Origin of the sequence: Corynebacterium minutissimum, from assembly GCF_016889765.1 — a bacterium.
Classification (GTDB): Bacteria; Actinomycetota; Actinomycetes; order Mycobacteriales; family Mycobacteriaceae; genus Corynebacterium; species Corynebacterium minutissimum_B.
Map to the genome: position 1 here is coordinate 173015 of NZ_CP069533.1, position 115343 is coordinate 288357.

The following is a 115343-nucleotide window of genomic DNA, read 5'->3' on the forward strand; positions in this document are numbered from 1 at the left end:
GCGCCGCGTATATATCAACAGCTTTTGGCCAAGCAGGACGATGAATCCTGCGGTTTTTCCGCGATGGAATGGGTCAACCTCTACGCGCTCGCTGTCAACGAGCAAAACGCCGCCGGGGGCCGCGTCATCACCGCCCCGACCAACGGCGCCTGCGGCATTATCCCAGCTGTGTTGCACTACGCCCGCGACTTCCAGCCCGACTTTACCCGCGCTGATGCCCGCCGCTACCTGCTCACCGCGGGGGCTATCGGCATCATCATTAAGTCCAATGCCTCCATCTCCGGCGCAGAAGTCGGCTGTCAGGGCGAGGTCGGTTCCGCGTCCTCCATGGCGGCGGCCGGCATGGCCGAGCTCCTTGGCGCAACCCCGGCACAGGTAGAGAATGCCGCCGAAATCGCGCTTGAGCATAACCTCGGCTTGACCTGCGACCCAGTCGGCGGCCTCGTGCAGATTCCCTGCATCGAACGCAACGCCATTGGCGCGGTCAAGGCCATCAACGCCGCGCGTCTCGCCCGCATGGGTGAAGGCACGCACTACGTCACCCTCGACAACGCTGTGCACACCATGGCCGAGACCGGCCGCGACATGCTCTCCAAGTACAAGGAGACCTCGCTCGGAGGCTTGGCCAAGACGATGGGTTTCACTGTCTCCCAGGTGGAGTGTTAAACCAACTCACGCAGCTGCTTGACGACGTCCCCCACTGGCACGTCGCGCTGCTCATGCGCGGCCAAGTCCTTGAGGGCCACGGTGCCAGCCTCGAGCTCCTGGTCTCCGAGGACAAGGGCGAAGCGTGCGTTGGCGCGGTCCGCACCTTTCATCGCGCCCTTCAGGCCGCGGTCGCCGAAGGACATGTCAGCGGAGATGCCTGCCTTACGCAGGTCATTGATGATGACGGCCATCTTCTGCTTGGCCGCCGCACCCATGGCCACCCCGTAGACGGCCACGCGCTCGTCGACGCCCTCCAGCGAAATCCCCTCAGCCTCAAGCGCTAGCACCGTGCGGTCGACGCCGAGGCCGTAGCCAATGCCCGACAGCTCCTGACCGCCCAGCTGTGCCATGAGCCCGTCGTAGCGGCCGCCACCGCCGATTCCCGACTGCGCACCCAAACCATCGTGCACGAACTCGAAGCACGTCTTGGTGTAGTAATCCAGGCCGCGCACCATCCGCGGGTTAATAGTGTAGGCAACGCCCATATCATCGAGCAGGCCCGTCACCGTCTCAAAGTGCTCACGGCACTCGGAATTGAGGTGGTCAAGCATGAGGGGGGCGTCGACAAGCTGCTCTTGGACCTCGGGGCGCTTGTCATCGAGCACGCGCAGTGGATTGAGCTCCGCCCGCGCCTTGGTTTCATCATCCAGGTCCAGCTTGAAAAGGAAGTCCTGCAGTTTCTCGCGGTAAGCCGGGCGGCACTCGTGGTCACCCAAGCTGGTCAGCTCCAAGCGGAACTGGCTCAAGCCCAAGCTGCGGTAGGACCGATCCGCCAGCGCAATAATTTCCGCATCCAAGGTGGGATCATCCACGCCGATAGCCTCCACACCCACCTGCTGTAGCTGGCGGTAGCGGCCGGCCTGCGGGCGCTCATAGCGAAAGAAGGGGCCAAAGTAATTGAGCTTTACCGGAAGCTGGCCACGATCTAGGTTGTGCTCGATGACCGCGCGCATGACACCTGCCGTTCCTTCTGGGCGCAGGGTGACGGAACGGTCTCCGCGGTCAGCAAAGGTGTACATCTCCTTCGAGACCACGTCCGTGGATTCGCCCACGCCGCGGGCAAACAAGGACGTGTCCTCGAAGACGGGGAGCTCGATGTGCTGGAAGCCGGACAGGTGGGCCTGATGCACGAAGGTCTCACGCACCTTGGCAAAGGTGGCCGATTGCGGCGGGACGTAGTCCGGCACGCCCTTGGGCGCGGACAGGGCTTTGAACTGCTTCTTATCACTCACGCCCTTTAGAGTACATCCCCCGCCGCGATGAGAAACGGATTGGTCGCGCGCTCACGACGCATCGTCGACGTCGGCCCATGGCCAGGGAGTATTGCCAGCGAATCATCGAGTCCCCACACCGGCCCGCGCAACGAACGCTGCATCGCCGCAGGATCTGAGTGCGGCAAGTCCGTGCGGCCAATCGAGCCTTTAAAGAGAACATCACCGGTCAGTGCAACCTCGTCGCCCACCAGCATGATGCATCCAGGCGAGTGCCCTGGTGCGTGGACAAGGCTGAAGTCCAGGCCAGCCAAGGTCAGCGTCTCACCGCCAATAAGGTCGCGGCGCTCGGCGACCTGCTTCATCGAAGCGCAGTCGAACAGCACTTGGGATTGGGGGGATACCCCGGAGCCGTCGACAAGCATGAAGGCGTCATCCGGGTGGATGTACACCGGCAGATCGAATTCTGCTGCATCCCTCGTGTGGTCAATGTGACCATGGGTAAGAACGACGGCCTCATACTCTAGGCCCTTCTCCCCCGCCAGCTGCACGAGGCGATCGTGGGTATGCATGCCAGGGTCCACGATGAAGGCTCGGGAGCCATGGGACACCACGTACGTGTTGGTCTTGTATGGGCCCGCGGCGAAGCCGAATACTTCCGGGGTCGTCATCTACTTTAGAGCAGCCAACGCGGCGTCATAGTCCGGTTCGGTGGTGACCTCCGGAACGAGCTCGGTGTAGACCACGTTGTGCTCCTCATCGGTCACGATGACCGCGCGAGCAAACAGCCCCTTGAGCGGGGAGCCTTCCAAAACCAACCCGAGCTTGTCAGCAAAGTCAGAACGGAAATCCGACGCGCTCACCACGTTCTCGATGCCTTCAGCCGCGCAGAAACGCTCCTGAGCAAAGGGCAGGTCGCGGGAGACAGACAGGACTACGGTGTTGTCCAAACCGGCAGCCTTCTCGTTGAAGGTACGCAGCTGCGCCGCACACACACCCGTGTCCAGGGACGGGAAACACGAGACCACCAAGCGCTTGCCAGCGAAGTCAGCCTTGGAGACCTCTTCCAAGTCAGTGCCAACGAGGGTGAAATCTGGCAGAGGCTCGCTGACCTTCGGCAGCGCCCCATTGGTCTGAGTAGGTTCGTTCTTAAAATTAACAGTAGTCATGGCACCCAAGGGTACTGACAGGTGGGGCGGCGCGCCATGAAGAACGCTCGTGAGGTTAAGATGAGTAAGTCGAAAAATCAGACCCCTGTGGAGGAAACAACGGTGCCTACCAACAGCCAGCGCCTAGATGATGCGCTCAACCAGCTCGATCGCGAGCTGAAGTCCCGCGACCGCAAGCAAAAGACCCGCCCGTTGGGCGTTGTGTTTGCTGCGGCCGTAGTCATTATCGCCCTCGTCGGCGGAATCTGGTTCCTTGCCACGCGTACGGGTGATGAGGAAGAGATCCAAGCGCAGGAGACCTCGGCTGCTGAAACTACATCTGAGGCCCCTACTGCTGAGGCGCTGACCGGCAAGCGCGAGAAGCCGCTCGACGAAACCGTGACCTGTGAATACCCGGAAGCTGGCGATGCTTCCCGCGAGGTCGCCATCCCGAAGGGCAAGAACATTCCGGCCAAGGGCGAGGTCACCGTTAACTTTGCTACCAAGCAAGGCGACATTGAGATGACCCTCGATCGTTCCCTGGCTCCCTGTACTGTCAACGCTATTACGGACATGATTTCGGCTGAGTACTACGACGACACCGTGTGCCACCGCATGACCGATGGTGGAATCTTTGTCCTGCAGTGTGGCGACCCGACCGGCCAGGGTTCTGGCGGCCCTGGTTTCCAGTTCGCCAACGAGTACCCGACTGATGAGGCTGACGACGAAGCCCTCGGCAAGATGGCCCTCTACCCGAAGGGCTCCCTCGCCATGGCTAACGCTGGTCCAGATACCAACGGCTCCCAGTTCTTCATTAACTACAAGGACTCTGAGTTGCCACCTGCCTACACGTACTTCGGTAACCTCACCGCCAAGGGCCAGAAGACTATCGACGCCATTGCTGCAAAGGGCGTCAAGGATGGCGCCGGAGACGGCCAACCGGCTGAAGAGGTTCGCATCACCAAGGCCACCATCGAAAGCTAGCCTTTACCCCCGATACGGTGATTAACCCCCGCTCCCAGGTTGTGAGCGGGGGTTCTCCTTTGTTAAAGGCAGTATCATTTCTCTTCTGAGAATTTCTTAGCCTTGAGCTGTTCCTTTACCTCGCATTAACCTAAGCTGTTCCGGGCCCAATTGGAAAGCCCAGCTCACATCATGCGGGCAGTTGATTCACAGGGTGAAGAACTTTTTGACAAATCTCTTGCATATCAACTCTAGTCTCAGTAGCATCTGTGAGGTCTTTGAAATTCCCGAGATATAAAAGGAACGAGAATGAAGTTCTTCTCCCGTAAGGCCCTCGTAGCCGCCGCTACCGCAGCTACCGTTTCCCTGGCTGGCGTGTCCGTTGCTTCCGCTGAGACCACCACCGAGGAGACCAACTCCACCGCTACCGAGAACACCACCTCCGAGGACAACACCACCTCCGAGGACGACACGATCACTATCTCCGACAACGAGTCCGAGGACAACAAGAAGGACGAGTCCAAGGAGAACGACTCCAAGGAGAACGAGTCCGAGGACAACAAGAAGGACGAGTCTTCCTCTTCCTCCGAGGATGAGGGTTCCTCCATCTCTGAGATGGAGCCGAAGGAGATCCGCGACTGGATCGCCGTTTTCACCGCCATCATCGGCGCCCTCGGCACTGTCTTTGCGTTCTACACCAAGTACTTCGGCCCGAAGGCCAAGTAGTTTCTTCCTCCCGCTCGATAAAGATAGGACACTCCATCATGAAGTTCTTCTCCCGTAAGTCCATCGTTGCTGCTGCTACCGCTGCAACCATCGCTTTCTCCGGCACCGCTGTTGCCACCGCTGCTCCGGCTGAGCAGGACGGTTCCTCCGCAGCTTTCTTCGCTCTTTCCTCCGACGACGAGGGCAACGTAAGCCCGAAGGAGATCCGCGAGTGGATCAAGGTCCTGACCTCCATCATTGGCGCCATGGATGATGCAATGCGTCTCGGCGACAAGCTGGCTGGCAAGTAAGGCCTTAAGCCTTTAATCCCCCCCCGCTGCGCGCGGGGGATTTTTTTCGTTTTCGAGTTGCGGGGTTGGTGGGCCTGTTTTAAGCTTCGTGGCCATGGGGGTATTAGAAACCTACTTCCACTACCGCAACTCGGGGATCGCGCTAGTGGAACAAGCATCCAGCTCACCCGATGAGCTCCGCGCGCTCGGCGCCGACCCAGCCGACGCCACAGAACTCGCCCACCTTCACCGCACCTACTTCGGGCAAACTCGCTTCACCGGCAAACAACGCAAAGCACGCGCCTACGCGGTGGCACAACAACATAGCCTTAGCATTCTCACCCTGATCGAGTCCTACACCGCACGCGTGAAAAAAGACCTCGATGCCTGGAACCTACGCATCAAGCTTGCCAGCACCCCCGCCCACAAAATCCGCCAGGTCGCCACCAAGCGTTTGAAGGAGCTTCGTGCCAAACGTGTGGCTAAACCCGGGGTACGCTTCACCTACCGCTCTAAGGGACCCAACTCCATCACCATCACCGACACCCCCACCGTCATCGCCGACATCAGAGGCACCCTAGAATCCGTTAATAAAACAAACCTGCTTGATGCTGCCCGCACCGTCATTGTCACCGGTGGTATTGGCACCAAACCTGCCGTACATGCTCAAGTCGTTGTCACCCTCAACGAGCTTGACCAAATTATTAATGGGGATGGGGAGGAAATAGAACTTAACCTCACCAACGGCGCACGCATGACCGGCGCAGACTTTTTGGCCTACAAGTTTGCTGAGATTGGCTACGCCACCCTCATCCACCCTTTAGAGGGACCGGTTAACTCTTATAGGATTCAGCGGCATGCCAGCTGGAAACAACGCATCAGCCTGGCAGCTGAATTCCAAACCTGCTCTAGGCCCGGCTGCAACAAACCCGCTGATTACTGCGAAGTCCACCACCTCATCCCCTGGCAGGCCGGAGGTTTTACCAACCTCAAGAACCTCACCTTTCTGTGCGCCTACCACAACGGAATTAACGACGATGACCCCAAACGCCCCACCGGGCGTGGCTACATGTTCCGGCTCAATACCGGGGTGAGCTACATCCCACCCTGGGGTGTGCCGATCACCGCCATGCCTGAATACCAAGAAGCCACAACCAGACTCGCCGCCGAACAAACAACAGGACAAGCCACAGGCCAACCACCCGACCCGCCGCCAGGAACAGGCCAGCCGCCCGACCCGCCGGGTGCAAGCTGAAGCTTCGCGCCCGCGCCGCAACGATGAACCCCGCCGACCACACCACGGTCAGCGGGCACACCGGCGATCCTGCACCTAAACAGGCAAATGCAGAGACGACGAAACCCGCCAACCAGAAGAAGGTTGACGGGTGAGTCGGCGTTGTCGGAAGCTGTCCTAGTTTTTGGAGCCGTCTTCCTCGACTTCTTCGATGCGCTCGGAACCGAGTACGTCTTTGAATACAGAGGCGTCGACGAGCTGGCCTCGTCGAATGACTGAAATGTGTCCTGTGGGTTCCAGGATCATCAGCTGTACGTCGTTGCGGCGGCCAAGCCCGGCTTTGCGCACCGCCGAATTAACGTCTCGCTCCGTGATGTGGGCGAAGACCATGTTGTCTTCCTGCAGTTCCCCCTTATAGACCAGTAGAACAGGGCGACGGTCAATGAACTTTGACCATGTGACGAACTGCCGGAAAGTGCCGAAAGCCGCTTCGAGCAGCATGAGGGTGAAAAGGCCGATGATGCCAGCCGCAAGTGTCGGCGGGTTACCGATAATCACGCGGCCAGCGACCGCGCCGAACATAATAATGATCACTGCATCCGACGCCGTCATCGATGTGAGCACACGGCTGCCAAAGAGCTTGACCAAAATCATGAATGCTAGGTAGATGCCGAGGGTCGCGAACATCACCACGGGTATGCGGTGAGGTTCGATACCGAGCTGGTACATCGCTTCGCGTCCAAAAAGCCTCAAGGTCTCCACGACGCTCTACCTTACCTTTTCCTGTCAATTGCCCATGGAAAAAGCCCACACCAAAAGTGAGCTGCTCCCCATTAGTTGGACTGAAAAATCAGTTACTGACTAGTGGGGAGCAGTTCACAGTGTGGGCTTTAAAAAGAACTCTGAACTAGATGTTGAACTGCTTGCGCAGCTGCTCAATCATCTGCTGAATCGGGGCCGGAAGTGCAGTGGCAGCGAAGCCCACGGTAGCCAGGGCGGTCGCGATAGCAGCTGCAACAGCGGCGGTGATGCCCAGTCCCAGGCCTAGGCCGAAGGAAGAACCATCGAACTTGGAGCTGGTGTCCTTGGACGGCTTCGGGTCAACGGTCGGCTCAGTCGTCGGCGCCGGGGTCTCAGACGGCTTGTCCTCAGACTTGCCCTCCAGGGTGATCGGAAGAACAGCCTCGGTGCCGGCATCGGTGGTGATGGTCAGCTTCTGGTCGCCCTCGAGGCCCTCCGGAAGAGTGAGCTTGACGGTCGCGCGGCCGCGCTCACCGAAGCTCTTGTCGCCTTCCTGAGCAGCGTTGTCGATGTCAGCCTCAACCTTTGCATCACCGAGAGCAACGGTAACCTTCTTCGCCTGCGGCTCCTCCTCATTGGAGTAGTTGAGGGAGGACAGGTCGATGGTGATTTCCTCGCCAGCCTTCAGCTCACCGGAAATGTGGGCACCAATCTGGCCCTGGCCGGTGCGCACCTTCGACTCGCCAGAAGCGATGTAGTCAATCATGGCCTGGGTATCCATGTAACCGACGTCGTTACGGTTCTTGATGGAACCCGGCACGAAGAAACCGTCACCGCCTTCCTCAGTATCGCTCGAAGCAAGGAAGGAAGACAGAGCAACGCTGTAGTTCTTCTTCGGGTCGATAGGCTCGCCGTCGATAGTGACAGACTTGACGCGCTTGCCCTGCTCAGCCTTCTGGTCATAGACCACGGAAACATTGCTGGACAGGCCCAAAGCCAGGCGCGGGCGGGACTGACCCGGCTTCCACTGATTCTCCAGAGCCTTGATGAAGTCTTCACCGCTAACCTCAGCCGTGATGACGGAGTTGCCGAAAGGCTGGACGGCGAAGATGTCCTTGTAGGTGACGTCGCCTTCCTTGAGGTCAGCGCGAACACCACCGGCATTCATGACGCCAAGGTCGATTTCCTTGTTGGTCTGCTTCGACATAGCGTAGCGCTGACCATCAGCAATGAAGTTGTTGAGGGTGGACTCCACGCCGCGGTTGGTACCAGTATCTTCACCATCGTTAGAACCGCGGTACATTGCCTTTTCAGTGGTGCCAGCGGTCTTGGAGCCCTCTTCGTCAGCTACCTTCTTGGCCTCGGCGACAACAGAGGCAACCTCTGCATCATCCTTCAGCCCCTGGAGAAGTTCAAAGGTCTCTGCATCCGCAACGTCGTACTGGGTGAGATCGACCTTGGTGATCTTCTTCTCAGCCTTGTCGAAGGTGATGTCGGCGTCGTTAAGCACCTTGCCGTACTCGTAGCCCTGTGCCCAGTACAGCGGCAGTGCGCCCTCACGGGCGACCTCGCCCTGGGTCTTCACGTGGGTGTCGCCGCCGAAAAGCAGGTCGACGTCCTTGTTGAAGTCCTCTGCAAACTGCTGTGCGTCCTCGTGCATGAGTGCGACAACAACGTCGGCCTCGCCGGATTCCTTCAGACGGGTGGCTTCCTCATTCGTAGCCTTAACTGGGTCGGTGAACTCAATGCCCGGAATGGCGGCGGCGGATACCTTGAACTTGGTGTTCTCAGTGACGGTGCCGACGAAGCCGATCTTCACGCCATCGACTTCCTTCACGAAGGAAGGCTTGAGGAGAGGCTTGCCGTCTTTGGTCACGTTCGCACCGATAATCGGGAACTCAGACTCCTTGACGATGCGGTCCATCAGGTCCTCAGTGCCCTTGTCGAACTCGTGGTTACCCACGGCAGTGACATCGAGGTTCATGGTGTTGAGGGCCTTGTTGGTGTACTTATCCTCAGAAATAGCCGATACGAAAGCGGAGCCGCCCACGTTGTCACCGGAGGACGTCAGAGCGTACTCCTGGTCTTTGTTGACGTACTTGATGAGGGCAGCCATGCGGGCAGCGCCCATCTCGGTGTAACCGCTCAATTCCTTAGTGTCCTTGTCAAACTTCTCAGCCAGCTCGAGGTGGCCGTGGAAGTCAGTGAAGTTGGTGACGGAAATGGTCACCTGGTCGGCCTCAGCGGCGAACGCAGGCGCGCCAGAGACGGCAACGGCGGTAACGGTGGTGGCGGCCAGTAGCTGACCAAAACGACGGAAATTCACGAGAGTCTCCTGGGTATGAGAGGAATCTTACTCTCGTGTTTATAACGCATCGGTCACAACAACGCAGTGCTTCCCGACGCCTCCACCAGCCCCTTCACTCAACATTCATCCACGCGTTACCCAGGGGACAGCAAGGGTTTAAGCTCGACCCCCTGACGGGGGTAGAGACCTATGCGGTTACGCGGTAAACGTCAAAGACGCCTTCGGTATTGCGCAGCGTGGTCATGAGCTGGCCGAGCTGCTTGGTATCAGAAACGGAGAAGGTAAAGCGAACGGTGGCGATATGGTCGTCGCCCCGGTTTGAGGTCATGGACAACACGTTAAGGCTCTGCTCACTAAAGATGCGGGTGAGCTCGAACAGCAGACCTTGACGGTCGAGGGCCTCGAGCTGAAGAGTGGCGGAGAAAGCTCCCGAAGACTTGGGGCCGCCTGCCCACTCCACCGTCATCATGCGTTCCGGCTCGGACTTGAGCTTTTCGGCGTTCGTGCAATCGGCGCGATGGACGGAGACTCCCCCGCCGCGGGTAACAAAGCCGAAGATGGCGTCGCCCGGGACAGGCTGGCAGCACTTAGCCAGCTTCGCCATGACATCCGGGCTGCCTTCTACGAGGATGCCCGTACCCGTGGCGGAGTCCTTGGTGTGCTGTGCGCGGGAGTTCTCAATCTCGCTGAGCGGAGTGCGGGAAGCCAAGGCATCAACGGCATCGTCCTGGTCGCCGAAGAGCGCCATGAGCTGATTGGCCACGTGCTGCGCAGAGACATGCCCGGCACCAATCGCGGTGTAGAGCGCATCGACGTCTGGGTAGTGCAACTGCTCAGCTACCTGCTTCATAGAGCTAGCAGTAAACAGGCGGTGCATGGGCAGGCCCCCACGCTGGACCTCTGCTGCGAGTGCGTCACGGCCGGCCTCGAGGTGCTCCTCGCGGCGTTCTTTGGCAAACCACTGTCGGACCTTCGTTTTCGCACGCGGGGAGACGAGGAAATCTTGCCAGTCGCGTGACGGGCCCGCATTCGGGTCCTTGGAGGTAAAAATCTCTACTTTGTCACCGGATTTGAGCTCGGATTCGAGGGCAACCAGTTTGCCATTGACTTTAGCGCCGATACACCTGTGCCCCACCTCCGTGTGCACCGCGTAGGCGAAGTCAACGGGAGTGGAACCGGCCGGAAGATTTACCACGTCGCCCTTGGGGGTAAAGGCAAAAATTTGCTTGGCGGTCAGGTCATAGCGCAGCGAGTCGAGGAACTCGTTGGGGTCGGCGGCTTCCTTCTGCCAATCAAGCAGCTGACGCATCCACGCCATCTGGTCCACTTCTTCTTGGTGGCCGGAGTTCTTCCCTTTGGTTTCTTTGTAGCGCCAGTGCGCTGCCACACCGAACTCAGCGTTGTAGTGCATTTCATGCGTGCGCACCTGGACTTCCAGAGTGGAGCCGCCTGCTGCAATCACCGTGGTGTGTAGTGACTGATACACGCCGAAGCGCGGTGAGGAAATATAGTCCTTGAAGCGTCCCGGAAGCGCCTGGTAAAGCGAGTGGACAACACCGATGGCGGCATAGCAGGAATTAATATCGTCGACCAAGATGCGGATACCCACGAGGTCGAAGATCTCAGCAAAGTCACGGCCGCGCACGATCATCTTCTGGTAAATCGACCAGTAATGCTTCGGGCGGCCCATGACCTCGGCCTCAATGCCGTTATCCTTGAGTGCTTGGCCTACCTGAGCCCTGATTTCTTTGAGCGCACGATCCCGCGAAGGGGCACGGTCCGCCACCATGCGGACAATCTCGTCATACTTCTTGGGATACAGGATGGCGAAAGCGAGATCTTCCAGCTCCCATTTCACGCTCGCCATACCCAGGCGGTGAGCCAAAGGCGCAATGACGTCTAGGGTTTGGCGCGCCTTCTTGGCCTGCTTCTCCGGCGGAAGAAAGCGCATAGTGCGCATGTTATGGAGACGATCGCACACCTTGATGACGAGCACCCGAGGGTCCGTGGCCATCGCGACAATCATTTTACGAATCGTCTCTGCCTCCGCGGCCGCGCCGAGGGCAACTTTGTCGAGTTTCGTGACACCGTCGACAAGCCTGGCGACCTCCGGGCCAAAGTCCCGAGTGAGATCCTCCAAGGAGTAATCCGTGTCCTCCACGGTGTCGTGGAGCAGCGCCGCGGCCACCGTGGTGGTATCCATGCCGATCTCCGCAGCAATCGTTGCCACGGCCAACGGGTGGGTGATGTAAGGCTCCCCAGACTTGCGGAATACGCCCTCATGCAAGCGCTCGGCCGTCCGATAGGCATTGTTGAGAAGCTCAGCATCCGCCTTCGGGTGAAACTCCCGGTGAATCGACATCAACGGGTCCAGCGCCGGATTGATCTTGACCCGTCCGCCGGTCAACGACCGCGCTAGACGTGCGGACATACCGCGCACGCCGCTTGGCCGCCATACAGCCTTGTCCTGCTTTTCAGTCATGTATGCCTCCGCACAGTAGCTTAGGCATACAAGCTTAGTCCGCAGCCCCCATTTGGTTCAGCACAACCAAGGGTGTTCCTTCGAGGCGTTGGCGTCCCTGCAGCCCATTGACTTCAAGCACAACGACGTTGCCCGCAACCTCTGCCCCTGCGGCTTCAAGAAGCAGCTTGGCGCCGTATAAGGTGCCGCCGGTGGCGAGGACGTCGTCGACAAGCACGATGCGCTTGCCTTTAATGTCAATACCACTATCCGGAATCTCCAGGGCCGCTGAACCGTACTCCAGCTCATACTCCTGAGTGAGCACCGGCGGCGGCAACTTGCCCTTCTTGCGGATAGCCAAGATTCCCATCTCGAGCTTGTATGCCACGGCAGAACCAAGCAAGAAGCCACGTGCATCCAATCCGCCGACCATGTCGGCGCCGAGCTCTTTGCAGGCTTCCGCCAAGCCATCGACCACGGCAGTAAAAGACGCAGCGTCCGCCAGAACCGGGGTTAGATCCTCGAAGAGGATGCCTTCCTCCGGGAAGTCTTGGACCAGGCGAACCTTGTCTTTTAAGGCTTGTGCTGCTGCGGCGTAAATCTCGCTCACGACTCTTCCTTTGCTTCGGTTTCTTGGTTACGGGTATCACTCCAGCGATCGAGATTCCACCCGATGCCGGCAGGGCCAGTGTAGGGCACCACGCCCGTGACAGCGCGGTCAACGATGAAACTCCGGGGCTGTGCAGATACCGGGATCGACGGCAGGTCCTCCCAAAGCTGTTGCTCCAGCTCGCGCAACGCACGAGAGTTCTTCACGCTGGAAGTTGGGGCGGAGTATTCACGAAGCGGGTCCACAGGCCCTAAATAGACATCGATGCCAGCAAGCCCCGTGGTGGGGTCAGCGGCAAGATTCGCTCGGGTGACGCGATCTCCGGAGCGATCCTCGATGGTGATTCCGGAGGGCTCGCACACAGCACGCAATTCCTCCAGCATGGCCTCGTAGCGTGGATTGGGCGCCAAGTACCCCACGCCGATGGTCGTGCCTGCCAGGCCGCTTGCTACCGCTGGCTCAATGGGCACCCTGCTTATCGACGCCATCTGCGCCGCCACCGGATCATCGTGCGGTACGGTGCGAACATGGACCGCGGGAACCTCCACGCCAGACTGGCGACTGGCGGCATCCGCCAAACGCTCGGTGTCCACGCAAGCAGCGAAAGCCTGACGAGCCCACGGCTGGGAAAAGAGTCCAGCGTCGGAGAAAGTGAAGGTATCGGTAAGGGTCCCGACTACCGGGGTGACGTCGAAGGGATTACCTTCGGCATTGCGGTCCAACCAGGAAGGTTCCTTGAGGTGGGATTCGGCAACGCGCAGTTCTTCGGACTCGACAAGCGCGGAAGCGTCAGTAGTATCGGGCCAGACCACGACCTCGTCGAGTTCCGGCTTGTCGCCATAGTAGGAGTCATTGGCCTTCAACACGATGGCGCCCGAGTCTTCCACGCGGTCAATGACGTAAGGGCCAAAGGATACCTGCAGCTCGGGGTCAAAGTGTCCGGGTTCGGTGGAAAAACCTTCGCGCCAGGTCTGGGCCACGTCCTCAAGCATCGACGGATCCTGGGCGTGCAATGCTGCGTTGAGTTCCTCCACGCTCATCCCCGAGCGGTGCGCAATCGCATGTGCAGGAAGAACGGTGCCGGGGCCAAAAAGATAACGCCAGCGCGAACCAGAATCAGGGTTGAACCATACCGTGAACTCCTTTGACTCCGGCGCGCACTCCATCGCGGCGATATCCGCTACCAAGGGCAGGTGGGACTCAAAGGTTTGGCTGAGTAGGCCCGCGGTGTACGACAACAAAAAATCGTCGCAGGTGACCGGAATACCATCAGCAAATTTCGCCTGGTCCGTGATCTTAAAATCTACGTGCGCACCTGGGTGCTCTGCATCCGAGGGGTAATACTCAGCGTGGATCAGATCCGAGTTCGGGACCATTTGTCCGGCGGGCCCAGGGACGTACATCGCCGGATACATACGGCTAGCAATCTGCGGGGCGCCCGTAGCATCACCCCATGGCGTTGCCGCGTTCGTGCTGGCTAGGCGCGCATCGGTGAGAAGGCCGAAGGAGGGGGTTGGGGGGACGTCGTCAAGCGCGGCGTCCCGGTCTTCCCCGCATGCGGAGGCGGTTACCGCTACTGCCAGCAGTGCCGCCCCAAGTGAGCGACGCATGATTTAGCGCCCGGGGCGCCACGAGACGCCGCCAGACTCCTCAGTACGGGGCTGCGATGCCGCTGCTGGCGACGCCACGGTGCGAAGAGGTTTCTCCCCGGAAGCGTCAGAGACGCGCGAGCCCTCCGCGCGGTAGGCTGCGACAACCTCGTTGTGCTTCTTCACGCTCTTCCGCTTGTTGGCCAGGGTCACCAGCAAGGTCGTTGCAAAGAAGATGGAGGAGAAAATGCCCTCGATGACACCAATGAACTGAATCAGCGCGAGGTCGCGCAACGTACCGATACCCATCAACCAGATAGCGACGATGAAAAGTGCGATGATGGGCAGCGCGGAAATCACGGACGTCGAGATTGAGCGCATCACCGTCTGGTTAATGGCCAGGTTGGTGAGCTCGGAATAGGTCTTAGAGCGCTGGCCTTCGAGGCCGGTTGTATTCTCATCCACCTTGTCAAAGACGATGACGGAGTCATAGAGGGAGAAGGTCAGCACGGTCAGCAGACCAATGATGACCGCCGGGGAGACCTCGAAACCAAAGAGAGCGTAAATACCGGCGATAAAGACACCGTCAAAGATGAGCGCGAGAATAGCGGCAAAAGCCATATCGCGCTGCAAGCGCACAGCCACGTAGATGGTCGCCACGACGAAAAAGACGAGCATGGCAATGATCATGCGCTGGGTAATCGATGAGCCCCAGGATTCCGAAACAGTGGAGGAACCAATTGCATCGGGGCTAGGCGTGCCGTTCTCATCTTCGACCTGGAATTTTTCAAAGATGGCTTGGCGCGCCTGGTTCACCTCTTCTGCGGAGAGGCGCTCCGAAGTGACCTCGAGGGTCTCGGAGGAACCCGCGCCGACAATCTGGACCAGCTCTGGCTCGATGCCAGTGGCTTCGGTGAAGGTCTCTTCAACCTGCTCGGTGGTGAGGTCACCTGCCGGCATGGTGAGCTTGGTCCCGCCCTCGAAGTCGAGGGACAGGGTAAAGCCGCGGATGGCAATCGCCAGAATCGAGGCGATGAGTAAGACACCAGCGATGGTGTACCAGGTCTTGGAGCGACCAACGAAATCGAATCCGCCCTCGTCCTCGTAGAGGCGGTCCATGCGGGAAATCTTGCGGGTGGTGGTATCGACAGCCATGGTTTATTTCTCCTCGTCCGTAGCAGTCGCAATTGGCTTGGCGACGCTCCCCTGAGCATCCGCAGCGCTAGTTTCGTCCTTGTCCGCCTTCTTGGCGTAGTAGCCACGCTCCCGGCGTTCCTCCACCAGGTTGTAGATGCCGCCCAGGCCATTCATGGAGGGCTTCGCATAAACCGGGCGGCGGCCGACGATCTGCATGATCGGCGCCATGACCAGGAAGGACACGAGGAGGTCGAAGACGGTGGTCAGACCCATCGTAAAGGCGAAGCCCTTAACCTCGCCGATAGCCAGGAAGTAGACCACGACCGCACCGATGAGCGTTACGGCATTACCGGTAACAATCGTCGAGCGCGAACGCTCCCACGCGGTACGGGTAGCGGAACGGAACGTGCGGCCTTCCAGCAACTCATCCTTGATGCGTTCGTAGTAGACCACGAAGGAGTCGGCCGTTGCACCAATACCGATAACCAGACCAGCCATGCCGGATAGATCCAGGGAGTAACCAATCCAGCGGCCCAGGAGCACCAAGGCGCCGTAGGTCAGCACGCCGGTAACGACAAGCAGGAAGAGCGACACCCAGGACAGCGCGCGGAAGTAGTAGATGGCATAGGCCGCCACGAGAATGAAGCCGACGATGCCAGCGATCAGGGCCGCCTTGAGTGCGGCCTTGCCGAGTGAGGGCGGCACGGTTTCGACCGTTCCGCCGGGCTCACCATTGGCACCGGTAAAGGACAGTGGCAGCGCACCGTAGCGCAGGTTGTTCGCGAGACTCTGGGCTTCCTCCTGGCTGAAGTCACCAGTAATGGAAGTAGCTGAGCCCACCGGGGTGGGGCCCTGAATAACCGGAGCAGAAATCACAGCGGAGTCTAGAGTAATGGCGATCTGCTTGTGCAGGTTCTCCTGAGTCAGGGTGGCCCAGGTTTGGGAACCGTTAGGGCCAGTACCCGTCTTGAAGGCAAAGCCGATCTCCATCTGACCGGTCTGCGGGTTCAGACCACCAGTAATAGGTGCGTCCGTATCAATCTCGTTACCGGTCAGGCGGGTGCCGTTGGGATCCGTGATGCCGTCGAGAAGCGGGGCGGGGTTCAACAGGTAGGGCTGCTGATTAGAGTAGTCACAGGCCACGAGCGGCTTGGCCGGGTCATCGGTTCCAGCCAGCGGGTCCGTCTCGGCGTCACAGGACATCAGGCCCAGCGCCGCAGTCTGCGCGGTGGGGTCCTCCGACTGACGGTCCTTGAGGAGCACGTCGTTGACCTTTTCGCGGCGCTCGGTCTCCTCGACGGAGTTTGCCGGCTCCGGCAGCGGCTTCTCAGTCACGGTAGGAGCCTTGGACTTCTTATCGTCCTTTTTCTTAGCGTCCTCGCCCTCTGCGGCAGGGTCGTTTGCGGAGTTGAGTGCCTCGTGGATGGACGCCAGCGCCTCATTGGCATGCTCCGGGGTAGAAATGCCGTACTTGACCCAGCGATTGGCCATGTCCGTCATCGTCTTCTCCAGCTTCCCCAGGTCCGGCATCGGCTGCTCGCCTACCGGACGGAAGAGAAGTTGGGAGGTCTGGCCCACTGCCTGGGCTTGGGAGGCATCCTCACCCGGCACGGTAATGACCAAGGTGGAGCCGTTAATCACGACCTCAGAGCCGGAAACACCCATGCCGTTCACGCGCTGCTCCAAAATGGTGCGCGCTTGCTGCAGCTGCTCTTGGGTTGGTTCCTCACCCTGGGGCACCAAAGTCACTCGGGTACCGCCCTGCAGGTCAATACCCAACTTAGGTGTGGCCGACTTGTTGCCGGTCAAGAAGATGAGGGCATAAATCACGATGACAATGAGCGCGAAGAGCGCCAGCGCGCGCTTGGGCCATTGCCGTTGGCTGGTGTTGACACCACCACGTTTCGATGCGGACACAAAGATCTCCTGTGTTGTGAGGAACAGGGCTAAAACTCAAAGGTCATGGCGTTGATGCACGGGGGTCACCCGGCGCCATGACTAAAGCACAGTCCATCATCGTACGTCATGGATTGCTGTTTTCCTTAACAGGCTTAAGGTGAGCCGCCTGCGATGTGACCAGAGCAACTAAATTTAGAGCTTGGGAAAGCGCTCGTCATTGTCGTCGTCGGCCGTCGTATCGGCCTCCGCTACTCCATCGGCGACATCGGCAGAACGCACAATCGCCATGGTGTCGAAGGTCATGACGGTGCCGTCCTTGACACGCACATCAATCTGCTCGCCATGCTTCGCGACGACCGTCCCGTGCAGGCCGCCTGCAGTAACGATGTTCTGACCGGGGGTCAGGGAAGACTGCAGCTCCTTCATCTGGTTTTGCCGCTTGCGCTGTGCGCGCATGGTCATGAAGCTCGGCAAGATGACGAGGACAGCGAGGACGAGAAGAAGAACTACTTGGGTACCATTCATAAGTGGCTAGTGTGCCAGAAACCATACCTGCCGGGCCAATTAAAACAGCCCGCCGCCGAGCGCTCCGTCTGGCGCCTCGAGGCCAAGATGCTGCCATGCCGCTGTAGTGGCAACACGGCCGCGTCCAGTGCGGGACACCATTCCAGCGCGTACGAGATAAGGCTCGCAGACCTCCTCCACGGTGGAAGGCTCCTCACCCACCGCGATAGCCAAGGTATTAACGCCGACGGGCCCGCCGCCGTGGCCTTTGATGAGGGCTTCGAGGACGGCACGGTCGAGCCGATCGAGGCCGCGCTCATCTACATCGAAGACCTTCAGCGCTCCCTGCGCCGCCGCGACATCGATATGACCGTCGCCGTTCACCTCGGCATAGTCACGCACGCGGCGAAGCAAGCGGTTCGCAATGCGCGGGGTACCACGAGAGCGAGAGCCAATCTCCACGGCGGCATCCGGATCAATGTCGACATCAAGGATGGTCGCCGCGCGCGTAATGACCTTGGTCAAATCCGCGGTGTCGTAGTACTCCATCTGTGCGGTAAAGCCGAAGCGGTCACGCAACGGGCCGGTGAGCATACCGGCACGTGTTGTGGCACCTACCAAGGTGAAGGGAGGGATCTCCAGCGGAATCGATGTCGCACCGGGGCCCTTGCCCACGATGACATCAATGCGGAAATCCTCCATGGCCATGTAGAGCATTTCCTCTGCGGGCCGCGCGATGCGGTGGATCTCATCGATAAAAAGGACATCGCCTTCCATCAAATTCGACAGCATCGCTGCCAAGTCACCGGCACGTTCCAACGCCGGGCCGGACGTCATGCGCAAGGAGGTGCCCAGTTCCTGGGCAATGATCATCGCCATCGTCGTCTTGCCCAGACCCGGCGGCCCAGAAAGCAGCACGTGGTCCGGAGTTACCCCGCGGTTCTTCGCACCGTTCAGCACGAGCGACAGCTGTTCGCGCACCTTAGGCTGGCCGATGAACTCGTCAAGAGACTTCGGGCGCAGCGAGCGTTCAATATCGTGCTCCCCCTGCTGCTCGGCCGCATCGACATCCTGGTTGCGCTGCGGCGGGGTGGACAGATTCATACCGTCAGGGAGCTTGAATTCAGTACGTTCGACATCAGACATGGCAGCCGCTCCCCTACTTCTTCGCGCCCAGCTGGCTCAGCGCAGCACGTAACACAACCGGCGTCGCCGCATCAGGCTGCTCCGCGGCCACGGCTTCCACAATCGGACGGGCGGCCTTGTCGGTAAAACCAAGGCCCACCAGGGCTTCGACAACATCGTCCACGACGGGTCCGGTGGCGGCGGGGGTGGCCGGTGGGACGTCGGAAAGCGCCGACGCAAAACCCGACACCTTATCCTTGAGCTCCAGCACGAGGCGTTGCGCCATTCGCTTGCCCACGCCGGGAATCTTTTGCAAGCGCGCGGCCTCCTCTCCCGCAATGGCCTGCGCCAAATCCCCAGCTCCCATCACCGACAAGGCCGCCAGCGCGAGCTTCGGCCCCAGGCCAGATACCGTCTGCAGGACATGGAACATATCGCGATCATCAGTACTGGTAAAGCCATAGAGTGTCATGGAATCTTCCTTGACCACCAGCGTTGTCATCACGTGGGATTCTTCCCCACGCTGGAGGGTCCCCAACGTCGTTGGGGTGGCCAGCACCTTATAGCCCACGCCAGCACACTCAATCACGACGTGATCAAGCTGAATGTCAAGGACGGTTCCGCGCAGCGATGCGATCATGGCTTTTCCTTACTTCATAGTGGTTGAGGGTGTACGGGAGACAGATGCAGTGCGGGGCGAGCTTCCCCGTACCCCGCTGGTGCGCGCGCCAGCACCTACCCCGGCGCTGGGATCACTGCCATTTACCCACGCTAATGCCGGGGCGCGCCAACAGTGGCACACCGCTAGCGCCAAAGCATCGGCCGCGTCCGCCGGTTTTGGTGCTTCACTTAGCCCCAGGATACGGGTAATCATCGCCGTCATCTGCTTCTTGTCCGCTCGCCCGTTTCCGGACACAGCTTTCTTCACCTCCGACGGGGTGTACATGTGCACGGGGATGTCTCGCTCGGCCGCCGCTAGGACGAGAACCCCCACTGCATGAGCAGTCTGCATAACAGTGGAGACTTCACCGCGTTCGAATACGCGCTCGAGAGCGACCACCTGCGGCTGATAGTCATCCATCCACTCTCGCACGGCCACTGACAGGCGCTGGAGACGCTCTCCCAAATCCTTATCGCTTGGCGTGCGCACAACCCCCACAGCAATGGGGATAACTGCGCGCCCACGTCCCGCTTGGACAACGGACAGACCGCAGCGCGTTAGACCCGGGTCAATGCCCATAACGCGCAAGCCTTCCAAGTTCACCGCGGCCTCCTTAACGTGTGCTACCACGAGCTAGTGTACACACACGTGTTCTAGACCCTCCACCGCGGTTCGTTCTCATGCCTGAAAAGCGTACAGTGGCCCGCATGTCAACACATGCACAAGAATTGTCCGATTTCATCCGCTCCCGCCACTCCCCGCGCGCTTTCTTGCCGGAGCCTCTCCCGGCTGAGGTCATTGAGCAGGTGCTTATCGACGCCCAATCGGCCCCCTCCAACTCCAATACCCAGCCGTGGAACGTCCATCTCGTTGGTGGCGAGAAACTCAAGGAGTTGAGCGCGGCGCTCATTAAGGAGTTCGATACCAACGGCCTCAACCCGGATTTCACCATTGACTACGGTGAAGGCATTCACCCACAGCGCTCCCAGCAGTTGGCTGCAAAAATGTACGGCCTCTTAGGAATCTCACGCGAGGACGCCGAGGGCCGTACAGAATTCGTGAGGGAGAATCTCCGATTCTTCGGCGCGCCCCACATCGCGTTGCTGTTTATCCCTCCCCTGGGCGACCGCATCCGCGCTTCCTTCGATCAGGGAACTTACGCGGAAAACTTCCTGCTTTCCCTGGCCGCACACGGCTACCACGGCGTACCGCAAGGAATGGTGTCTTTGCTCGCGCCCACCGTCCGCGAGTTCCTCGGCGTGGATGAGGACCAGAAGCTGGTCACAGCCCTTACCTTCGGTAAGGCCGATGAGACCAGCCCGGTCTTCAACACCAATCCAGGCCGCGCACCCCTGTCCGAAACCGTGACGGTGCACGGCATCGACAGCCTGGAGTTGAAGAAGTAGTCAGCGCCGAGGTTAATCGGCGTCGAGCTCAGCGAGGACTTCGTCGCTCAAGTCCATGTTCGTGTACACGTTCTGGACATCGTCGGAGTCCTCGAGCGCGTCAATGAGGCGGAAGATCTTGCGCGCATCGTCTGCCTGCAGCGGCACCTCAACAGAGGCGCGGAAGTCGGTATCGGTGTCATCGACCTCAATATCGGCTTCTCCGAGAGCCTCGCGCACAGCCGGAATATCACCCGGGGCGCAGGTAATCTCGAACTTCTCGCCGTTGTCCTTGACTTCTTCGGCGCCGGCTTCCAGTACGGCGAGGAGAATGTCATCCTCGCTCTGCTCGCCCTTCTCTACGAAGACGAGGCCGGTGCGCGAGAACATGTAGGCCACAGAGCCCGACTCGCCTAGGTTGCCGCCGTTCTTGGACATCGCAGTGCGCACCTCAGTCGCCGCACGGTTGCGGTTATCCGTCAGGCACTCGATTAGCATGGCCACACCATTGGGCCCATAGCCCTCGTACATGACATTTTCCCAATCAGCGCCGCCGGCTTCTTCGCCGGAGCCGCGCTTGCGGGCGCGCTCGATGTTGTCGTTAGGAACAGAGGCCTTCTTGGCCTTCTTGATCATGTCATCGAGGGTCGGGTTAGCCGCAGGATCGCCGCCGCCGGTGCGTGCCGCGACCTCGATGTTCTTAATCAGCTTGGCAAACTCCTTGCCACGTTTGGCATCGTTAGCCGCTTTTTTATGCTTGGTAGTTGCCCATTTGGAGTGGCCTGACATGTCATCCCTTTCGATGTGGATGTATGAAACTGGTGCAATTATACGGGTCCGCCGCCGCCGGCATTACTAGGGGTGCCCCAGGCATCAATACGGTGTCGACGTACGCGGCCGACTTACACATTCTGCCAATTACCATTTGCCGTAGAGCCGCTGACGTCCTCACGCATCCTGCGAGTCAACCCTTCTTGCATAGCTAAGGCAAGTAATTCGCCGCGTTGGTTGAAAATTTTGCCCTGTGCCAATCCAGTACCGCTCTGAGCCGAAGGTGACGATTGGGAGTAAAGCATCCATTCATCCGCACGCACTGGGCGCAGGAACCACAGGGAGTGATCGAGGCTGGCCAGCTGAATGCGGTCGCCCTGGTGCGGTAAGAGCGCAGAGCGGATAAGCGTCATATCAGACATGTAGAGCAGTGCGGACTGGTGGAGGGCTTGGGAGGGGGCGTCGGCAAGCATGGCTCCCGTGTTACGGAACCAAATATTCCGAAATCCGGCGCCCGTCGTCTCCGCAGCGGTGGGGTCACGTCCCTCCTCCGGAACGAGGCGCACGTCCCAGTCCTCCCACTCCTTCAAAATGATGCGGGTGGCATACGGTGACTCCTTAATCGTCTCCGGCGCGGGCACTACCGGCATTGGATCCTGGTGCTCCGGACCAGTATCGCCATCCTTGTGAAAGCTGGCGATGAGAACGAAGATAAGGCGCTCGTCTTGAAAAACGCGCACGTGCCGGGTGGCAAAGGAGCGGCCATCGCGCACCCGTTCGACGCGCAGAGTAGCCGGCTGGCTGGAGTCCCCCGGCCCCACGAAGTAGCAGTGCAGCGAATGGGCCAACTTGCCCTCGACGGTGCGCTGCGCGGCGTGAAGTGCCTGCGCCATAGTCTGACCTCCAAAGGTGCGCTCAATGCGGGAAGGCACAACAGGGCTGCGGAAAGTATCCTCACCCACCTGCTCAATATCGACCGCCTGTGCCACCGATGCCATGCTGTCATCCTCCTCATCTGTTGGTTTTGGCGCGCACCACGCTAACCTCGCCCATCCTACTCACAGGGTTCAACTCCTTCGACGTGAGTGCGTAGTATGTTCCGCATGACATCAACTACTCCACACAGCGTGCACCGCGTGGCCGCCTACCTCGAGATGTTCACATGGGCACTGCTTATTTTCTCCATGATCCTCAAGTACTCCGGAACCACCGAGGCTCTTACCCCCTTCGGGGGCGGAATCCACGGTTTTGGCTTCCTGTGCTTCTTGCTCATGACCGCCCTGGTGTGGATTAATAACCGCTGGCCGCTCGGCGTGGGCATCCTCGGTTTGGTAGTCACCGTTATTCCATTTGCGGCGCTTCCCTTTGCCGTCTGGGTATCCAAGCGCGGTTTAGTTGATGGACCGTGGCGTTTTGCCGATGATGCGCAACCGCAGGGATTTTTCGACAAGATTCTGGCACAGGCCGTGCGCCATCCCGTGCGCACCGCCATCATTGGCCTCATTGTCGTTGCCATAGTTTTCAGTATCCTGCTGGTGCTGGGCCCACCCGTCGACGTCGAGTCCGCCATTGAAAACAATCGTTAAAGTTCCCGCCGTATGGGCTGGGTGGGCCATTGCCCGCGTGCTACTCATAGCCTTGCTCCTAGGCAATAGGATGCCAAGTGGAGACATCAACTACTACTTAGAAGGTGTCTACGGCAACGACAGTTCCGCGATGACGGAGTATCCGCAGCCGGGCACGTGGCCGAGCGTTGTGCTGGCATGGCTTACCGGGGATAATGCCGATAACTACCGCGTGGCCTTCACGGTCATGATGCTCTTGGCTGATGCCCTCTTCCTGGCCCTCCTCCTCCGCAACAATGACGGGCGGCGCTCCGTGTTCGCTGCCGCGTGGTTCTGGGTTTTCTTCGGCACGGCGGCCGGTCATGTCTTTGTGTGGCGCCTTGACTTGTACCCAGCACTCCTTGTCGCAGGCGCAGGCGCACTCCTCGCTACTCATCCACGCATAGCTTCTGCACTTCTAGCGTGGGCTACCACCGTTAAGCTCTGGCCGGGTGTGCTCGCCGCGGGCCTGGTGGGGGCTGCTCGCTCACGTTCAACCTGGCGACGCCTAGCCGCATTCTGTGGAACCATTGTCGGAATATGCCTGGCTGTTGCAGTGCTGACCGGCGCGGATCGGCTCGTGTCTCCCCTGTCCTATCAGGAGGAGCGGGGACTTCAGATCGAATCTCTTGCGGCCACGTGGCACGTTCTTCAGGCGCACCGTCACCCGGGTACGTGGAACATCGGTTATGCCGCATCCAAAAGCTATGAGATCACCGGCCCCGGCGTGGATACTGCTCTAACGCTCAGCACGATCGCCATGGTGTGTGCCCTGGTGTGGATAGTCGCCGTGGCTGCCTCTCGTTTCCTGCGCGGCGGCTGGGATCCCCATTCCACCGTTGTCTTCTTTGTCGCCGCAACTCTTCTGCTCATCGCAACCAATAAGGTCTTCTCACCGCAGTACATCGTGTGGCTTGGCCCCATCCTCGCCGTGGCTATCCGTTCGGAGATTCCGCGGGAGACACCGAATGACAAGCGGTTGGCATCCGACCGCACTGGGCTGCGCACCATCATGGCCATTCTCGCGGTAGCCGCGGCAGCACTGGGAACGTATATCTATCCCTACGGTTATGACTACGTGTGGCTTCACCTGGGTGAGAATCTGCAGCCGGTCTACGCACTCGTGGTGCGCAACCTGCTGATTCTCAGCATGGCTGTTACCGCCCTCATGTGGCATCGCCTTGAGTTCACCGCCGCACGGACTGCGGAGCAGTCAACGCGGACAGATTAAACGTCGATCTGGCTGAGCTCAAAGAACTCCGGAAGCTTGGCCGTGCCGCCCAAGCGGAGCCACTTCACTGCCGGACGCAGGCGTAGGGCGCGGGTATCGCTGACCGCCTCGTTGTAGAAGCGGTGGGCGAGGTGGATGCGCCCCTCGGCGTCGGCAAGCAAGGCAGGCCTAGTTTCGAAACGCTGCGCAATCGCTGCTGATAGCTCCCGCTCACGCGTCGTCCGCTCATCGAAATTCCCCTGGGTCAAGTCCGTGGACTCAGCGCGTGCTGCAAGGTGTTGGAGCTCCGGAGCCAACGCGCTGATCACCGCCGCCCGACGGTCAAGGGTAGCCTCAAGCTGCGCGAGGGCCGCGTCGGTACGGATGTGTAAAGAGTTGAGACGCTGCGCCGTCAACAATGCCCACATGGCAATAACGAGCACCACGGCTAAGGCGATGACAAGTTCAATGGCCATCTACTTCACCTGCACCTTCGTTCCATCCGCCACAGTTTCATAGACCTGCATCACGGCTGCGGCGACGTGGTCCCAGTCGTACTCACGAGCGCGTTGCTCGCCTGCTCGTGTCAAGGCCGCGCGCTTGTCCGGGTGAGCCACGAGTTCTTCTAGAACTCGGGCGAGGTCCGTAGCGTCCCCGTTGCGAAAGAGCACACCCGCGGGAGTATCCGATTCGACATTGCACACCGCGGCAAAAGCTTCAAGGTCTGACGCCACCACGGCGCATCCAGCGGCCATGGCCTCCACGAGCACAATGCCGAAACTCTCCCCGCCAGTATTAGGCGCAACATAAATATCCGCTCGACCAAGGATGGCGGCCTTCTCCGCATCGCTGACGCGGCCGACGAAGTCCACGCCAGGGACGCTGCGTGGGTGGCCACCGCCCATGACGGTCACACGCACTTTTTCCGGAAGGAGTGTGAGGGCTTCAAGGAGAATGTCGAGGCCTTTGCGTGGTTCATCGAGGCGCCCCAGGAACACGATCTCTACCGGCGTCTCACTACCGCCTTCGCGGGGCAGTGCGTGGTCTTGAGCCTGTGCGCGTTCACGGGCATAGACCGAGGTATCCACTCCATTCGGGATGAGGACGGGGTCCCCACCAAGTTGCTCAACCTGCCAGCGCCGCGCCATCTCCGACACAGCAATTCCTCCGCGAATCTTCTCCAGATACGGGCGAAGTATAGGTTTGACCAAGGTGAGAACCAACGAACTGGAGGCGGACGCATGGTATGTCGCCACGATGGGCCCCTGCACCATGGCTAACGCTGCCATGGAATAGCTCGGCGAATTGGGTTCGTGGATATGAAGGACGTCGAACTGCCCTTCCCGGATGAAACGCTTGATATTGCGGCCCACGTGCGGGCCAATAGCGAGACGAGCCACGGATCCGTTATAGGTAATAGGGATTGCCCAGCCACCTTTGCGGACGAAGCTAGGCACCTGCGTGCTTGTCGACGCCGGCCCCAGCACCTCAACCTCGTGTCCTTGCTCGATAAAAACCGTAGCCAGGTCAAGGATGTGGGCCTGAACTCCACCGGGTTCATCAAAAGAGTAGGGGCAAACAATACCGATGCGCATGATGGTCTTCCTCTTCCCTACTGTGTGTCTCGCTGCTTGTGGCGGCGACGTTCAACGTCCGTGTTCCACTGCGGCTGCAACATATGCCAGTCTTCCGGATGCTCACGGATGTTGTCGGCAAAGCCATCCGCCATCCGTTGGCAGGTTTCCTGCAGCGTTGTGACCTCTATTTCAGGGCTCACGGAAAGCCCCCAGCCACCGCCGTCGAAGTAGGAATGCACGACATGCAGCGCCGCACCAGTCTCGATGGCCAATTGGGCCGGACCTGCCGCCACGTTGGCGTCCTCCCCCATGAAGTCCACAGTGACGCCAGTACGGGTGAGATCGCGTTCAGCTAGAAGACACACCACACCGCCACGTTCAAGAGTGTCTTTGAGACGCGGGAAAGGTGAGGCCGAGGCTCCGGTCAGAGGGAGGACGGTAAAGCCGAGGCTTTCACGGTAGTCCACGAAGGCATCGAAAAGCGCCTCCGGCTTCAGCCTCTCCGCCACCGTGGTGAACCCTCCATAGTGGTTCACACAGAACACACCTGCCATGTCCCAGTTTCCCGAGTGCGGCAAAGCGAAGATGACTCCACGGCCGGACGCGATGGACGCATCCGAATGTTCTTTGCCTTTCATTCCTGCGAGAAGCTGCTCATGTAAGGACGGGTCCGCGTGAATGGCAGGCAGGCGAAAAGCCTCAAGCCAATAGCGCATATAGGATCGCATAGAGTCCCGCACCAACGTCCGGGTGACATTCTCTGGGCCCACCACACGGCTGAGGTTCTGGCGTAGCTGTTCCATCCCCGCACCATTGTCGCTGGCATAGTCGGCGCCGCGTTCAAACAACCACGCTGCAATTGGCTGTGGAAGATAACGCACAATCTTCCAACAAGCAATATATGCCGCAGCAGTAAGGTTCTCCCGATTCACACGTGCCATGGTAGATGCTCCCTCCTTGGGAATGGGGGCTTAAGGGTCTACAGGTCCTTCATAAACCGAGATGTGGTGTCTTGGCGTGCTGCCTGACGCATGCGCTGGTAGATAGTCAACACCGACCCCACGGCCAGCAACCACAACGCAATCTCCAGCGCATAGGGAACGCCGAGCCCCTCGAGGCCCACGCCACCCAGGCCGAGGATAAGGCGTTCGGGGCGTTCGACGAGACCGCCGACCATCTTAAAGCCGGAAGCTTCTCCACGGGCCTTGACATAAGAGATGACCTGGGAGCTTACCAGCACAATCATGCAGGCGGCGAAGTTCAATGGATGGGCATTGTCAATGTAGACCATCCAATAGGCAATGGCGGCGAATAGTGCGCCGTCGGTGATGCGGTCACATGAGGCATCCAGCGTTGCGCCAAACTTCGATCCGCCCGTGGTCAGGCGAGCCATTGTGCCGTCGAGCATGTCGAACGCAGAAAACAGGCCGGACAGAATAGCAGCAGCAAAAAGGTGATCGAGCGGGATAAGGATGACCGAGATGGCGATGGTGACGATGGTGCCCACCACGGTTACCGCATTCGGGGTCAAGCCCATCTTGAGAAAGAGCTTGGCCACCGGTACCACGACCACGGCGGCGGGCTTGCGCCCATGAACACTAAGCATGTGCTTCTCCTGGAATGAGTCCCTCGTCAGCGAGCTCCGCCCACCCCTGTGCGAGCAGAGAGCGGGTGTCTTTGAGGAGCTGCGGCAGCACTTTAACTCCATCCACAATAGTCATGAAATTCGAGTCTCCACTCCAGCGCGGCACAATATGCATGTGGAGATGCTGACCCACAGATCCTCCCGAGGCGCGTCCCAGGTTAAACCCAGCATTGACCGCGTCAGGGCCCGAAACCTTTTTGAGAACCCGAATGGCAGCCTGGGCAAAGCGGAAAAGCTCCTGGGACTCTTCTTCGGTGAGATTCTCAAGCTCAGATTCTTGACGATACGGAATGACCATCATGTGGCCGGCGTTGTAGGGGTACAAATTAAGTACGCAGTAGACGAGCTCACCGCGGGCCACGATGAGTCCGTCTTCGTCCGCCATCTGCGGAATCTCGACGAAAGGATTACGCGCAGTCGTAGGCACGTCGCCGGCACCGCCCTCCCGCTTGATGTAGCTCATGCGGTACGGCGCCCACAGGCGCTCCAAGCGGTCGGGGCTTCCCAGGCCGGTATCGACGTACTCTTCCACTCTGTGTTTCGTCCTTTCTTCGGGGTCCAGACTCCCCTGCCTGGACGTCGTCGTCTCAGGAAATCCGTTTAGACGCGCTCGGCGATGCTGTCTTTGGTTGGCTGTTCGTTGTTGCGCTCGCGAACCCACGCCTCAATGACCTCAACAGCGATTGCCACCGGCACGCCGTTGACCTGAGTGCCGTCGAGGAAGCGGAAGGACACCGCGTTGGCCTCGACATCTCGCTCACCTGCGAGCAACATGAAGGGAACCTTGCCGGTGGTGTGGTTGCGGATCTTCTTCTGCATGCGGTCATCGGAAGTATCAACATCAGCACGCAGCCCACGCTTGCGCAGTTCGGCGCAAACCTCCTCCAGGTGTGGGGCGAAGGTATCAGCAACCGGAATGCCAACCACCTGGTGCGGGGCCAACCAGGCAGGGAAAGCACCAGCGTAGTGCTCAAGGAGCACACCGAAAAAGCGCTCAATAGAACCGAACAGGGCGCGGTGGATCATGATGGGGCGCTGCTTGGTGCCGTCCGACGCCGTGTACTCCAGCTCGAAGCGCTCCGGAAGGTTGAAGTCCAGCTGGACGGTGGACATCTGCCAGGTACGGCCAATGGCATCGCGTGCCTGCACAGAAATCTTTGGGCCGTAGAAAGCCGCGCCTGCTGGGTCCGGGACCAAGTCGAGGCCTGACTTCTCCGCTACCGACTGCAAGATCTTCGTCGAGCGCTCCCAAATCTCATCAGAACCGACGTACTTATTCGGGTCCTTGGTAGAAAGCTCCAGATAGAAGTCATCCAGGCCGTAGTCCTTGAGCAGGGAGATGATGAACTCCAGTACCTTGGTCAGCTCTTCCTCCAACTGCTCCGGGGTGCAGTAGATGTGGGAGTCATCCTGAGTGAAGCCGCGCGCACGGGTCAGGCCGTGGATGACACCGGACTTCTCATAGCGGTAGACAGTACCGAACTCGAAGAGGCGCAGCGGCAGCTCGCGGTAGGAGCGGCCACGCGAGGCGAAGATGAGGTTGTGCATGGGGCAGTTCATCGGCTTGGCATAGTAGTCCTGCGGCTGCTTGGTGCAGTTGCCGTCGTCGTCCCACTCGCCGTCGAGCTGCATCGGCGGGAACATTCCGTCTGCGTAGAAGTCGAGGTGACCAGACTTCTTGAACAGATCACCCTTGGTCAGGTGCGGGGTGGACACGAAGGAGTAGCCGTCCGCGATGTGGCGGCGGCGGGAGTGCTCTTCCATCTCCATGCGCACGGTAGCGCCATTGGGGTGGAAGACCGGGAAGCCGGAACCGATCTCGTCCGGGAAGGAGAACAGGTCCAGCTCCGCACCGAGGCGGCGGTGGTCACGCTTCTCTGCCTCTTCCACCATGGTCTTGTAGGACTCAAGCGCCTCCTTAGATTCGAAGGCGGTGCCGTAGATACGCTGCAGACCAGCCTTGGACTGGTCACCGCGCCAGTAGGCAGCAGAAGAACGCGTCAGAGTAAAAGCGGGGATGTACTTGGTGGTGGGCACGTGCGGTCCACGGCACAGATCGAACCACTCCACCTCGCCGGTGCGTGGGTTGATGTTGTCGTAGTGGGTCAGATCTCCGGCACCAACTTCGGCGGCCTCATCGGAATCCGGATCTACGTTGCCCTTGTCCTGAACCAGCTCCAGCTTGAAGGGCTCGTTGGCGAGGGCTGCCTCGGCTTCCTCAGTGGTTTCGTACACGCGGCGCTCGAAGCGCTGGCCGCCCTTGATAATCTTCTTCATGCGCTTCTCAATCGCCTTGAGGTCCTCGGGGGTAAAGGGTTCGGCGGTTTGGAAGTCGAAGTAGAAGCCGTTCTCAATGGCGGGGCCGATGCCCAGCTTGGTGCCAGGGAACTCGGCCTGTACGGCCTGGGCCATGACGTGACCGCAGGAGTGGCGGATAACAGCGCGGCCGTCTTCTTCGCAGGCGGCGACGGGCGTGAATTCGGCGTCGGTCTCCGGGGTGTGGGACAGGTCGAAGAGGGTGCCATCGGCACCGCGGACCACGACGACTGCTTCTGGGCCCTTGTTGGGCAGGTCATGCTCGCGCATTGCCGCACCCACGGCAGTTCCGGCCGGGACCGTAATCGGCTCGTAGTTGACCGGGACTGCTGGAATCATTTCCGCCATGACTTGTTGCGCTCCTTTTGCGCTCACGCGCCGCTCGACATACCTGGCCGAGCAGCACTCATTGAGAAAGTTACAGCGGCTAAGTCTACCCCTGCTAACTGCGGATCAGCGACTCGCCCCAGAAGGTTTCGCCCTCAGTTCCAGCAGGCACGTAGTACATGGCCGAGCCGATGTGGGTAATCCACTCATTGAGCCGGTCAGCTTCATCAAGGCGCGCCTGGATTGGTTCGAATTGCTTCGTCGGGTCCTTCTGGTAGCAGATGAAGATCTGCCCGGCATTACTGAGCTCGCCCCGAGCGGTCGTCTCCGGCGTTGGCGGCAGGTTGTAGTTAAAGGGTCGGCGCAAAATCTTCTGTTCTGGATGGTCGGCCGGTGGATGAGCGCGGGCGACGTGAGAGTTTTCATCAATCGCCTTGAGCCCGAACTCATTGCGGGCGTCAAGATCCACCGAGTCGAATTCTTCCTGTGCTCCCAGCGGTGCGCCAGTATCAAGCGTGCGCCCAGTAGCGGTTTCGCGCCCAGCACGGTCGAGCTGTTCCCATGTATCGAGGTTCATGTGGATGCGGCGCACCACCATGGCGCTGCCACCAGCGAAATTGCCTTCATCAATCCAGACCTGCTCCGCAAAATCATCGTCCGTACGCGGGTTAACCGTGCCGTCCTTTTGCCCGAAAAGATTGCGGGCCGTTGTGCCCTTTGGCGCGGATCCATAGGCGTGGCTGAAGCCCTGCTGTACCCAGACGACATCCGCGTAATCTTTGCCGGCACGCGTCATGTGTCGGAGCACATGGGCTGCGGTCAGCGGGTCATCGCTGCAAATCTGCAAGACGATGTCCGTCTGCCCCCACTCCGGGCGCAGGTCATCGTGCTCGTAGGCGCGGACATCTCTAAGCCAGCTGGGCTTGGCGACGTCCACCGCATCGAAAAAGCGCTCTCCCCACCCACACGTCACGGTGAGGTTGGCGGGAGTCACAGCAAGTTCAGGTTCGAGGCTGCCAAGTGGGTTCTCCCCTGTACACAATCGGCGCGCGTCTTCGGTCCACAAACGCATCAGGGCCTTAGCACCACGAGCGCCAACATTCTTCTTAAGGTTGAAGCCCACCAGTTCAACGTGTGCCTGTACTGGAGTTTGGATTCCGGCTTGGTGTTTGCCATCGAAAGCGACGATGTCGCCGCCCATGGTTTCTTCAGCCTCAGTCGGCCCCGTACTGGCAGCGTCACCAGCTCGCTGCGCGTCGTGCTGACCAGCAGTATCGGAGGTATCAGTATCGGCTTGTGCGCAGCTGGCCAGCGCTACTGCGCTGGCAGCCACGGCACTTCCGGCTAGCAATCCACGCCGGCTGACAGGTTCCTCGAACCCGCTCATTGTTTCCTTCTCTCTGTGTTTAGTGCTTGTGGTCCATGTGGTCGCCGTGGTCCATATGGTGGCCGTGGCCCATATGGTCGCCGTGATCCATATCGCCATAGTTCTCGTCGCCTGCACCGATTGAACGTACAGGGATGTCGCCGAGTTCGACCGTGGATCCGTCGCCCAGCTCCAGCGTCATCGTCACGTGTTCACCGGCCATAATCGGCTCGGCCACGCCCATAAGCATGAAGTGGTAGCCGCCGGGCGCCAGCTCCACAGATTCACCGGCCGGGATGTCGAAACCGCCGGCTTTCTCCTGCATGACACCATCGACGACCTCATGAATCTGGTTCTGCTTCGCCTCGATAGACGAGGTGAAACCTACGACCGAGATGTCCTTGTCCGTGGTGTTGTGGAGCGTGCCGAAGATGGCGGTCATGTCAGAGCCATCCTCCATCGCACGCACGACGCCATCCTCGAAGGAAATGGCGTCATTATTGGCATCCTTCGCTTGGCTGGAGTCGGCTGAAGCAGACTTCTCGGCTGTCGAAGCTGCACTCGAAGCAACGTCCGTGGACGCTGCGGTTGAGTCTTCCTCACTATTCGAGCAACCGGCCAAGGTAAGACTTGCCACCGCAAGGGCTGCTACGGAAGAACGAAGGGCGGTACGAGACATCAGCATGGAACATGCCTTTCTGTATTAAGGGGATTTCTCCAGCAATTGGTGTGTTAAGGCCGCTAGCGTGTTGATAGGTTTCTTAGGAGTCGCCGTTAGCACGACGAGTCTTCGCACCGAAGACGAAGACCACAGCCGCCACGACGAGTACCGCGCCTAGGCCGACAATCCACTTGGCAGGACCCGACAGTGCGCTGAGCGGCGCATCAGTATCGCCTTCTTGACTGTCGTTGTTGTCAACTTCGCCGGCGCTGCCAGCTGAGCTTGCCTCGGCAGCATCGGCACCGGATGCAACGCTGAACTCCACCGAACCAGGTGTGGGGTGACCATCAGAAGACGTTATACGGAATCCCACCTGGTAGTCGCCATCGCCGGGGTCAATATCCTCAGGAACCTCGACGGTGAGATTACGGCCATTGATGGTCGGTTCGGCGTCGAACAGAACCTCGCCCGAATCTTGGTCAGTGACAGCGAAAGTGTTGAAAGTGTCCTTCGGAATGCCGGAGAACTCCAGCGTGATCTCACGTGGAAATTCCTCGAGCGGAGTGTCACTCACCACGTTGCCGCCGATAACCGAATCGTGGGCCACCGCCATCGGCGCAGAAAAGCCAAGCAAGAGCCCAATGGCTCCGGTGGCGAGGGCGGTGGTGACCTGACGCAGCTGCATCGTGCGGACAACTCCTTGTGGGTCGGATGAAACTTTTGATGGATGTTCCCTCATCCTATAGCCGGGAGGGACGCGCTAGCCAATCCTTCACCCCGCACGGAGTGCGCGAGGTTACCAAGTAGTCGCTGCGACGAGAAGGAAAGTTCCCCGCCGCAGCGAATCTTGTTGAATAAATGTTTCATCGCGAGCGTGAGCTGCGAGTTTTACCTGCCTCGGCCGCGGAGAAGAAATGCGACGAGGCCGATGAAGGCAATCAAGAGGATGAGCCCGGCCGCCCCCAGTGCGTAAATTAGCCCACTCATCTTCTTACCTGACGCATCACCAGCGCTGCGAGCTTGGTCCTTCGCCTCCTGCTTGTTGGCGTCCAAAGGTTGTGGCTCTTCCGTCTTGTCACTAACCGGCTCATATTCCGGCCCCTGAATAGGATCACCCAACACCTTGGACGTGAGGTAATACTTCATCGTGGCACGTTTGTCAGTGAGGTTGTCTTCGCTATCGCCTAAGTCAGTTTGCTTACCTGCGTCCAGCGTCACCACGATGTAGTAGTCACCCTCCAACCAGTTCGCGTTGCCATAGGAGTTTGCCGCATCAGAACTGAAACGGTTGGCAAAGGCAGTAGGCTTGGCCGCCGAAGCCGATCCCTCATCCCCCTCATTGGGCCAGATCACGAATTCTCGTTCCCCAGCTTTCTCACGGACTGGATTGAGGATCGACACGTTAAGGCCTGAATACTGGAGAGCCCGCTCGTCCGAGACCTCACCAGCTCTAATTGCGGCGGCCAACTGCTGGCCTTCCTTCATAGGGACCTTATAAACATGCGCTTCGCCCTGCACAATGTCGGTTTCGATGGTCTGACCACTGCGAAGCTCCGCGGCATTGTCAAACCAGTTTCCGGGAGCCATTTGTTCAGCACCGTTGGCGTTGGCATGGAGTTCACCGTCCATCTCGCTGCTGAGACCGCTAACAAGTTCATCCATATTGGATACCGGGTCAACGCGGTGTAGCAGGATCTCCACGTCAAAAAGTTCGTCAGCCTTGTACTCACCTGCGCGCATCGCGGTCAAGACCAAGTCACCTTGGCAGTTCTCGGAACCGATTTCGTAGGTATAAGCGTTAGCGCTAGGCAGGGCGTCAGATACATTGCCAGTGTGCGCACTGTCCGAATCAGCTGTGCACTCATCTGAGCCTTCATCGCCTCCATGCGTACCCGTTGGTGGTTCTGTACCATCGCCGAAAAACGTCTTCATAAATAAGCTATTCGGAGTTCCTACTGGCCCTTCTAGAGTTTTGTACATCGTCGCCACATAGCGCTCGCCTGGTTTGACGGGGATAGACCATGACTCCGCGTGAAAGTCGGTGCGAGAATCCTCGCCGCCATTCGGCGGGGCATCTAACTCAGCCCGGAAGATGAAGTCCTCACCGGACTCCCAACGCGGCAACTCCGTCGGCTGTGAGATGTCTTCGCTACCCTCGATCTGTTCCACGGTGGACTCATAAAGGTTTGCAGCACGCCCAGCGGCCTTCTTAATCATTGCCGCCAGGGAATCTGCATCATCGGCGTCCAGATACTCGCCGCCTGCGGCATCTGCGATACAGGAGAGCTCTTTACGGGCCTCCTCATCGACGTTAAAACCAATGGTGTTGATGACCAGGTCGATGCCCTGCTCATGGAGTTCTTTAGCCACTTCACATACCGGCGGCGGCGCGCAGGTGTCGATTCCGTCAGATACAAGCACGATGGTGCCATGCTGGCCACCCAATTCCTCTGCGGCCTTCTTCAAGGAATCACCAATTGGTGTATATCCCCTAGCCTGGAGTGCGTCGATGGGGCCAGTGAACGAATCCCCTACGTCCTTCTTCGGTCCACTCACCACGTGTATGTCGCGGCAGCCTTCTTCTTGATTTTCCGGGGCTTCATCAACCGTTCCGCCGTAGGTAACAAGCCCGAGCGGAATGGTTCCGCCCAACTCATTCACAAAGCTCTTGGTAGCGTCTTTTGCTGCGTCCAGACGCGTTTGACCACCAGCATCCTGCACATTCATGGAACCAGACGAGTCTAGAACCAACATCGTTGCGCCACTATTTTCCTCAACGGGATCAGCATCCTCGGAGGGAGGAGCAGAAGGCGATTCCGATGTCAGAAAATCCGAGGCAGTTACTCCAGTGGGGTTCTGCGCGCGGGCAGGAATACCTGCTGTCCCGAGTGCGCCCAGAAGAACCAGAACCGTCACAGAAAAAAGAGCCAGCAATCGCTGAACTGGTGTTGTGCGTGTGGGCAGAGCTGTCATGAAAGAGTGTCCACTTCCTTGAGTCGAGATGGTTGTGAATAACACCATAGATAAAGACACGGAAGCGGGCTCGGCTGCGGGGAAGGCTCCCCCTACTCTGACCCCACACAGCGCGATGCGATGCGCACGCGAGTACGTGAAAAATAATTTAGGGCGCCTTCTCTCTAAGGAAAAGACGCCCTATGCGTGGAGCGGATGACGAGACTCGAACTCGCGACCCTCACCTTGGCAAGGTGATGCGCTACCAGCTGCGCTACATCCGCGTGACAAACCGGAGTTTGTCATGGAGCCCGTAAGGAACTCCTTGTGCGCGATACTGGGATTGAACCAGTGACCTCTTCCGTGTCAGGGAAGCGCTCTCCCGCTGAGCTAAACGCGCGCAGTGCCCATGGAGTGGGCACTAACAGTTTGAGGTGGAAACGGGAATCGAACCCGTGTGCACGGTTTTGCAGACCGTTGCCTCACCACTCGGCCATTCCACCGTGGCGATACCGCCTCACACACTACATGTGCTGGAGCGGATGACGAGACTCGAACTCGCGACCCTCACCTTGGCAAGGTGATGCGCTACCAACTGCGCTACATCCGCATTCGAAACCAGGCCCGGTTTCTAGGACAAAGTCCTTGTGCGCGATACTGGGATTGAACCAGTGACCTCTTCCGTGTCAGGGAAGCGCTCTCCCACTGAGCTAATCGCGCTTATGTAATTGTCAAGGCCGTCCAGCTAAGTGGAGGTCTTGGAGCGGATGACGAGACTCGAACTCGCGACCCTCACCTTGGCAAGGTGATGCGCTACCAACTGCGCTACATCCGCATTGCACGTTCTCGGCTGGTGTGCCGTGGTGCGAGTAAAGACATTATCGTGCGCCGTGCCAGTTTCCAAATCCGCAGCCCATGGCAATAATTCCGCCGCTTGCCAACGAACTAGGATTACACCAGTGTGATTGACCCCCATTTCAGCGATAAAGGGTGCTGAACTGGGCGATTAGGGGGATTCCCCAACTGCGGTGTAGCTTAAGGGCTGCACCGAGGTTCTATAGCTCAGTGGGAGAGCGTTCCGTTCACACCGGAAAGGTCGCTGGTTCAATCCCAGCTAGGACCACCAAAACCCGCAGCCATGCTGCGGGTTTAGTCTTTTTATCGTACCGCATACGGCGACAACTTGGATACAGGTTGGATGCGGGGTAGCTGGCCGCAGCTAGCCCACGTACCCTCGGATGTCATGGATGACACCGCACTCATTGACTCGTTACTGGGTCCCGATACCGAGGGCATTCGCCTTATCGCGGTCAGCACCCTGCATGGCTCGGCCACTATTGACGGAACGTCAGACCCTATGGGCAACGACGCCGATGCCAAGCTCTTTGCCGCGCTACGCGAGTGGGCAGACATTGCTGTGGTTGGCTCGGGCACGGTGAAGGCGGAGGGGTACGAGGCGTCGACAAGCACGCGCCTTGCCGTCTTCAGCCACTCCCTGGATTTTGAGGGGTTCGAGGATTTCATCGCCGGCAACCCCATTATTCTCACCCCAGAGGAACGAACAGACTCCGCGGAAGCATGTACCTTGGCTGCAGCCGGTGCGGAGATTGTGAGCACTGGTACTGGCACCGTCACGGAGGCCATCGAAGCCCTTCGCGCACGCGGCGCTACGCGCATCTCCTGCGAAGGTGGGCCGTCGGTGTATTCAGCCTTCATTGCCGCCGGGCTCGTGGACAAGCTGTACCTGACAATGGATCCCCATCTGTCACCTTCAGTCGAGAAACCTGTTGTCGACGGCAGCGCTACCTCGCCAGCGCTGCGCCTCGAGCTTGAGAACGTCACGCCTGTCGATAGCACGGTGTTTCTGCGCTACCGGCGCATATCAACCCCGTAAACTCTCTTGCCGTGACTTCTCTGGCCTCCTCTCCCCCGACCCCTGCCCGTTTATGGACAGCCACCGCGTGGCCGGCCGCCGTCGTTCTCGTGTTTCACCGTGTTGCCGTCCTTGCCTTTACCGGCACGGTCACGGATGACTTCGGCACGGTGTATCGCGCGGTTCTCCGCTTCTGGGACGGTGCGCCAGTATATGAGCAGGATTATTCCTCCGTAGAACCGCTTTACCTCTACAACCCCGGAGCAACGGCACTGCTCTCCCCCATGGGTATCGTTTCTGAGGAGCACGCACGCTACGCCTTTATCCTCGCCAACGCTGTGGCCATTATCGCCGCGCTAGCACTTTTGACCCGCTATGTGGGCGCCAGCCTGCGCGGCCCTGTGTGGCCTGTGAGCATTGCCGCTGCGTTTGCTTCCGAGTCCGTCATCAACACCTTGGTGTTTACCAATATCAACGGCCTACTTTTGCTCGCCATGGCAGCTTTTCTCACCCTCTTAGAGAAACACGGCTGGGCAGCAGGGCTATGTATCGGACTAGCCATTCTGGTCAAACCCCAGTTCGCACCGCTGCTTTTCCTCGCACTCATGCGCACCCAGTGGTGGGCACTGGGCCTCGGCGTGGCCGTCCCAGTCATCACCAACCTCATTGCTTGGCCGCTGGTGCCGGGTAGTGAAGGATTCCGCGAGCATCTTCTGCCCTACCTTTCCACCACACGTGACTACGCGAATGCTTCGTGGCCAGGCGTAAAGGCTTACTTCGACATGCCGGGAGCCCTCTACTACCCCATCTGGTTACTGTTCGCCGCCTTGTGCGCCGTGGCCATCCTCGGTTTGCTGCGTTGGCGCGACTCCGAGCCCGAATTCTGGGCACTGAGCACTACCGGCATCATCATGGCGGGAATCTTCTTCCTGTCATCACTAGGACAGCAGTACTACTCCATGTGGCTTTTCCCCATGATGTTCACGGTTCTGCTGCATCGCTCGGTTTTCCACACGTGGGGCGCATGGTTGGCGGCATTTTTATTCTTGGCGCCGTTCGAGTGGACGTCGACAAGCATGCCCACCGCCGCGCATTGGATGAGTGTGTTCATCGCCACCATCGGGTGGGGTTTGCTCATCGTGGTCACCGCTGCGTCAGTAGTCGGCTGGTGGATATCTGAGCGCGATGGTGGCCGGAAGGCAAGCAAGGGCGATAAAATCCCCGCATGACCGATTTCAAGCTCATTGCGGATACCGAATGGCGCAAGCGCCTCACCCCTGAGGAGTACTACGTCCTGCGTGAGGCCGGCACCGAGCCCCCACACGTTGGCGAATACACCAACACCACCACCGAAGGTGTGTATTCCTGCAAGGCCTGCGGCACCGAGCTTTTCCGATCTACCGAAAAGTTCGAGTCACACTGCGGTTGGCCGTCCTTCTTCTCCCCACTGGCGGGCGACAAAATCATCGAACGCGAAGACAACTCGCTTGGCATGCGCCGCGTCGAGGTATTGTGCGCCAACTGCGAATCACACTTGGGCCACGTTTTCGAGGGCGAGGGCTACGATACCCCTACCGACCTGCGCTACTGCATCAATTCCATCTGCCTCAACCTCGAAGAAAAGCCGGTCGAAGGCTAAAACCTTCAACCGGCCCGTTGTACACGTTGCGCAGGCAACGCCGCGTTAGGGAAGCACGGCGATAAGCTCTGCCACATCCTTGACGCGGCGGCCCGTGTGGAACGGGATTTCCTCACGCACATGGTGGCGAGCCTCGGTGTAGCGCATGAGGTACATCAGATCGACGATGCGGTGTAGCTCAGGAGCCTCGAAGGCAAGGATCCATTCGTAATCGCCCAGAGCGAAGGCCGGCACGGTGTTCGCGCGAACATCCGGGTAGTCACGGCCCTGCATTCCGTGCTCCATAAGAATGCGGCGGCGCTTTTCCTCATCCATGGTGTACCAGTCATAGGACCGGACAAAGGGGTAAACAGCAATCCAGTCCCCCGGCTCCTCGCCCATGATGAAAGATGGAAGGTGGGACTTGTTGAACTCGGCCGGACGGTGCAGGGCGTTGCCGACCCACGTCACCTCAGACACCTGGCCCAGGACGGTCTCCCGGCGGAAATCAGCGAAAGCCTTTTGAATGTCGGCGAATTCTTCTGCGTGCCACCAGATCATGAAGTCCGCGGATTCGCGCATGCCGGACAGGTCATAGATGCCACGCACGACAACCACGCCAGCCTGCTCGAGGTCAGCAAAGAATTTTTGTGCCTGGGCGATGGCCTGCTCACGCTCGGTACCCAGCGCGCCAGGAATAACCTGGAACACTGCGTGCTGCGAATACCGCTGGACCTTGTTGAGCTCCTTGAAGTTGACCTTCGACATGCATTTCTCCTTGCTCGGAAGCGACTAGAATTCTTATCCATCATAAGTTGTAGACCTTGCCTTGCGCCACCAGCCCACGGCGCGCCTTCCCCCGCTTGCCGCACAGAACTTATACGTTGTTTCCCGTGAGCAATTCCGACGTTTCATCGCGCACCTTGGCAGGGGCACCAACCAACCTGCACGACCGCGCTTCGTCCGCCAACGGCTCCCAGTCAGCAGAGCCGTCGACTCCGGCCGCTTTCACTCAGGCCGTCGAGTCCCTCCATGCAGCGCAGCTGCGCTCTGAAATCACCTTGGGCACCATCCGCCCGCCGCAGCGCCTCGCGCCGTTTAGCCATGCCATTGGCTTGGAGGTTGAGCGCGGACACCACGACGCAGATATCGTCCCAACCGATTCCGAAGGCGATGCGTTCGGCCGTCTCATCCTTTTACACGACCCAGGTGCTGAAGAAGCGTGGGAAGGTGCCATGCGCCTTGTCGCCTACATTCAGGCTGACCTAGAGGATTCGGTAGCAGGCGATCCGCTGCTTCCCGACGTCGCCTGGGAGTGGCTCACCGAATCCCTCGAGCTGCGCGAGGCTACCCACACCAATCTGGGCGGAACCGTAACGTCAACATCCTCAGTGCGCTTTGGTGAAATCGGCGGCCCGCCGCGTGCCTACCAGCTTGAGATGCGCGCGTCCTGGACTGCTGAGGGCCTAGACCTAGCTCCACATGTCGAGGCATTCTCCCAGGTGCTAGCGCTCGTTGCCGGCCTGCCGCCGGAAGGCGTGGCCGAACTCGGCCGCTAAGCACGGCGATACACAAGCTCACGGAGGAGGCCCAGGGATGACCGAACTGCGCCACGTGCCCAAGGATGGTACCCCGAAGGTCCTCGCGTCCCCGCGTGACTTCCATGCGGCCGCCGACCAACTCGCAGCTGGTACTGGACCTTTTGCTATCGATACCGAGCGCGCCTCCGCCTACCGCTTCGATGACCGCGCCTTCCTCGTGCAGATTCGCCGAGAAGGCGCCGGAACGGTTCTGCTAGCCCCAGAGAATCACCGTGCGGAGTTTACCGCCGCGCTGGCGCCCGTACTTACTGGGCAAGACTGGGTTCTCCACGCAGCGCCTTCTGATCTTCCTTCTTTGGCGTGGCTCGGCCTCTACCCGGGAACGCTGTTCGATACGGAGCTGGCCGCCCGCTTCGCAGGTTTTGCGCATCCCAACCTGGGTGCCATGATACTGGAGCTTTTCGACGTCGAGTTGGAAAAGGGCTTTGGCGATTCCGACTGGTCTGAAACCCCCATCCCGCAGAAACGGCGCAACTACGCAGCACTCGACGTTGAGCTCCTCAACGAACTGGCAGTAGCATTGCGCGATATCCTCGCAGAGGAAGAGAAGCTGGACTGGGCCTACGAAGAATTTGACCATATCGCCGCTGAACACGCAGGCATCACCGCGCCAGAGCCGCGTTCGTGGCGCGAGCTCAAAGGCGTATCCTCCCTGCGTTCGCGCGAGCAGCTCGCTGTAGCCCGTGAGCTGTGGCAACGCCGCGAATCTATAGCACGTTCGCAGGACCTCGCCCCTAATCGCCTGCTTCCCCATCGCGTGCTCGTGGAGATCGCGCGCCGAGTTCCCACCACGCCATACGAGATCAACAAAATCAAAGGCTTTCCCCGCCGCCGCGGCGGAGCGACCCTGCAATGGCTCGATGCCGTCACCACGGCGCTTAAGAGCCCGAAAGAAGAATGGCCGGTCCAGCTACGCAGCCCGCAACCTGTGCCCTCAAAGTCTGTCTTTACCCGCGAGTTCCCGGAGCTTTGGTCTGTGTATCAAGACATTCGCAGTGCCTTCGAGGACCTCGGTGACGAGCTCACCATGAACTACGAACTCATCCTTAAGCCCAGCCTTGTCCGCGCAGCCGTGTGGGCTGCCTTGGGACCTGAAGGCGGAGTTGCCGGCGAGATTTCTGGTTCTGGGGACATTCCCGGCTTCTTGCTTTCCCAAGGAGCGCGCGAATGGCAAGTAGAACTTGCTACCCCGCTCATCGCAGACGGCCTCCACGCCTTCGGCGGTTAGGCTTCTCCCAAGCCTGCATCGTCACTGCGCGCAGCTACCCACTCTTCAACCGACTGCGCAATCCCCTGCGGGGTAATGCCGAATTCCTCAAGAATTTCTCCACGGCTGGCGTGGCGCGGGAAAGTGCTCGGTACGCCGAGGCGATGCACCGGAGTATCCACATCTGCTGCGTCCAGGGCCTCGGCGACCATGGAGCCCACGCCGCCGCGCAGCACGCCATCCTCGACAGTCACGACAAGGTCATGGTCGGCAGCCAGCGCCACAATGGACTGCGCAACGGGCACTGGCCACCGTGGGTCCACCACCGTGACGTTGAAGCCGCGCGCCTCAAGCAGTTCCGCCGCCCCCAGTGAGCGGGTACTCATTGCGCCGACAGAGACAATGAGGACATCGGTCGCTTCCTCTTCAGCGTCGTCAGAATAGTGCAGGATGTCCACGCCATCATCCAAGCGCTTGAGCTCGTCGGTATCCTCGAGCAGGTTCCCCTTGGGGAAACGGACGCACGTGGGGCCATCATCGATAGCGATAGCCTCGTTGAAGAGCTCACGGAGTCGAGCACCATCGCGCGGTGCGGCAATGCGCATGCCCGGCACGATGCTCATAAACGCCATATCCCACACACCGTTGTGTGAAGGACCATCGGAGCCTGTTACGCCCGCGCGATCAAGCACAATGGTCACTGGCTGCTTGAGCAAAGCAATGTCCATAATGACTTGGTCCACCGCGCGGTTGAGGAAGGTGGAATACACGGCCACCACCGGGTGCATCCCGGCCAAAGCCAAGCCGGAAGCAGAGGCCATTGCATGTTGCTCAGCAATACCTACGTCAAAGAAGCGCTCCGGAAACTCTTCTTGGAAAGGCGCCAAGCCAGTAGGCCCAGCCATTGCCGCAGTGATTGCCACAATATCCTCGCGAGCGTGACCTGCCTTGATGAGCTCTTCAGAAAAGGCTGCGGTCCACCCTGGCTGTTTCTGCCCCTTGGACACGCCAGTCACCGGGTCGATAGCACCTGTGGAGTGCATTTGGTCCTTCGGCTCATTGACGGCCGGGGCAAAACCATGTCCCTTCTCCGTCACCGTGTGGACGATGATGGGCCCCTCATAATCTCGGGCATAGCTCAGTGCGCGGACAACCGCATCAATGTCGTGGCCATTGATAGGACCGACGTATTTGATACCGAGCTCCGGGAACATCTCCGTGGGCATGACGGTGGACTTCACGCCTTCCTTCATGGCATGAAGGGCATCAAAAGTACGCTCACCGACCCAGCCCATGGATTTCAGGCGCTTTTTACCCAGTTCCATGAACTCGTCGTATCCATGCTGTGCACGGATACGACCAAGGTTTTCTGATAGCCCGCCAATAGTGGGCGAATAAGAACGGCCGTTGTCATTAACTACGATGACCACGTTGCGGTCTTTATCCGCGGAAATATTGTTCAGCGCTTCCCAGCACATGCCACCGGTCAGGGCGCCATCACCCACGACGGCCACGGCGTTGCGGTGCGATTCGCCGCGAATCTTAAAGGCCTTAGATAAGCCATCCACCGTGGACAGTGCGGCCGACGCGTGCGAAGATTCGGTCCAGTCATGTTCTGACTCAGTGCGGTCGGTGTAGCCAGACAAGCCACCTTTCTGGCGCAGAGTATCGAACTGCGCGGTGCGGCCAGTCAACATCTTGTGCACGTAGGACTGGTGAGAGGTATCGAAGACGATGGGATCACGAGGAGAGTCAAAGACGCGGTGAATCGCCACGGTGAGCTCAACCACGCCCAAATTGGGGCCGAGGTGTCCACCGGTGACCGATACCTTCTCAATGAGGCGCTGGCGGATATCCGCCGCGAGCTCGGCCAGCTGCGTCTTGCTCAGAGCCTTGAGATCAGCTGGCGATTCAATGGAATCCAGAATACTCATAGAGCTGCCGTCAACCCCTTCATCTTTCGTACTTTCTTTACCACCGTACCCGCTTATGTACGTGACACGACAATCATTAGGCAGTGCTTCTCTTCTGTCTTAGGCAGCAGGGACGAGCAGTGCCAAAGTTTCAAAATGATGAGTCCCCGGGAAAGCGTTAACCATGGCTAAACGCTGCAGTCGATAACCGTGCTCCGACCACGCGGCGAGGTCACGGGCAAAGGTTGCAGGGTCGCAACCAACATGCAGCACTTTTCGAGGCTCCGCCACAGCTACTGCAGCGATAACATCAGCACCTGCACCGGTGCGTGGAGGGTCCAGAATCACGCTGACCGGCTTCGGCAGCTGGGCCGCAACCTCCTCGACTGTGGCGGTGCGAAACTCCACATCGATTCCCTTCAGCCCGGGTTGCGCGCCAGAAGCTGCGGGAGAATAGTCAACGGAATACACCGTGGTGTGTCCTCCCTGCGGGGCAGTGACCTCCGCTAGAGCTGGCACGAACAGTCCCACACCTCCATAGAGATCCCACGCCACTAGCTGCGCAACGTCACTACGTACCTCGTCCGACTGGACGCCGTCACCGTTGGCTGGCGCAAGCCACTCGCGCGCGATGCGCGTATAGGTATCAGGCGCTGCGACGTGTGCCTGCCAGAAGGCTGTGGGCGGGAAGCGGAACTCGCGGCCATCCGCTCGCTGGACCACATTCTTCGTCGGGGCCTCGATAACCTCCCGCACGGTTTCGACCCGGCGTCCCCTCGGTGCTTTACGAGATTCCACGACGTGGCGGTTGCCATCGCTGTCCATAACGGCAATGACCTCTGCACCAGGTGTGAAGGTACGGGAATTGGGGCCAACGAGGCCGTCGACCAGCCCCGGTACTAGTTGACTACAGGCCACGTTCGTGATGAGTTCGGTCGAACCACGTTTTCTCGTCCCGGCACGCCCCTGCTTGTCGACGCCCAGCCGTACCCGCGTCCGCCAGCCTCGTTGCGGTTGCAGGTCGATGCTCTCGACCTCGGGGGTGTGTTCAATGCGCGCAACGCGGCGAATTTGGTCAAGCAAGACCTCAACCTTGATTCCCGGTTCCGCGGCTGGGTCCAATTCGGCGAAATCGCAACAACCGGCTCCTTGCTGTGCTGCCGGGCACGAGGACTCCACGCGGCACTCCCCTGGCTCGATTACTGCATCACGTTCTGCCTCTACGAAAGCCTTCTTGACCTTTCGTGCGGTCACGGTGAGACGATCTCCTGGGAAGCCTCCTGCAACGAAGCACACACGGCCATCCGGGGCTGCACCGATGCCTACTCCTCCATGCGCCATCCGCTCGATAGTGATGTCGAAGGACTGCCCCTTTGTGACAGGTTGAGCCGCCTCAGCGGCAGAGGACGTGGCGTCGGGATTAGTCATCGACGGACTCCTTCTCAGTGGTGGCGACTTCAGTAGTAGCGTCCTGAGTAGTAGCGTCCTTGGTGTTTTCTGAAGCTTCGTCCACAGCCGCATTGGCACGGCGCACCATCCAAATAGTGAGCAGGGTGACGACGCCGGTAAGGGGCCAGCCCATGATGATGCGGACAATACCCAGGGTGGTGGTCGCGTCGGCGTCGTACAGCGCGCGTTGCACAGCAAAACGGGCGATGAAAACCACAGCCCAGCCCGCTGTAGCCCATGCATAGGCACGGCGTGCCTTCGGAATCGTACGCCAACTCATGTCATCGCCGTTGAGGCCCTTCCATACCACGCCAACCAACGGCCAGCGCGCGACGATGGATATCATCGCAACGATAAAGAGCACCAACGACATCCAAATTCCGTAAAGGAAATAGCCTTTGGCATCCCCTGTAAACCACGCGATGCCCGCACAAATGCCTACTCCTAGCAGGCCCGATAGGGCCGGCTGAAGCGTTTCCTTGCGCAGGAGGCGCCACACGCTAATGAGCAACGCCACACCCAAGGCAGCGAAGAGAGCCGGCCCCAGGCCCCAGACATTATTCACCGGGATGAGGACGAGTACCGGCAACGTCGCTGAGACTAAGCCAGTAAGGCCGCCCATCTGCTCTAGGAGGGAAGGCTCAGCGTTGGCTTCTGCCGTCGCCGACTCTTCTCCCACTGTGTCCGGCGCAGCGCCATCGTTGTCCAGAGAAGTAGCGGTAGATGTAGCGGCTTCGTGCTTATCCGCGTCAGGATTAGGTGTGGTCACGGTGGTGAGTGGTCCTTGTAGGTACTGTTAGTTCTTGTCCGTGTCATCGAGCTCACGCAGCTGTTCGCGAGCCTGAGCTTCTGCAGGAGTTTCGTTCTCGCGACTGCCGGCGGTGTCCTGGGCGCCGGCGTCTGCGTTGTTGGCCGCTGCCTCTTGTTGGCGCTGCTGTAGAGCCTGCGAAACCTGCTCCGCTAGCTGCTGCGGCAGCATCACGGGCAGGGAGCTACCAGCAAGGATCGGGTCCTCACCGCGGTAGATGAAGGTGCGGGCAACGACTTCGCGGCCGAGCTTAGCCAGCTCCTCTTCTTTCCCCGCTGGGGCTGCCAGCGTGAGGCGGTACATCCAGCGCGGGCCTTCCACACCGATGATGCGGATGCCGCCCTTGTCGCTGGTGCCAACGATTTCCGAACCCCATGGCCCATCCTCCGGGTGGGCAGAAAAGCCATCAGACTCCAAGCCATGAATGATGTCGGCTGCGGACTCCGACCACTGGCCCGAGGTGCGCGGAGCAGCGAAAGCCACCGGAGTCATCCGACCATGCGGGGTGAGGATGTGAAGCATACGGGGGCCGTCCTGCCCCATCTCTACCTGTACCTGGGAACCCTTAGGCAGCGGGATACGCATCGAGCCAAGGTCAAGCAAACCGACAGAGAAATCTTCGAAGTTGAATTCTGCGATATTAACGGTGTCGCCATCGTAGGGGCCCATGTCACCATTGACAGCATCGTGAGCTACGGCCTTAATGCCCCGCGCTGCGGCACTATCGGCACTATCAGCATTATCATTGTCCTCGCTCACAAGGCCTGCTGAGTGCGAAGACTCAGCCGCGGTGTTCTCCGAAGCCTCGATGGGAGCTGCAGCGTCGTTTTCTGCGTGTGCCGGTGCGGCAACACCCGACGCTGCCTCGTCGCGCTCAACAGCGCTCTCTGAGCTGTTCTCTTTGTTCTTCTTGCCAAAGGGCCACAACGCCATTGTCTCTGCCTTTCTGCTAATCGGTGTGGGCACGAACGATGTTCGTTCAGTGTCTACTGGGGATCTACTGGGGTACTAGTTCACGCCGGTGGAACCGTAGCCACCGTCGCCGCGTGCGGTGTCATCAAGCTCCTCGACCTCGTTGAAACCCACCAGCTCCACGCGCTGCACGATGAGCTGCGCAATGCGCATACCGCGCTCAACCTCGAAGGTCTCGGTTGGATCGTGATTAATGAGACATACCTTAATCTCCCCGCGGTAATCTGCATCAATAGTCCCCGGAGTATTGGTGACGGAGATGCCATGCTTGGCAGCCAGACCTGAGCGCGGGTGGACCAATCCCACCGTGCCCAGCGGCAGGGCAATCGCAATACCGGTGCCAACCAGAGCGCGTTCACCGGGGCGCAAGGTGACATCATGTGCGGCATAAAGATCCGCGCCAGCATCGCCTCGATGGGCGCGCTTTGGCAACGGAAGCTCTTTATCAAGGCGCTTTACCTTGACATCACCAAAAGGACTGACCGGATCTACAAGGGGGTGTTGCTCATTCACTCGGCCCAGCCTACCTTGTCCCCTCTACCTAGGTTCCACGTCCCAGGGGTGCTCACGCCCTTCATGCTCCCCTGGGAGGTTAGGCCACTCATCGAATGGTGACTAGAATCGAGGGCCATGACTTCCAGTTCCTCGCCAGCCGAGCAGACCCCTGCTGCTGATTCCCCGGTTGTTCTCTACCGCGAGCGCCAGTGGGTGCCGTGGTACTGGTGGCTAATGGCAGCTTTCGTTGTGGTGATTAGTACAGCAACGGTCAGCCTGAACCGCGGAATTCTATGGGTCATCATTCCCGCTATCTTGCTGTCCGCCATCGCTGTATGGGCGCTGCTGACATGGTCCAACACTGTCGTGCGCGTGGAGCAAGACAGTGACGGCACTAGGTGGCTGACGGTCAAGGAGGCCCAGCTGCCCCACGATGTGGTCGCGCGCAGCACTGCGGTGCCCGCCACCGCACGTCGAAATGCACTCGGCCCGCAGCTGGACCCAGCAGCTTTTATTGTCACGCACGGTTGGGTTCCTGAGCACGTCATGCTCGTCCTCGATGACCCCGAAGACCCCACCCCCTATTGGCTCATTGGTTCAAAGGACCCCGAGAAACTGCTCGCCGCTTTCCTTCCCGACCAGGCCGGGGCGAGCGCGGCCCGCTGAGGGCGTCACAGTGTCTTCAGTACCCACAGTGGCCAACAACGGCTCGCAGTGGCCACAGCCCGCTCAAGGGCGACATGCTTAAGCAACGCTGTTAAGCACAATCCTTGCACACAAGTTCACCGTTCTCTTCGTGATCCAAGCGCTTGTTGGACTGGACAAGAAAACATACCGAACAGGTGAATTCGTCGTCCTTGCGCGGAACAACGGTGACGTTGAGCTCTTCGCCCGTCAGGTCAACTGACGGCGGCTCAAACGCCTCAACAATTTCACCGTCATCATCCATGCCATTGTTATCGTTCTCTGCTGCCTTGAGACCCTCGAGAGAGTCAGCCTCAAGCTCGTCTTCAGCTCGGCGACGCGGTGCGTCATAATCGGTGGCCATAGTATTCGCCCCTGTGTGTCAGATCGATAGGAATGTGTATTTATCGACGGCATCCTAAACCACGCGCGCCTTACTGTCACACTCGCCTCGCCGCGGGGGCACGATTCTGTTCACCCCCGCATCATTCTCCTTGAGCATTTCCCCATTACAGACTCCTTTTTTCGTGGCTTTTTCCGCCTAGAAAAATTACCTTAATCCACCTCACACAGAAGGCACTCCGCCTCTTTCCGGCGCCGCCTATGTCGCCTTTGCCACACCTAGATGGCACCGGAATGCCTGCACATCATGCGGGAGAGTTGCTTAAACTAGACACCATGACTGCGCAACACTCACAGCACCAAGCACCTCACCATGAGGGCCACTCTTTCGGTATCGATGTCGGCGGCTCCGGAATCAAGGGCGCCGAGGTAGATCTCGCTACCGGTGAATTCGTGGGCGACCGCCTCAAGATTGCTACCCCCAAGCCCGCGACTCCGGAGGCCGTTGCTGAGGTTATTGCTCAGATCGTCGCCGAGAAGGGCTGGAACGGCCCCGTTGGCATCACCCTGCCCGCAGTGATCAAAAACCAGGTCGTCCGCAGCGCCGCCAACATTGACAAATCCTGGATCGGTATTAACGCCCAGGAGTTGTTGAGCCAGTTCCTCGATACGCCTTTTACTGTGCTGAACGACGCCGACGCGGCCGGCCTCGCCGAAGTTGCTTACGGTGACGACATAGTCCGCACGGGCCCGGTTATCTTCCTTACTCTCGGCACCGGTATTGGTTCTGCGTTCCTTCTCGACGGCCAACTTTTCCCCAATACCGAAATCGGCCACCTCATCGTGGGAGAGCAAGAAGCAGAGCACCAGGCGTCCTCCGCAGTCAAGGATCGCGAGGCCCTCAAGACCAAACAGTGGGCCAAGCGCGTGAACCGAGTGCTGTATGAATACGAGGCACTGTTTAACCCGTCCGCATTTGTTATCGGCGGTGGCATTTCCCGCAAGTTCGACAAGTGGGGCGAGCATCTGAGCATTGAAACCCCCGTTGTGGCAGCTCAACTACGCAATCGGGCAGGTATCGTCGGCGCTGCCATGGCGGCAAAAGAAGGTATCCGCCCATAATCAGAGGAGCGTTAAACTTTCCTAGTTGACCCCAGTCACCGCCAGTAGGCGAAAATGATCTATACTGGGCTGTCGATTACCCAATATTGAGCGGCGCGCCTCTCCTGCTCATCTCGGAGGCGGGCTAGCATCGGGGACTAGTTGCGATGACTTTGCGATTCCCCATTTTTCCACATAGAGAGCAAGTCGAAAGGGCGTACGTGGCAGCCACTGATTCTTCAGACCAGGTACTCGGTGAAGGCGAGAACACCTCCGAGGCATCTGCACCTGCACAGAAGACCGCCAAGAAGACGGCAAAGAAGACCGCTAAAAAGACGGCAAAGAAAACGGCTAAAAAGACCGCTAAGAAGACTGCGAAGAAAACAGCTAAAAAGACTGCCAAGAAGGCGGCCAAAAAGACGGCTACGAAAACCACTCGCAAGTCCGCTCAGAAGGCTACGAAGAAGACAGCTAAGAAGACCGTCCGGAAGTCGGCAGCCAAGAAGGCGACGTCTCCGGAGGAGAATTCTGAAGCAACCGAGTCTGATGAGGACCTGATCGAGGACCAGACTGACGACTTGGACGCTGACGCAGTCGACGACGCGGACTTGGACTTTGATCCGGATCACGCCGACATCGACGATGATGACGAGTTCGGCGACGAAGATGATCTTGAAGGCGAGGATGCTGACGACGAGGACGAGGACGATGGCTCCTCCGTCTGGGACGAGGACGAGTCTGCTGCCCTGCGTCAGGCCCGTAAGGACGCAGAACTTACTGCGTCTGCTGACTCCGTTCGTGCCTACCTCAAGCAGATCGGTAAGGTCGCACTGCTCAACGCGGAGCAAGAGGTCTCGCTAGCCAAGCGCATTGAGGCAGGCCTCTACGCGCAGTACCGCATGGACGAGATGGAAAAGGCCCGCGCCGAAGGCGATAAGGCCGCCAAGCTCTCCCCCATGGAAAAGCGTGACATGCGGGCTATTGCCCGTGATGGACGCAAGGCAAAGAACCACCTGCTGGAGGCAAACCTCCGACTCGTCGTTTCGCTTGCGAAACGCTACACCGGCCGCGGTATGGCTTTCCTTGACCTCATTCAGGAAGGAAACCTTGGTCTTATCCGCGCCGTGGAGAAGTTTGACTACACCAAGGGCTACAAGTTTTCCACGTACGCCACGTGGTGGATTCGCCAGGCTATTACCCGCGCTATGGCAGACCAGGCCCGCACCATCCGCATTCCAGTGCACATGGTAGAGGTCATCAACAAGCTTGGCCGCATCCAGCGTGAGCTGCTGCAGGACTTGGGCCGTGAGCCCACCCCGCAGGAGCTGGCGAAGGAAATGGACATCACCGAGGAAAAGGTGCTGGAAATCCAGCAGTATGCTCGCGAGCCCATCTCCCTGGACCAGACCATTGGTGATGAGGGCGATTCTCAGCTGGGTGACTTCATTGAGGATTCCGAGGCAGTCATCGCTGTCGACGCCGTATCCTTCACCTTGCTGCAGGACCAGCTTCAGGATGTGCTGACGACTCTCTCCGAGCGTGAGGCTGGCGTGGTTCGCCTGCGCTTTGGTTTGACCGATGGCATGCCGCGCACTTTAGACGAAATCGGCCAAGTCTACGGCGTTACCCGCGAACGTATTCGCCAGATCGAGTCCAAGACCATGTCGAAGCTACGCCACCCATCGCGTTCCCAGGTGCTGCGCGATTACCTCGACTAAGAGGCCAAGCTAGCCAAGGCAAGCGACCAGACGCACACGCTTGCCGACGCCGCCCCTCGCCTCCCCCGTTAGCACTAAGCTGCGGAGGGACGCGATACCGCGCACATCAGGAGTTGAGGTATCAGGATTCTTGATGAAGGAGAAACTCTCAACCTGAAAGATGGTCATTCAGCCAGCTCACTGTACGACATCGCCACCATTTGGAAGTGGAGTACTCATGTGTAGTCCATAATGGACACCATGTCTGCTTTCGGTGAAGTCCTATCCCAGCTCCGTGAAAATCAGCCTCAAGGCTCGTACGGCATTAAGTTCGAGAAATTAATGGTCAATTACTTCCGAACCGATCCCGTCCTCCAAGAGCAGTTCTCGGAAGTCAGCCGCTGGAGCGATTGGGAGTTCAACGGCGGTAAACAAGACACCGGCATCGACCTCGTTGCCCGGCGCGCCGATGACGACGCGTGGGTTGCCATCCAGTGCAAGTTCTACAAGCCGGATACCTATATTCAGAAGCGTCACCTCGATTCCTTCTTTGAGGCATCCGGACACTCGTTTACTACAGACAAGGGCACAGAATCCTTCGCACAGCGGATCATCATTTCCACGTCGGAGCGATGGTCAAAAAATGCTGAGGCGATGCTGGAGCACCAGCTCATCCCAACCAACCGTATCGGCACGGCAGCGATTGCAGAATCCCCTATCGACTGGGATGTGACCTTCCCGGGTTCTGAGATCGAAATTAACCTCACCCGGCGCGAGGTTTTCTCCCCGCGCCCGCACCAGCAAGAAGCGATCTCGAAGGCTATCGCAGGCTTTGAAACACACGACCGTGGAAAGCTCATCATGGCGTGCGGTACGGGAAAGACGTTTACCGCCCTGCGTCTGGCGGAGCGCTTCGCGGAGCTCAACGGCAACAAGGCCCGCGTCCTCTTCCTCGTTCCCTCCATCTCCTTGCTCTCGCAGACGTTAAAAGAATGGACCGCACAGAACCAGGAGCACCTGCCGCTGAAGTCCTACGCAGTCTGTTCGGATACGAAGGTCTCCAAGAAGGCTGAAGACATTGCCTCCTATGACTTGGAGGTTCCGGTCTCTACCAACGGCAAGAACATTGCCGAGCGCACCGCGCAGGGCAAGCGTCGTGCCGGTATCAACGTCATCTTCTCCACGTACCAGTCCATTGAGGCCATTCACGAGGCCCAGGAACTCGGCATGGACGACTTCGATCTCGTCATCTGCGATGAAGCTCACCGCACCACCGGCGTCACCCTCGCCGGGGAGGATGCCTCCAACTTCGTGAAGATTCACGACGAAAAATACATCAAGGCTAGCAAGCGTCTCTACATGACCGCGACTCCCCGCCTGTTCGATGACAATATAAAGGGCAAGGCCGCTGAGCATTCCGCGGAGCTTGCCTCCATGGATGACGAGGCCATCTACGGCCCCGAGTTCTACCGCCTCGGCTTCGGCGAGGCCGTGGACAAGGGTCTACTCACCGACTACAAGGTTCTCGTCATGACCGTCGAGGAAGACATCGCCGCCGACGTCCTCGCTACCAACCCCACCAACGAAATCAACCTCACCACTGCCTCTGCCATGATCGGCGCGTGGAACGGACTCGCGAAGCGTTCGGGTGCCGAGCAAGACACCAAGTCCGGCTTTGAAGCGAACGCCCAACCCATGCGCCGCACCGTCGCCTTCGCCAAGGACATCAAGGCCTCGAAGACCATCCAAGAGACCTTCCCCACGCTCATCCGCCAGTACCAAGAACAGCTCAAGGACCACGCCGCCACCAACGACGTCAGCCTGCTCAACATCGATCTTCAGGTCGCCGTCGAGCACGTCGATGGCACCATGAACGCCCTCGAGCGCGGCAATAAGATCTCGTGGCTTGAGTCCTCCATCCCCGAAGACGAAACCCGCATCCTTACCAACGCCCGCTGTCTCTCCGAAGGCGTGGACGTCCCCGCCCTCGATAGCGTCATCTTTTTCCACCCGCGCAATTCCATGGTCGACGTCGTCCAGTCCGTCGGCCGCGTCATGCGCAAAGCCGAGGGCAAGGACTACGGCTATATCATCCTGCCCGTCGCCATCCCGCCGGGAGTCTCCCCGTCCCAGGCCCTCAATGACAACACGCGCTTCCGCGTCGTCTGGCAGATCCTCAACGCCCTGCGCGCCCACGATGACCGCTTCAACGCTAAGGTCAACTCGATTGCGCTCAACGAGAAAGTTAAGCTGCCCATCGATGTTCAGCCCGTACCAAACTCGAAGCCAAACGACAAGCCTGCCGACGACGATCCGGCCACGGCCAAGAATAGGCTCAATGCTTCCGATACCTCCCCAACCGGCCAGTCCGAAGCTTCCAGCGAGCAGGAACTCACCGCGGAGCAGATGACTCTGTTCTCCCTCGAGGCCTGGCAGGAAGCCATGTACGTCAAGCTGGTCGACAAGGTCGGCACACGTACTTATTGGGAAGACTGGGCTGACGATGTCGCCACGATCGCCGAAGCACAAATCGCTCGCATCAAGGCACTCATCAATGCCGCGGATGACACGATCCGCAAGGAATTCGAGGTCTTCATCGAGGGCCTGCGCGGGAACCTCAACGACTCGATTACCGAGGACGAAGCGATCAGCATGCTCTCGCAGCACCTGATCACCGCCCCGGTGTTCAATGCACTGTTCACCGAGCACGACTTTGCCGCGCACAACCCGGTCGCCCGCGTCATGCAGCGCATGGTCGACGCGCTCTCGGACGCCAAGCTCGAGTCGGAGACCGAGTCTCTGACGAAGTTCTACGAGTCGGTCCGCATCCGCGCCTCCGAGGTCTCCTCCGCTTCCGGCAAGCAGCAAGTGATCAAAGACCTCTACGAACGATTCTTCCGCAAAGCCTTCAAGAAACAGTCCGAGGCCCTCGGCATCGTCTACACCCCGGTCGAAATCGTCGACTTCATCCTGCGCTCCGCGGACCAAATCTCCCGCTGGCACTTCGGCAAGGGCCTTACCGACGAAGGCGTCCACATTCTCGACCCCTTCACCGGCACCGGCACGTTCATGGTCAGACTCCTCCAGTCCGGCCTCATCGAGCCGGAGGACCTCGCCCGCAAGTACGCGACCGAGCTCCACGCCACTGAGATCATGCTGCTCGCCTACTACGTCGCCGCGGTCAACATCGAGACCACCTACAACGCACTCCAGGGCGAACGCGCCCAACGCAATGGCGAACCCGAGCCCGAGTACGTCCCCTTCGACGGCATCGCACTTGCCGATACCTTCCAGATCCACGAAGAAGGCGACATCCTCGACCTCAAGGTCTTCAAGGAAAACAACGCAGCCATCCAACGCCAGATCGATGCACCGATCAATGTCATTATTGGTAATCCTCCCTATTCAAAGGGGCAAACCAGTGCAAATGACAACAACGCGAATCTCAAGTATCCGACTCTTGACAAGCGAATCGAAGAGACTTTTGCAGCGAACTCAAGTGCTCAGCTTAAGAACTCTCTGTACGACTCCTATCTACGTGCATTCCGCTGGTCCATAGACCGACTCGGTACACACGGTGTCATGGCTTTTGTATCCAACGGCGGATGGATCGATGGCAACACCGCTGACGGAGTTCGGTTGTCTCTTGACGATGAACTCAGCGACATTTACGTGTACAACCTTCGTGGTAACCAACGTACAGTCGGCGAACAGTCCCGCAAAGAAGGCGGCAAGGTATTCGGTTCCGGCAGCCGTAATACCGTTGCCATCATTATCGCCGTTAAACGTGAAATCCCCGACGATGTGTGTATCCACTACCGCGATATTGGCGACTACCTCAGTGCCGACGAAAAACTTGCGATTGTTGATCGCTCCACGCTCGATAATGTCGATTGGCAAATTATTGAGCCCAATATTTACGGGGACTGGCTCAATCAGCGCGATGAGGACTTCGAGACGTGGCCTGTTTTAGGCGACAAGAAGTCAGATGAGGTTCCAGCAATCTTCAAAAATTTCTCTGCAGGTTTAAAGACTAACCGTGACAGTTGGGTGTATCGCTTCAGCCAACGTGATCTCGAAACTGATGTACAAGGCTCGATTGAGTTTTTCAATTCTCTCAGTTCAAAAGCTGAGATTGATCCGAAGCGGATCAAGTGGTCTTCGAAGTTAGATTCTCTACTCGTATCCAGGCGCATACTAACGTTTGACCGCACAAGTCTCCGAGAGGTGATGTATCGACCTTTTAACCGGCAGCATTGCTACTTCAACCGAGAACTAAATGACAGGACTGGTCGCCTCCCGTCGATGTTCCCGACACAACAACACCACAACATTGGATACGTAACCACCAGTCCAGGCGATAGCGTGCCACTGGGGACGCTGGCGACGAAGATCATGCCTGATCTTCACACCCTCGCGACTTCACAGTTCTTCTCGCGTTTCACCTGGGAACCTGTGGACGCTGAAGATGGTGGGTTGTTCGGCGAAGGGGCGTCGATAAGCGAAGGCGAGTCCTCGATGTATGGGCAGGTCGGTGAGGTCGTTGCGGGGTATGTGCGCAAGGACAACATCACCGATGAGATCAAGGCGCTCTACCGCGACGCCCTGGGGGCGGATGTCACTTCTGACGATATCTTCCACTTTGTCTACGGCAAGCTGCACGACCCGAACTATCGGGAGATATACGCGGGGGATTTGAAGAAGATGCTGCCGCATATCGAAACGCCGACGTCGCGGGCGCGGTTCGACCAGCTGGCTGCCGCCGGCCGGGAGCTCATGGATCTGCATGTGAACTACGAGGACGTGGAGCCGTGGCCGGTCACGGTGGATGTGAAGGCATCGGCGGACGAGAACGACCGCGAAACATGGCGCGTGCAGAAGATGAAGTGGGCGAAGAAGAAGAAGGACTCGAAGACGGGTAAGAACGTCAACGACGTTACAACTCTCATTTACAACAAGTCCGTGACCGTGCGCGATATCCCGGCGGAGGCGGACGAGTATATGCTCGGCTCACGGTCTGCGCTGGCGTGGATTATTGACCGGTACCAAGTGAAGAAGGACAAGGCATCGGGAATCGTCAACGACCCCAACGACTGGGCTGACGAGGTGGGAAATCCGCGGTACATCGTGGACCTCATCGCGAAGGTCATGCGCGTGGCGGTGGAGACGGTGCGGATTGTTGAAAGTATTCGAGAGGATGATGAGTAGAGATGAGCTCACAGATTTATAACTGGCAGTCCATGTTGCCGGTGGTCCTCGAGGTCGCCGCGGATGGAAAGCCACACCACCGCAGCGAATACAAAGAAGCCGTTCGCCTCGTCTCCGAAAGAGATTTTGGAGACGAAGCGTACCGCAAGTTAGCAACTAAGCTCGCGTACGAAGATCGCGCTGGATGGGCCATTTGGGAGCTTCGGCGTTCCGGGTTACTGTCCAGCAATGATCGTGGCGTCACTCAAATCACCCCCGAAGGCATCGAGTGGCTCAAGGACAATCCCTACCCGCTGAGCCGCGAACAACAGCGAGAGTTTGTGAAGCTACGTGACCGTGTTCTCGAAGCGAAGGGGACGATCGAAAAATCCTCGTCTGATGACGATGCCGACGAGCCCGAAACAAGCGATGATTACGTCTGGGTTCTCCGCGCTGGCAAAGATGGCGTACGTGAGAAGCGTGCCCTTCAAGAAAACCTCGGTCTACCGGGCTTGTACTACAGCGAAGAGGTAGAAAATGCCGAGACCCTTGACGAGATCAAAAAGGCCATGCGGGCCACCTATCCCGAGTGGAAGCGCGGCCAGATCAATACCCAGGCAGGGCAACTTTACCGCTTCCGCACGAAGCTCCAAGTGGGCGACATCGTTCTTATGCCGAGCAACCATGTCCATGGTGCGGTGTACCACGGTACGGTCACTGGTCCTGTCACCATTGACCGCAGCGAACCTGACGTCGAGGCTCATCTTCGCGTTCCGATCGAGTGGAGTGACGAACCATTCCGCCGCGATGAATTAGGAATCGATCTGCGTCGCTCCATCACCAGCTTGCTGACGATCTCGCAGGTGAAAAGGAACAACGCACACGAGCGCTTTTTGTCGGTCATCGACGGTTCTGGGGACCCGGACTTCAACGTGCAGGATTTCTCCCCAGCAGAGTCGTTTACGCTCGACTGGATTAGCTTCAATCGCGAATTCGCAGAGCGACTTCTGTCTTATCGTCATGATCGCACAGCGCTGCTGGATACACTTCGTGAGGCTGCACGGCTATCGGAGCGCCCATCGCTGTTCAATATGCTGTGGGAATGGTCAACTGAAAACGGTAAAGAGGAGGCCACGGATATCGATCCGTTCACGGTCTATGCCCTCATCAACCGCTCACTCACGATGTCCAACAAGGAAGCTATCTATCGAGGGCTCAAGGAAGCGTTCGATATCAGCGCCGAGGTTCCCTCCTCCGTGGACGGACTGCCCGTGCGCAATAACTTGTCAGCGCGCTTTGAATCGAAAAACAGCGACCCCGGCAATACTTCCTTCTACGACGACATTTGGGAGCTCTTCGAGGCGGCGCTTCGCTTCAACCCGCGCGAAAAGCACGGGCACTCCCGTGGTGACTTCATCAACGCTTACGACACGGCGGTCAAAGACCGCTCGCAGGTTGCATACACCATGGGGTTGTTCTGGATTCGCCCTGAAACATTCATGGCGCTCGATCGACGCAACGCCGACTTTCTCAAGTCCGAAGATGGGATGGGGATCGACATAATCGGTACCGTCACGGATGGCGCGTCCTATCTCGCCGCGCTGTCCGATGTCTCCGACTGGCTAGCGGATTCAACCATCGATCCGCCGACATTTGCTGGTTTATCGGCCACTGCATTCCAATTTGCTCAAACTGAAGAGGAAACTCCGGCCGAATCAGAACCCGAGGAGCTCGCGGAGGGCGCCCAAGAAACATACTCCGTGCAAAATATTCTCAATGCTGGATGCTTCCTCAACCGAAAACAGTTGGAAACCATTCTCCGACGCTGGCGTGAGAAGAAGAACCTCATTCTGCAAGGCCCACCAGGAACCGGCAAGACGTGGCTTGGTCGCAAGCTCGCTTACGCCATGCTCGAGGATTCCTCGGATGAGACGATTACTGCGGTGCAGTTCCACCCATCGACTTCTTATGAGGACTTCATCGAAGGGTTCCGCCCTGCCAGTGACGGCCACCTCCGACTTCAGCCGGGCCCATTCCTTAAGGCTGTGAGAGCCGCCAGTGACGACGAGGGTCGTAAGCACTTCATCATTATCGAGGAGATCAACCGCGGCAACCCCGCGCAGATCTTTGGCGAAATGCTCACGCTACTTGAGGCAGACAAGCGCAACTCTGAAAACGCACTGACCACGATTTACTCGCCTGACAGTGAACCCATTTACTTGCCAGAGAACCTCTACGTCATCGGCACGATGAACCAAGCGGATCGCTCACTCGCGATGGTCGACATGGCTCTGCGCCGACGCTTCGCATTCGTCGACCTCCAGCCACAGTTCAATGAACGATGGCTCCATTTCTGTTCTACTGAATGTGGATACGACCGCGAGACACTCGCGACCATCGGTATGAAGCTCGCGGCGCTCAACGACCGTATTGCTAACGACGTGAACCTGGGGCGCGACTACGGGGTAGGCCATAGCTTCGTGACGCCACGAAAGTCGTCGAAGCCTTTGAGTGAAGACGAGACGCGCAAGTGGTTCGACGCGATTATCGACACCGATCTAGCTCCGCTGCTGCGCGAATACTGGTACGACCAGCCTGAGGTCTTGGAGGAAGCACTTCGTGAACTTCGAGCCTGAGACTTCTGCAGAGTCCATCAGCAAGCACGTGCCGATGCGCAGCGTATGGCTGCTGCAGCTTTATGCTTCTGAGGCATACCGACGTGGGGTCATCACCGACGCCGCGGTCGATGCTGCAGATGCTGAGTTGCCGGTCTTGCTCACCACCATGCTGTGTGAGGCAGTCGAGCGTCGTCTCACCCGAGAGCTCAGCGTCGGATTCAGCCGTCGTGCCGCAACCCTCCACCGCGTGCGCGGCAAGATCGACGTCTACGCCACACAGCGACACAGGCTGCTCGACAAGGGACAGATTCGGTGTGAGTTTAACGAGCTGACCAGCGACCACCCCGTCAACCGTTACCTACTTCGGGCCGTGCGTTACGCAGAAAAGCTCATCCAACAGCTGGATCCCACGATGGCGACACGGTGTCGTCGCCTGGCGCGTTCCTTCGAAGCAGTCGGGGTGCCGTTTGTTTCGTCGGCGTCAGAACCCACCGGCCGACTCTCCCCAGCCGATGTCCACCCCACGGCCGTAGCTTCGTTGCTGCTCAATCTCTTTGTTCCGCGTTCCGGCCTGGGTCCGCACGCATTCGCCCGCGCAGAGGTCACCGAAACATACTTGCGTGCGCTCTTCGAGCGGGCGCTGCTCGGAATCTACCGCTACCACCTCACGCCCGTGGGATGGACAGTGAGTGGAGCCCGGTATATGAACTGGCCTCTCAATTCACCGACACAAGCACAACTTCCGCGAATGCTCACGGACATCATGCTCACTGCACCAGATGGCACCGAAGTCATCGTCGACGCCAAGTTCGCATCTATGGCAACGAGCAACCGCACGAACACTGGATACACTCTCAAGTCTGGGCACCTCTATCAAATCCAGTCTTACGTGCTTGCACACACAGCAGCACTTGCTGAGACAGGAGAAGTCCGGCCGGTCGCAGGCGCGATGGTTTATGCAGCTCTGGGGGCACCGACAGCAGCTTTTGACCGGCGTCAACATTTTCGTATTCATGGCCACGATTTTGCGTTTACGGCTCTAGACCTGAGTGGTCGCGCAAGCACGGTGCGGGACGGAGCGCTTGCTGCGCTTGGAGTAGAAGTCCCCATAGCATCGGCAGCTCACGCCGCGCTTTATGCTGTGAGCCCAGCTGAACCTACTTCTTAAACCCAGCGCAGTGCGTCGCGATGTCAGGTCCGAGAATTTTCCATAGCATTCGTAGCGGGCAGGCTGCCATCTCCGAGTGCCGAGAGCGCGGGGCGACTTCGTCGACGGTGCGGCCGTCGCCGCGCCCCGCAAAGACCTGCCGAATCAGCTCCGACAGACGAATCTGTTCGGGTCCTGCGATCGTGCGATTAACTTCGCTGGGACGATTCAGTCAACCGATCTATCGGCAATAGAATTATTTAAGGAAGAACTCTGTAACAACAGCTTCCGAATTTACGCGTAAAGAGGCTTTCTATGACCATCAATTTAGCTTTTCAGCGCTGGGAGATTGATTCCGCGGCTTCGCTGGCACCGTTGTTTGGAAGGTCGTGTCAGCGTGGGATTTACATTATCGAGTTCGCTAATGGTGAACGTTATGTGGGCAAAACGATTCACATGCCTACGCGGTTTCGTACTCATGCTCATGGCTCCAAGCATCATCCAGCATGGCCGGATATCGCGGCGGTGCAATTCGCTCAGGTACAGGAAGAACCCTTGGACCCGCTTGAACAGGAGACGATCAGAGCCCAAATCCACGCGGGGTACGAGCTGCGCAACCGAACATTCAACCTGGGATCGCAGACTCCGGCGCCGCTTGACTATGAGTTCAGTGTCGAGGAACAGCATCACTGGATTCAGCGCACCGGGTACCGCGATTCCTTCGACTTCAGTGCTGTTCAGCTTCCACAGCGTTTTCGCCGTACAAAGGTCGAAAAGGTCGCTGACCGCAGAGCTTTTGAGGCCATACTGACTGACTTGGCTTTTGCTCTCACCGAGATTGTGCCACTCGCACCGGAGACGGAACTGAAGTACTGGACGTTGAGCGACCTGCCATCGACAAACTCCAATTCGCGCTACTGCGCGCTAAATACTGGCGTTATCGAATCCCTCGTGCTGTTGAAGCCAGACCGCCGCGGCGAGCACATTCGCAATGAGTTCGAAGACGGTTTCGGCTACATCAATACGTTCACTGACGTGCTGGATTTTCAGCAACACAGTAGTGACGTAGTGAAGTACACCGATAGTTCCTTCCCCATGGTGTTGATGCGCCACGAGTACAACCTTGTTGAAACTGTCGGTGTTTACTACCCGCTTGGGAAGCTAGCAGACATTATGCGAGCTGAGCCTGAGCTCCTCGAGGCAGCAAGAGCATTCGCCATCGAGAACATGCGTCATCGCAATGGCGGATTGTTTCGCCGTTTCCACAGCAAGGCCCTAACGAACAAGGTGTACCGCCAGATCAAAGTCGGGCAATAAGATTCACACACAGCCAATGGTGCTATATTCGCCCTATCATCCAAAAGTTTGATATGGCGAAAGGGTTCCTGTGTCCCCAAAGCACGGCATTACTCCGTGGCGTCCCAACCAACATGGCGCGTGGGCGATGCTCATCGCACCAGCCGTGGCAGTAACCGTGCCAGCGCTGCACCACTTCGCTAACGCAGCTTCCGCTTCTTCCTTCGGCTCCACGCTCAGCTCCTCAGCCAGTCCAGGCTGGCGTGCGGCGCTGACCGTATTCACAATCCTCATCGCATGGTTCTTCGGATACTTCTGTTTCTTTGCGCTGTCCCTAGTGGCCAAGGCCCGCACACCTCAGCGGCGTCGCTGTTACACCAAGCCGCTTTATGTTTATGGGCCAATCGCCGGCCTGGCAATGCTGGCCGCACTCTTCCTACAGCCAGCCTTGGTTGTTTGGGCGCTGTTCTTTACGCCCCTCATGACCATCGCACTCTGGGAGACCTTCCATGGCCGGCCGCGTTCAATGGCGAGTGGCATTGCCACGACGGTGGCCTCCGCTCTTCTAGTTCCCGTCATCACGATGGCGACTTATGCGACCAGCTTCAGCAACATCGATAACAGGGCTTGGCTCAGCTTTGCCTTCCTAGCGCTGTATTTCTCTGGCACGGTCCCACTGGTGAAGTCCATGGTGCGTGAGCGGAAGACACCAGGCTTTACACAGTTCTCCATCCTCTTCCACGCCGCCTGCGCCATCGCTTTTGCCGCAATAGTCGTAGCGCTGCTAACCAAAGAGTTTCTCAACATCTTTAGCGCCAGCGGGTTTAGCGCCTCCGGCCATCACATCATCTGGCAGGCAGGTCTCATGGAACTCGTGCTCATCGTGGCAGCCCTTCGCGCCTGGTGGATTCCCTTCACCGCCGCGCATGGTCAGACTTGGACTGCAAAGCGCATCGGCATGTGGGAGATTCCGCTCGTTGTGGCTGCGGCGCTCATTGTGATGGTCACTTTGTAGTGAGCGCCGCGGTCTCGTTATTGAGGCGCGGGGCCTACGGCATCGACAATGAGCGCAATATCATCCTCGGAGTAGTCGGCATGAGCCGTAAGTCTTAGCAAAGCTTGTCCGAGCGGTACCGAAGGATAGCGGATCGGAGAAACAATGACTCCCCTTTCAGCTGCCTGTGCCGCACGCTCCATAGCTGCGTCCTCAGCACCTACTGGCAAGACGATGATAGGTGCAGGCGAGTCCACCACTTTCCATCCGTTCGCCCGCAGACGCTGCCGAAGGTTGTGCACGACGCGGGCAAGCCGTGGCGCATGCAAAGGAACAAGAGCTAACGCCGCGCTGATGGTGGCTGCCTGCGATGGTGGCATGGACGTTGAGAAGATATAGCTGCGGCAGCGTTGGCGGCATAGCTCGATAAGTGGCTCACTGCCCGCGACGAAAGCGCCCGCCACACCTAGGGCTTTGCTCGCGGTACCGATATAGATATCCGGCAAGGGCAAATCGAAATCCTCACAAACACCGCGTCCATTTCTGCCAAGTGTGCCGATCCCATGCGCGTCATCGATCATCAACCAGGCGTTGTAATCCTGAGCAAGTTCCTGAAGCGCATGGAGATTCGCAAGCTCGCCGGACATGGAAAATACGCCGTCACTGACAATCAATCGGCGATCCGATGCATCGGCAGCAAGCTGCTCTTCTAAGGTTTTCACGTCGAGGTGCGGATAAACAGATGACCGGACCCCTTGGTAGCTCGACTTGGCCAGCCGAATGCCGTCGATGATGCTCGCATGATTATCAGCATCAGAGAAAATAGAAAGTCTCTCGCCACAATCTCGCGCAGCTGCAGCAAGCGCAGGGATTACTCCCATGTTGGCGTGGTAACCCGAACCAAACACGAGCGCTGCCGGCGCACCGACAAACCCAGCCAGATCACGCTCGAGCGCGACGTGATAGTTACTCGTACCCGTAGTCAGACGCGATCCTCCTGAGCCCACCCCGGCGCGCAGCGTTACTTCGTGGGCCGCGTCGGCAAGCGCGCGATTCGCCCCGAGCCCCAGGTAATCAGACGATCCCGCAAGCAACGCTTCACGCCCATCGACCACGGTGCGCGGGCTTTGACTACCGCTAATGACCCTTTCAGTTCTTTCCAGACCACGCTCACGCCACGAAGCATTAGAACTGCATGCCCACTCTTCCAGGCTCATTGCCAAGAACCTTCCACGAGGACAGGCTTTTCACGCAGCCACTGCTCTGTCGCCGGAAGTGCACTAAGTGCGCCTGAATAGAACAAGACACGTCCGCCTTGCTTCCCGCCTTCAACCTTAACGTTGCGCAAAGCCGTATAGGAACCTTCGACCGCAACATAACCCGTGGTGTAGCTCGGGTCATCAGAAATACAGACTTCCGCGACAATGCCCGGCGCAGCAAGAGCCTTGGATGCTAAAGCAACGGCATCAGCCCGATGGTTCTTCGACTCGGCGCAAAGGAAATCAGACCAATCAAATGTTTCCACCCGAACGCCTCGTTGCTCGTGAGTGTCTAGACGCTCACCGGTTTCCGCGCAGACGATGCTCGCACCGCGCATATCGCGGGTGCGGTACAGAAGCTCGATACCTCGGCGGGCTGCGCTCTCGGAAACTCGGTTGTCCTTAGCGAGCACGGCTATCATCGCTGTTTGTGCAGACTCCGGGGTCTCGCAGTCCCGTGTACTAACCTTCAAGGCACTGACATGAGCAATGTCGCTTGCTGCAACCGCCCTCGTAGCAATGTTGATGGAATCCGGCACGCCCTTCTCGTGCCGCAACGCCCGAGTTGCAAGCTCTGAGCTCACGCGAGGAACAAGGTGCGGTTCTACGATGCGTTCTGCACCCGAGATATGCCTACCTTCAAGGCTTGCACGCATCTTGATACTCATCAGCACAGTCGAAGTTTCTGCCATGCAGGTATCGTAGCCCAGCATCTTGAACACCGTTCAATAATTATCGAAACAGGGCTAATCCTCTCTCCTGGCTCCGCTCGAAAACGCACTTACCGATGCCAAGTGACAGTGCGACTTCCACGAGACATTAAGAACCCCCACGCGCCTTCCAACCACGTATGTGGTCGGGGCTCGTGGGGGTTACTTAGTGCGGTGTGTGGGTATTTCCCCTACTGCTGTGGTGCGGTGCCCAGGGTGTCCTCCATGCAGGCCTGCTGCTGGGCAGGGTCCTGCAGCTCCAGGCACTTATCGGCGCCAGTGTCGCCGAGGACCTTCACGCCGAGGGCCATGACGGCGATGGTGCCAACAAGAGCCAGGATGGAAGTAACCAGGCCGACGATGGACATCCAGGTGCGGCGCAGCTCCTTCGGGCGCTTGCCGCCAACGACCAGCGCGATGATGGAGACGATGATGCCGATTGGGCCAAGCAGGAGCGGCGGAACAATCAGCAGCAGGGACAGCAGCGCGATGATGCCGATGACCATCGCCCAGATAGCAACGGCGTTCTTCTTTGCCGGCTGGTTGTTGGCACCAGCGTAGGCCGGGTAGCCGGCGCCAGCGGCGGTTGCGTCCGTGCCGTAAGCATCGTGGGAGGCGTGGTCGTGAGCGGTGTGGTCGTTCAGGCCATCGTGGTTGTTTGCGGCGTCGACGTCGTGGGCGTGCTCCTCGTTGGCCTTGGAGGTTGCCTCACTATAGGAGGGCAGCTTGCTGGTGCTGTCGCTACTAAATGGGTTCTTTGCGTTGTCCGGGTTTTCTGCGTTGTACGGGTTCTCTGAGCTGTTCGGGGTGGTCATATGGTTGGCCTCCTTGGGGCAGCCCTAATAGCGTGCTCTTCATCAAATACGTGCGTTTAATAACTTATGCGTTTGCAATAGCTTCCGGCCACGTTACTTACGGAACCTGTGAAATCACTGGCAACCTAGTTTTGAGTAACGCCATTCAAAGAATCTTCCATGCAGGCTTGCTTTTGCGCTGGGTCATCGATGGTCGTGCACATCTCAGGGTCAGGCGTCATCGTCCAACCAATGTGCGTATACAAGTAAATCGAGAAAGCAACGGACAAGATTAAAGCGATAATTGAGGTAATCAAGCCGGCGATGGACATCCAGGCGCGACGCAGCCCTTTTGGTCGCTTCTTGCCTTTTAGCAATGCGATGATGGAGACGATGATGCCAACCGGCCCCAGCAGCAGCGGTGGGACAACCAGGAGCAAAGACACCAGCGCAATGATGCCGATAACGAGAGCCCAAACAGCGATTACACTTTTCTTTTCGGCTTGAGGTTCACCGACACCACCACCGGCAGAGGCCGGGTATGCCGCGCCTTCGGTGCCGTCGGAATTCCTCCCGTTGCCCAGGGTGTGAGGGTCGTTCGGAGCGGTCATACGCTTGGCCTCCTTGAGTGCAGCCCACAAGCCTTAATCGTGTTATTGCTAATCGTGCTATTACTTTTGACTACTGCTTTTGTCTAAGTTTCCCACGCTGGCTGCGCATTGTACTGCGTCGCGTCACCTACCACTTGCGCAGGTACTCGATGCGCTGGCGCAGCTGCTCGGCGTCGCACAACGCGGTGGGCGGGCCACCGCAGGCCTTTCGAGCTTCGGTATGGATGGCGCCGTGGGGTCGGCCAGTGCGCTGTGCAGTGATGGACACCACCGTGTTGAGCTCCTTGCGCAGCGCAGAAATCTCATCCACCACGCCCGCGTCAGAACCGCCCGTGCTTGCCGACGCCCCCACGGCACCACCTTGTCCTCCACGTTTCGGCGCATGCGGGGTGCCGTACAGCTTGTTGCGCTGCTCCTCTGCTGCCTCCGCTGCCCGGCGCGCCTTCTCCTCGGCTTCCCGCCGATCCATTTCCTCTGACTGCTTCTTGCGCAGGAGATCCTTGACCTGGTCGGCGTCGAGAAGCCCGGGAATGCCGAGAAAATCTTCGTCCTCGTCGGTAATGGCGCCGGTATTAAACTGCGAGCCGTTGTAGAGCAGACCGGAGAATTCCGCCTCCGCGCCAAGGGACTCGTACGAGGGCTCGAGCATGTCGGGCTCGGTTTTCTTCTGGTTAGCGTCCTCCAGAAGTTCGTCGTCCCAGCCCTCCTTGTCGGGGTTCTTCTCCCCTCCCAAGACGTGGTCGCGCTGCTTTTCCATATTTTCGGCAAGCCCGAGCAAGACAGGTACGGAGGGTAGGAAGACCGAGGCGGTCTCGCCCGGCATGCGGGAGCGCACGAAGCGACCGATGGCCTGGGCAAAGAAGAGCGGGGTCGACGCCGAAGTGGCGTAGACACCCACGGCAAGACGGGGAACGTCAACGCCCTCAGACACCATACGTACGGCCACCATCCACTCATCCGTGGATTCAGAGAACTCCGCAATGCGTGCGGAGGAACCTGGGTCGTCGGACAGGATGACGGAGACCGGGGTGTTGGAAATCTGCTTGAGGATCTTCGCGTAGGCGCGCGCGGTGGTCGTGTCGGTAGCTAATACGAGGCCACCAGCATCCGGCATGTTGCGGCGCATCTGCATCAGGCGGGTATGTGCGGCGTGCAGAACCGTGGGAATCCACTCGCCCTTGGGGTCCAAGGCGGTGCGCCACGCCCGCGCCGTTTGCTCCGGGTTGAGAATGTCCCCTAGACGGGCCGCATGTTCCTCACCGGCGCTATCCCGCCAGCGGGACTCTCCGGAGTAGCTGAGGAAGACGACGGGGCGCACGACGCCGTCGGCAAGCGCATCGCCATAGCCATAGGTGTGATCCGAACGAGAAACGAGGTGGCCCTCCCCATCCTCTTCATAGCGCACGAAAGGGATCTGCGAGTCATCGGAGCGGAAAGGCGTACCTGTTAGCGCGAGGCGGTGCTCCGCGTCATCATAGGCCTCACGCACGCCATCGCCCCAGCTCTTGGCGTCGCCGGCGTGGTGGATCTCATCGAGGATCACCAACGTGCGCCGCGCTGAAGCAACAGCACGGTGCTTGTACGGGTGCATGCCCACCTGGGCGTAGGTCACCACCACGCCGTCCATCGCCGGATTCACTCCGGAAGAGTTGGTGAACTTCGGATCCAGCGCCAACCCCACGCGGGAGGCGGACTCGGACCACTGGACCTTAAGGTGCTCCGTCGGCACCACCACGATGACTCGCTCGACGGTACGGTCCGCCATGAGCTCGGTGGCCACACGCAGCGCAAAGGTGGTTTTACCTGCGCCCGGAGTCGCCACCGCCATGAAATCCTTCGGCTTGGTGGCCAGGAATTTGTCCAGTGCGGCGCGCTGCCACACACGGAGTGAGCCGTTATTGGCAAATCTTTGTGCTGATGACTGTGTCGACACGGTCAGCGACTATCCCCCTCTACTTTCCCAATCCCGATGCTTAACGTTGGTCTTCGCGCTGTGCGTCTTCTTCGGGCGAGGCACAGCGCCATGTCATCCTCCTCGAGGGGAAGACAACGTGTTCCTAGCGGCGGCGCAGGCTCTTGTATTCGCGCTCGCAGTCAGGGCACACAGGTGAACCGGGCTTAGCCTGCTTAGTCACCGGGAAGGTCTCTCCGCACAATGCCACGACGTACTTGCCGTTGACCGCGGAATCGAGAATGTGGTCCTTCTTGACATAGTGGAAGAACTTCGGGGTGTCGTCATTGGTTGACGTATCCTCGCGGACATCTGGGCGCTCAATAGTCTTAGTCGTCGTACTCACGCCCCCTATCATGCCGTATCGGTATCGAAGTTGGCGAGTCCTCCCGCTACGCTTGTGACCATGACCCCTTCGAACTCGCGTGATAACGCAGGCCGCACCCCACAATCGGGGCGGAGACGCGGGCGGGCGTTTGGCCGTGAGCGCTACCTCATCACCACAGCCAAACTCGCCCCAGGGCAAGATCGCCATCGCCGCGAGGTTATCTACTTTGTCTTGCAGTTCTTGCGCATCCCCTCCCTCATCATCGCCGGAGTCCTGGCCTACGTGTGGCAGTGGTGGATTCCGGCAGCACTTGTCGTGGCTGTGACCTTCCCGTTGCCGTGGATTGCAGTTGTCATTGGTAATGGCCGTGGGCAGAAGAAGGATAAACGCGAAAAATCAGTGTACAAACCAGCACTGGCACGGCAGATGGCGCAGGCGCACCGCGAGCAACTAGAGCGCCAGGACCGCGGCGCGTTGCCTGGCGCGCCGCAACAACCTCCACCTGACACCATTGACCACGACGACTAGAACTCTTTTTAAGGCATTAAGGAACTAAGGAACTATTGTGAGCACCTCCGACTCTTCCGGCCCTTCTCCTTTCGGCCCACCCATGAACCCAGAGCACCCCATCGCCGAGTTCGCCCATGACCTAGTCCAGGTCTTCGACAAGGCGGGCTTTAACGCTGATGGGATTGCTGGACACTTGGGCCCGGAGTACACAGAGGCTTTGCACCGCGGGGAGCCCGCCGCTGTGGTGATGGGTGCCAGTGGCGATACCGACCTTGACCGTCTCATCCGAATCTTCATCGTGCACGAACACGTGCCGGCCACAGTGCTGTCTGAGGTCTTGGGGGCGCGCCTTGCCACCAAGCTTCTCGATTCAGGCGTAGCACAGACCGATGAGCACGGCACCGTTTTCGTCGCCTACGACATTCGCCCGCACATCATCGTGGGCCGCAACCGTGTGGTTTTCTCTGATGTCGATGCTTCCCTGGTGGATCACGTGCCGGGCCCTGACCATGTTTTGGGCGTGGGCTCTGCCAGTCTTTCCCTCCTGCATTCCACCCCGACGTCCCCGGTGTCCTCCGTGCTAGATCTGGGCACAGGTTCCGGTGTGCAGTTGCTGGGGCAACTGGATTCTGCGGAGCACATCGTGGCAACGGACGTCCATGAGCGCGCGCTTGACCTGGCCCGCGCCACTGTCGCTGCTGCAGGTGCTACCTCGCGTGTGGAGTTGCGCCAAGGCTCTTGGTTTGAACCTGTAGCTGGGGAGCGCTTCGACCGCATTGTGGCCAATCCACCTTTTGTAGTGGGTTTGCCGGAGGTAGGCCATGTCTACCGCGATTCCGGTCTCAACCTTGATGGGGCTAGTGAGCTCGTAGTCTCCCAGGCCGCGGAGCATCTCACCCCAGGTGGCACCGCCCACCTGCTGGCCGCGTGGGTCCACCAAGGTGAGGAATCCTGGCAACAGCGCGTTGCTTCGTGGTTGCCCGATACCGGTGTGGCTGCGTGGATCATTCAGCGCGACGTTGCCGATCCTGCACTCTACGTGTCCACGTGGTTGGCCGATGAGTCCGTTGATGTGCGCAGCACCGAGGGGCAAGCGCGCTCACGTGAATGGTTACAGCACTTCCATGATCATGAGGTCACCGGAATTGGCTTTGGGTTCGTCGCCATTCAACGCATCGACGATGATGAACCTTCCGATATCTTGGCGGAGACCATGTCCCAGCCAGTTGTCGATCCGCTCGGGCCCGAAGTCGAGGAATACTTTGCCCGAGTGGAGTGGCTGCGTGGGCTTGTGCCCGGCGAGTTGGAAAACGCTCATGTGCAGTTGCGCCCTGGCGTCGCCCGGGAAGATGTCGCTCTTCCCGATACTGAGGTGGGAATGGGCTTTACCCGCGCCGCACTGCGCCTTACGCGCACCGATGGTCCGCGTTGGCAGCACGATGTGGACGAGCACCTAGCTGCCATCGTGGCCGGTCTGAACCCGCAGGGTTTGAGCATTGGCGAGACCATCGAGCTGTATGCCGCCGCGCAAGGCTATGACGAGGCTGCGCTTGTCGACGCCGCCCTCCCCGCCATCGTCGATCTCATCCGCCACGGCCTTGTGATCCCGACCGAACTGCTGGCTTTCTCACATACCGACTAGCTGCTTTAACCAATCACAGATAACCCTGTAGAAGAAAGGTAATTCCGCTCCCCCATGCGTGCAGTACTTACCCGTGTGTCTCAAGCTTCAGTAAGCGTTGATGGAGACACCGTTGGCTCAATCGACTGTCCCGACACCGGCGGGCTGTTAGCTCTTATTGGCGTCTCCACTGAAGATCTTGGCAACTGGCCCCCTCGTGCGGAGAAAATGGCGCGCAAGATCGCGGAGCTCCGAATCTTAGAGGGCGAACGTTCAGTACTCGAGGCTCAAGCGCCAGTATTGGTTGTTAGCCAGTTCACGCTTTATGGTCGCACTGCGAAAGGCCGGCGGCCTTCCTGGTCCGATGCTGCACCAGGACACGAGGCAGAACCAATCATCGATGCCATCGTGACTCACCTGAAAGAGCGCGGGCTACGCGTCGAAACCGGTCAGTTTGGCGCTGAGATGCGTGTGTCTTCAGTAAACGAGGGACCATTTACCGTGCTGGTAGAAACGTAATTTTGGCATCCAGCCGGCCAACTTTGTTGAACAATGCATAAACACGCGGAGAAAGCAAACCCAAGCAGAGTGATAATTTTCCTACCTCCAATGCGATAATTTATTATCATTTCTCTCCACTTTGTGCTTATACTGAGGGCACAGCGGAGCAAACGGGCTGTATATGCAGTAAATGTGAGAAAGCTCCTCACATACTGCAAAGCAAGATTGCAGACGAGAATCTTTTCTCACTACAAGGTTGCAGAAGCCCAATAGCTTCGATCAACCACTAGGACAGTAGGAAAGAAAATGTCTCACTCAGTATTGCGACACAATCACGATAGGGACCAACACCCCGAAAACCGCGCAGAGATGCCCGAGAGCCTCGCGGTCTCACAAAGTTCAACCCCTGCATCAGACCAGTCATCTTCCGTCCCCGGCATCGACACCCCGTTCGAAGGGCGCAAGGGTGCCCCGAAGTGGAATAAGGAAGACACCGTATGGATGCTCTCCCTCTTCGGCACCGCCATTGGCGCCGGCGTCCTCTTCCTCCCCATCAACGCCGGTATTGGCGGCATCATCCCGCTCCTCATTATGACTGTCATTGCTCTGCCAATGACCTTCTGGGCGCACCGCGGCATGACCCGCTTCGTGCTCTCCAGCTCCAAGCCGGACGGTGACCTCACGGACGTCGTCGAGGAGCACTTCGGCGTCAAGGCCGGCGTCTTGATGAACATCCTGTACTTCCTGTCGGTATACCCCATCCTTCTCGTGTACTCGGTGACCATCACCAACACGGTCAATTCCTTCCTGGAGAACCAGCTGGGAATCACACCACCTGATCGCTGGCTCACCTCCCTGCTGCTGGTTGGCGGCCTCATCCTCATTGTGCGTATGGGCAAGGACGTCGTCGTTCACGTCATGTCCTACCTGGTGTACCCCTTCATCGGTGTGCTCGTTCTGCTCTCTATCTACCTCATCCCGAAGTGGAATACCGCTCTGTTTGAGTCCTTCGATCTGAGCGTCGCTCGCGAGGCTTCCGGCCACAGCCTGGGGGTTACCCTGATGCTGCTGGTTCCGGTCATGGTCTTCTCCTTCAACCACTCCCCGATGATTTCCTCCTTTGCAGTTGACCGCCGCCAGACCTACGGCAAGTATGCCGAAGTTAAGGCCAGCAAGACTCTGCTTCGCTCGGAAATCCTGATGGTTGCTGTGGTCATGTTCTTCGTCTTCTCCTGCGCACTCAGCCTCTCCCCGGAGCACCTGGCTGAAGCAAAGGCCCAGAACATCACCATCCTGTCCTACCTGGCAAACCACTTCGATACCCCGGTCATCCAGTGGATTGCTCCTATCATCGCCATGATTGCCGTGGCTAAGTCCTTCCTCGGCCACTACCTCGGTGCTGCTGAAGGATTCGAAGGCCTCATCGTCAAGGGCAGCAAGAAGGCCAACAAGGATGACGCCAATTCCCTGCGCAAGCTCAACTTCATCACTCTCATCTTCATGCTGGTCACCTCCTGGCTCGTTGCCTGGGCTGACCCCTCCATCCTCGGCATGATTGAAACCCTGTGTGGCCCGACGATTGCCATCATGCTCTTCATCATCCCGATGGTCGCCATCCACAAGGTACCTGCACTGCAGCGCTTCAAGGGCAAGGCTTCCAACTACTTCGTATTCGTGATGGGCCTGGTTGCACTGGCCACCATCATCTACTCCATCGTCCAGGCCTTCTAGAACCGGCCCCGCAAGAAACACTCAGAGGATTCAAGGAAAGAACAATGTTCATCAGCATCTTCGATATGTTCAAGATTGGCATCGGCCCCTCCAGCTCCCACACGCTGGGACCAATGAAGGCAGGTAAGGCGTTCGTTGACGAACTGCAAGAAAAAGGCCTCTTCGACAAGGTCACCCGAGTACAAGCTAACGTCTACGGCTCACTTTCCCTCACCGGTATCGGCCATTCCACTGACAAGGCCATCCTCCTCGGCCTCGCTGGCGAAGAGCCCGAAACCGTTGACATCGACGGCATCTCCGAGTTCGTCAAAAACGTCCGCGGTAGCGAGAAGCTCATGCTCGGTGGAACCCGCGAGGTCGATTTCCCCAAGGAAGGAGGATTCTTCTTCCACGATGAATACCTCCCTATGCATGAAAACGGTATGTGTCTTATCGCTTTCGCCGGCGAAGAGGACATCCTGCACAAGACCTACTACTCAGTGGGCGGCGGCTTCATTGTCAAACAAGAAGACTTCGCAATGCGCGGTTCAAACAAGGTGGATATCCCCTTCCCGTACTCCAGTGCCGAAGAGATGCTCGAACTGTGTGAAAACAATAACTTGACGCTTCCAGAGCTTGGGTTGGCCAATGAGCTAGCACTGCGTTCACAAGAAGAAGTCACTGAGCACCTGGGCAAGGTACGTGATGTCATGTTCACCGGCATCGAGCGCGGCTCCTCTACCGACGGCCCGCTGCCTGGCTCGCTCCTAGTGCCGCGCCGTGCCGCTGCGCTGAGGCGTCGCCTCGAGCAAAGCGATCATCACGACGATGGTCTCGATGTTCTGAGCTGGGTCAATATGTTTGCCTTGGCCATCTCTGAAGAGAACGCATCCTGCGGTCGCGTTGTGACCGCGCCGACTAATGGTGCCTGCGGCGTCGTGCCTGCAGTGCTTGCCTACTACGACAAGTTCGTCGAACCGGTCACTGACGAAATGTTTGCAGACTACATCTTCGCCTGCAATCAGATTGCGTCTTTGTACAAGATGAACGCGTCCATCTCCGGCGCCGAGGTTGGCTGCCAGGGAGAAGTGGGTGTCGCTTGCTCCATGGCTGCAGGTGGTCTCGCCCAGCTCATGGGCGCTACCCCAGAGCAAGTATGCGTCGCCGCAGAAATCGGCATGGAACACAAGCTTGGCCTCACCTGCGACCCGGTCCTCGGCCAGGTTCAGGTCCCCTGCATCGAGCGCAATGCCGTCGCTGCTGTTGACTCCATCACCGCAGCCCGCATGGCCCTCGAGCGGGAAAGCAAGCCCTGTGTGTCCCTCGATGAAGTTATCTGGACCATGTACAAGACTGGTAAGGATATGAACGCCAAGTACCGTGAGACGTCGCAAGGCGGTCTGGCACTTGCAGTCCATCCGCCAGTCGCCGTATGCGGCTAAAGACCTCCTAAAGAATCGGTGAGCCGGGTGAGCACAGCAATTTTGCCGCTGGTGTTCACCCGGCTCACCGCTTTCGTGTGGTAACTTCTCTATAAACTGACAGGAATATAAGGACATGCTTCAGCTAATGAATCTCTCTAGCAGCCATGCCTCCGAAGAAAATATCCTCGAGCAGTACGTACCACTCGTCGAGTTTCTCGGTCAGGCCATGGGCCCTAATACCGAGATCGTTCTCCATGATCTCGATGTACCCGACCGGTCCATTATTGCTATTGCCAATAGCCATATTTCCGGCCGCGAACTTGGTGGCCCAGTCACGGATTTTGCGCTCTGGTTTATGAAAAAGGGCGATGCCGCCGCCGTCCCCATGATGACGGGATATCGTGCGGTCAACGCCGAAGGCAAAATCTGCCAATCATCCAGCTACTTCATCCGCGATGAAACCGGCCACATGCGTGGCATGCTGTGCATCAACGTCGACGTTTCGGAGTTAATTCACATCCGCGAAGCCGCCGACGCCCTCATCGGCAACGCTGATGATCCGGCATTCGACAAGAAAAAGGCCTTTAGCGGCTATCCCGAGGCTTCGCCCGAGCCCCCGCGCCCCATGGCCGCTGTTCCGGATCAACAAGAACCAGCCGAAGAACACATCAGCGAGTCCTTGGGAACAAACGTCGAGCAGCTGCTTGATTCGATGCTCGATTCTGTAATTTCCAAGCAGAACACAAACGTCTCACGCATGCACCGCGACGAGCGTATTCAGGTGGTCTCCGAATTGGAAGACGCTGGATTCTTCCTCCTCAAGGGCGGGATTGCAGCGGCAGCCTCATGTCTCGGAGTCTCCGAGCCCACGATTTACCGATACCTCGTTACAGTGCGTGGCTAGAGGCGAGTGAGATGACTCACCATCGCTAACGTGCCACCGAGCACATTTTCTCCCCGCAGTGCGACTCCCCCAAAAAGGTGGAGCCCTACCGCGGGGATTGAGCTGTTTTGAGCATTCCTCGCATTTAAGGGAACTCAACCGCGTGAAGCAACGTTGTAACTCTTGAAACCGGCGAACAACTCAGGAGGCTTCACGATGACCCACACATCAGCCAACACCGCCACTGGCACTGCAGGTGCCACTTTCGATGAAGAACAGGAAGTAGACCGCGGCTCGCGCCGTAACCAAACCAATGACAATCCCTCCGCGGACCTTGTCCGCGTCTACCTGAACGGAATTGGTAAGACCGCGCTGCTCAGCGCCGAGGACGAGGTGGAACTCGCCCAGGCCATTGAGGTGGGTCTCTACGCCGAATACAAGCTAGCTAATGCTGAGAAGCTGACCCGCGCTGAGAAGCGTGACCTCAAGATTCTTGCCCGCGAAGGCAAGAAGGCCCGCTCCCACCTCCTAGAAGCTAACCTGCGTTTGGTGGTCTCCCTGGCGAAGCGCTACACCGGCCGCGGAATGCCTCTGCTGGATCTTATCCAGGAAGGCAACCTGGGACTTATCCGTGCAATGGAGAAATTCGACTACGCCAAGGGTTTCAAGTTCTCCACCTACGCCACGTGGTGGATCCGTCAGGCCATTACCCGTGGCATGGCTGACCAGTCCCGCACCATCCGCCTTCCTGTGCACTTGGTGGAGCAGGTCAACAAGCTCTCCCGCATTAAGCGTGAGATGTACCAGTCCCTGGGTCGTGAGGCAACGAACGAAGAGCTAGCTGAGGAATCTGGTATCGAGGAATCTAAGATCGAGATGCTGCTGCGCCAGTCCCGTGACCCAGTTTCCCTCGATATGCCGGTAGGTACCGATGAAGAGGCCCCGTTGGGTGACTTCATCGAGGATGCTGAGGCTACCGACGCAGAGACCGCAGTCGTTGCTTCCATGCGTCACTCTGATATTCGCTCCGTCATCGGTTCCTTGGAGGAGCGCGAGCAAGACGTTATTCGTCTGCGCTACGGCCTCGATGACGGTGTGCCGCGCACCTTGGACCAGATTGGCCGCAAGTTCGGCCTGTCCCGTGAACGCGTCCGCCAGATTGAGCGTGAGGTCATGGCCAAGTTGCGTGATGGCAACCGTGCCGACCGTCTCCGCGAGTACGCACTCTAAGTAAAGCTAGCTACGAGCCGCCCAGCGGTCATGGCCCACAGATGTGGCGTGAGCCATCGAGACATCCCTCCTATCCTGTGTCGACTAACCACGGGGTCTGGGAGGTCGACGCTCGGTGGCTTTCGTCGTTTCGCGCCCAACCTCCTTTCCACCTCCCCCAATAAAACTCCGAGCCAACGCTGGAGCAACTAGTGCTCTGTGAGCCACGGAATACGCTATTGTTTAAGTTATTCTCTTAATAGATTGCTATTACCGCGCCTAAACCTATGTGGCCACGGAATGTCTGCATGGCAGATACACGCTCGAGTTATCCGCCTAGAATGCTTTCTTAGCCGCTGCTAGCGCTTCGTGCCCACTCCAACCGCCCTAACGCAGAAAGGTAAACTCACGTGAGGGACCTAGTAGACACCACGGAAATGTATCTGCGGACCATTTACGAGCTCGAGGAAGAAGGCATCACCCCGCTGCGTGCCCGCATTGCAGAGCGCCTCGAGCAGTCTGGGCCTACTGTGTCCCAGACCGTGGCGCGAATGGAGCGCGACGGTCTCCTTCATGTGCGCACTGACCGCAGCCTTGATCTCACCGCCGAAGGGCGCGAGTTGGCTACCAACGTCATGCGCAAGCATCGCCTCGCTGAGCGTCTGCTGACCGATGTTCTGGGGTTGGATATTCACCAGGTTCATGATGAGGCATGCCGTTGGGAACATGTCATGAGTGAGGAAGTGGAAAAGCGCGTCGTCGCAGTTCTCGAAGATTCTTCTCGCTCGCCTTTCGGAAACCCCATTCCGGGTCTGGCACAGCTCGGCGCCTCCCCAACTGAGCTCGAGCTAGGCACCCGAGCTATCGATCTGCCCAAGGGCGAGGACACCGAGGCCATAATCGTGCAGATCAACGAGGTCCTCCAAGCGGATAATTCCACTTTCCGTGACCTTTATGCATCCGGACTTCAGGTTGGCTCACCGGTGACCGTGGTGAATAACAACGGCTCCATCACGCTGAGCACCGAAGACGGTAAGACGATTGAGTTAGTCGATGATCTCGCCCACGCAATTCGAGTCGAGGTGAAGTAGCTATGAAGCTTCTGGTCACTGGTGGCGCTGGATACGTCGGTAGCGTGTGCGCTGCGGTTCTTGTGGAGGAAGGCCACGACGTCACAATCATCGATAACTTTTCTACCGGCAATTGGGACGCCGTTCCCGAGCAAGCGCGTCTCGTGGAAGGTGACGTAGCGGATGTGGCGCGTTCCGTTCTCTCCGAGGGCGGTTTCGAGGGCGTTCTTCACTTTGCCGCGCGGTCTCTCGTCGGTGAGTCCGTGGAGAAACCGGCAGAGTACTGGCAGCACAATGTGGTCACCACGTTGACGCTTCTCAATGCTATGCGCGAGTTCGACGTCAAGAACCTCGTCTTCTCCTCAACGGCTGCTACTTATGGTGAGCCGGAGCAGGTCCCGATTACAGAAGCGATGCCGACTAAGCCGACCAACCCCTATGGTGCTTCAAAGCTCGCTATCGATGACATGATCACGTCCTTTGCCAAGGCTTATGGCCTAGGCGCTACCTCTCTGCGCTATTTCAACGTGGCCGGTGCCTACGGCACGATTGGTGAGAACCGTGAGGTTGAAACCCACCTCATCCCGCTGGTGCTTCAGGTGGCGTTGGAGCACCGCGACAAGATCTTCATCTTCGGTGATGACTACGATACTGCTGATGGCACCGCTGTTCGCGATTACATCCACATCCGTGACCTTGCGGATGCCCACGTGTTGGCGCTAAGCACCAACACTGAAGGCACCCACCGCATCTATAACTTGGGTTCCGGCGATGGCTACTCCGTCAAGCAGGTTATTGAGACCTGCCGCGAGGTTACCGGCCACCCCATCCCTGCAGAGTTAGCTCCCCGGCGCGCCGGAGACCCAGCAACACTGGTGGCTTCCTCCGACAAAATCAAGGCGGAGCTCGGGTGGAATCCGAGCCGCACGGATCTCACCACCATTGTCAGCGATGCCTGGGACTTCACCCGGCAGCTCGGCGAGCGAGCTCACTCGGCACGACGCTAGTTACTGGGGTTGTAGGAGTCACTGCAGTTGCAGGGGCTCCGCCTGTCTTGCCAACAGCAGTGATGTACGCCTCGTGGGCCCCACTGCGAATGGTGTCACGCATCTTGTCATGCAGTCCATAGCGGTAGGCCCGACACAGTAGTGAGCCTAAGCGGTGGCTGGGAAACTCCTCTGCCACCGTCTGCAAGGCGGGCCCTGCATATATCTCCCAATCTCGGTTTAGCTGTGCCAGCGCGAAAAGTGTCAGCGCATTCGCTCTGATTTCGCCGTCAAATGTGCGCGCAGTCGCTAACAAGAGACTTGCAGCCTCCTCCCCTGCATCCGTGCATACACCGACCACCAAGTCCCGGGTCCAGGTGGTTGACATCCACACCGCACATGCTTGAAGCATGTCGACATCGTGGGCTACCTCCTCGACCGTGGCCACAGTGCCGAGCGTCCAGCGAACATCATCCAGAAAGCTATCAATGAGCTCCTTACGCTTGGTCCCTGTCGCAGCCGCTACGCGCGCACGCAACCTCGTTGCGCAATCGCGCGCTTGCCGTCCAAGGGCTTCCGCTTCGAGGGCATCAAAGTGAGTGTTTCCGCGTGCAAAGGTGGAAAAGAATTCCTCGCGGCTGAGTTCCGGAACGACATTATGGTCGACGCAAGAGCGCATCGTGGGGGCGTCGGTCAATGCCGGCACCGCGCCCTCAACCCACTTTTTCATTGGGCCACTACCGTCGGTGTTCACCGTGCCATGGAGCATGGCATAGTGCTCGCCGCACGCAATCTCCCTCACATACCATGCCGCGTCAACATCAATGCCATCGCGGACTCGGTCCAAGTTATAGAGCCAACAGGAAATCTCTTCGAGCTCTTCTAGCGGGCGATGCGAGACGAGGAAGGCGAAGATTCCCTCGCACGCCTTATCAGATAGCGTAGCGGCTATATCTGGAAGGGCCTCTTGAGCATCTGCGATGTCGACGCGGGCAATGGGGCCCATGGCAGACCCCCGTGGAGTGGTATCAATGGCCATGAAAATGACCGACTCCGTGGGATAGAAACGTAGGAGACCTGGGATGTTCGCAAGAAGGTGGCCGGGAGTTGTAATCGGTGGGGTGTTGTCTGTGTGTGCTGCGTAAGAACTCATGTCCTCAGCCTGAAGCAGGCACCGCCGCGGTGCCAGAAGCGCGCTTCGGTTTCTGCCGATTCTGTGGATAACCCTCCCCGACCCTCTCTACAGAAGCCACAAAAATGAAGTTATCCACAGATCAGGCTTTAAATCCTGACGTCCCCGCACGACGCGGTGTGGCGCAATCCCTGCTTCTATGGCATGCTAGATCGATCAACACGAGTTTTCACCGGCCTCGCACATCAGATGTCGACAAGGCTGATCCGGTGGGAACCTGGGAATAGGCGGCAGCCCCATAGCGTTGCATGCCACAGAACGCTGATGAAGTCCGTACGCTCGATACCAAGCGCCGGACACGAAGGGAGAGTCACTACACCATGCAGGAAGAACAGCGCCGCATGTATGAGCTGGAGTACCCCGCTCCAGCGGTCAAGGACGATTCCACTGAAGGCAACGGTCCCACCATGATTGTGGCTATGAACGGCTACGCCGATGCCGGGCAGGCAGTGGAGGCTAGCGCGGACCACCTCAAGGCTGCCTTGGACAACCGCCAGCTGGCATCCTTCAACAATGACGAGCTCATCGATTACCGCTCTCGCCGTCCGGCTGTCACCATTGATCATGACCGCACCGTGGAGATCGAAAACACTGATCTCGGCATCAAGGTACTGCGCGATAACTCTGGGAAACCTTTCCTGTTGCTTTCGGGGCCAGAGCCGGATTTGCGGTGGGAGGCGTTTACAGACGCCGTAGTCAACTTAGTGGAAAAGTTCGATATCAAGAACACCATCATGCTCTACTCCGCCCCGATGCCGGTGCCGCACACTCGGCCAACGGTTGTCACTGCACACGGTAATGCGCCTGAACTCCTTAACTCCATGGTGCGCATGGAGTCCACGATGATGGTGCCGGGGGCCGCTGCCCTCTATCTCGAGCGTGCTCTGGATAAGAAGGGCCGCCACGTCGCTGGTTATACGGCTCACGTGCCACACTACCTGGCGGCGTCCCCGTACCCGGCAGCTACGCTTCGCCTATTAGATTCCGTTGCGTCCGCAGTAGATCTCAACATTCCGCTGGGCAGCCTTGAAGCCGACGTTGACCGCATCAACCAGCAACTGGAAGAACAGGTTGTCGATTCAGAAGAGATCGCCGGCGTGGTCAACCAGCTCGAAGAGCAGTATGACGCGTACATGGAGCGCTACCGTAAGCGCCATCCGCAAGCGATCATGCCGGGCGAAGAACACATGCCTACTGGTGAGGAAATTGGCGCGGACTTCGAAGCTTTCCTCGCCGGCCTCGACGACGATCCCGATATTCTCTCGGAGAATATCGACGACCGTGAGGACAACTTCGGCAACAACGAAGGCCCAGAGTCCAGCGCAGGAGATACTGACCTGGGCGACGACGTATAGGTCATAATTCTCTAACTGCGCCTTTCATCTTCGTTCTCTGTTGTCATGAGTGGCCCGGCTCTGTGCGTGGCCGCTCATGCTTTCGCCTAAGGTGGGACTGGTGAACCTTTCTCAGATGCTGCCAGATCTCGCCGAAGTCCCCGAGTCAATGGTTGATGAGGCTATTTGGGACACCTTCCAGTCATGGACCTCTGGCCGGGGTATTTCGTTGTATCCCGCCCAGGAAGAGGCTTCCCTTGGCATCCTCGCCGGCGATAACGTCATCCTCGCCACTCCAACTGGTTCCGGTAAGTCCATGGTGGCTAACGCCGCGCACTTCATCGCGCTCGCCCGTGGCCAGCGAAGTTTCTACACCGCGCCCATCAAGGCGCTCGTGAGCGAGAAATTCTTCGCCCTGTGTGAGATTTTCGGACCGGAGAACGTCGGAATGATGACCGGTGACGCCACTGTCAACGGTTCTGCCCCCATCATCGCCGCCACCGCGGAGATTGTGGCCAACATTGCGCTTCGCGACGGCTCAGAAGCCGCCATCGACCAAGTAGTCATGGACGAGTTCCACTACTACTCCGAACCAGACCGCGGTTGGGCTTGGCAAGTACCACTTCTGGAGCTACCCAAGGCCCAGTTCCTCCTCATGTCTGCCACTCTCGGTGATACCGCGTGGCTGGAGAAGGACCTTACTGAGCGCACTGGGCGCACCACTACCCTCGTTGCAGGTACCACCCGCCCAGTCCCGCTGGATTTCTCTTACGTGTTCTCCGCAGTGCACGAGACTATCGAAGAGCTCCTCAAATCCGGTAAGGCGCCCGTTTACGTGGTGCACTTTTCCCAACGCGAGGCATCCGAGCGCGCCCAAGCGCTGACTTCTCTTTCAAAGGTCATCACACCACAAGAAAAGGAGGCCATCGCCTCCGAGCTTGGCGCCTTTCGCTTCACCACCACCTTTGGCAAAGATCTGTCGAAGCTTCTGCGCAAGGGCATCGGAGTGCACCATGCGGGAATGTTGCCTAAGTACCGCCGCCTAGTGGAGCGCTTGGCACAAAAGGGCCTGCTCAAGATCATCTGTGGCACTGACACCCTGGGTGTGGGCATTAACGTGCCGATCCGCACGGTGCTTATGACGGGCTTGGCCAAGTATGACGGCACGCGCCAGCGCATCCTCAAGTCTCGTGAGTTTCATCAGATTGCAGGCCGTGCCGGCCGCGCAGGTTATGACACTGAGGGCACGGTTGTCGTTGAGGCACCTGAGCATGAGATTGAGAATGCCAAGGCTCGGCGTCGCCTCGGCGATGACCCGGCGCGTCTGAAGAAGTTGAAGAAAAAATCCGCGCGCGAAGGCGAGGTTTCATGGTCGGAGAAGACCTACGCCAGGCTTATCGACGCCGAACCGGAACAACTCACTTCCCAGTTCCGGGTTTCGAACTCTATGTTGCTCAACGTCTTAGCTCGCCACGGCAACGGTTATGAGCATCTCAAGCACCTGCTGCGCACTAGCCACAACACCCGTGCTCGTCAGAACGAGGACATTCTTACCGCGCTTAGCTTGTTCCGCGGCCTGCTGAATGCCGGAGTGGTCCAAAAGTCCACCAAGGGGCTCGATATTTACGGCCGCCCCTATCACGTGGTGCGCGAGATGCCGCGCGACTTTGCTCTCAACCAGCCCCTAGGCCCCTTTGCCCTTGCCGCACTGACTTTGCTGGACCCTGAGTCGGAGTCCTATGCCCTCGATGTCATTTCTGTTTTCGAGTCTGTACTTGATGACCCGCGCCAAGTGCTTATTGCCCAGCAAAAGCAGCGGCGAGGCGAAGAGATCGCAGCGCTCAAGGCGGAGGGCGTGGACTATACCGAGCGCATGGCTATCGTGGAAGACATCACGTGGCCGAAGCCCTTGGAGGAGCTCCTCGAGCAATCATATGAGACCTTTTGCCAGACCAACCCGTGGGCTAAAGAGTTTGAGCTGCGGCCTAAGTCGGTAGTGCGTGACATGCTGGAGAGCGCCATGACGTTCTCAGACCTCGTCGCGACCTACGGCCTTGCTCGTTCGGAAGGCGTTATCCTGCGCTACCTCACTGACGCTTGGCGCACGCTTAAGCAATCCATCCCTGAGGAGTATCTCACCGAAGAGCTTGAGGATATTATCGTGTGGCTCGGTGAGCTCATTCGCCAGGTGGACTCTTCGTTGGTCGATGAATGGGCAGAAATGGCTGGCGAAGACTCCCCTATCTCCCAGAAGGATCTAGACCGAGAGCTTGCTTTCGGCGTAGAAGATCCCACAGCGCTCACCGCAAACCAGCGTGCCTTTGGCATCATGGTTCGCAACTACTTCTTCCGGCTTGCCCAGCTTTTTGCTTTGGAAAAGGAGGACCGGCTGGCTGAGCTGCTGGAGTATCTCGATGAGGTTCCGGACTTTGGTGAGGCTCTTGACGCGTACTTCGACGATTACGACGATATCGATGTCGGTCCGGCTGCACGTGGACCCGAATACTTCGTCCTCGACAAGGGCGACACGTCAGTGAAATCAGGATCGCGGTCGTGGACTGTGCGCCAAATCCTCAAGGATCCTGAAGACGACAACTCCTACCAGATTGTGGGCACCGTGGACTTAGACGCGTCGGATGAGGCCGGCGAGGTACGCCTATCTGAGTTGCGCGTAGAGTACTAAAAAGACTCACCGGAACACTAATAGACTCCACCTGACAAAGCCTGAATACTACGCGCTCACTTTCACGTAAAGAGTACAGTGGGTGGCGCTATGACTCGACCAGATTCTCCAGCCACCAACATTCGCCTCGCCGGCGTGCACTTCGATAGGCATGAGGAAGCAGTCACGGTACATTGGCTGCTCGGCGGCCTCCCCCATCACCGTGACGTGGTCTTTTCCCTCCACACCGTCAATCTAGAGCTCACCATTCGCTTTGACAATGAGCACTTAGAATCTATGGACATCGCATCCTTTGGGGAAGATGAACGCGACATTCGGCGGGAAGTAGATTATGAATACACCTACGCCCCAGAAGCGCTGGCCGTGACCATCCCATCCTCACACTTCGACCTACAGGACCAAGTTTTTACCTTGGGCCTTTCCGTAGACGGCATGTCCTGCGGAGAATGGACCGGAACTGTTGTCTAAGGCTAGCTACACCCACCTCATCTAAGGCTGCGCTACCACCGCTCAGCTTAGCCTATACACGCTTTACAAGCCTGTGACCAGCGGGGATACTGAGAAAGTGAGAGTTCTCTAGACAACTGAGAACCCGAGCTGGGTAAAGGAACAGGCCATGACCATTCATAGCAACGAGCCCCACGGCGCGTCCCACAACGCGCGGCTGAATTCTCTGCGGGCGGGTGTACTCGGCGCTAACGACGGTATTGTCTCCGTCGCCGCACTTCTGTTAGGCGTGGTGGGATCGGGGGCGTCGGCAAGCGCCATCCTCACTGCAGGTCTCGCTGCCACTGTGTCCGGCGCCGCCTCGATGGCGCTTGGCGAATACGTATCTGTCTCTGCCCAGCGCGATTCTGAGCGGATGATGATCACCAAGGAAACGCGCGAGCTTGAGGAACTACCCGAGCAGGAGCACGAGGAATTGGTAACCATGCTCTCCAGCTATGGCATGGGCAGGACAACTGCAGACGCTGCAGCGCGTGAAATTGCCGCCGAAGACAGGCTTCTCGAAGCACACCTACGTTTAGAGATTGGCATCGACGGTGAAGACCTCACCAACCCGTGGCATGCGGCGTTCTGGTCAGCCGTGTCTTTCTTGGCAGGCGCCTGCCTGCCCTTGCTGTCCATCTTCCTTGCTCCGGCGGAAACAGCAGCGCTTACCGTCGCCATTGTCACGCTCATCGCCCTCGCCGTCACCGGATATATATCCGCCCGCCTCGCAGGCACCGACACTACCCGTTCGGTTCTGCGCCTTGTTATCGGTGGTGCCTTGGGGTTGGCCATCACCTACGGAATCGGCGTTGCTTTTGGCGGAGTCGTGGGCTAACTCCGCCTCACAGATCTCAACCGACTCCGGCACATCCTCCTATGCAGAAACGTCCCGCCACCGCTACTACGGTGTGGGACGTTTCGTGAATTAAGCAGTAAAAGCTTGACTCTTAAGCATTGCGCACGGCCTCAGCCTGCAGCGCCTGAGCTACAGCCTGGACCACGCCGGCAACCTTGATGCTTTCCCAAATCTGCTCCTTGGTCATGCCTTCCTCGAGCAGAGTCTTAGCGTGGGCAGAAAGGCAATGCTCACAGCCGTTAATGGCGGAAACTACGGTGTTCCACAGCTCAAACGTGGCTTTGTCTACGCCTGGCTTAGAGATGATGTTCATGCGCAGACCAAACTTCACCTGTGCATAGTCGTCACCCAACCAGCTCTTCGCGCGGTAGGCCACGTTGTTCATGGCCATCACCGTGGCGGCACCGAGTGCAGCGTCGATAGCTTCCTCGCTCAGGTGCTCGCGAGCATCCTCCAGAATCTCCTTGAGCACCTGGTCATTGCGGGTAGCGGCTGCAGCAGCAACCAGGCTGCCCCACAGCTGCTCCTCGTTGAGCTCGGTGGTGCGAGAAAGAGTACCAAGGTTGAGTTTCTGATCCTTGGCATAAGCCGGAAGTGCGGACTTCAAGTTATCAATAGACACTGAGGGTCTCCTTTCGAGAGCTCTCTGTTTAGACAGCGGCCTCTGGTTAGAGGGCCGACTGAACGACGTCCAGCTTGTTGATGTTCTTCGTCGGGTCGTTAGCCTCCCAGTTGCAGGCACAGACTTCTTCCGACTGCAGTGCGTCGAGCACGCGCAGAACCTCATCAACGTTGCGGCCCACAGCGTCCGGGGTCACGGAGACGAACTGGATAACGCCATCCGGGTCGATAATGAAGGTGGCGCGGTCTGCCACTCCATCGGCGTTCTCCACTCCGAGAGCACGAATCAGGTCGTGGCGAATATCGGAGAACATCGGGAACGGAACGTCCTTGAGCTCCGGATGAGTAGCGCGCCAGTTGAAGTGCGCGTACTCGTTATCGGTGGAGCCACCGAGGATCTGGGTATCGCGGTCCTGGAATTCCTCATCCAGCTTGCCAAAGGCAGCAATCTCAGTCGGGCACACGAAGGTGAAGTCCTTCGGGTAGAAGAACACAACCTTCCACATGCCACGGTACTTATCCAGGGACACCTGCTCGAAGTAGTCCTCCGGCTGGTTCGCGTTTACGTCGTGCAGATCGCCGCCCTTGAGCGCGGTCAACTCGAACTCGGGGAACTTTTCGCCGACGGTCAGGATAGACATAGAAAGGGTCAACTCCTTGAAGAAACTGTGATGCAAATCTCTGTAACCACACGCCAGTGTGTCATCACGCAGACGCATAGCCACTCACTCGCCAAGTATGCCAACAGTTTCTTCGCAAGTCAATAGTTTGACTTATTTATAAGTGTTAGAGTTATAGGCATGAACAATAAGGAGTATCGTCCGACGCTAGCCCAGCTGCGCACCTTCGTCACCATCGCGGAGAATAAACACTTTGGAACCGCAGCGTCCAAGCTCGACATCTCCCAGCCATCCCTGTCACAAGCCCTCGTCGCCTTGGAACAGGGCCTCGGCATACAACTCATCGAGCGCTCTACCCGAAAAGTCATCGTCACCTCCGTTGGCGAAGAGCTCCTCCCCTTTGCCAAGGCGGCCCTCGAGGCCTCCGATGCTTTCCTCGCCCGCGCCCGCGGGGCTAATGGTATGCTCACCGGCCCCTTGACCATTGGCGTCATCCCCACTATCGCGCCGTATATCCTCCCGGAACTCCTCCAGTCCATCACGGAGGTCTACCCCGAACTCGAACCGCGCTTCGTGGAAGAGCAGACTCAACACTTGCTCGACAAACTTCGTGAAGGCACGATCGACCTCGCCATTACGGCCCTTCCCACCGAGGCCGCTGGCATGGTGGAAGTGCCGCTCTACGCTGAGCACTTCACTGTCGTTACGCCCTCCAAGCACCCTCTGGCAGGGCGCTCCGATCTCACACTAAAGCAACTCGAAAGCCTCGACTTGTTACTGCTTGATGATGGACATTGTCTTCGCGACCAAGTACTCGACCTTTGCCGGCGGGCCAAGATTAACCCTTCCGAAGCAACGAATGCCGTCACCCGCGCATCATCACTCACCACCATTCTGCAGCTCGTCATGGGCGGACTCGGTACCACGCTCGTGCCCGAGTCAGCGCTGGCAACCGAATGCACGAGCCCTGATCTAGCAGTAGCGCGTTTTGCACCTGCCGTCACCGCCGAGCGACAGGTAGGCTTGACGTTCCGGTCGTCCGCAGCGCGCGCCGAAGAATTCCACGCTTTCGGATCACTGGTCACCTCTGCTTATCAGACAGCGGTGGAACGTTCACGTGCACTCGTTCCCGTCACCTCCCCAGACAAGTAAAACGACAAACGCCACCGTCTTGCCTTCACGCTATGACGCGTGAGGAAAGAGGTGGCGTTTACAACCGCCCACTAGAGCGGGATTCTAATTACGCAGCCGGAGCATAGCGGCCCTGGCACTGACGGCATAGATGCGCCGTGGCCAATTGCATTGCCGGAGCAATGATCAAAAGTGCAAGGCCCAGGGTAATTGCGGAAGCCGCAACGAGAAGGCCCGACAGCACGAGGAGCAGCAGGATGTGGCTGTAGTTCTCCTTGCCCAGCTTGAGGCCCTGAGAGAATGCCTCACCAATGGAGGACGTATCCGCGGCCAACCACGGCATCAAGGTGAAGAAAGGCTGAATGAACAAGGCAATGAGCCCAACCACAATCACTCCGCCAAACACAGAGCCTACGAGGGCCAGGATTTGGCCCTCCTCGAGCTGCTCCATGCTGTTGGCGCCCGTCGCCGCAGCACCACCGAAGCCCAAGAAAAAGATTGCGACAATGGCGATCACCATGGCAATAGCCGCAAGGACACCTAGTACGAGGTTGACTACCAACGGCTGCACCCAGCGAATACCTTGGAAGAGGGTGCCCCACGTCGGCTTTGGCGTGTCAATCTCGCGGTACGCCAAGCGGTAGACGATCAAGCTGATAACCAAGGATAGGATGCTCACGAGAAGCGACAGGAAATTAACAGTCAGACCTGTTTCCACGCTATCGCTGTTCTGCTGAGCGAAGCTCAGAGAAATCTGCGGAACAATCTGAACGATTCCGACCACGAAAGCACCCAAAATCCAGAGCACCGGATTCTTCAGTGCGGCACCGAAGCCCCACTTAATAGCCTCGATAGCGCTCACTGGGCCGGTGTAGGCGGGGCCTGCCTGCGGGCCGGGGCCCGCGTAGCTGCCGTCCTCACCGTAGCTCGCACCAGCGTAGCCCGGCTGGCCGGTGTTGTAGGCACCGTAGCCGCCATATTCTTGGCTTGCGCCATAGGCGTTCGCGCCTTGCTGCCCTGCACCATGAGAGTTTCCACCGAAACCCTCATTCGAACCATAGCCGCCGTTAGCGCCGTATCCGCCAGGTTGGCCGAAACCTGCCTGGTCTTCCGGGTGGTTTGTCGGCTCATAACGCGGCAATCCACCGTTGTTTCCAGCACCGTTATTGGCGCCGTTGCCAAAACCATTGTTGGAGGAATTGTCCTCCGATTTAGGGTCAAAGGGATTAGTCATTGATTGTGTCCTTTACATCTTTGGTCACAGTGACAACACGAGAGTACCAACAACTTCATGAAAATCCGTGAGCGAGTAGACTTTTAGGGCGATTATGACTGCAACTCGCGATGAACTCTATAGCGCTCTCACTAACGTTTCGTTGAGTGATGAACGCGCATTCCGCCGCCGCCTCCGTAAAGCCCGCGCCCCACAGGCCCTAGAAGCAATAGGCGCAGATATTGCCGCAGCACAAAAGCGCGTGGCCGCCATCGACGCTGGAGTACCGGACATTACGTACCCAGAGCAGCTTCCCGTTACCGCACGCCGAGAAGATCTCGCCGAGGCCATCGCGAACAACCAGGTGGTCATCATTGCCGGCGAGACTGGTTCCGGTAAGACAACCCAGATTCCAAAAATCTGTCTGGAGCTCGGCCGCGGGCGCCGTGGTCTCATTGGCCATACCCAGCCCCGCCGTCTTGCTGCCCGCACAGTCGCTGAGCGCATCGCCGACGAGCTCGGTCAATCCATCGGGGAATCTGTTGGTTACGCCATTCGCTTCGATGACAAGGTGTCTTCCACGACCGCTGTCAAACTCATGACCGACGGTATTTTGCTTGCAGAAATGCAGCGCGACCGTTTCCTCAATGCCTACGACACCATTATTATCGACGAGGCCCACGAGCGCTCCCTCAACATTGACTTCCTGTTGGGCTACCTCAAGCGGCTTCTTCCTAAACGGCCAGATCTCAAGGTCATCATCACTTCTGCCACTATTGACCCAGAGCGCTTCGCCACGCACTTCGCTGACGCCGATGGTGAACCTGCCCCTATCATCGAGGTCTCCGGACGCACCTACCCGGTAGAGATCCGTTACCGTCCGTTGGAGATTGAATCTGGTGGCAAAACCATTGATATCGATCCCTTGGACGCCCTGTGTGAGGCCATCGAAGAGCTCATGGCCGAAGGCGAAGGCGACATCCTTTGTTTCTTCCCCGGTGAACGCGATATCCGCGATGCAATGGAGGCCATTGAAGGCCGCCACTGGCGTGGTGTGGAAGTCACTCCCCTTTTTGGACGCCTATCCAACCAAGAACAGCACCGCGTTTTTAGTCCACACCGCGGGCGAAGGATCGTGCTCTCCACCAATATTGCCGAAACCTCGCTGACCGTTCCCGGAATCCGCTATGTCGTGGACACGGGCACGGCGCGTATCTCGCGTTACTCCACCCGTACCAAGGTCCAGCGTCTGCCTATTGAGCCTATTTCCCAGGCTAGTGCCAACCAACGCTCTGGCCGTTGTGGACGTGTGGCTGACGGCATTGCCATTCGCCTCTACAGCGAGCAGGACTTCCTCTCTCGCCCGGAGTTCACTGACCCGGAGATTCTGCGCACCAATCTGGCTAGCGTCATTCTGCAGATGATTTCTCTGCGGCTTGGCGATATCTCAGAGTTTCCTTTCGTTCAGCCTCCCGAGCCCAAAGCCGTACGCGATGGTCTGCTTCTCCTCCATGAACTGGGCGCACTCCAACATAAAGAAAAAGATGGCCTTCCCGTCTTGACTCACGTGGGACGAGACTTGGCGCGCATTCCAGTCGATCCGCGGATGGCCCGCATGCTCGTCGAGGCCAATACATCAGGCTGCCTTACCGACGTCATGATCATTGTCGCCGCCATGACTATCCAAGACGTGCGCGAGCGCCCCCTAGACAAGCAAACTCAAGCGGATCAGTCCCATGCCAGGTTCAAGGACAAGACCTCAGACTTCCTGTCCATGCTTAACCTCTGGGACTTTGTCCAGGAAACCCGCGAAGAAATGAGCGGAAATGCCTTCCGCAAGCGCATGAAAGCGGATTTCCTGCACTATATGCGCATCCGCGAGTGGTTCGATCTCGTGCGCCAACTGCGTGACGTGGCCAAGCAACTGGGTTGGAAGGCTCAGGAAGCTACGGAACGGCGCCCAGATGACATCCATATGTCTCTGCTTTCTGGATTGCTCTCCAACATTGGCGCCCGCGACGGCAATTCCAAGGAATTTATTGGCGCGCGGAATACCCGCTTCCTCGTCTTCCCTGGCTCCGCGCTGGCGAAGAAACCTCCAGAGTTTCTTATGGCCGCTGAACTAGTGGAGACCTCTCGGCTGTGGGCACGCGATGTCGCCGCAATCGACCCAGCTTGGGTAGAAAAGCTGGCAAAAGACCTGCTTAAACACAACTATTCTGATCCTACGTGGTCACGCAAACGCGGTTCCGCAGTAGCGACGCAGCGTTCGACGCTGTACGGCGTCACCGTCGTGGCTGACCGCACGGTGCCCTACCACTATGTGGATCAGGCTGCGGCTCGCGATATGTTCATTCGTCACGCGCTTGTCGACGGCGACTGGACCACCCACCACCACTTCTTCCATGACAATAAGCGCAAGCTCGCTGAGGCGTCTGAGTTTGAGGAGAAGGCCCGCCGACGCGGACTCGTCGTGGATGAGGACACGTTGTTCGATTTCTATGACCAGCGTATCCCGGAGAATATCAACACGGCGAAGCACTTTGACTCCTGGTGGAGGAAGCAGAAGAACAAGCATCTCCTTGACTTTGACCCTTCACAGCTTCTCGACGATGACCATGACGTCACTGAGGAGGCCTTCCCGGATCGCTGGCTCAAAGGCAGTATTGATTACGACCTCTCCTACAAATTCGAGCCTGGTGATCCCCTCGACGGTGTCACCCTCATGGTCCCTGTGCCGCTGCTTGCGGGCCTCGACACCGAGGGATTCGACTGGCTCGTTCCTGGCCTGCGCCTCGAACTTGTCACTGAACTCATTCGTTCCTTGCCCAAGGCGTTGCGCCGTACCGTCGTCCCGGCACCGGAATTTGCTGAAAGGGCACTGCCCAAGCTTTTGCCCTACGAAGGGCGCATTACCGAGCAGCTCGCAGCGGTTCTACAAGAGATGGGCGGGCAAGGCATCAATGCCAGTGATTTCCGTCCTGAACAGCTGGACCCGCACTTGCGTATGAATTTCGCTGCGGTGGACAAACGCGGCAAGGTCATTGACTCCGATCGTGATCTCAAGGCGTTAGTCCAGCGACAGGCAGGTCATATTTCCTCCTCGGTATCCCGGGTGGGCCGCAAATCTGAATCCAAGGCCGTCAAGGAGTGGTCCGACGACACTTTGGGCAGCATCGATGAGGAAATTACCACCGTGGTGGATGGCCATGAGGTCACCGCTTACCCTGCACTGGTGGCAACCAAGGAAGGCGTAGCCCTTAAAGTGCATCCCACTAAGGCGGCTGCCGACGCCTCCATGATCACCACTACACTCACTCTTCTTCTCCGTGAGATTTCCGTGAGCACACAGCAGATGGTCAAGGGTCTACCGCTGCAACAGCGAGTTGCTGTTGATGCATACCCGCATGGCGGCGCTGATGGTCTGGTTAATGACGCCCGTGTCGCTGCTGTACGCGACATCATGATGGAGAAGGGCGGACCTGTTCGCAGTCCAGCGGAGTTCACCGCACTTCTCAACGCAGTTAAACCAGAGGTACCAGGCCGTGTACGACAGTCTGTAGTTGCGATTGCTCCGGGCTTGGCAGAGTATTCCAACCTCTCAGCAGAACTAAAGCACTGGGAAGGCCCGGCTATAGACGATATACGCGCGCAGCTCGAGTTCCTGCTGCCGCCGAATGCTCTGACGATCCACGGTATTCAGCATTTGCGTCACCTCCCCCGCTATATTCAGGCCGCACGGATCCGTCTCGAGGACATGAACCTCGATCCGGACCGTGACGCTGACCGCCAGGCCGACGTTGATGAGGCCAAGGCTTACCTAGCCAATCGTCTCCGTAATCTCCCTGCCGGGCGAGAAAAGACGCGTGAGGTCAAGGACATCTACTGGATGATAGAGGAGCTGCGCGTATCGCTTTTTGCTCAGCGCCTAGGCACTGCTCACGCAGTATCGCTGCGCCGAGTACAGAAAGCAGCCGATAAGTTGCGTTAAAAAGAGTCCCTATCCCGACGGCGCATAAGACGAATCTCCGACTCAAAGTCGTCCGCGCTTTCAAAGGACTTGTAGACCGAAGCGAAGCGAAGGTAGGCAACCTCATCAAGGTCACGCAGGGGTTCTAGGATTGCCAAACCAATGTCATTGGCATTGACTTGGGAAGAACCGTGGCTGCGGATAGTTTCCTCAACTTCCTGCGCCAGCTTCTTCAGCGAATCGTCGCTGACGTCGCGGCCCTGGCAGGCTCGCTGCACACCGCGAATAAGTTTGTCGCGACTGAAGGGTTCCGCGAGGCCACTGCGTTTGACCACCAACAGAACGGCTTTTTCAACCGTCGTAAAACGGCCTTTACACGCAGTGCACTCTCGCCGACGGCGGATCGAGGTACCGCTATCTACTACGCGAGAGTCAATAACGCGCGACTGTTCATTGTGACAGAACGGGCAATACACGGCGCGGCATCCTTCCTCGGGGTCGTACACATGTGCCGCTCCGAGTGAACTAACCCAGAAAATGGGCCGTTGATTTTCATAAAACAAGGCGCGGCATATCGCCCCGTAGTCTACTCACTGCTTAACCGACTGGGTACCTACCAGTCCCGTTGTTGGCCCCTAGTGAGAAGATGCCACTGCAGAAGGCGACGATGCCGGCACAAACGACGCCTCACTGTCGATGCTCAGCCCTCCCCACACAGTGCCGACGAATACTGCTACACCAAAGACAGCGCCAAGGACATAGTTACCTACGTTCGAGCTACCCCAGCGTCGATTCGAGTCCGAATTCAGGGTAGAAGCACGAGCGCGAAGCTTTTCTTGGCTACGCTCCTGTGTTCTATCTATCGGAGATAAAGTTCGAACACCAGGAGAGTGACGCAATGATTGACGTGGTGCGGATTGAGGTGCCGCAGGTTCCCACACCATCGCTGGCGGAACAACTGCAGGTCGAGAGATTCCTACCTCGTCACGAGAGATTCCGCGCTTGTTCGGGGTGTTAAGTACGATAGCCATATTCTTCCCTTTCAGATTGCAATAACTCGGTAGCGATGATGACTAGAGTGTAGGAAACCAGTCCGACACTTTCGAACATCTCCATCGCCCAATCGTTCGATTTGGTCTGTATGTTCGATTTATAACAGCCTCTCGAAAGTTTGTCCACATTTGCGTGGCAACTGTCGAACATTTTTTCTTTCCATGCTAAAAAGGAGACAAGCATTCGATATGCCCTACCCCGTTTACCCCACCCAATAAACGCGCCCACCGCCCTACCCCGAGTCACTAGGAGAAAACATGGCCCGCAAACCGAAGAAGAGCGATCAACCCACTCTCGAATCTCTGTCCGCTCGCCAGCGTCGCATTCTCGAAGTTATCCACGATGCCGTAATGCTTCGAGGCTACCCACCAAGCATTCGCGAGATTGGGGATGCCACCGGACTTCAATCCACCTCTTCCGTGGCCTACCAACTCAAGCAGCTGGAGGAGAAAGGCTTCCTGCGCCGCGATCCCAACAAGCCGCGCGCCGTTGATGTTCGCCACTTCCCTAGCGCTGACGAGTCCAAGAAACCTGGCCGCAAGTCCGCCGCCACCATGAGCGTCGTCGAACCTGCAACTGGAGATGTTCCTGAAGAAGCCTCGGCGCCGACATACATCCCAGTCGTTGGACGCATCGCCGCTGGTTCCCCCATCACTGCGGAAGAAAACATTGACACCTATTTCCCGATGCCCGATGACATCGTGGGCAATGGGGAGCTTTACATGTTGCAGGTTGTGGGTGACTCCATGCAGGATGCCGGCATCCTTAATGGCGATTGGGTCATCATCCGCTCCCAATCCGTAGCGGAAGAAGGAGAATTCGTAGCAGCCCTCCTCGACGGCGAGGAAGCCACCGTTAAAGAGTTCCACCGTGACTCTTCAGGCGTGTGGCTCCTTCCGCATAACGACGCCTATTCGCCCATCAAAGGTGACGAAGCGGAAATTATGGGCAAGGTCGTCTCGGTGTTCCGCAAGCTCTAGCTGTCGCATACCCACAACCTCCTTTCCTCCCTCCATTTCCCCCGCTCGATTTCCCCTTCGCTCCACACTCAATGTGGACATATTGAGCGGGGACTATTTATGCTCTTACCCCCTTGTGTGTGTAGATGCCCGATTTATGCCCGCTTAGCGGCCAAGATCACAGATTCCCAAATTTGCTGGACAGAGCTAGGTTTGACGTGAGATTAAGCCTTTTTAATGTGTAGTTCTATTTGTTTAGTTCCGTTTTGTCCGCACGCAATGGGAGAATGGGAACATCACAGCAACACGTGTTGCTCCATCCGCTAAGCCGACTCGCGAATTACTCCATTCCGACTTGACGCTGCGACCAGACCCGATGGAGCCCCTCAAAGGGAGGAACTATGTACGCCGAAGAGCGCCGTCGTCAGATTGCCTCGTTGACCGCCGTGGAGGGACGAGTCAACGTCACCGAACTCTCGGAACGTTTCGATGTCACAGCCGAAACCATCCGCCGGGACCTTGCTGTCCTCGACAGAGAAGGTGTTGTCCACCGCGTCCATGGTGGCGCTGTGGCTTCCCAATCTTTCCAGACCGCGGAGTTCACTTTGGACACGCGTCAACGATCTGCAACTGGCGCCAAAATGGCTATCGCACGGGCCGCTCTTGATCAACTACCAGATGGCGGAAGTATCTTCCTCGATGCAGGCACAACGACTAATGCCCTCGCCGACTTGATTGGGCAACGTTTCTCCGCCGGACAGTTCAGCATTGTTTCTAACAGTCTTCCCATTGCGCTTTCTCTAGCCAGCAATGGGGTGTCTGACGTCCAGCTGCTCGGCGGTACCGTTCGTGCCATTACCCAAGCCGTTGTTGGCGATACCGCCCTTCGGACCATGGCGCTTATGCGTGCCGACGTTGCTTTTATTGGCACCAACGCACTGACCATCGATCACGGGCTCTCTACTGCCGATTCTCAAGAAGCTGCGATCAAGTCAGCATTCGTAACTAACGCTCATCGTGTTGTTGTTCTCTGCGACTCTTCCAAGCTGGGCAATGACTACCTGGTCAGCTTTGCCTCACTCGATGACATCGACGTTGTCATTACTGATGCAGCTGCACCTGAGTCCTTCATCGAGGCCCTCAAGGAGCACGGTATCGACGTCATCATTGCCAAGGACAAATAAGAAGCTTCATTAGGTCATAGGATTTTTATCCACCGACGAGGCCTAGGCCTCCGGTCCAGCGATGACACAATCCGCCCCCAATCCTCGACATTCAAAGTCAAGGGCTGAGGGCGGTTTTCGCGTCGCGCTAGAGACGCACTAGAGACAGAGTGCGGGTATCTAGAATTCCTCTAGCAAAGCAATAACGTTCGTACGGGCCTCGGACGGCCCCTCCGCGTTAACGGCGGCTTCCGCCATCTTCTCGCACTGCTCGAAGGTGAGCTCAGCCAGCTGTGCGCCAACGCCAGCAACGGCAGTCGACGCAGCCGACAGCGAGGTCACCCCCAAACCAGTAAGAACACAGGCCAGCATCGGATCAGCTGCTGCCTCACCGCACACGCCAACCGGGACATTGTTGTCACGGCCCACCACACATGTGTGCTGAATAAGGCGCAGAACAGCAGGCTGCCATGGGTCGGTCAAGTAGGCCAGCTGCGGTGACAGTCGGTCTGCTGCCATCGTGTACTGCGTAAGGTCATTGGTACCGATTGACACGAAGTCCAAGTGCGGCATGATGGTGTCGGCCATGAGGGCCGCTGCAGGAACCTCAATCATGGCTCCAGCAGTGAGTCCGCGCTCACGACACAGATCTGCAAACCACTTCGCCTCCACAGCGGTGGCGACCATCGGAGCCATAACCCACGTGGTTGCCTCCTCACCACGGTTGGCTGCAGCTTGAGCAATAGCGTCAAGCTGACGGGTAAGCAGTGCCTCATTATCGCGAGCCACGCGCAGTCCGCGCACGCCCAGTGCCGGATTCTCTTCGGAATCTAGGGTGGCGTAGGAAATTGGCTTATCCGAACCCGCGTCGAGGGTGCGAACAACCACCTTGGAATCGGGGAAGGCATTGAACACCTTTCCGTAGATTCGAGCCTGTTCGTCAACAGTCGGCTCCTCGCTCGCAGAGAGGAAGGAGAGCTCTGTACGATACAGGCCAATGCCTTCTGCCTGAGAGTCCGAGGCGATACGTGCGGCATTGCCATCGGCAACGTTGGCGAGCAACTGCACGCGGTGACCATCCTTGGTCTGCGCTGGGCCACGCCACTCAGCAACACGCGCAGCCTTCTCGCGGTACTCCGCCACTGCTTGAAGAGAGCTCTCACGGTCAGCACCAAGTGCGACCGTGCCCACCGAGCCGTCAACAAAGACCTGGGTACCAGCTTCGATTGTGCGCAAATCTGCCCCGACTGCCACGATGCAAGGAATATCGAGCTGACGGGCGATGATTGCCGTGTGGCTGGTCGGACCGCCGAGCTCAGTGACGAGAGCCTTGATGTGGGAGGTATCGAGGGTAGCGGTATCGGCGGGCGCCAAGTCGTCTGCAAGCAGAACAGCCTCGCCTTCAACCATGGGCAGACCTGGTTCCTGTTCACCACGCAGCTGCGCGATCACACGGTCGCGCACGTCTTTCAAGTCCGTCGTGCGCTCGGCCATAACACCGCCAGCGGCTTCAAACATCGTGACAAACTTGTCCGTGGCTCCCACGGTGGCATACTCGGCGTTCTTGCCACCACGGATTCCTTTACGCACTGCCTTGTGCCAGCCACGGTCCTTCACCATGCCGGCCGTAGCGCCGAGCACCTCGGCAGCTTGGCCTTCGGCACCGGCAGCTCGCTGCTCTAGGCGGCTGGCCACAACATCGACGGCTTCCAGAAAACGGTCGTACTCAGCATCGCACTTGTCCTCCGCGATGGTTTCACCGGCCTGGGGTAGTTCTGGACGGGGACGAACCCACACTGCCTCGGCGTATGCAACACCGGCAACAACTCCGGTTCCTTTAATGGTGGATGGGGATGCGGTTTCCATGACACAGTTCCTTAACGGAGACGATTTTTTCTCTACCCCAGATCATCACAAGTCGGATGAAAATGCAACGAAAACCACAGTGATTCTATTGACATTCGGGCACAACCGGACAAGAATCGGAATAGAAGCAACATCTATTTTTCGCTGACTGGGGCGACCCGCGTCGTGACATCAGACGCCGCGAAGCGTGTTGGCACCCAATATACGCACACTGCGAAAGGGGACGATTGTCCAGAATGATCCTTACCTTGACCCCCAACCCCAGTATCGACGCCACGATTTCTCTGAACGAATCCATACGTCTGGGTGCCGTTCACCGCGCCGAATCTGTCTCCCATGTCGCAGGTGGCAAGGGAGTCAACGTAACCCACGCGGTAACGATGGCAGGCGTCGACAGCCTTGCCCTCTTACCAGCGGCGGCGTCCGATCACTTCCTCGCTCTAGCAGCCGCAGACTCCATCCCTGTGCACGCAGTGCCTATCGACGGCGCCGTTCGCACCAATACCACCCTCACGGAACCTGACGGTCGCACAACTAAGCTCAACGGCCCTGGCCCCACACTAACGGCAGAGGACCGCAGCGCTATCGCTGCTGCACTGAAGGAACATGCCCCACAAGCCGAGTGGCTCGTCATGTCAGGCTCTCTTCCGCGGGGAGTTCCCACCGAGTGGTACACCGAACTGATGAGCGTTGCTCGCACCGCCAACCCTAAGCTCCGCGTCGCTGTGGATACCTCCGACGCCCCCATGGCGGCCTTGGGTGAGAACCTCGACACTGCTGCCCCTGACCTCATCAAACCCAATGGTCTCGAGCTGGGCCAACTGGCAGGAGTCGATGGTGAAGCACTGGAGGCCAGCGCCGAAAAGGGTGACTTTAGTGGCGTGGTGGAAGCCGCACGAGTCATCGTCGAACGCGGTATCCAGGAGGTGCTCGTCACCCTTGGCGGGGCTGGCGCTGTGTTCGTCACCGCAGATGAGGCGTGGGTCGCTACTCCCCCGCCAATCAGCGTGAAGTCCACGGTGGGTGCCGGTGACTCATCCCTGTCTGGTTACATCCTTGCGCGCCGCAACGGTTCCTCCTACGCGGAGGCGCTGCGACAGGCTGTCGCTTATGGTTCCGCGGCCGCTTCCCTGCCTGGGACTCAACTGCCTTCCCCAGAACAACTCGATATCGATCAAACTGCAGTTTCTGCAGTGCCCGCCCTATAGCACCTGTTAGGAGTGCATAAACATGGCATCCGATCTTATTACCACCGACCTCGTGGCGCTCGATGCCGACTTCGGTGACAGCATCGAATCCGTCATTACTAACCTCGCCACACTGGTTCACGATACCGGCCGCGCTAGCAGCGTCGATGAGCTCGCCGCACCTGCCATTGCTCGCGAAGCCAAGGCTGGCACAGGCGTTCCCGGGGGCGTCGCCATTCCCCACTGCCGTTCTGCAGCAGTCACCGAACCAACTCTGGCTTTTGCCCGCTTGTCTCGCGGTGTCGACTTCTCCGGCCCCGACGGCAACGCACAGCTGGTCTTCCTCATCGCCGCGCCGGAAGGCGGTGGCAAGGCACACCTGAAGATCCTTTCGAAGCTGGCCCGCGCGCTGGTGAAGAAAGACTTCCTCGAGGCCTTGCGCAATGCAGAGACCAAGGACGAGATTGTCAAGCTTGTTCTCGACGTCGTCAACGCTGAAAAGCCCAAAAAGAAGGCTGCACCAGCCGAATCCGCGGCCGCAGGAGCCGCCGCCGTCACGGCTTCAGATTCCACGTCTGCTCCCGCAAGCGATGCCAAGGAGTCGACAAAGACGCGCATCGTCGCTGTGACTGCCTGCCCCACCGGCATCGCGCACACCTACATGGCTGCTGATGCCCTTACCCAAACCGCCGAGGAGCGCGACGATGTCGAGCTCACCGTTGAGACTCAGGGCTCCTCCAACAACACCGCTGTGTCCGCTAACGTCATCGAGAATGCTGACGCCGTCATTTTCGCCACCGACGTCGGAGTGCGCGACCGTGAGCGCTTCGCAGGTAAGCCGGTCATCGAATCCGGAGTCAAACGCGCCATTAACGAGCCGGGCGTAATGATCGACGAGGCTATTGCTGCCTCGAAGAACCCGAACGCTCACAAGGTGTCAGGCACTGCTGGTGCCGCTTCCTCGAACGCGCAAGAGGAAGGTGAAGGTCTCGGCTGGGGCAAGCGCATCCAGCAAGCCATCATGACCGGCGTGTCCTACATGGTGCCTTTCGTCGCCGCAGGCGGCCTTCTACTGGCGCTGGGATTCTTGCTTGGCGGCTACGACGTAGCCAACGGATGGCAGGCCATCACCACCGACTACTCGCTGACGAACCTGCCTGGCCATGACGTAGTGGTCGACGGCGCAACGATGACGTTCAAGCACTCAGGTCTTGGTCTCTACCTTGGCGCCGTGCTCTTCGCCATCGGCCAAGCGGCGATGGGATTCATTGTCGCGGCTCTCTCCGGCTATATTGCCTTCGCACTGGCGGGACGCCCAGGCATTGCGCCGGGCTTCGCCGGCGGCGCCATCGCCGTTACCTTGGGCGCCGGCTTCATCGGCGGTCTGGTCACCGGTCTTATCGCTGGTTTCGTTGCCATGTGGATTGGCAAGTGGAAGGTCCCGCGCTGGGTCGGCTCCCTCATGCCGGTCGTCATCATTCCGCTGCTTGCCACTATGATTACTGGTTTGCTCATGTACCTGCTGCTCGGTGCTCCGTTGGCCGCCATCATGAACGGTTTGCAGAACTGGCTGGCCTCCATGTCCGGCTCCTCCGCTGTGCTGCTGGGCATCATCCTCGGTCTCATGATGTGCTCTGACCTGGGCGGTCCGGTCAACAAGGCCGCCTACCTCTTCGCCACCGCAGGTCTGTCCACCGGTGACGAAGCTTCCATGAAGATCATGGCCGCTGTCATGGCCTCCGGTATGGTCGCCCCCATCGCACTGTCTATCGCTACCTTCGTGCGCAAGAACCTCTTCACCCCGGCGGAGCAGGAGAACGGCAAATCCGCATGGCTGCTGGGCCTCTCCTTCGTCTCCGAGGGTGCTATCCCGTTCGCTGCCGCCGACCCGCTTCGCGTCATCCCGTCCATGATGCTCGGCGGTGCAGTCACCGGCGCACTGTCGATGGCGCTGGGTGTCATGTCCCGCGCTCCGCACGGCGGCATCTTCGTCATCTTCGCAATCGAGCCTGCATGGGCTTACTTCGTGGCCATCCTCGCGGGCGTGGCGGTGGCGGCCATCGCTGTCATCGCTATGAAGCAATTCTGGCCAAACAAGACCGCCGAAGAGGCTGCTGCGAAGGCGGAAACCGCCAAGGCTGCCGCATAAACTGCGACGTCTTTCCTAGAAGGCGCGTACACTTGTAACCACGAAAAATCTTTAAGTCGAAAGGACTATCATCATGGCTTCTAAGACCGTCAAGGTTGGTTCCTCTGTCGGACTGCACGCACGTCCGGCTTCCATCATTGCTGATGCTGCTGCTGAGTATGATGAGGACATTTTCCTGACCCTCGTTGGTGACGAGGACGAGGATGAAACCGATGCTGCATCCTCCCTGATGATCATGGCTCTCGGTGCAGAGCAGGGTGACGAAGTCACCGTGACCTCCGACAACGAAGAGGCTGTTGAGAAGATTGCTGGCCTCATTGAGCAGGACCTCGACGCTTCTTAACCAGCGCCCGCCGATTAAAAGGTCCTAAAGCTGCGGCCCGTAATCTGCAGTAATTAGCAAGGAAATCCCGTCCACGCGGCGGGATTTTTGCATCTTTAGGCGCCGGCACGCCAGTGTCTAGGGCGCATCTGCGCCACGCTCGTCCTTGTCTGGAGTTGGCAAGAAGGCAGTCGCACTCGTGCCTAAGAAGACGAGGACAAAGAGCACCCATAGCCCTGGGGGAAGGTAAGGCAGCAGCGCCCCGGGGTACGCCGAGACTGCGACATGGACGGCGACCGTGTACCAGATGCCCACTAGGAGCGCTGTCAGCATGGCAACACAGTACGGAAAGAGGATTGCCCAGAACTCTGCTCGCTGGATCGCGCCTTGGGTACGGCCCAGAAGACGCAGTGGCGAGAAGAACGCATGCAAATTGGCCCGCTTGCCCATCACAGAGACCGCGAGGACCAGGCAGATCGCCAGCAGAGTGTAGGCCGCGGTGGGGACGAAGCCGGCGGTTCCGTCGCCGTGGGGCCCGTACATGATCTGGCTATCCATATCCACGTGCCGTACCCAATCCTGCGCGGACTCCACCCGGAGATGATCCGGTGCGCTAGCCGATTCTGCGACCACGGGAAGCCCCCATTCCGGTTTGACCGGAGACTCGCTAGAGATACCGGAGAACGGCACCATGAAGTCTGGGTAGAAGGGGCTGTGAGCTTTCACCGGCGCCGCGGGCGAGAGTAGCTGCCCTATCACGTGGTCATTCGATCCGGCCAGAGAATAGTCAGACGCCTTCTCCATCGGTACGGAGGTCTCCCCCGCGGATTCGAAGTCCGAGGGCTGCCAGTAGACCACCCCGCGGCAGTCGTCGCCGATCTCCTCGCATACACCGTCTGCTTCCTGCGCTTCCAGCAGGCGAAAATCTTGGTCAACGACGACTGGGACCGTTTGGAAATTTTGGGAGCCTACGTAATTTGCCGCCCATAACGAGGTCTGTGCACCTGTGAAGCCTGCCAGCGGAATGGCTACGAGCGCGGTAGCAAGCCCCACCCTCGAGGTCGTCCCGACGGTTTCGGAGGAGCGGATTCCTAGCGCGGGTGCCGACCATCCGCTCACCTTTTTGATCGCCGCGGCTGCCCAGCGAACTTGCGCCCGGGCGAAGGGGCCGGCAAGTGTGACAGCGAGGAACGGCAAGGTGAAGACGAAGATCAACACGACAGGCCCTGGCGGAGTCGTCACCATACACCAGATACCCGCGGCAATATTGACCACTGCGAGCACTAGGCCAACCAGCCCCACCAAGGATTTGGACTTACCTACTGTCGCCGCTCCCCGATCCCCGGTTTTGGCCAGCACCTTGTCGACGTTGAGAATCCCGACGCCGAGGAGGTACAGGGGGACTAAGACCAGCAGTGACGACCAGGCAACGTCAATGGGCGAGCCCCAGTGATCTGGCAGCTGCTTGTTGAGCCCTAGCAGAATCACCTTGAAAAGCGGCGTCGCCAACAACCGTCCCAACACGACCGCCGAAACGCTTGCCAGAAGCGCCAGGCACGCCCCTTGCAGGAGCAGGTGCCTGGTGAAAAACGCCCTGCCTATGCCGAGAATCCGCAGCGCTTGCACGGTATTTCGGTGGTCAGCGATAAAATTCTGATGCGCCAACCGGACCCCGGCGAATGCCGGGATGATCGCAATCAGGCTCATATTCGTCACGCCGGCCTTGAAGTCGCTGCTTCCGCCAGTCGAGAATGCGACGTAAAGGATGGTGCCGACGAGCGTGCCTATTACTACCGCAGCCAGTACGATTCCCCCGATGAAGGGGCGCGCCGTCACCGACAGCTCTCTCCGGTAGGCGGCGGTGGGAGTCATGGTCTTCATGAGCTATGCCCCCATCTGCAGCAGCGTTTCTGCCTGCCCGTCGAAAAGCTCGCGGTGGGAGCAATAGACCACTATCGCTCCCTGCTTCGCCGACTGGCGCAACAAGTCCTCGACCACGGTGACATTCGCTCCATCAAGCGCGCTGACGGGCTCATCCATGAGCACCAAGTCCGGTTGGGAAGCTAGTGCCTGGGCCACCGCAACGCGCTGGCGTTGACCCCCGGATAGCTCCGCCGGCAGGGCTTCTGTGAAAGGCTGCATGCCCAACGTGCCAAGCAGCTCTTCCCTGCCCTGGGCGTCGAGGCCCCGTCCGGCGACGTGAACTGCCAGCTCGAGGTTCTCCCGGCAGCTGAGGCTAGGCAGGAGGGTCGGTGCCTGTGGTGCGTACCCGACGTGCGCGGCCCGCCATGAGGTTAGCTTCTTGGCCGCGCCCTTTCCGAACCGTTTACCGTCGATGGTTACCCTGCCTTCACTGGGTGAGCGCAGACCGGCTAACAGATCCAGAACCGTGGATTTACCGCTTCCCGATGGACCCCGGACTTCGTAGATGCCAGGCCGTGACAACGACAGCGCGGCATCCCGCAGAATATATGGCCCATATTTCGAGTATCGAAAAGAGACACTATCCCAGTCGATGTGCGACACCGGATTTTCTCCCTTCCGACAAACACGCGGCATCTCCCGAACCAGGTCCCGGCCCGCGGTGAAAGACTCCCTCCGCAAACGGCGGCAGTCAGTTCTGCTTGCGCAGGCGGTAGCGCTCAGTAGGCCTCACGGTGGTTGTCATCATGAAAATGTAAGAACTTAGTCATACTCTTTTGGCAGACTCCATTCGTACCGGAAAGTCGCCATTACCCTCCCCTTATTCCACCGATATTAAACAGGTTTAACGCGAAGTTCACTTCATAGTCACGTGTTTATTGAGCGGGAGCCTAATACTTCGCGTACTGCCCTTCCCCGACTTGGTCGTAGAGGCGCTTCATGATGGGGTAACCGATGATGATGCCGACGGAACCCCAGGCGATGCCCTCCAGGGTGACGCCGAAGACGTCGAGGGTGAGGTTGCCGATTCCGGCGATGAGCGCAACAGCAGCGGCGGTGAGGTTGACAGGGTTGTTGAAGTTGACCTTGTTGTCCATCCAGATGCGCACACCGAGCATGCCGATGAGCCCGTAGAGCACGAGGCAGGCACCACCCAATACACCGGTAGGGATGGTGAAAATGAGCGCGCCAAACTTCGGGATGAAAGCCAGCGCGATAGCGGTGATGGCGGCAACCCAATACGCGGCCGTGGAATAGACGCGAGTTGCAGCCATGACACCGATATTCTCAGCGTAGGTCGTGGTGCCGGAGCCACCGAAGCCACCAGCTAGGGAAGTCGCGAGTCCGTCAGCGATAAGGGCATCGCCGGCCAGATCATCGAGGTCACGCTTCGTCATTTCGGAGACGGCCTTGACGTGGCCGACGTTCTCAGCGATCAGGACGACGAGAACCGGCAGCGCCGCCAGAATGGCAGAGACATGAAACTCTGGGGCGTGGAACTGTGGGAAACCAATCCAGGCAGCCTCACGGATAGATTCCACGGCGCCCTCCCCCAGGTTCCCGGTGATAGCCGCGAAGGCCCAGCCCACAACAACGCCAATGAGAATAGACAGGCGCGAGACCATGCCGCGGCCGGCCACAGTAGCCAAGATGATGACCGCCAGGGTCACGGTTGCCACGAGGGGCTGGCTAGAGAAGTTGGAGGCCGCGTTAGGCGCCAGGTTTAGGCCGATGAGTGCCACGATGGCGCCGGTGACCGCGGGCGGCATGACCGCATCGAGTACCTTGCGGCCAGCAGCCTTCACAGCGAAACCGATGAGCACGAGAACCAGGCCGGTCACGAGAACCGAACCCGCCTGCGCACCGATGCCATACTGCTGGGAAGCGGTCAGTGGTGCAATGAACGCAAAGGACGAGCCCAGGTAGGAGGGCAAGCGGTTGCGCGTGATCATGAGGAACAGAATCGTTCCCAGACCAGAGAAGAGCAGTGTGGTGTTGACCGGGAAACCGGTCAGCGTTGGCACAAGCAGCGTCGCGCCAAACATGGCCACGACGTGCTGCATGCCGATGCCAATGGTGCGGCCCCAGCTCAATCGTTCTTCGGGCGCAACCACCGCACCCGGCTTAATAGTTTTTCCGTCCCCATGGACGTCCCAGGAAAAGATACTCACGAACCTCTATTATGGCCCACCCGAACGCCGAATCCTAAGCGGATTCCTCCACGCGGAACTCGGCTAGCTCGGCGGCGACGGAGGCTGGGAGGCGGACGTCGACTAGCGTGCCCTCCCCCGAGTACTCCTCGCTGCGCACGGTACCCTCCGCGTGGAGGCGCGCCACCACGTCACCGCGCGTAAAAGGGATCAGCAGCTGCACATGTTCGTCGCGGGAGTTAAGGAAAAGCTCCACGCAAGCCGTGAGTTCGTCCACGCCCTCGCCCGTCTTTGCAGACACGTAGACCACATTGTCGCGATCGAGTACGTGGCGCAGCTCTGCCAGAACGAGTGGGTCAGCCTGGTCAATCTTGTTGATAACGATGATCTCCGGCGGGGCATCCTCGCCGGTTTCCTTCACAATGTCGTAGATAACCTTGTTGACCGCCTCGATCTGCTTGAGCGGGAACGGGTCAGACCCATCGACCACGTGCAGCATGAGATCTGCGGCGAGGACTTCTTCCAGCGTGGATTTGAAGGCTTCCACCAGCTGAGTCGGCAAGTGGCGCACGAAGCCGACGGTGTCGGTAAAGACGACCTGGCGGCCGTCGGCAAGCTCGGCTCGGCGCGTCGTGGGATCCAGCGTGGCAAACAGGGCATCCTCGACCAGCACGCCGGCGCCCGTCATCGCGTTAATGAGGGAGGACTTTCCTGCATTGGTATAGCCAGCAATGGCGATTTGGGGCACGGTGGAGCGCTGGCGCTTCGCGCGTTTGACCTCACGGGCGGTCTTCATCGCCTTAAGTTCTTTGCGCAGAAGCGCCATCTGGGTACGGATGCGGCGACGGTCCGTCTCAATCTTGGTTTCACCAGGACCACGCAGGCCCACACCGCCGTTGGAACCGGCACGGCCACCTGCCTGGCGCGAAAGATTGCCACCCCAACCTCGTGTGTGCGTGTAGAGGTACTCCAACTGTGCCAGGGAGACCTGCGCCTTACCTTCCTTGGACTTCGCATGCTGCGCGAAGATGTCCAAAATGAGCATGGTGCGGTCAATAACCTTGGTGTTGAGAGCACGCTCGAGAGCCGAGAGCTGACCGGGGGTGAGCTCACCATCGCAGACGACGGTATCGGCACCGGTCGCGGCCACAATATCCTTGAGCTCAGCAGCCTTGCCTGAGCCAATATAGGTTCCTGGGTCGGGCTTCTCACGCTTCTGGTAGAGCGCCTCCACCACCTCTGCGCCAGCAGTTTCCGTCAAGGCTGCCAGCTCAGCCATCGTGGCCTCCACTTCGGCCACGGTTCCCTCGGTCCACACACCAACGAGGATCACTTGCTCCAGACGGAGCTTTCGGTACTCCACCTCGTAACCGTCAGTAGTGTCTTCGGCACGGATGGTGGTCTCACGCGTCACACGGCGGAAGGCATTGCGCTCGGCAAGGTCCAAGTCACCAATCGTCGGATCCTGCGGCGCGGGGGCAGGCTCACCAAAGGCCTGCGCGAGGAGTTCATCATGGGTTTGTTTCGTCATATGCTCCCTATTCTTGCACGTCGACATGCTGAACCGGGAATTGTGTGAGCGCGAAGGCAGAGGTCACTGACCTTCTCAAAGCTATTTTTGACTCCTCCACGCGGCGGATACAATAGTGGACATGACCGTCAACGAGAAGACTCACCCAGAGATGCAGGCCATTGGCCTGAACTACGAGCGCTGGCAGGACGCCGTGGAGGCAGCAATTTCCACCAATCAGCTCGCAGTGACCGGCGAGGTGCGCGGCGGGCAGCTTATCCAGTTTGTGGATCCTTCCGGCGCCCAGCTCAACATTCTCGCTGTCGAACCATTTGCCACCTTCATTGGTTTCGACTCCGTTACCCAGGGCTTTGCGCACGTCTCCATGATCAATGACGTCCTCGCCTACCTCGACATCATCGATCCTTTTGGCACCGTCCTAGCGCAGGCCACCGCGAACCTGGCGCAGGGCCCGCTGCTTGTCGACGAAGACACGCAGCAGTGGCAGCAGGTTGAACTCACCGCAATGGGTCTCGACGTCACACACTTCGACAGCACCGAGGCTTATGAGTCCGAGAGGGGCTCCTACCCCGCTACTTTTGAGTCCGAGGGCGCACAGATTGTCGCTTCTGGTTCGGGGGCTGCCGCTCCGACCCCGGGCTGCACCTTTGCTGCGCGAGTCATGGAATCAGAGTGGCGCCACAACCAGCTCACCGGACAGCGCTTTATGCACTTGGTCATGGATGGTGTGTTCCCGTTTGACCTGTGCCTCCCCGAGAGCTTTGGTGAACTGCCAGCCAAGGATTCTGTGTTGGCGGGCACGGCGATGCTGACCGCGTCGATTGCGATGCCGACTGGCGGCTGTGGTGGCGAGGGCGGTTGTGGCTGCGGTTCCGGCGGCTGTGGCTGCGGCGGCCACTAAACCACCGAGAGAACTAATGCCGTAAAGTTGTTGCCATGAACTTTTCCGCATCTCAGCGTCGCGGGTTTGCCCTGCTCCTCGCCGCGGTTACGGCCGTGGTGTTGGTGGTGACGCTGAAGCTGCAGGGAGTCATCCTCGCCATTCTTGTCTGCGGCGCTCTGTGGCTTATTGCCGGCACCCGCCCGGATGCCTCAGAGCAATCAGCTCTACGCGCCTCTATCGCCTTGACGGTCGAGGACATCACCGACGTCATCCAGGATTACACGACCTTCGCCACGAGCGAGGACTCTGATGCGTTGGCGGATCGCACGCTACACCGCCCGGCGCTTGTCGACGTCGACTGCACCAACCCCTCCATCGAGGCCTTCCACTACGAGATGCACGGAGCACAGCGATTCCTTCGTCGGCTCACTGCGCGGGTTAACGCCCCCGATGTCGAAACCAGCGAGCTGGAATCCTTGCTCAAGGTGGCCGATGAACGCGCGGCCGAACTCAAAGAATCCTGGCTGGCTGCGCGCCGCGCTGCCTTGGCGCTGGGCACAGATTACAAATAGACGCCCCGTCTTAACTACAGCGACGTCTCTCCGGTCGCCACGATGCGCGATGGCCCAGTGAGCGTGGAGCCGTCCTCGGTAATCTCCACTGTGACCTCACCACCGGGGACAATGACACGGACGGTGCCGGTTGCCTGGGAGGCGTCGGCAAGCGCGGCACGTGCAGCCGCCACCGTACCCGTGCCACAGGAACGGGTCTCCCCGACCCCGCGCTCGAATACTCGCATGTGAACAGTGCCCGCCTCGAGGGGAGTGACGATCTCGACATTCACTCCCGCCGGAAAGAACTCTGTATCAATAACCGGCTGTTCAAGGGTCCTTTGGGCCAACGCCTCCGCGCTCAGCCCTGGGATAACCGCAGCCAAATGTGGGTTTCCCATATCCACGCCAAGGCCCGCGAACTTCTCCCCCGCCATCGAGGCGGTGGACACACCGAGCACAGTGGCCGGGCCCATCTCCACACTGACCTCAGCATCGGTCTCAGTGAAAGAGTGAACGGTCACACGTTTGGCTCCGGCACGCGTACCCACCGTGAAGGTGTCCTTGTCCACCAGCCCACGGGAGCGCACCCAGTGGGCAAAGACGCGAGTACCATTGCCACACATTTCTGCTACTGAACCATCGGCATTGCGGTAATCCATAAACCAGTCCTGCGCATCAATGCCCAGCGCGAGCTCGTCGATGTCACCAGCTGCCAGTAGTTCTCCAGCGCGGATGACGCGGAGCACGCCATCGCCGCCGATGCCGGCGCGACGATCGCACAGCGCCTGGACTTTCTCTGGTAGAAGGGGCTGGGTTCCTTCCACAATGACAAAGTCGTTCTCAGTTCCGTGTCCCTTGGCAAAGTTCATGTTTGTAGAGTCTAACGGCTCTCCAGGACACGCAAAGCTTGATCCCGTGTATCGCCGGCGGCATCCAACCAAGAAATGCGTTTATCCCTGTTAAACCAGGCGCGCTGCCGGCGCACATAGCGACGCGTGCCGGTGATGGTGCGCTCGATAGCTTCGTCCCAGGTCAGCTCCCCGCGCTGAGCATCGAGGACCTGGGCGTAGCCGATGGCCCGCCCCGCTGTGGAGTCTGCAACCAAGCCCTGAGCCTGGAGCTTCTCAACTTCCTCGACCAGGCCGTTGTCGAACATGAGACGGCTGCGCAGATCAATACGGGGATTTAGCCATTCAGCATCCGTGCGAAGCCCGAGGATGCGCGTGCCCCACCGCGGCGGAGCGTTCTTGGGTGGCTGGCTAGCTTTGAAGGGCTTGCCGGTTAACTCAATGACTTCCAGCGCGCGCACGGTGCGACGGGGGTCTTTGTCCTCGATGATTGCGGCTGCGGCAGGATCGATCTCGGCGAGCTCCGCATGCAGAGCATCTGTACCAATCTCTTGGCGGCGTGCTTCAAAACGAGCACGAACCGCAGGATCGGTCGGCGGGAATTGCCAATTATCCACCAGTGACTGCACGTACAGCATGGAACCGCCCACCAAGATCGGGGTTTTCCCACGGGAGAGAATGTCCTCCACATCAGCGATAGCAGCAGCCTGGTAGCGGGCTACGGACGCGGTGTCCGTCACCTCCCACACATCAAGTTGATGGTGCGGAATCCCCTCACGTTCGTCCAGGCTTAGCTTGGCTGTGCCAATGTCCATGCCACGGTAAAGCTGCATGGAATCCACGTTGACGACTTCACCCTCCAGCTCATGGGCAAGGGACACACCCAGCGCAGACTTTCCGGAGGCCGTGGGCCCCACCACCGCGATGGGGGTTGGCGCAGAGGAGTTCATCAGCGCTGCCACCCCGCTACATAGCGGCCAACGCCGAGGGTTGAATCGGCTGCCCGCAACTCCGCATAGTGTGGGTGCACAGTCGCCAGCTGTGCCCACAAGGCGGTTTCCAGGACTCCCGCTGAACGCAGTTTTTCCTCATCACAGTGAACGTCCGCTCCGGATAAGACCGATTCACACCACAAATGCGCATCGCGCGCGCCGTCTACCAAGGCAAGCGGGGCGCGGTCGGTCAATCCAGCAGAGCCGTCGATGCATACCACCGTCAGCCGCCCTTCCATGATTTCCTCAATATCGGACCGTGAGTCCATGACCTCAAAGCCCTCTGTGCCTAGCGCCTGGGTAAGGACATAGCGAGCCATGAGCTCTGGGAGGTAATGCCCGCCACCGACGTTGACTTGTGGGGCACCCCATGCGCGCAAGCTTCCCGGGAGCTCAGTGCGCCAGCGCGGATCGCGGGAGCCCACGATGTCTACCTGCAGTGGCGTGGCGCCTCCAGTAATCACGCGTGCGGCATCACGAACCAACTCGCATGCGGCACGCAGGAGTGCGCGGGAAGCATCGTCGCCCGGTGAGAGTTCTTCTGCTAGCGCCGGTGAGGCCGGCATAATCATGAGATTCTGCATCAACTCCCATCTTATAAGGTCACAAATGTGGGGTTAGCACGCGGCTGCGCGGCGGAAACGGTAGTGTTGTGTCACATAAGTTCTGGCAGCCGTGTCGCGCGGCGCGATTGTACCGAAGGTGGTTTCCTACCATGTCCGCTATCCCAAGCCCTGGAGCAATGCCCCGCAAAGGCGCTCGTCCCGGCCCTAAGCCCTCCGCACCGGCAGCACGCCCCGCTCAGCCCCCGAAGAATGACCCAGCCAAGTGGGGTCGCGTCGATGCTGATGGCTCGGTGTATGTCAACGCCCCTGAGGGCGAGCGCAAGATTGGTGACTGGCAAGCCGGTACTCCGGAGGAAGGCCTCGCGCACTATGGCGCACGCTATGACGACCTCTCCACGGAAATCGAGTTGCTCGAGTCGCGTCTGAATGCCCACCCAGGGGATGCTTCCTCTATCAAGACCACCGCTGCGGAACTACGCGAGTCTCTCCCTACTCAGGCCGTCATTGGCGATATCGCCGCGTTGGACAAGCGCCTCGCAGCCGTTATCGAGCACTCCGTTGAGGCCGGTGAGCAGGCCCAGGCTGACAAGGCCCGTCGCCGCGAAGAAGCCATTGCAAAGAAGGAGAAGCTCGCCGCTGAGGCAGAGGACATCGCCGCTAACTCCACCGAGTGGAAGGCTGCCGGTGACCGCATCCGCGCCATTCTAGAGGAATGGAAGCAGATCCGTGGCATCGACCGGAAGACCGATGATGCACTGTGGAAGCGGTACTCCCGCGCTCGTGATTCGTTCAACCGCCGCCGCGGCTCTCACTTTGCGGAGCTGGACCGCAACCGCGCCGCTGCCCGCGCTAAGAAGGAAGAACTGGTGGAGCGCGCCGAGGCCATCAAGGAGTCCACCAACTGGGGTGAGACTGCCCGCGCGTACCGTGACCTGATGACGGAGTGGAAGGCAGCTGGCCGCGCTCCACGCGAGGTGGACGATAAGCTCTGGGCCAAGTTCCGCGCAGCCCAGGATTACTTCTTCAATGCCCGCAACGCAGTCAACGACGAGCGCGATAAGCAATTCGCTGAGAACGCCGCAGCCAAGGATGCACTCATTGAGGAGTATGACTCCCAGATTGATCCGTCTAAGTCCATCGATGGGGCCAAGGCCAAGCTGCGCGAGCTGCAGGAGAAGTGGGAAGAGATTGGTTTCGTCCCGCGCAACCAGGTTCGTGAATACGAGGCCAAGATTTCTGCGCTGGAAAAGCGCGTGAGCGAAGCCGAGGACTCCGAGTGGCGCCGCACTGATCCGGAGGCCCAGGCCCGCGTGGCCCAGTTCCAGTCCAAGGTCGATGACTTCACTGCCCAGGCAGACGCCGCGGAAGCAAAGGGCAACACTAAAAAGGCCGAGGACCTTCGCGCCCAGGCCGCTCAGTGGCAGGAGTTCGCGGACGCCGCCGCGGCTGCTGTCAACGACAAGTAAACGCCTTGATCAACCACCACTGAGGTGTTTGTTCAGATTGTCGCCCCGCCGGGCTCAGCCCATGCTGAACCGGCGGATTGTCTGCGAAGTTTCGTCTTTGACGCGAACCTTGCAGCCCAAGAAGCCAGCGGTGATCCGGCCGCAAGTGGCTCCCCGCGCCGCGTACTCCAACGCCTCCAAGGTTCGACGGAGTCCCGCACCCTGCTTTTTGGGTTGACCGATTCCGCGTTGGGTGAAGCAGGCGAGCTCGGGCTTCCTGTCATTTCCGCGGCGGAACCCAGCCCGGAGATAGATTTTGATGGATTCATCCATATTTCCTTACCGCTGCTGGAGGAAACCGAAAACGCCGATATCGAATGTGTTCTGTCGGCGGAACTCCTGCCCCTGCCCGGGGAGAAGCTGGAGCCAGATGCCCTCGAGGTGACGCGTGCTCTAGCACAGGAGGCCTTACGCTTGACCCGCCAGCTTGGTCGCCGCACCGCCCAGGTGGGCATGCTGTACCCGCCGGATGCGGACTATACCTACGATCCGATGTCGCAGGCCTACCTTGAGCTGGGTTTTAAGCGTAAGCACGCCGAGCATCAGCTGTATGTCGACATCAGGCCTACTCCCCCAGTGCTCGGCGCGCAGGTGTGGGCGGACTATGACATCCCAGAGGAGTTTCTCGATGACGTCCTCCGGCTGCTCACTGTCGCCTCCACCGATGCCATCTTTGGGGACTTAAGTGTGGAACCTATTGTCTGGACGCGCCAACGCCTCGCTGAGGCGCATGCACGGCTGCGCTCCCGCGGGGCGCACACGCTGCTCGTCGGGCTCATTGAGAACGGCAGCGTCGTCGCCCTTACGGAGTTTTCCCGGCATGGCGATGCTGACCCAGAGGTCTGCGAGTGGACGCTCACGGTCACCGACCGTGAACACCGTCGCCGCGGGCTCGCCACGCGTGCCAAACAGCATGCTCAGCATGCGGTGGCGCAGCACTGGCCCGATGTGCGCCGCGCCTACTGCTCCGTCGCGGATGCCGATCCCGCCATGAATGCGTTATATGCGCGGCTAGGCGCACACGCTATTTCTGCCAGCAGCGCCTACGAGCTGACCGTGTAGAAGGGATAGTCGGTATAACCACGCTCACCGCCGGTGTAGAACGTGGACTCGTCCGGTGCGGCAACCGGCAGCTGCTCCTCCCAGCGACGCACGAGGTCCGGGTTAGAAATGACCAAACGGCCAACGGCCACAGCGTCTCCATGCTGCACGAGCGTTTCAGCTTCCGCATGCTGGGTCACGTGGCCAAAGCCCGAGTTGAGGATGATGCGGGTGCGCCCATTAGCGCGGGCACGGGAGCTGAGTTCGCTGATGAGCTCGCCCGTCGGGTCCGCATGCAGGAAGGACACGTAGGCCAAGCCGAGGTCTGCGGTGGCGTCGAGAAGCCCGCCATACGTAGCGAGTACGTCATCGGCGTCCAGTTCCTCGATACCTTGAATGTTGTTCTGGGGTGAAAGGCGAAGAGCAACGCGATCTGCGCCAATCTCCTTTGCCGCCGCACGCACAATCTCCTCAACGAGCCGGTAGCGATTCTCCGGGGAGCCGCCGTAGGCGTCCTCGCGGTGATTCGAGTTTGGGGAAAGGAATTGGTGGAGAAGGTAGCCGTTCGCGCCATGAATCTCCACTCCGTCCAGTCCAGCGTCACTAGCGTTGCGCGCTGCGTGTCGGAATTGCTCGACGATGCCCGGCAGTTCAGAGCTGTCGAGCGCTCGGGGCACTGGGCACTCCTTCCGAGACTCAAAATCACGCACTGCTGTGCCGGAGGCCAACGCTGATGGTGCGACAGGTTCAGCACCATCCTGCAAGCTCGCATGGGATAGGCGCCCGCCGTTCATGACCTGCATGAAGATGCGACCGCCGGCCTCGTGGACGGAATCCGCCACGCGACGCCAACCAGCAATCTGTTCTGGAGTTTCAATGCCCGCTTGGCCCGGGAAGGTACGGCAGCGCACCGCAGGGAAAACACCTTCCGTCACGATCAATCCCAGAGAAGCACGCTGTGAGTAGTAGGTCTCGTGCAACTGAGTGGGGATGCCATCACGACCAGCACGCGAACGAGTCAGCGCCGCCATAGTCATGCGGTTCGGCAGGGTTAGTCGTCCAAGGTCGAGTGGTTCAAAAAGCGTAGCCATGCCTTCCACAACGAGGGAAGACGAACAGCTATTCCACACGCCTTAGTTGTCGTCAGAGTCTTCCTGTTGACGGCGGTGGCGGGAGGCCGCTTGGGAGCGGCGGTTATCGATGAGCAGTGGATTCTCTTCGGCCGGCACATCTGTTGCGGCCTCCGATTGGAGAACACCTACGTGATCCAATTGTCCAGAAACCTCGCGCACGCGTTCAGCGGCTGCGAGCTGTTCTGGGCTGCGGCGAAGCGCCACTTGGCAGTAGACGATAAAGGCTATGAACGTAGACAGTGCGCCTACGTACATGCCGATTCGGGCTCCGTCAGCTGCGCTGTCGCGGTACCAGAACCCCCAGAGGTTCGCGAAAAAGGAAACCGTAGTCATCATCCAAGCGACGAGCGCTAGAGCGGTGCGCCGCGTCGCGATTGTGGCGGTCGTGAGCACTCCTACGCCGAGCAATGCCAGCCACGCGCTGATTGCCTCCACGAGCGAAATCTTAACTCCCTCGGAGGTCGTTCCCAGCATGAGTGCCTCCCAACCACGAGCCTCACCGGCATAAGGAAGGAGCATATACGCTATCCACAACACCACGGAGACAATGAGCGCATAGCGGTGAGCACCGAGCTCGATAGTCTTGGCAGCACGGCGCTCAGCTGCAACGGCGTCCTGCACGGCATTTAGGTCATCACTCATGTACGTGGAGCCTACTCCCCCTAGCAACCACACGCGTCGGCTGACGCGGCTGGGGCGCTAGGCTTGCCGACGCCCGGCAGACCCAACCCCACGCCAATCGGTGCGGTTGTAGGCGTTTGACCAGCAGCGGACATGTCACCAGCCGTAGTGCGGCGATGCTCGGTTACTCCGGAATCGGCGACGAGGAAGAAGGAACCAGAGTCCGTTACTGTGGTGTGGACGACATCGCCAGCGCGAATGTCAGCAGAGATGTCCTTCCCCGTGGCGTCGACAGGCGCGAAGTGCACTAGGCGGCCATCGCGGGCACGGCCAGACATGCGGTGCGTTTCGTCGTTCTTGCGGCCGCCCCCGGCTTGGACCAGCAGCTCAACGTCCGTACCCACAAGCTTGGCATTCTCTTCCGCCTGAATGGAGTCTTGCAGGGCCACGAGGCGCTCGAAGCGCTCCTGGACAACCTCCTTGGGGATCTGATCCTCCATCTCGGCTGCCGGGGTGCCAGGGCGAGGCGAATACTGGAACGTAAAGGCGGAGGCGAAACGCGCGCGGCGCACCACGTCCATGGTGGCCTCGAAGTCCTCTTCAGTCTCCCCTGGGAAGCCCACAATAATATCGGTGGTGATGGCCGCATGCGGCATCTTCTCGCGCACCTCATCGAGGATCCCAAAGAACTTCTTCGTTCGGTAGGAGCGGCGCATATCTTTCAGCACCTTGTCCGAACCTGATTGCAGCGGCATGTGCAGCTGCGGACACACAGACGGGGTCTCCGCCATCGCATCAATAACGTCTGAGGTGAACTCCGCTGGATGCGGCGAGGTAAAGCGCAGACGCTCCAAGCCTTCAATTTTGCCCACTTCACGCAACAGCTTGGAGAAAGCAAAGCGATCACGTGGCATGTCCGGATCCGCGAAGTTTACGCCGTAGGCATTGACGTTTTGGCCCAGCAGGGTCACTTCAGATACACCCTGGTCCACGAGCGCCTGGACTTCAGCGAGGATGTCGCCGGGGCGACGGTCCTCTTCCTTGCCGCGCAGAGAAGGCACGATGCAGAAGGTACAGGTGTTGTTACAGCCCACCGATACCGAAACCC

The 115343-nt window shown here is 58.9% G+C and carries 100 protein-coding genes and 7 tRNA genes (2 of these 107 running past the window's edge); 46 read left to right on the forward strand and 61 right to left on the reverse strand.

The window, feature by feature from the left end:
- Positions 1–666, forward strand: partial view of an L-serine ammonia-lyase gene (locus tag I6J26_RS00790; RefSeq protein WP_115022347.1) — the end only. 744 nt of this gene lie to the left of the window's left edge; 666 of the gene's 1410 nt are visible here — the last part of the coding sequence; its start codon lies off the left edge, out of view; the stop codon is at positions 664–666.
- Here the strand turns inward: I6J26_RS00790 and hisS are convergent.
- The 3 genes from hisS to tpx are packed head-to-tail and all read right to left on the reverse strand — an operon-like array spanning position 663 to position 3088.
- Positions 663–1940 carry a histidine--tRNA ligase gene (gene hisS, locus I6J26_RS00795; RefSeq protein ID WP_115022349.1) on the reverse strand — a complete coding sequence of 426 codons (1278 nt, stop codon included), beginning with the start codon at positions 1938–1940 and terminating at the stop codon, positions 663–665. The two genes, I6J26_RS00790 and hisS, sit on opposite strands and share 4 nt — an antisense overlap.
- Positions 1941–1945: 5 nt before the next feature.
- A complete protein-coding gene (locus I6J26_RS00800) occupies positions 1946–2590 on the reverse strand; it encodes an MBL fold metallo-hydrolase (protein ID WP_115022351.1) in 645 nt (214 codons plus the stop codon).
- Positions 2591–3088 (reverse strand): thiol peroxidase, encoded by a 498-nt coding sequence (gene tpx / locus I6J26_RS00805; protein WP_115022354.1) that lies wholly within the window; start codon positions 3086–3088, stop codon positions 2591–2593.
- Positions 3089–3190: 102 nt separating this feature from the next.
- Between tpx and I6J26_RS00810 the strand changes: the two genes are divergently transcribed.
- From I6J26_RS00810 to I6J26_RS00825, 4 genes are all read left to right on the forward strand, one after another.
- The gene (locus tag I6J26_RS00810; protein WP_115024365.1) at positions 3191–4051 is read left to right on the forward strand and encodes a peptidylprolyl isomerase; all 861 of its coding nucleotides are present in this window, start codon (positions 3191–3193) and stop codon (positions 4049–4051) included.
- Between the two features lie 288 nt (positions 4052–4339).
- The gene (locus I6J26_RS00815; protein ID WP_115022357.1) at positions 4340–4756 is read left to right on the forward strand and encodes a hypothetical protein; all 417 of its coding nucleotides are present in this window, start codon (positions 4340–4342) and stop codon (positions 4754–4756) included.
- A 38-nt stretch (positions 4757–4794) separates the two neighbouring features.
- Positions 4795–5046 (forward strand): hypothetical protein, encoded by a 252-nt coding sequence (locus tag I6J26_RS00820; protein WP_039675689.1) that lies wholly within the window; start codon positions 4795–4797, stop codon positions 5044–5046.
- 94 nt (positions 5047–5140) lie between these two features.
- Positions 5141–6280, forward strand: coding sequence for an HNH endonuclease signature motif containing protein (locus tag I6J26_RS00825; RefSeq protein ID WP_115022360.1), 1140 nt, complete (start codon positions 5141–5143; stop codon positions 6278–6280).
- Between the two features lie 156 nt (positions 6281–6436).
- On the opposite strand, the gene I6J26_RS00830 is transcribed toward I6J26_RS00825, so the two are convergent.
- The 11 genes from I6J26_RS00830 to ruvC all read right to left on the reverse strand — a co-directional run bounded on the left by I6J26_RS00830 (position 6437) and on the right by ruvC (position 19897).
- Entirely contained in the window at positions 6437–6988 is a 552-nt protein-coding gene (locus I6J26_RS00830) for a DUF421 domain-containing protein (protein WP_181815454.1), read from the reverse strand.
- A gap of 178 nt (positions 6989–7166) precedes the next feature.
- Positions 7167–9326 (reverse strand): bifunctional metallophosphatase/5'-nucleotidase, encoded by a 2160-nt coding sequence (locus I6J26_RS00835; RefSeq protein ID WP_115022362.1) that lies wholly within the window; start codon positions 9324–9326, stop codon positions 7167–7169.
- A gap of 169 nt (positions 9327–9495) precedes the next feature.
- Positions 9496–11790: a RelA/SpoT family protein gene (locus tag I6J26_RS00840; RefSeq protein WP_115022366.1), complete on the reverse strand. Its 2295-nt coding sequence runs from the start codon at positions 11788–11790 to the stop codon at positions 9496–9498.
- 34 nt (positions 11791–11824) lie between these two features.
- Positions 11825–12379: an adenine phosphoribosyltransferase gene (locus tag I6J26_RS00845; protein WP_115022369.1), complete on the reverse strand. Its 555-nt coding sequence runs from the start codon at positions 12377–12379 to the stop codon at positions 11825–11827.
- Complete coding sequence (locus I6J26_RS00850; RefSeq protein ID WP_115022372.1) at positions 12376–13989, reverse strand: ABC transporter substrate-binding protein; 1614 nt, start codon at positions 13987–13989, stop codon at positions 12376–12378. Before I6J26_RS00850 ends, I6J26_RS00845 begins: the two co-directional genes overlap by 4 nt.
- Positions 13990–13992: 3 nt before the next feature.
- Positions 13993–15123 (reverse strand): protein translocase subunit SecF, encoded by a 1131-nt coding sequence (gene secF / locus I6J26_RS00855; RefSeq protein WP_115022374.1) that lies wholly within the window; start codon positions 15121–15123, stop codon positions 13993–13995.
- 3 nt (positions 15124–15126) lie between these two features.
- Positions 15127–17022, reverse strand: a complete 1896-nt coding sequence (gene secD, locus I6J26_RS00860; RefSeq protein WP_115022376.1) for a protein translocase subunit SecD — start codon at positions 17020–17022, stop codon at positions 15127–15129.
- Between the two features lie 174 nt (positions 17023–17196).
- Positions 17197–17529: a preprotein translocase subunit YajC gene (gene yajC / locus I6J26_RS00865; protein ID WP_115022379.1), complete on the reverse strand. Its 333-nt coding sequence runs from the start codon at positions 17527–17529 to the stop codon at positions 17197–17199.
- A gap of 39 nt (positions 17530–17568) precedes the next feature.
- Positions 17569–18654 (reverse strand): Holliday junction branch migration DNA helicase RuvB, encoded by a 1086-nt coding sequence (gene ruvB / locus I6J26_RS00870; protein ID WP_115022382.1) that lies wholly within the window; start codon positions 18652–18654, stop codon positions 17569–17571.
- A 13-nt stretch (positions 18655–18667) separates the two neighbouring features.
- On the reverse strand, positions 18668–19273 hold the full coding sequence (gene ruvA, locus I6J26_RS00875) for a Holliday junction branch migration protein RuvA (protein ID WP_115022384.1): 606 nt from the start codon (positions 19271–19273) through the stop codon (positions 18668–18670).
- Positions 19274–19282: 9 nt separating this feature from the next.
- Entirely contained in the window at positions 19283–19897 is a 615-nt protein-coding gene (gene ruvC, locus I6J26_RS00880) for a crossover junction endodeoxyribonuclease RuvC (RefSeq protein WP_181815455.1), read from the reverse strand.
- A 104-nt stretch (positions 19898–20001) separates the two neighbouring features.
- Here ruvC and I6J26_RS00885 point away from each other — a divergent pair, with 104 nt between their 5' ends.
- The gene (locus I6J26_RS00885) at positions 20002–20700 is read left to right on the forward strand and encodes a nitroreductase (protein ID WP_115022387.1); all 699 of its coding nucleotides are present in this window, start codon (positions 20002–20004) and stop codon (positions 20698–20700) included.
- A gap of 12 nt (positions 20701–20712) precedes the next feature.
- Here the strand turns inward: I6J26_RS00885 and I6J26_RS00890 are convergent, their stop codons facing one another.
- A complete protein-coding gene (locus I6J26_RS00890; protein WP_115022389.1) occupies positions 20713–21468 on the reverse strand; it encodes a YebC/PmpR family DNA-binding transcriptional regulator in 756 nt (251 codons plus the stop codon).
- A gap of 113 nt (positions 21469–21581) precedes the next feature.
- Positions 21582–22448 carry an acyl-CoA thioesterase gene (locus I6J26_RS00895; RefSeq protein WP_115022390.1) on the reverse strand — a complete coding sequence of 289 codons (867 nt, stop codon included), beginning with the start codon at positions 22446–22448 and terminating at the stop codon, positions 21582–21584.
- Between the two features lie 105 nt (positions 22449–22553).
- Here I6J26_RS00895 and I6J26_RS00900 point away from each other — a divergent pair, with 105 nt between their 5' ends.
- On the forward strand, positions 22554–23036 hold the full coding sequence (locus I6J26_RS00900; protein WP_115024371.1) for a DUF3817 domain-containing protein: 483 nt from the start codon (positions 22554–22556) through the stop codon (positions 23034–23036).
- Between the two features lie 70 nt (positions 23037–23106).
- Entirely contained in the window at positions 23107–24285 is a 1179-nt protein-coding gene (locus I6J26_RS00905; RefSeq protein ID WP_115022392.1) for a glycosyltransferase 87 family protein, read from the forward strand.
- Here I6J26_RS00905 and I6J26_RS00910 read toward each other — a convergent pair.
- The 16 genes from I6J26_RS00910 to I6J26_RS00985 all read right to left on the reverse strand — a co-directional run bounded on the left by I6J26_RS00910 (position 24282) and on the right by I6J26_RS00985 (position 35943).
- Positions 24282–24740 (reverse strand): hypothetical protein, encoded by a 459-nt coding sequence (locus tag I6J26_RS00910; RefSeq protein WP_115022394.1) that lies wholly within the window; start codon positions 24738–24740, stop codon positions 24282–24284. The genes I6J26_RS00905 and I6J26_RS00910 overlap by 4 nt on opposite strands.
- Entirely contained in the window at positions 24741–25859 is a 1119-nt protein-coding gene (locus I6J26_RS00915; protein WP_115022396.1) for a glycosyltransferase family 4 protein, read from the reverse strand.
- A 17-nt stretch (positions 25860–25876) separates the two neighbouring features.
- Positions 25877–26782 carry a phosphatidylinositol mannoside acyltransferase gene (locus tag I6J26_RS00920; RefSeq protein WP_115022399.1) on the reverse strand — a complete coding sequence of 302 codons (906 nt, stop codon included), beginning with the start codon at positions 26780–26782 and terminating at the stop codon, positions 25877–25879.
- Positions 26783–26820: 38 nt separating this feature from the next.
- Positions 26821–27447 carry a phosphatidylinositol phosphate synthase gene (gene pgsA / locus I6J26_RS00925; RefSeq protein WP_115022401.1) on the reverse strand — a complete coding sequence of 209 codons (627 nt, stop codon included), beginning with the start codon at positions 27445–27447 and terminating at the stop codon, positions 26821–26823.
- Entirely contained in the window at positions 27440–28018 is a 579-nt protein-coding gene (locus I6J26_RS00930) for an HIT family protein (protein WP_115022402.1), read from the reverse strand. The genes pgsA and I6J26_RS00930 overlap by 8 nt, the downstream gene beginning before the upstream one ends.
- Positions 28019–28086: 68 nt before the next feature.
- Complete coding sequence (thrS, locus tag I6J26_RS00935) at positions 28087–30150, reverse strand: threonine--tRNA ligase (RefSeq protein WP_115022405.1); 2064 nt, start codon at positions 30148–30150, stop codon at positions 28087–28089.
- A 94-nt stretch (positions 30151–30244) separates the two neighbouring features.
- Positions 30245–31516 (reverse strand): Dyp-type peroxidase, encoded by a 1272-nt coding sequence (locus I6J26_RS00940; protein WP_115022407.1) that lies wholly within the window; start codon positions 31514–31516, stop codon positions 30245–30247.
- 19 nt (positions 31517–31535) lie between these two features.
- Positions 31536–32180, reverse strand: a complete 645-nt coding sequence (locus I6J26_RS00945; RefSeq protein WP_115022409.1) for a copper chaperone PCu(A)C — start codon at positions 32178–32180, stop codon at positions 31536–31538.
- A gap of 76 nt (positions 32181–32256) precedes the next feature.
- Positions 32257–32841 (reverse strand): copper resistance CopC family protein, encoded by a 585-nt coding sequence (locus tag I6J26_RS00950; RefSeq protein ID WP_115022412.1) that lies wholly within the window; start codon positions 32839–32841, stop codon positions 32257–32259.
- Positions 32842–33044: 203 nt separating this feature from the next.
- Positions 33045–35129, reverse strand: coding sequence for a vWA domain-containing protein (locus I6J26_RS00955; RefSeq protein ID WP_115022414.1), 2085 nt, complete (start codon positions 35127–35129; stop codon positions 33045–33047).
- 187 nt (positions 35130–35316) lie between these two features.
- A tRNA-Gly gene (locus I6J26_RS00960) sits at positions 35317–35392 on the reverse strand.
- Between the two features lie 44 nt (positions 35393–35436).
- Positions 35437–35508, reverse strand: a tRNA-Val gene (locus I6J26_RS00965).
- Between the two features lie 32 nt (positions 35509–35540).
- Positions 35541–35611: transfer RNA gene (locus I6J26_RS00970), tRNA-Cys, on the reverse strand.
- Between the two features lie 31 nt (positions 35612–35642).
- Positions 35643–35718, reverse strand: a tRNA-Gly gene (locus tag I6J26_RS00975).
- A gap of 38 nt (positions 35719–35756) precedes the next feature.
- Positions 35757–35828, reverse strand: a tRNA-Val gene (locus tag I6J26_RS00980).
- Positions 35829–35867: 39 nt separating this feature from the next.
- Positions 35868–35943, reverse strand: a tRNA-Gly gene (locus tag I6J26_RS00985).
- Between the two features lie 216 nt (positions 35944–36159).
- Between I6J26_RS00985 and I6J26_RS00990 the strand changes: the two genes are divergently transcribed.
- The 4 genes from I6J26_RS00990 to msrB all read left to right on the forward strand — a co-directional run bounded on the left by I6J26_RS00990 (position 36160) and on the right by msrB (position 38620).
- Positions 36160–36234, forward strand: a tRNA-Val gene (locus I6J26_RS00990).
- A 117-nt stretch (positions 36235–36351) separates the two neighbouring features.
- Entirely contained in the window at positions 36352–37002 is a 651-nt protein-coding gene (locus I6J26_RS00995; protein ID WP_115024372.1) for a dihydrofolate reductase family protein, read from the forward strand.
- A gap of 11 nt (positions 37003–37013) precedes the next feature.
- Positions 37014–38210, forward strand: coding sequence for a glycosyltransferase family 87 protein (locus I6J26_RS01000; protein ID WP_115022417.1), 1197 nt, complete (start codon positions 37014–37016; stop codon positions 38208–38210).
- Positions 38207–38620, forward strand: coding sequence for a peptide-methionine (R)-S-oxide reductase MsrB (gene msrB / locus I6J26_RS01005; RefSeq protein WP_115022420.1), 414 nt, complete (start codon positions 38207–38209; stop codon positions 38618–38620). The genes I6J26_RS01000 and msrB overlap by 4 nt, the downstream gene beginning before the upstream one ends.
- 45 nt (positions 38621–38665) lie before the next feature.
- Here msrB and hemQ read toward each other — a convergent pair whose 3' ends face one another.
- A complete protein-coding gene (gene hemQ / locus I6J26_RS01010) occupies positions 38666–39367 on the reverse strand; it encodes a hydrogen peroxide-dependent heme synthase (RefSeq protein ID WP_115022422.1) in 702 nt (233 codons plus the stop codon).
- Between the two features lie 125 nt (positions 39368–39492).
- Between hemQ and I6J26_RS01015 the strand changes: the two genes are divergently transcribed.
- Both I6J26_RS01015 and I6J26_RS01020 read left to right on the forward strand, forming a co-directional pair.
- On the forward strand, positions 39493–40158 hold the full coding sequence (locus I6J26_RS01015) for a DUF3000 domain-containing protein (protein ID WP_395858302.1): 666 nt from the start codon (positions 39493–39495) through the stop codon (positions 40156–40158).
- Between the two features lie 37 nt (positions 40159–40195).
- Positions 40196–41428, forward strand: coding sequence for an HRDC domain-containing protein (locus I6J26_RS01020; RefSeq protein ID WP_115022427.1), 1233 nt, complete (start codon positions 40196–40198; stop codon positions 41426–41428).
- On the opposite strand, the gene dxs is transcribed toward I6J26_RS01020, so the two are convergent.
- The 5 genes from dxs to dut all read right to left on the reverse strand — a co-directional run bounded on the left by dxs (position 41425) and on the right by dut (position 47062).
- Positions 41425–43341: a 1-deoxy-D-xylulose-5-phosphate synthase gene (dxs, locus tag I6J26_RS01025; RefSeq protein WP_115022429.1), complete on the reverse strand. Its 1917-nt coding sequence runs from the start codon at positions 43339–43341 to the stop codon at positions 41425–41427. The genes I6J26_RS01020 and dxs overlap by 4 nt on opposite strands.
- A 99-nt stretch (positions 43342–43440) precedes the next feature.
- Positions 43441–44748 (reverse strand): class I SAM-dependent RNA methyltransferase, encoded by a 1308-nt coding sequence (locus I6J26_RS01030; protein ID WP_115022432.1) that lies wholly within the window; start codon positions 44746–44748, stop codon positions 43441–43443.
- Positions 44741–45391 (reverse strand): DUF3159 domain-containing protein, encoded by a 651-nt coding sequence (locus I6J26_RS01035; protein ID WP_115024374.1) that lies wholly within the window; start codon positions 45389–45391, stop codon positions 44741–44743. The genes I6J26_RS01030 and I6J26_RS01035 overlap by 8 nt, the downstream gene beginning before the upstream one ends.
- A 174-nt stretch (positions 45392–45565) precedes the next feature.
- Positions 45566–46510, reverse strand: coding sequence for a DUF3710 domain-containing protein (locus tag I6J26_RS01040; protein WP_115022434.1), 945 nt, complete (start codon positions 46508–46510; stop codon positions 45566–45568).
- 75 nt (positions 46511–46585) lie between these two features.
- Positions 46586–47062, reverse strand: a complete 477-nt coding sequence (gene dut / locus I6J26_RS01045) for a dUTP diphosphatase (RefSeq protein WP_115022437.1) — start codon at positions 47060–47062, stop codon at positions 46586–46588.
- Between the two features lie 117 nt (positions 47063–47179).
- On the opposite strand from dut, the gene I6J26_RS01050 reads away from it, so the two are divergent.
- A complete protein-coding gene (locus I6J26_RS01050) occupies positions 47180–47710 on the forward strand; it encodes a DUF3093 domain-containing protein (RefSeq protein ID WP_115022439.1) in 531 nt (176 codons plus the stop codon).
- 91 nt (positions 47711–47801) lie between these two features.
- Here the strand turns inward: I6J26_RS01050 and I6J26_RS01055 are convergent, their stop codons facing one another.
- Positions 47802–48092: a DUF4193 domain-containing protein gene (locus tag I6J26_RS01055; protein ID WP_115022442.1), complete on the reverse strand. Its 291-nt coding sequence runs from the start codon at positions 48090–48092 to the stop codon at positions 47802–47804.
- 314 nt (positions 48093–48406) lie between these two features.
- On the opposite strand from I6J26_RS01055, the gene ppgK reads away from it, so the two are divergent.
- The 7 genes from ppgK (at position 48407) to I6J26_RS01090 (ending at position 62131) form a co-directional block, all read left to right on the forward strand.
- Positions 48407–49192: a polyphosphate--glucose phosphotransferase gene (gene ppgK, locus I6J26_RS01060; protein WP_115024376.1), complete on the forward strand. Its 786-nt coding sequence runs from the start codon at positions 48407–48409 to the stop codon at positions 49190–49192.
- Positions 49193–49392: 200 nt separating this feature from the next.
- The gene (locus tag I6J26_RS01065; RefSeq protein WP_115022445.1) at positions 49393–50889 is read left to right on the forward strand and encodes an RNA polymerase sigma factor; all 1497 of its coding nucleotides are present in this window, start codon (positions 49393–49395) and stop codon (positions 50887–50889) included.
- A gap of 240 nt (positions 50890–51129) precedes the next feature.
- Positions 51130–56076, forward strand: coding sequence for a DEAD/DEAH box helicase (locus tag I6J26_RS01070; protein ID WP_115022447.1), 4947 nt, complete (start codon positions 51130–51132; stop codon positions 56074–56076).
- 2 nt (positions 56077–56078) lie between these two features.
- Positions 56079–58691 (forward strand): AAA family ATPase, encoded by a 2613-nt coding sequence (locus I6J26_RS01075; protein ID WP_115022449.1) that lies wholly within the window; start codon positions 56079–56081, stop codon positions 58689–58691.
- The gene (locus I6J26_RS01080) at positions 58675–59841 is read left to right on the forward strand and encodes a 5-methylcytosine restriction system specificity protein McrC (RefSeq protein WP_115022451.1); all 1167 of its coding nucleotides are present in this window, start codon (positions 58675–58677) and stop codon (positions 59839–59841) included. The genes I6J26_RS01075 and I6J26_RS01080 overlap by 17 nt, the downstream gene beginning before the upstream one ends.
- Before the next feature lie 294 nt (positions 59842–60135).
- Complete coding sequence (locus tag I6J26_RS01085) at positions 60136–61137, forward strand: GIY-YIG nuclease family protein (protein ID WP_115022453.1); 1002 nt, start codon at positions 60136–60138, stop codon at positions 61135–61137.
- A 70-nt stretch (positions 61138–61207) separates the two neighbouring features.
- Entirely contained in the window at positions 61208–62131 is a 924-nt protein-coding gene (locus I6J26_RS01090) for a YwiC-like family protein (RefSeq protein WP_115022455.1), read from the forward strand.
- A 17-nt stretch (positions 62132–62148) separates the two neighbouring features.
- On the opposite strand, the gene I6J26_RS01095 is transcribed toward I6J26_RS01090, so the two are convergent.
- From I6J26_RS01095 to I6J26_RS01120, 6 genes are all read right to left on the reverse strand, one after another.
- Positions 62149–63327: an aminotransferase class I/II-fold pyridoxal phosphate-dependent enzyme gene (locus tag I6J26_RS01095; protein ID WP_115022458.1), complete on the reverse strand. Its 1179-nt coding sequence runs from the start codon at positions 63325–63327 to the stop codon at positions 62149–62151.
- Positions 63324–64061: a 6-carboxyhexanoate--CoA ligase gene (locus tag I6J26_RS01100; protein ID WP_239121804.1), complete on the reverse strand. Its 738-nt coding sequence runs from the start codon at positions 64059–64061 to the stop codon at positions 63324–63326. Before I6J26_RS01100 ends, I6J26_RS01095 begins: the two co-directional genes overlap by 4 nt.
- 209 nt (positions 64062–64270) lie before the next feature.
- On the reverse strand, positions 64271–64894 hold the full coding sequence (locus I6J26_RS01105; RefSeq protein ID WP_115022460.1) for a hypothetical protein: 624 nt from the start codon (positions 64892–64894) through the stop codon (positions 64271–64273).
- Positions 64895–65019: 125 nt separating this feature from the next.
- Complete coding sequence (locus I6J26_RS01110) at positions 65020–65484, reverse strand: hypothetical protein (RefSeq protein WP_115022463.1); 465 nt, start codon at positions 65482–65484, stop codon at positions 65020–65022.
- Between the two features lie 127 nt (positions 65485–65611).
- The gene (locus I6J26_RS01115) at positions 65612–67417 is read right to left on the reverse strand and encodes a DEAD/DEAH box helicase (RefSeq protein WP_115022465.1); all 1806 of its coding nucleotides are present in this window, start codon (positions 67415–67417) and stop codon (positions 65612–65614) included.
- 124 nt (positions 67418–67541) lie between these two features.
- Complete coding sequence (locus tag I6J26_RS01120) at positions 67542–67793, reverse strand: DUF3039 domain-containing protein (RefSeq protein WP_082013938.1); 252 nt, start codon at positions 67791–67793, stop codon at positions 67542–67544.
- 48 nt (positions 67794–67841) lie between these two features.
- On the opposite strand from I6J26_RS01120, the gene I6J26_RS01125 reads away from it, so the two are divergent.
- From I6J26_RS01125 to galE, 9 genes are all read left to right on the forward strand, one after another.
- Positions 67842–68291 carry a DUF3099 domain-containing protein gene (locus I6J26_RS01125; RefSeq protein WP_115022468.1) on the forward strand — a complete coding sequence of 150 codons (450 nt, stop codon included), beginning with the start codon at positions 67842–67844 and terminating at the stop codon, positions 68289–68291.
- Positions 68292–68373: 82 nt separating this feature from the next.
- On the forward strand, positions 68374–69915 hold the full coding sequence (locus tag I6J26_RS01130) for a DUF7059 domain-containing protein (RefSeq protein ID WP_115024380.1): 1542 nt from the start codon (positions 68374–68376) through the stop codon (positions 69913–69915).
- A gap of 54 nt (positions 69916–69969) precedes the next feature.
- Positions 69970–70413 carry a D-aminoacyl-tRNA deacylase gene (gene dtd / locus I6J26_RS01135; protein ID WP_115022471.1) on the forward strand — a complete coding sequence of 148 codons (444 nt, stop codon included), beginning with the start codon at positions 69970–69972 and terminating at the stop codon, positions 70411–70413.
- 288 nt (positions 70414–70701) lie between these two features.
- Complete coding sequence (locus I6J26_RS01140; RefSeq protein ID WP_115022473.1) at positions 70702–72126, forward strand: HAAAP family serine/threonine permease; 1425 nt, start codon at positions 70702–70704, stop codon at positions 72124–72126.
- A 44-nt stretch (positions 72127–72170) separates the two neighbouring features.
- The gene (locus tag I6J26_RS01145; RefSeq protein WP_115022475.1) at positions 72171–73547 is read left to right on the forward strand and encodes an L-serine ammonia-lyase; all 1377 of its coding nucleotides are present in this window, start codon (positions 72171–72173) and stop codon (positions 73545–73547) included.
- 127 nt (positions 73548–73674) lie between these two features.
- The gene (locus I6J26_RS01150) at positions 73675–74433 is read left to right on the forward strand and encodes a helix-turn-helix transcriptional regulator (RefSeq protein WP_239121805.1); all 759 of its coding nucleotides are present in this window, start codon (positions 73675–73677) and stop codon (positions 74431–74433) included.
- A 195-nt stretch (positions 74434–74628) separates the two neighbouring features.
- On the forward strand, positions 74629–75642 hold the full coding sequence (locus I6J26_RS01155; RefSeq protein ID WP_039675757.1) for a sigma-70 family RNA polymerase sigma factor: 1014 nt from the start codon (positions 74629–74631) through the stop codon (positions 75640–75642).
- Positions 75643–76031: 389 nt separating this feature from the next.
- Positions 76032–76712, forward strand: coding sequence for a metal-dependent transcriptional regulator (locus I6J26_RS01160; protein ID WP_115022480.1), 681 nt, complete (start codon positions 76032–76034; stop codon positions 76710–76712).
- 2 nt (positions 76713–76714) lie between these two features.
- Positions 76715–77698 carry a UDP-glucose 4-epimerase GalE gene (gene galE / locus I6J26_RS01165; RefSeq protein ID WP_115022483.1) on the forward strand — a complete coding sequence of 328 codons (984 nt, stop codon included), beginning with the start codon at positions 76715–76717 and terminating at the stop codon, positions 77696–77698.
- Here galE and I6J26_RS01170 read toward each other — a convergent pair.
- On the reverse strand, positions 77655–78830 hold the full coding sequence (locus tag I6J26_RS01170) for a DUF4192 domain-containing protein (protein WP_115022485.1): 1176 nt from the start codon (positions 78828–78830) through the stop codon (positions 77655–77657). The two genes, galE and I6J26_RS01170, sit on opposite strands and share 44 nt — an antisense overlap.
- Positions 78831–79189: 359 nt before the next feature.
- On the opposite strand from I6J26_RS01170, the gene I6J26_RS01175 reads away from it, so the two are divergent.
- The 4 genes from I6J26_RS01175 to I6J26_RS01190 all read left to right on the forward strand — a co-directional run bounded on the left by I6J26_RS01175 (position 79190) and on the right by I6J26_RS01190 (position 84213).
- The gene (locus I6J26_RS01175; RefSeq protein ID WP_115022487.1) at positions 79190–80224 is read left to right on the forward strand and encodes a PAC2 family protein; all 1035 of its coding nucleotides are present in this window, start codon (positions 79190–79192) and stop codon (positions 80222–80224) included.
- Between the two features lie 100 nt (positions 80225–80324).
- Entirely contained in the window at positions 80325–82886 is a 2562-nt protein-coding gene (locus I6J26_RS01180) for a DEAD/DEAH box helicase (protein WP_115022489.1), read from the forward strand.
- 90 nt (positions 82887–82976) lie between these two features.
- Positions 82977–83354 (forward strand): hypothetical protein, encoded by a 378-nt coding sequence (locus I6J26_RS01185; protein ID WP_115022491.1) that lies wholly within the window; start codon positions 82977–82979, stop codon positions 83352–83354.
- 148 nt (positions 83355–83502) lie between these two features.
- The gene (locus I6J26_RS01190; protein ID WP_115022494.1) at positions 83503–84213 is read left to right on the forward strand and encodes a VIT1/CCC1 transporter family protein; all 711 of its coding nucleotides are present in this window, start codon (positions 83503–83505) and stop codon (positions 84211–84213) included.
- 112 nt (positions 84214–84325) lie between these two features.
- On the opposite strand, the gene I6J26_RS01195 is transcribed toward I6J26_RS01190, so the two are convergent.
- The gene (locus tag I6J26_RS01195; protein ID WP_039675771.1) at positions 84326–84856 is read right to left on the reverse strand and encodes a carboxymuconolactone decarboxylase family protein; all 531 of its coding nucleotides are present in this window, start codon (positions 84854–84856) and stop codon (positions 84326–84328) included.
- A 46-nt stretch (positions 84857–84902) separates the two neighbouring features.
- Positions 84903–85496: a peroxiredoxin gene (locus tag I6J26_RS01200; RefSeq protein WP_115022497.1), complete on the reverse strand. Its 594-nt coding sequence runs from the start codon at positions 85494–85496 to the stop codon at positions 84903–84905.
- Positions 85497–85655: 159 nt separating this feature from the next.
- On the opposite strand from I6J26_RS01200, the gene I6J26_RS01205 reads away from it, so the two are divergent.
- Complete coding sequence (locus tag I6J26_RS01205; protein WP_115022499.1) at positions 85656–86627, forward strand: hydrogen peroxide-inducible genes activator; 972 nt, start codon at positions 85656–85658, stop codon at positions 86625–86627.
- A gap of 88 nt (positions 86628–86715) precedes the next feature.
- Here I6J26_RS01205 and I6J26_RS01210 read toward each other — a convergent pair whose 3' ends face one another.
- Positions 86716–87840 (reverse strand): hypothetical protein, encoded by a 1125-nt coding sequence (locus tag I6J26_RS01210; protein ID WP_115022501.1) that lies wholly within the window; start codon positions 87838–87840, stop codon positions 86716–86718.
- Between the two features lie 94 nt (positions 87841–87934).
- Here I6J26_RS01210 and hrpA point away from each other — a divergent pair, with 94 nt between their 5' ends.
- Positions 87935–91810, forward strand: coding sequence for an ATP-dependent RNA helicase HrpA (gene hrpA / locus I6J26_RS01215; protein ID WP_115022504.1), 3876 nt, complete (start codon positions 87935–87937; stop codon positions 91808–91810).
- Here hrpA and nrdR read toward each other — a convergent pair.
- Entirely contained in the window at positions 91807–92265 is a 459-nt protein-coding gene (gene nrdR / locus I6J26_RS01220; RefSeq protein WP_039675778.1) for a transcriptional regulator NrdR, read from the reverse strand. The genes hrpA and nrdR overlap by 4 nt on opposite strands.
- Positions 92266–93099: 834 nt before the next feature.
- On the opposite strand from nrdR, the gene lexA reads away from it, so the two are divergent.
- Positions 93100–93822 (forward strand): transcriptional repressor LexA, encoded by a 723-nt coding sequence (gene lexA, locus I6J26_RS01225; RefSeq protein ID WP_039675782.1) that lies wholly within the window; start codon positions 93100–93102, stop codon positions 93820–93822.
- Between the two features lie 380 nt (positions 93823–94202).
- Positions 94203–94985 carry a DeoR/GlpR family DNA-binding transcription regulator gene (locus tag I6J26_RS01230; protein WP_039675784.1) on the forward strand — a complete coding sequence of 261 codons (783 nt, stop codon included), beginning with the start codon at positions 94203–94205 and terminating at the stop codon, positions 94983–94985.
- A 159-nt stretch (positions 94986–95144) separates the two neighbouring features.
- Here the strand turns inward: I6J26_RS01230 and ptsP are convergent, their stop codons facing one another.
- The gene (ptsP, locus tag I6J26_RS01235; RefSeq protein ID WP_115022508.1) at positions 95145–96830 is read right to left on the reverse strand and encodes a phosphoenolpyruvate--protein phosphotransferase; all 1686 of its coding nucleotides are present in this window, start codon (positions 96828–96830) and stop codon (positions 95145–95147) included.
- Between the two features lie 236 nt (positions 96831–97066).
- On the opposite strand from ptsP, the gene pfkB reads away from it, so the two are divergent.
- The 3 genes from pfkB to I6J26_RS01250 all read left to right on the forward strand — a co-directional run bounded on the left by pfkB (position 97067) and on the right by I6J26_RS01250 (position 100509).
- Entirely contained in the window at positions 97067–98038 is a 972-nt protein-coding gene (pfkB, locus tag I6J26_RS01240) for a 1-phosphofructokinase (protein WP_115022510.1), read from the forward strand.
- Between the two features lie 22 nt (positions 98039–98060).
- Positions 98061–100166 (forward strand): PTS fructose transporter subunit IIABC, encoded by a 2106-nt coding sequence (locus I6J26_RS01245; protein ID WP_115022513.1) that lies wholly within the window; start codon positions 98061–98063, stop codon positions 100164–100166.
- 73 nt (positions 100167–100239) lie between these two features.
- A complete protein-coding gene (locus I6J26_RS01250) occupies positions 100240–100509 on the forward strand; it encodes an HPr family phosphocarrier protein (RefSeq protein WP_115022516.1) in 270 nt (89 codons plus the stop codon).
- A 117-nt stretch (positions 100510–100626) separates the two neighbouring features.
- On the opposite strand, the gene I6J26_RS01255 is transcribed toward I6J26_RS01250, so the two are convergent.
- The 4 genes from I6J26_RS01255 to hflX all read right to left on the reverse strand — a co-directional run bounded on the left by I6J26_RS01255 (position 100627) and on the right by hflX (position 106092).
- Positions 100627–102369, reverse strand: a complete 1743-nt coding sequence (locus I6J26_RS01255) for an FtsX-like permease family protein (RefSeq protein ID WP_115022518.1) — start codon at positions 102367–102369, stop codon at positions 100627–100629.
- A 3-nt stretch (positions 102370–102372) separates the two neighbouring features.
- The gene (locus I6J26_RS01260) at positions 102373–103014 is read right to left on the reverse strand and encodes an ATP-binding cassette domain-containing protein (protein ID WP_181815376.1); all 642 of its coding nucleotides are present in this window, start codon (positions 103012–103014) and stop codon (positions 102373–102375) included.
- A gap of 287 nt (positions 103015–103301) precedes the next feature.
- Entirely contained in the window at positions 103302–104582 is a 1281-nt protein-coding gene (locus I6J26_RS01265; RefSeq protein ID WP_115022523.1) for a uracil-xanthine permease family protein, read from the reverse strand.
- 34 nt (positions 104583–104616) lie between these two features.
- Positions 104617–106092, reverse strand: a complete 1476-nt coding sequence (gene hflX / locus I6J26_RS01270; RefSeq protein ID WP_115022525.1) for a GTPase HflX — start codon at positions 106090–106092, stop codon at positions 104617–104619.
- A gap of 121 nt (positions 106093–106213) precedes the next feature.
- Between hflX and I6J26_RS01275 the strand changes: the two genes are divergently transcribed.
- Both I6J26_RS01275 and I6J26_RS01280 read left to right on the forward strand, forming a co-directional pair.
- Positions 106214–106993 carry a hypothetical protein gene (locus I6J26_RS01275; RefSeq protein ID WP_115022528.1) on the forward strand — a complete coding sequence of 260 codons (780 nt, stop codon included), beginning with the start codon at positions 106214–106216 and terminating at the stop codon, positions 106991–106993.
- A 35-nt stretch (positions 106994–107028) separates the two neighbouring features.
- A complete protein-coding gene (locus I6J26_RS01280; protein WP_115022531.1) occupies positions 107029–107547 on the forward strand; it encodes a hypothetical protein in 519 nt (172 codons plus the stop codon).
- Positions 107548–107561: 14 nt separating this feature from the next.
- Here I6J26_RS01280 and dapF read toward each other — a convergent pair whose 3' ends face one another.
- From dapF to I6J26_RS01295, 3 genes are read right to left on the reverse strand one after another with little or no spacing between them, the layout of a single operon-like run.
- Positions 107562–108398, reverse strand: a complete 837-nt coding sequence (gene dapF, locus I6J26_RS01285; protein WP_115022533.1) for a diaminopimelate epimerase — start codon at positions 108396–108398, stop codon at positions 107562–107564.
- Between the two features lie 11 nt (positions 108399–108409).
- Entirely contained in the window at positions 108410–109327 is a 918-nt protein-coding gene (gene miaA / locus I6J26_RS01290) for a tRNA (adenosine(37)-N6)-dimethylallyltransferase MiaA (RefSeq protein WP_115022536.1), read from the reverse strand.
- Positions 109327–109953 carry a hypothetical protein gene (locus tag I6J26_RS01295; protein WP_115022539.1) on the reverse strand — a complete coding sequence of 209 codons (627 nt, stop codon included), beginning with the start codon at positions 109951–109953 and terminating at the stop codon, positions 109327–109329. Before I6J26_RS01295 ends, miaA begins: the two co-directional genes overlap by 1 nt.
- A 131-nt stretch (positions 109954–110084) precedes the next feature.
- Here I6J26_RS01295 and I6J26_RS01300 point away from each other — a divergent pair, with 131 nt between their 5' ends.
- Positions 110085–111401: a DUF349 domain-containing protein gene (locus I6J26_RS01300; protein WP_115022541.1), complete on the forward strand. Its 1317-nt coding sequence runs from the start codon at positions 110085–110087 to the stop codon at positions 111399–111401.
- A 24-nt stretch (positions 111402–111425) separates the two neighbouring features.
- The gene (locus tag I6J26_RS01305) at positions 111426–112502 is read left to right on the forward strand and encodes a GNAT family N-acetyltransferase (protein ID WP_115022544.1); all 1077 of its coding nucleotides are present in this window, start codon (positions 111426–111428) and stop codon (positions 112500–112502) included.
- Here I6J26_RS01305 and I6J26_RS01310 read toward each other — a convergent pair.
- The 3 genes in view from I6J26_RS01310 to miaB are tightly spaced (at most 42 nt apart) and all read right to left on the reverse strand, a layout consistent with a single transcriptional unit that may run on beyond the window.
- Positions 112484–113572 (reverse strand): alkene reductase, encoded by a 1089-nt coding sequence (locus I6J26_RS01310; protein ID WP_115024382.1) that lies wholly within the window; start codon positions 113570–113572, stop codon positions 112484–112486. The two genes, I6J26_RS01305 and I6J26_RS01310, sit on opposite strands and share 19 nt — an antisense overlap.
- A 42-nt stretch (positions 113573–113614) precedes the next feature.
- Positions 113615–114256: an Rv2732c family membrane protein gene (locus I6J26_RS01315; protein ID WP_115022547.1), complete on the reverse strand. Its 642-nt coding sequence runs from the start codon at positions 114254–114256 to the stop codon at positions 113615–113617.
- 20 nt (positions 114257–114276) lie between these two features.
- On the reverse strand, positions 114277–115343 hold the 3' portion of the coding sequence (gene miaB / locus I6J26_RS01320; RefSeq protein ID WP_115022549.1) for a tRNA (N6-isopentenyl adenosine(37)-C2)-methylthiotransferase MiaB. Its footprint extends 469 nt past the window's final position; 1067 of the gene's 1536 nt are visible here — the last part of the coding sequence; its start codon lies beyond the right edge, outside the window — the gene reads right to left on this strand; the stop codon is at positions 114277–114279.

What these genes read in the sequence shown, in the direction of transcription:
- I6J26_RS00800 (WP_115022351.1), bottom strand. Translation starts at nt 2,590, where the DNA reads ATGACGACCCCGGAAGTATTCGGCTTCGCCGCGGGCCCATACAAGACC.
- tpx (WP_115022354.1), bottom strand. Translation starts at nt 3,088, where the DNA reads ATGACTACTGTTAATTTTAAGAACGAACCTACTCAGACCAATGGGGCG.
- I6J26_RS00815 (WP_115022357.1), top strand. Translation starts at nt 4,340, where the DNA reads ATGAAGTTCTTCTCCCGTAAGGCCCTCGTAGCCGCCGCTACCGCAGCT.
- I6J26_RS00820 (WP_039675689.1), top strand. Translation starts at nt 4,795, where the DNA reads ATGAAGTTCTTCTCCCGTAAGTCCATCGTTGCTGCTGCTACCGCTGCA.
- I6J26_RS00825 (WP_115022360.1), top strand. Translation starts at nt 5,141, where the DNA reads ATGGGGGTATTAGAAACCTACTTCCACTACCGCAACTCGGGGATCGCG.
- I6J26_RS00830 (WP_181815454.1), bottom strand. Translation starts at nt 6,988, where the DNA reads ATGTACCAGCTCGGTATCGAACCTCACCGCATACCCGTGGTGATGTTC.
- I6J26_RS00840 (WP_115022366.1), bottom strand. Translation starts at nt 11,790, where the DNA reads ATGACTGAAAAGCAGGACAAGGCTGTATGGCGGCCAAGCGGCGTGCGC.
- I6J26_RS00850 (WP_115022372.1), bottom strand. Translation starts at nt 13,989, where the DNA reads ATGCGTCGCTCACTTGGGGCGGCACTGCTGGCAGTAGCGGTAACCGCC.
- secF (WP_115022374.1), bottom strand. Translation starts at nt 15,123, where the DNA reads ATGGCTGTCGATACCACCACCCGCAAGATTTCCCGCATGGACCGCCTC.
- yajC (WP_115022379.1), bottom strand. Translation starts at nt 17,529, where the DNA reads ATGAATGGTACCCAAGTAGTTCTTCTTCTCGTCCTCGCTGTCCTCGTC.
- ruvB (WP_115022382.1), bottom strand. Translation starts at nt 18,654, where the DNA reads ATGTCTGATGTCGAACGTACTGAATTCAAGCTCCCTGACGGTATGAAT.
- ruvA (WP_115022384.1), bottom strand. Translation starts at nt 19,273, where the DNA reads ATGATCGCATCGCTGCGCGGAACCGTCCTTGACATTCAGCTTGATCAC.
- I6J26_RS00885 (WP_115022387.1), top strand. Translation starts at nt 20,002, where the DNA reads ATGTCAACACATGCACAAGAATTGTCCGATTTCATCCGCTCCCGCCAC.
- I6J26_RS00890 (WP_115022389.1), bottom strand. Translation starts at nt 21,468, where the DNA reads ATGTCAGGCCACTCCAAATGGGCAACTACCAAGCATAAAAAAGCGGCT.
- I6J26_RS00895 (WP_115022390.1), bottom strand. Translation starts at nt 22,448, where the DNA reads ATGGCATCGGTGGCACAGGCGGTCGATATTGAGCAGGTGGGTGAGGAT.
- I6J26_RS00900 (WP_115024371.1), top strand. Translation starts at nt 22,554, where the DNA reads ATGACATCAACTACTCCACACAGCGTGCACCGCGTGGCCGCCTACCTC.
- I6J26_RS00905 (WP_115022392.1), top strand. Translation starts at nt 23,107, where the DNA reads ATGCCAAGTGGAGACATCAACTACTACTTAGAAGGTGTCTACGGCAAC.
- I6J26_RS00910 (WP_115022394.1), bottom strand. Translation starts at nt 24,740, where the DNA reads ATGGCCATTGAACTTGTCATCGCCTTAGCCGTGGTGCTCGTTATTGCC.
- I6J26_RS00915 (WP_115022396.1), bottom strand. Translation starts at nt 25,859, where the DNA reads ATGCGCATCGGTATTGTTTGCCCCTACTCTTTTGATGAACCCGGTGGA.
- I6J26_RS00920 (WP_115022399.1), bottom strand. Translation starts at nt 26,782, where the DNA reads ATGGCACGTGTGAATCGGGAGAACCTTACTGCTGCGGCATATATTGCT.
- pgsA (WP_115022401.1), bottom strand. Translation starts at nt 27,447, where the DNA reads ATGCTTAGTGTTCATGGGCGCAAGCCCGCCGCCGTGGTCGTGGTACCG.
- thrS (WP_115022405.1), bottom strand. Translation starts at nt 30,150, where the DNA reads ATGGCGGAAATGATTCCAGCAGTCCCGGTCAACTACGAGCCGATTACG.
- I6J26_RS00940 (WP_115022407.1), bottom strand. Translation starts at nt 31,516, where the DNA reads ATGAGCGGGTTCGAGGAACCTGTCAGCCGGCGTGGATTGCTAGCCGGA.
- I6J26_RS00945 (WP_115022409.1), bottom strand. Translation starts at nt 32,180, where the DNA reads ATGCTGATGTCTCGTACCGCCCTTCGTTCTTCCGTAGCAGCCCTTGCG.
- I6J26_RS00950 (WP_115022412.1), bottom strand. Translation starts at nt 32,841, where the DNA reads ATGCAGCTGCGTCAGGTCACCACCGCCCTCGCCACCGGAGCCATTGGG.
- I6J26_RS00955 (WP_115022414.1), bottom strand. Translation starts at nt 35,129, where the DNA reads ATGACAGCTCTGCCCACACGCACAACACCAGTTCAGCGATTGCTGGCT.
- I6J26_RS00995 (WP_115024372.1), top strand. Translation starts at nt 36,352, where the DNA reads ATGGATGACACCGCACTCATTGACTCGTTACTGGGTCCCGATACCGAG.
- msrB (WP_115022420.1), top strand. Translation starts at nt 38,207, where the DNA reads ATGACCGATTTCAAGCTCATTGCGGATACCGAATGGCGCAAGCGCCTC.
- hemQ (WP_115022422.1), bottom strand. Translation starts at nt 39,367, where the DNA reads ATGTCGAAGGTCAACTTCAAGGAGCTCAACAAGGTCCAGCGGTATTCG.
- I6J26_RS01020 (WP_115022427.1), top strand. Translation starts at nt 40,196, where the DNA reads ATGACCGAACTGCGCCACGTGCCCAAGGATGGTACCCCGAAGGTCCTC.
- dxs (WP_115022429.1), bottom strand. Translation starts at nt 43,341, where the DNA reads ATGAGTATTCTGGATTCCATTGAATCGCCAGCTGATCTCAAGGCTCTG.
- I6J26_RS01030 (WP_115022432.1), bottom strand. Translation starts at nt 44,748, where the DNA reads ATGACTAATCCCGACGCCACGTCCTCTGCCGCTGAGGCGGCTCAACCT.
- I6J26_RS01035 (WP_115024374.1), bottom strand. Translation starts at nt 45,391, where the DNA reads ATGGGCGGCCTTACTGGCTTAGTCTCAGCGACGTTGCCGGTACTCGTC.
- I6J26_RS01040 (WP_115022434.1), bottom strand. Translation starts at nt 46,510, where the DNA reads ATGGCGTTGTGGCCCTTTGGCAAGAAGAACAAAGAGAACAGCTCAGAG.
- I6J26_RS01050 (WP_115022439.1), top strand. Translation starts at nt 47,180, where the DNA reads ATGACTTCCAGTTCCTCGCCAGCCGAGCAGACCCCTGCTGCTGATTCC.
- I6J26_RS01055 (WP_115022442.1), bottom strand. Translation starts at nt 48,092, where the DNA reads ATGGCCACCGATTATGACGCACCGCGTCGCCGAGCTGAAGACGAGCTT.
- ppgK (WP_115024376.1), top strand. Translation starts at nt 48,407, where the DNA reads ATGACTGCGCAACACTCACAGCACCAAGCACCTCACCATGAGGGCCAC.
- I6J26_RS01070 (WP_115022447.1), top strand. Translation starts at nt 51,130, where the DNA reads ATGTCTGCTTTCGGTGAAGTCCTATCCCAGCTCCGTGAAAATCAGCCT.
- I6J26_RS01075 (WP_115022449.1), top strand. Translation starts at nt 56,079, where the DNA reads ATGAGCTCACAGATTTATAACTGGCAGTCCATGTTGCCGGTGGTCCTC.
- I6J26_RS01085 (WP_115022453.1), top strand. Translation starts at nt 60,136, where the DNA reads ATGACCATCAATTTAGCTTTTCAGCGCTGGGAGATTGATTCCGCGGCT.
- I6J26_RS01095 (WP_115022458.1), bottom strand. Translation starts at nt 63,327, where the DNA reads ATGAGCCTGGAAGAGTGGGCATGCAGTTCTAATGCTTCGTGGCGTGAG.
- I6J26_RS01100 (WP_239121804.1), bottom strand. Translation starts at nt 64,061, where the DNA reads ATGGCAGAAACTTCGACTGTGCTGATGAGTATCAAGATGCGTGCAAGC.
- I6J26_RS01105 (WP_115022460.1), bottom strand. Translation starts at nt 64,894, where the DNA reads ATGACCACCCCGAACAGCTCAGAGAACCCGTACAACGCAGAAAACCCG.
- I6J26_RS01110 (WP_115022463.1), bottom strand. Translation starts at nt 65,484, where the DNA reads ATGACCGCTCCGAACGACCCTCACACCCTGGGCAACGGGAGGAATTCC.
- I6J26_RS01120 (WP_082013938.1), bottom strand. Translation starts at nt 67,793, where the DNA reads ATGATAGGGGGCGTGAGTACGACGACTAAGACTATTGAGCGCCCAGAT.
- I6J26_RS01125 (WP_115022468.1), top strand. Translation starts at nt 67,842, where the DNA reads ATGACCCCTTCGAACTCGCGTGATAACGCAGGCCGCACCCCACAATCG.
- I6J26_RS01130 (WP_115024380.1), top strand. Translation starts at nt 68,374, where the DNA reads ATGAACCCAGAGCACCCCATCGCCGAGTTCGCCCATGACCTAGTCCAG.
- dtd (WP_115022471.1), top strand. Translation starts at nt 69,970, where the DNA reads ATGCGTGCAGTACTTACCCGTGTGTCTCAAGCTTCAGTAAGCGTTGAT.
- I6J26_RS01140 (WP_115022473.1), top strand. Translation starts at nt 70,702, where the DNA reads ATGTCTCACTCAGTATTGCGACACAATCACGATAGGGACCAACACCCC.
- I6J26_RS01145 (WP_115022475.1), top strand. Translation starts at nt 72,171, where the DNA reads ATGTTCATCAGCATCTTCGATATGTTCAAGATTGGCATCGGCCCCTCC.
- I6J26_RS01150 (WP_239121805.1), top strand. Translation starts at nt 73,675, where the DNA reads ATGAATCTCTCTAGCAGCCATGCCTCCGAAGAAAATATCCTCGAGCAG.
- I6J26_RS01155 (WP_039675757.1), top strand. Translation starts at nt 74,629, where the DNA reads ATGACCCACACATCAGCCAACACCGCCACTGGCACTGCAGGTGCCACT.
- galE (WP_115022483.1), top strand. Translation starts at nt 76,715, where the DNA reads ATGAAGCTTCTGGTCACTGGTGGCGCTGGATACGTCGGTAGCGTGTGC.
- I6J26_RS01170 (WP_115022485.1), bottom strand. Translation starts at nt 78,830, where the DNA reads ATGAGTTCTTACGCAGCACACACAGACAACACCCCACCGATTACAACT.
- I6J26_RS01175 (WP_115022487.1), top strand. Translation starts at nt 79,190, where the DNA reads ATGCAGGAAGAACAGCGCCGCATGTATGAGCTGGAGTACCCCGCTCCA.
- I6J26_RS01185 (WP_115022491.1), top strand. Translation starts at nt 82,977, where the DNA reads ATGACTCGACCAGATTCTCCAGCCACCAACATTCGCCTCGCCGGCGTG.
- I6J26_RS01190 (WP_115022494.1), top strand. Translation starts at nt 83,503, where the DNA reads ATGACCATTCATAGCAACGAGCCCCACGGCGCGTCCCACAACGCGCGG.
- I6J26_RS01200 (WP_115022497.1), bottom strand. Translation starts at nt 85,496, where the DNA reads ATGTCTATCCTGACCGTCGGCGAAAAGTTCCCCGAGTTCGAGTTGACC.
- I6J26_RS01205 (WP_115022499.1), top strand. Translation starts at nt 85,656, where the DNA reads ATGAACAATAAGGAGTATCGTCCGACGCTAGCCCAGCTGCGCACCTTC.
- I6J26_RS01210 (WP_115022501.1), bottom strand. Translation starts at nt 87,840, where the DNA reads ATGACTAATCCCTTTGACCCTAAATCGGAGGACAATTCCTCCAACAAT.
- hrpA (WP_115022504.1), top strand. Translation starts at nt 87,935, where the DNA reads ATGACTGCAACTCGCGATGAACTCTATAGCGCTCTCACTAACGTTTCG.
- lexA (WP_039675782.1), top strand. Translation starts at nt 93,100, where the DNA reads ATGGCCCGCAAACCGAAGAAGAGCGATCAACCCACTCTCGAATCTCTG.
- I6J26_RS01230 (WP_039675784.1), top strand. Translation starts at nt 94,203, where the DNA reads ATGTACGCCGAAGAGCGCCGTCGTCAGATTGCCTCGTTGACCGCCGTG.
- ptsP (WP_115022508.1), bottom strand. Translation starts at nt 96,830, where the DNA reads ATGGAAACCGCATCCCCATCCACCATTAAAGGAACCGGAGTTGTTGCC.
- pfkB (WP_115022510.1), top strand. Translation starts at nt 97,067, where the DNA reads ATGATCCTTACCTTGACCCCCAACCCCAGTATCGACGCCACGATTTCT.
- I6J26_RS01245 (WP_115022513.1), top strand. Translation starts at nt 98,061, where the DNA reads ATGGCATCCGATCTTATTACCACCGACCTCGTGGCGCTCGATGCCGAC.
- I6J26_RS01250 (WP_115022516.1), top strand. Translation starts at nt 100,240, where the DNA reads ATGGCTTCTAAGACCGTCAAGGTTGGTTCCTCTGTCGGACTGCACGCA.
- I6J26_RS01255 (WP_115022518.1), bottom strand. Translation starts at nt 102,369, where the DNA reads ATGAAGACCATGACTCCCACCGCCGCCTACCGGAGAGAGCTGTCGGTG.
- hflX (WP_115022525.1), bottom strand. Translation starts at nt 106,092, where the DNA reads ATGACGAAACAAACCCATGATGAACTCCTCGCGCAGGCCTTTGGTGAG.
- I6J26_RS01275 (WP_115022528.1), top strand. Translation starts at nt 106,214, where the DNA reads ATGACCGTCAACGAGAAGACTCACCCAGAGATGCAGGCCATTGGCCTG.
- I6J26_RS01280 (WP_115022531.1), top strand. Translation starts at nt 107,029, where the DNA reads ATGAACTTTTCCGCATCTCAGCGTCGCGGGTTTGCCCTGCTCCTCGCC.
- dapF (WP_115022533.1), bottom strand. Translation starts at nt 108,398, where the DNA reads ATGAACTTTGCCAAGGGACACGGAACTGAGAACGACTTTGTCATTGTG.
- miaA (WP_115022536.1), bottom strand. Translation starts at nt 109,327, where the DNA reads ATGAACTCCTCTGCGCCAACCCCCATCGCGGTGGTGGGGCCCACGGCC.
- I6J26_RS01295 (WP_115022539.1), bottom strand. Translation starts at nt 109,953, where the DNA reads ATGCAGAATCTCATGATTATGCCGGCCTCACCGGCGCTAGCAGAAGAA.
- I6J26_RS01300 (WP_115022541.1), top strand. Translation starts at nt 110,085, where the DNA reads ATGTCCGCTATCCCAAGCCCTGGAGCAATGCCCCGCAAAGGCGCTCGT.
- I6J26_RS01310 (WP_115024382.1), bottom strand. Translation starts at nt 113,572, where the DNA reads ATGGCTACGCTTTTTGAACCACTCGACCTTGGACGACTAACCCTGCCG.
- I6J26_RS01315 (WP_115022547.1), bottom strand. Translation starts at nt 114,256, where the DNA reads ATGAGTGATGACCTAAATGCCGTGCAGGACGCCGTTGCAGCTGAGCGC.